The organism is Blautia sp. BCRC 81119, from assembly GCF_003184505.1.
GTDB classification, from domain to species: Bacteria; Bacillota; Clostridia; order Lachnospirales; family Lachnospiraceae; genus Blautia_A; species Blautia_A fusiformis.
Window position 1 is genome coordinate 1 of the sequence record NZ_QJHD01000004.1, and the last position, 115343, is coordinate 115343.

Consider the following 115343-nt stretch of genomic DNA (forward strand, 5'->3'; position numbering starts at 1 on the left):
CCGATCTTTTCCCCATTTTCATAGCCTTCCTTACGCATGGCAAGTCCCCGGTTGTAGATGAACCGGCAGCATCCCAGGGTCTGATGGATGAAGTTTTTCTGTTCTCTGTTCGGGTAGATTCTAAATTTAATTCCTTTTTGCATTATCCCATCTTATCCTTTTGTCTCTGCGATGTTTTCTGGTTTTCAATATACTGTTTTACTGTTTCCAGCGGAGCACCGCCCACCGTCGATACAAAATAGCTGTTTGTCCAGAGAGTCGGCATTTTCGTTTTAAGATAGGGAAATTCATGTCTTAAAATTCTGGACGTATAGCCTTTAAATGACTTTACAGCTTTGTGGATGCCAAACTGAGGATCTACTTCCAAAAGCATATGAACATGATCTGGCATGATCTCCATTTCCAGAATGTCTACAGAAAGATTTGTAGCATACTCTGTGAGCAGCTCCTTCAGCCGGACGTCCACACCGTTAATTAATACTTTTCGTCTATACTTTGGACACCATGCTACATGGTATTTACAGGAATAGACGACATTGTTGTTTGATTTATATGTTGTGTTCATATTTATATTATACTATAGTTCATTAGTTAATACAATTACTATTTTGTCCATCTTCAATTACTTGCATAAATTCGATGGACGCGTCTTATATCCCCATAACTGAAGCAAGGGGTTTTACGACGCATTGGATAAAAACAGGCAATGAAATCGCCGCCTGGTTTCAAAACACGCCATATTTCATGAAATGCTTTTTGCTTATCAAGAAATGTATGAAAACCATTCATACTGACAACGGTATCAACAGATTCATCCTCCATTTGCAGGTTTCCCACACCCCCCTGAATACATTTGATATGCGCATGACTACCAAGTCTTTTTCTGGCTTGTTCAAGCATATCCATGCTGTAATCAATACAAGTAATATGTGCATTTTTCAGAGAGCTCCATTTGTTTTCCGTAAATACAGCAGTTCCAACCGGAACATCAAGAAGCTTTCCTGAAAAGTCATCAGGAACATATGATAAAACTTTTCGTGCTATATCATTATCATCCGTGCCACTCCAAAATAGCTTAATATACAGTTTGCTGAAAATATTTCTTTGCGTAAGAACATCGTCATATATATTTTTTGATGTTTCATAAGCATTTTGTATTTTGTCTGCCATATTACCCTCCAAATTTAATTTTAATTCTAAAAGCTTAAAACTATCGTTCTCTAATCTTCCTGACATTACGATTCATGAGGTGTCTTCCAATATGTCTATAAGCAAATGCTTTAAAGGCTGAAATTTCTTGATGATGTTCCTTCAACAGTTCATCTGGACAATCATAAACACCAAAATCCTGATTGATTCCCTCGCTCTGAATATAAGTATTGTTCCTATCAAACTCAATAATGAGATTTCTGAAATCCTTGACTGCTACTCCATAACCGCAAAATGCACCTGTACATTCCGAATTTTGTTCCTGTAACTTCTTTATGTAGGTTTTATCCAAAATGAAAGCTTCCAGTTCGTACCACTGATTTTCGAAATTAATTTCTACCCAGCTATGGAAAATACTTTTTGGAGCATTACGGTAAACAAACCCGGTCATAGCCCCTTTCTGCAATCTTTTATCAATCGTAAAACCATGTACTCTGCATGGAATATTGCAGGCACGTAAAAGTGCCATAAATAAAGTTCCTTTTGTATTACATTGTCCATAACCATCTGCAAGTACTTTTGAAGCTGAAATTCCGTCATCAATATTATATCCAAATAAAACATCATCTCTTACATAGTTGTAGATTGCCTTAATCCTTTCAAATTCACCCATTTCCTTCCATTTCATATTTTGAATAAGTTTTTGAATTGCCGGATTAGAAAAATCAACCATTCGTGTTTCCCTAAGATACTTATCTTTCATTTCCTATCGCCTTTCCCATAGGTTTTCTCACAACACAATGCATTCGCATACCTTTACGAATTTCAAATTTTTCTACTTTTAATCCTGCTTTTTTGCAACATTTTATGACCACATCTCTTGTTGGCACTTGGACATCTCCATGTCCGCATATATTTGCCAACGGCATTTCCAATGTATTCATTAGCCATACCAATACTTTATTGTCACTGGTCACATCTCTCAGTATCAATCTTCCATTTGGGCGAAGACATCTTTTCACACTGTCAAAAAATGCCTGTGGATCCGGATAATGATGGAAGCTCATAGAACAAATAATTGCATCAAATGAATCCTTTTCAAAAGGAAAGTTCTCACAGTCTCCTACAACAAATGTTGTATTTGGTATATTTTTCTTTTTTGCCTGTTCAATCATTGCCGGAGTCAGATCCAGTCCTGTATAATACCGGTCTGGATGTTTTTCTGCTAATAAAGAAATCATCGGAGCAGGCCCACAGCCTGCATCTAATAAATCTCTAAATGGCTCCTTCTCTAATTCTTCCAGAATATCCGGATAATCTTTCTTGCACATTTCGTAAATGCCAGCATGGTTACTTTCATATCTTCCTGCTGCTTTTGTAAACTCTTTAATTGACAATTTTTTATATTCTTCATTTTTCATGCTTTTTTCTCCAATCACTGTACCTTTTTCGCCTTGCATCCGCATTTCTTCATTTTTTTCATATAAGCATAAAACTGCTTATGCAATTCCCTCATTTCATCTGGTGCCTTCATAGCATGTTGATACATAAATTTATCTCCAAAACTGCTTCCAAATGTAACTGCCAGCATAATCGTCAGAAATGACAATGGTAAAAAGCGAAAAATATTCATTTTCCATGGTGACAGTTTACCCTTTTGTTTTCGCCAAAAATTAAAATTTCTTTTCAGCCTTTCTGCTGTTTTCCTCATGATTTTCCATTCTTTTCCCACTTTCTCCGGATCGTCTGATTCATAATACGCATCTGCAATCGGTACCACCATAGCAAGATGACAAAGCTGCCATAGATGCATATCCGTTACTTTCTGGTATGGTATATGAGCATGCCTCAATATCTCTGAAAACTGCTTAGTTCTTTCGGATTTATTTCCTGATATTTCTGCAAATGTTGTTGGCTGAATCAACCTTGGAGTAAGTGCTGCATCAAGGATACCATCATCATTTATACTTCCGCCTGCTCCTGGAAAAGCCGGTAATATTCTTCCTTTTCCGACAATGTCTTCCCATTTATTGTAACTGTCCAGTGAATTTATCATTGTAACAATCGTATTACTTTTATTATTTTTCAATTCAGTAAGTGCTTCATACAGCTGGTTTTCCCGGACAGTAAGCAAGACAAAATCATAAATATCATCGTTTGGTAGTTCTCCAAGAATCCTAATCTCTGCCTTTATTACTTCCTGATTTTTCTTATATTTCAATCCATTATTTCTTAAAGCCTCAAGTCTTTTACCTCTGGCATAAATATTTGTATCATAACCGGCTTCTGCAAATAAAGCCGCATACAAGGATCCAATCACACCAGCACCATAAATCAATATTCTCATAAGAATCTTTCCTCTCCTCTTACCCCAGTGCCACATCCAAGATCATCATCAAACTAAATCCAAGTGCAAAGAAAAGCGTACCGATATTCGAGTGCTGTCCCTGAGACATTTCCGGAATTAGTTCTTCAACCACGACATATAACATAGCTCCTGCTGCAAAGCTGAGTAAATATGGTAATGCCGGGATTACCAGCTGTGCGACAAGAATCGTCATTACTGCTCCAATCGGTTCAACGACTCCTGAAAGTACACCTCCCAGAAATGCCTTTCTCTTACTTTCACCCTCTGCCCTAAGCGGCATGGATATAATCGCTCCTTCTGGAAAATTCTGGATAGCAATTCCAAGTGATAAAGCAAGTGCACTTGTTGCTGTAATCTGTGCATTTTCAGCAAGAAATCCTGCATACATTACACCAACTGCCATACCTTCAGGGATATTATGTAATGTAACTGCCAACACCATCATCGTAGTACGGCCAAGTTTGCTTTTCGGTCCCTCTGTCTGATCACTTCCAACATGAAGATGTGGAATCAAATGATCAAGTGCGAGTAAAAACAATATACCAATCCAGAACCCAACAACTGCCGGAACAAACGATAAAGTTCCCATATTCTTAGATTGTTCAATTGCCGGAATCAGAAGACTCCAGATTGAAGCAGCAACCATTATACCTGCTGCAAACCCTGCAAGTGCACGTTGCAGTAACTTGCTAAGTGTTTTTCTCATAAAAAACACGCATGCTGCACCTAGCGTTGTTCCAACAAATGGAATCAGTATACCTTCAAAAACATTCATTAGCATTATGTATTCCTTTCTGTATAATCAAAAGTACTTTCACATCGTTTTATTGTTAGTTTTAACTAACTATCATATATAAAAGAAACCGTGCAAAAAGCAAACTGTAATTTCACACGATTTTCCTTATGTTTAAGTATATCACTTCCGAAATCATATAACAATATAATTCTTTTAACAATTTACAAGAGAAAGATCATCCATGTATGCACGATCTGCAAAAATCTCAGATGCTGTGCGAAGTCCCTTGCTCTCAGCGATATCACCAAGAACTGCTCCTGCACAGTAATAAACGATCAGATCTTTGTCATACTCGCAGATTGCCTCACAGATCGCTGTGGAAATATCCTCGTCATACTGGCAGCCATTCCCCATTGCTCCATGAGGAGCGACATGCTGAAGCTTCATTCCGTAGCTCTTGGTAAATGCAGCCAGTGCTCCGATCTGGTATCTGACGTAATTCTTAACTTCATCATGAGAGAGAACCATCTTTCTTCGTCCAAAGCCAAGAAGATCCGGATATCCAGGATGGGCTCCAACCATAACGCCACGTTCCTTTGCCATGCGGACTACCTTATCCATCACCATCGGATCGCCTGCATGCCAGCCACATGCTACATTTGCTGTTGTGACATATTTGATGATCTCTTCATCGCCACCAAGCTTATATGCGCCAAAGCTCTCACCCATGTCACTGTTTAAGTCGATACTGTACATGTTGCTACCTTCCTTTCCTTCTTTACTTGTTGAAAGTATAACATGTTAAATAAAAATAATAAAATAGATTATTTTTTCAGAATATATTAATATTTTCTATATTTCTTTTGCAATAAATTTTACTTTTCTTTGATCCGTTCTTTGAAAAGCTGTTGACAAAGATTTTTATATATGATTAAATAGTCATATGAACATTAATTCATATATTCATATAAAAAACAAACGAATCAGCAAGGAGAGTTCATATGGAAGAAAAATTAAAGAAAGATTCCATGAAGTCCGCAGATTCCTGCGGCTGCGGTCACGAGCATGCGCATCACAGCCATGATGAGCATGAAGAACATCACGATCATGAGCACCATCACCATGATGAGCACTGCGTCTGTGGTTGCGAGAATCATGACCATGAAGATCATGAACATGAGCATCATCACCACCATGAGCACTGCGGCTGTGGTTGCGAGGATCACGAGCACGAACATCATGCACATGAGCATCATCATCACCATGACGAGCACTGCGGCTGTGGTTGTGAGGATCATAAACATGAACATCATGAACACGAGCACCTTCACCACCATGACGAGCACTGCGGCTGTGGCTGCGAGGATCCCGAACACGAACATCATGCACACGAGCACCTTCACCACCATGGCGAGCACTGCGGCTGTGGCTGCGAGGATCATAAACATGAACATCATGAACACGAGCATCCTCATCACCATGACGAGCACTGCGGCTGTGGTTGCGAGGATCATAAACATGAACATCATGAACATGAGCATCATCATCACCATGACGAGCACTGCGGCTGTGGTTGTGAAGATCATAAACATGAACATCATGAACACGAGCACCTTCACCACCATGACGAGCACTGTGGTTGTGGCTGCGGGGATCACGAGCATGAGCACCATGATCACTCCCACAATGCTCTCACCGCAAAGCGTGTCTACATTCTGGAGAACCTCGGCTGCGCTCACTGTGCTTCCAAAATGGAGGAACGGATCCAGGCTCTTGAAGGCGTCGAAAGCGCTACCATTACTTTTGCAACAAAACAGCTTCGCTTAGGGGCTGCAGATCCAGACGCTCTGCTTCCGCAGATCCGCAAGATCTGCACATCCATTGAGTCTGAAGTTAAAGTTGTTCCGAGAAATCCAGCTCCGGCAGCTTCCACTGACACAACAACCAAGACCTATCTTCTGGAGAATCTAGGCTGCGCTCACTGCGCTTCCAAAATGGAGGAACAAATTGCAAACCTTGAAGGCATTTCCGAAGCAACCATCACTTTTGCAACAAAACAGCTTCGCTTAACTGCAAAGAATCCGGATCGATACCTGGATCAGATCCGTAAGATCTGTACATCCATTGAATCCGAAGTTCTTGTAAAAGAAAAGGATCCGAAGCCAAAGGCTCAGTCCCCAAAAACAGTGACTCACACAACCGCTTCCAAGAAGAAATTTTTCTCCAAGGAAAACATAGATATCATCTGTATTATCATCGGTGCAGTACTCTTCGTTGCCGGAGAGATCATGGAACACAAAGGCTTTGGTACCAGTGCCACTCTTCCTGTATTTGTGATCGCATACCTGGCGCTTGGGGGTGTTATCGTTGTAAAAGCTGCCAAAAACATCTCTCACGGACAGATTTTTGACGAAAACTTTCTCATGAGCATTGCAACACTTGCCGCTTTTGCCATCAATGATTCTGCTGAGGCCGTAGGCGTTATGCTCTTTTACCGCATCGGCGAGCTTTTTGAGGAAAAAGCCGTTGAACGAAGCCGCGGGCAGATCATGGATGCCGTAGACCTTCGTCCGGAAGTTGTAAACCTGGTCACAAGCGATGATATCCAGGTAATTCCCTCTGAAGAGGCTCAGATCGGAGACATTCTTCTGGTCCGTCCCGGAGACCGCATCCCTCTTGATGGTATCGTAATTGAGGGAAACAGCCGTATCGACACTTCTCCGATCACAGGAGAGCCTGTACCGGTTGCTGTAAATGAAGGTGATGAGATCACTTCTGGCTGCGTCAACACCTCCGGCCAGCTTAAGATCCGCGTGGAAAAACCTCTGGAAGAATCCATGGTCACTCGTATTCTGGATTCCGTAGAAAACGCGGCAGCAAGCAAACCGAAGATCGACCGCTTTATCACACGTTTTGCCAGGGTTTATACTCCTTGTGTTGTAGGAATCGCAGTGGCAACTGCCATACTCCCATCCCTTGTTACCGGAAACTGGCATTACTGGATCTACACAGCCATTACTTTCCTGGTAATGAGCTGCCCTTGTGCTCTTGTACTTAGTATCCCGCTGGCCTTCTTCTCCGGGATCGGTGCCGGTTCTAAAAAGGGTATCCTTTTCAAGGGTGGCCTTTCCATCGAAGGATTAAGTAAGCTCGGCGCTGTGATCATGGATAAGACCGGTACTATCACAGAGGGTAACTTCCAGCTTCAGAAGGTTGTTGCCACCGGTAAATACACGGAAAATGAACTCCTTTCCATGTGTGCAGGCTGTGAACAGAACTCCACACATCCTATTGCAAACAGCATCGTTGCTGCCGCAAAGGGACGTGAGATCCAATTTGAAAAACCGATCTCCCTGGAAGAAATTTCCGGTCACGGGATCGTTGCGGAAATGCCGGAGGGAAAAGTTCTCTGCGGAAATCGCAAGCTGATGGATAAATTCGGAGTTACAATCGGAGAATTAAAGGAAGCCGCTTACGGTTCTGAAGTATTTATGGCAGTAAACGGAACCTTCGCAGGATATATGCTGATCTCCGATACCATCAAACCTGACGCAAAGGAAGCCATTGCTTCTCTGAAAAAGCTTGGTCTCCACACCGTTATGCTCACTGGAGACTCCGAAGACAGTGCACAGGCTGTAGGAAAAGATACCGGGATCGATGAGATCTATGCAAAGCTTCTTCCGGAGGATAAGCTCAATGCCCTGAAAAAGGTCCGCCAGGCACATGGAACGGTTATGTTTGTCGGTGACGGTATCAACGACGCTCCTGTTCTTGCAGGTGCTGATGTAGGTGCTGCCATGGGAAGCGGTGCAGATGCTGCCATTGAAGCCGCAGATGCCGTATTTATGAATTCCAATGTAGATGCGATTCCTCAGTCTATCGCCATTGCACGAAGCACAAACCGTATTGCATGGCAGAACGTAATATTTGCCCTGGTGATCAAGATCGCAGTTATGATCCTTGGTCTTGCCGGACATGCCAACATGTGGATGGCCGTATTTGCAGACACTGGCGTTGCCATGATCTGCGTGCTGAATTCCATTCGTATCCTGTATAAAAAATAAGCTCCGTTCTGCAGGGCAGATATCCTGCAGCGGATCCCTGTGCATCCATACAACTCCCCAGTGATGCAGAAAAGAATTTGACCGGTGCGTTTTTTTCAGCTACAATAGAAGTTAACAGTTTGGAGGATGCGCAAATGAAGAAAACACATATAGATTACCCAATCAATGATGATACACTGTACCGGCTTGCCGACCTGTTCAAGGTTTTCGGTGATCCTACCAGGATCCGTATCCTGTACGTACTTTCTGTGGAAGAACTCTGTGTTCAGGATATTGCCGATCGTCTTTTCATGACCCAGAGTGCCATTTCCCATCAGCTCCGGGTACTGAAGCAGATGTCACTAGTCAAATTTCGAAGAGATGGAAAAACCATTTACTACTCCCTGGCAGACAGCCATGTGGCAACCATCATGAATCAGGGTCTGGAACACGTTACAGAAGAATAACTCATAAAACACAATGCAAAAAGCCAATCTGCTTCCTAATGGAAGAACAGATTGGCTTTTTTCTCTGCCTTACTCGTGCATCATTTGTATTTATCCCTCGCCCTGTGGTGAAGCACCATCGCTCCGTATGCAGGCATCTTCACCTGAAGAATCCCTGCATCTGCAATATATTCTTCCGGCATTTCCGTATAACCCTCTCCGGAAGAAAGCATCAGGCGCTGAAAAGCCGTTGCTTCTTTCCGGCTTACACCGGTTTTCCAGGCTGTTACCCTTATGTCTCTCTCCTGATCCTGATTATTAAGGATCACTATGATCTGTTCAGAATCAGAAAAACGACCATAGCTCAAGCCCTGATGATCGTTCCACAGAAATTCCAGGGAACCTTTTGCAAGAATCGGATATGCCTTGTGTATGCAGATCATACGTTTATGAAAGTCCAGCATCTCCTGGTCTTCTTTTCCCCAGGGATAAGTTCTGCGGTTATCCGGATCTGTAAAGCCGCAGACGCCGGCCTCATCCCCGTAATATACCGTAGGCGAACCAGGCCACGTCATCTGAATCACAACAGCCTCTCTCATGATAGCAGGATTGATGCCTGCAGATGCTGCCTCTGCGCCTGCGTAGGAAAGCCTTCCTACTCTGTGATTGGTCCTTGTCAGAAATCTGGAATGGTCATGGTTTGAAAGCTCATTCATGGCTCCATAAAGCGCGCCCATATGCAAAGACTGCATATGATGCTTCATCGCCCCGATAAAGGCCTCACTGTTGCCATAAAGGTCCTCCCGGTACTCATCACTGTGCTTCTCCATTCCGGTCAGGAACCAGGTTACAGGCTCCATAAAAGCGTCATAGTTCATAACCGTATCCCACTCATCGCCGCGAAGCCAGCTTTCCGGATTTCCGTAGTGTTCTGCAAGGATCACTGCATCAGGATTGGCTTCTTTTACTGTCCTCCGGAACTCTTTCCAGAAATGATGGTTAAAATCATTACTGTGGCCCAGATCTGCAGCTACATCCAGTCTCCAGCCGTCTACGTTATACGGCGGCGAAACCCATTTTCTGCCCACATCAAGAATCGTCCGGCAAAGCTCCTCAGATTCTTCGTAGTTCAGCTTTGGCAGGGTATCATGGGTCCACCAGCCGTCGTAGGTTGGATTATAGGGCCAGCGGTTCTGATCCTGGAAGCAGAAGAAAGAACGATAAGGGCTGTCCGCCGAAACATAAGCCCCCTTCTCGTAGCCTTCCTGATTTTCGTAGATCCGTTCCCTGTCCATCCATTTATTAAAGGATCCGCAATGGTTAAATACCCCATCCAGGATCACTTTCATCCCTCTTCTGTGAATTTCCTCCACAAGCTCCTGAAAAAGCTTATTACTGGCCTCCAAATTCCGTTTATCGGTCACACGGCGGATATACTTAAGGGCATGACTGTTATCACTGTCTCCGGGACTTAACAGACCATCACAGTCCGCTACGATCCTTCCGATATGCGGATCGATATGATCGTAATCCTGACAGTCATACTTATGGTTGCTGGGAGAGACAAAGACCGGATTCAGATAGATCACATCTACTCCAAGCTCCTGAAGATAATCTAGCTTATCCATAACTCCCTGAAGATCGCCGCCATAAAATTCCCGGACACCCATCACAGCCGGAACCTTTTCCCAGTTATCCACTTTTACGGAAGTGTCCCCGATATAGAAATATTCCCCTGTTTCCACATCATTGGAAGGATCTCCGTTACAGAAACGATCCACATAAATCTGATACATCACAGCACCCTTCAGCCACTCAGGCACATGATATCCGGGATAGATCTCAAATTCTGTCCTTTCCTCATGTCTGGTGCTTACACCATTTGTATCATAATAACAGGTAACAAGTCCTGAATGGATCTCAAAGTAATATCGTACAAGATCTTTTCCCATTACGATCTGTGCAGTATAATAATCAAAGCTTCCGGAAGTTTTTTCCCGCTTCATTTCCAGATATTCTCCGTCATGCACAAGACAGACGTTGTCCACGTTATTTCTCTGGGTACGAAAACGGATCGTAACTGTATCACCTTCCCGCGGCTCCACAGGTGTACGGTAATATTCCGTCCCGTCACTGAACATTGCGTCTTTATTTAATACCGGACTCATATTGAGTATATACCGCATCTTCTTTGCAGTCTCCATGCTTTCATATAACATTCTATCTTCCTCATTCCGTTTTTAGTACCATGTTTTAAATATATTATCTTAATTTTTCCATCCCGCAAGCATATATATCTGTTTTCTCCGTAATTCGTCTTTTATTTTTGGGCAGTAAAAAAGGCAGCTGGTTAAGCTGCCTTTTTTGGAGAAGGTATTTCTTCTTATGGGGTGTAGCAAAAACTATATAATGTATTGGGGGGTTTTTACGGTATTTATAGTACCATGTGTCCACCAAAAAGTGTGCACAAAGTTCACAAAATTCAATATTTTTTTTTGTGCATTTTATTCGTTTGTTTTTGCAACCTCTTCTTTTTCTGTTGTAAAAAGTGCTTCAAACTCTTCACGATGTATCTTTTCCTTCTCGAGAAGAAGGGCCGCACAGCTGTGAAGAACGCCGATATTCTCACGGATGATACTCTCTGCGTTCTCATGGCACTCACGGATGATACGGGAAATCTCCCCATCGATCTCTCTTGCCACTTCCTCACTGTAGCCTCTGGTATGTGCCAGATCACGGCCGATAAATACCTCATCGTCATCGTTGCCGTAAGCGATCAGACCAATTTTTTCAGACATACCGTATTTCATTACCATAGAGCGTGCAGTCTCTGTGGCACGTTTGATATCATTGGAAGCACCGGTGGTGATATCTCCGAAGATGATCTCCTCAGCCACACGTCCGCCAAGAAGCGTGGTGATATCCTCCAGCATTTTGTTCTTTGTATTAAACATCTCATCATTATCCGGCAGCGGCATGGTGTAGCCGGCAGCTCCCATTCCCGTAGGGATAATGGAAATGGTGTATACCGGATCCATATGAGGAAGTACATGGAACAGGATCGCATGGCCTGCTTCATGATAAGCTGTGATCTTTTTCTCTTTATCAGAGATGACCTTGCTCTTCTTTTCTGCACCGATCCCGACCTTGATGAATGCTTTCTTGATATCCTTCTGCATGATATAAGGACGGCCCTCTTTTGCAGCATCAATGGCAGCTTCGTTAAGAAGATTCTCCAGATCTGCACCTGTAAATCCTGCGGTTGTCTGGGCAATCTGGCGAAGATCCACATCATCTCCCAGCGGTTTGTCCTTGGCATGGACCATAAGGATCTCTTCTCTGCCCTTGACATCTGGGCGTCCCACATCGACTTTACGGTCAAATCGTCCCGGACGGAGGATCGCAGGATCCAGAATATCCACACGGTTGGTCGCTGCCATTACGATGATTCCTTCATTTACTCCAAAACCATCCATCTCTACAAGAAGCTGGTTCAACGTCTGCTCTCTCTCATCGTGGCCGCCGCCCATACCGGTTCCTCTCTGACGGGCTACCGCATCGATCTCATCAATAAAGATGATGCACGGTGCATGACGCTTGCCCTCTTCAAAAAGATCTCGTACACGGGAAGCACCGACACCAACAAACATCTCCACGAAATCGGATCCGGAAATGGAGAAAAACGGAACTCCGGCCTCTCCTGCAACTGCCTTCGCGAGAAGAGTTTTACCTGTTCCCGGAGGGCCCACAAGGATCACTCCTTTCGGGATCCTGGCACCTACCTTGGTATACTTCTGTGGGGATTTCAGGAAATCCACCACTTCCTCCAGATCCTCCTTCTCCTCCTGAAGACCTGCAACATCCTTGAACGTTACTTTCTTATCATCAGGGGACGACATCCTGGCTCTGCTTTTTCCGAAATTCATCATCTTCGCATTGCTTCCGCCGCCTCCAGACATCTGCCGGTTCATCATCATAAAGAAAAAGAGAAGGATCGCGCCGGTAAGCACTACCGGAAGTACTGTTCCGATCATGGAGCTGTCCTTGGGTACATTGCGGATCGTCGGATCGATATCATGTTCTTCAAGAAGCGCCTCCGCTTCCTTTACATCGGTTACGTAGACTGTCTTCTGACCATCTGAAACAATGTTTGCTGTTACATAACCGGTGGGCACTTCTCTGTTCTGATGGATCACCGCATCCGTCACTTTGTCTTCTTCCAGAGCCTTTTCCAGCTGGCCCATTGTGTAGCTGCCCTGGGTAGATACCTGGTCATTGAGATACAGATATCCTGCAATCAGTGCCACAATAAGCAGAAGGTACAGGCCTATCTTACCTGAATGCTTGCTCACTTGGTTAAATCTCCTTTCAGTCCTGAAGCTCCACTACTCCGATGTAAGGAAGGTTTCTGTATTTCTGGGCATAATCAAGTCCGTATCCTACTACAAACTCGTCCGGAATATTGAAGCAGCAGTAATCTACCTCTACATCTGTCACACGTCTCTCCGGTTTGTCAAGAAGTGTACAGAGTCTGATGCTTGCCGGATGTCTGCCCTTCAGGATACGCAGCAGATAGCTTAAGGTTCTGCCTGAATCAATGATATCCTCTACGATCAGAACATCTTTCCCGTCCAGTGGTTGATCCAGATCCTTGACGATCTTTACAACACCGCTGGATTTCGTATCATCACCGTAACTGGACACAGACATGAAATCCAGTGTTACCGGGCGTGTGATCCTCTTGGCAAGCTCACACATAAAGAAAACGCCGCCTTTCAGAACGCAGATCATGTGTACATCTTTTCCGTCATAATCCTTGTTGATCATATCTGCAACTTCCTGGATACGGGCATCTACCTCTTCTTCACTGAGTAAAACCCTGATTTTTTCGCTCATGCTAAAGCTCCTCCTTGGTAATGTAATTCTAACACTCTCCCTGTAGTGGAAGTGATCTTATACTTCTCGTTCATCCGTCCTCCCGGGATCCAGAGTATCTCAGATCCTACCGCAACAACCGGAAGCCTGTCTCTCATCTCCGCCGGAATCTTCTCATCAATAAAGATCCGGTTCAGCTTCTTTCTTCCGCCTTCACTGTTTACAGTAAGATAATCTCCCTGTCTTCTAGTCCGAACGCATGGACTATTTTTTATTTTATCATAATCAAACCATTTCGTATACTTTTTTTCTTCAATCTTCTGTTTCTTATAAGAAAAAATTTTCGACTCAAAAACTCCGAAAGGACTTTCCAGAATTCCAGGTACCGGAAGCTCCATAGACATTTCTCTGAGACCTGCTGATACTTTTTTTTCAGTGGAAGCAGCATTCTCTCTGTCTGATGCAGAGTTCTTTTTCAGACATACCCCTCTGTACTGTCGTATTACCCGCAGCGATTCCGGAAGGTTGATATAACGACCGTTTTCTTTTTTTTGAAGCGAAAGGACCTGGTCCACATGAAGAGATGTAAAGTCCTTACGTTTTCCTGCCAGTATCTCAAACGCCTCCATCACCGCATATTCCTGAAGGATAGGATCCTGTGCAAAAAATTTTTCATCCAGAAGATAGCCATTTTCTTTCCGGCAGCCTGCCAAAAGCTCCCTTCCCTTTTTCTGAAGATACGAATCTGCCTCTGCCAGAACCCGTGCGGTTTCTGCCATATGCTCCACCGCTTTTGCATTGATCTTCTGTTCCATAGCCGGAAGAATATGGTTACGGATCCGGTTTCTTGTATAGTCATCTGAAAGATTGCTGCTGTCTGTGATATAGGAAATACCTCTCTCTTTCAGATAATTGACGATCTCCTTCCGTTCTAAACACAAAACCGGCCGGATGATCTCACCATTTACCGCCTGTATCCCAGAAAGTCCCCGGATACCGGTTCCCCTTGCCAGATGATGCAGCATAGTCTCTGCCAGATCGTTGCGATTATGTGCCAGCGCAACCCGGAACTGTCCGTTCTTTTTTGACTGTTCTCCGGAAAAACCAAGTCTCTTTTTTTCCTCCTGAAACGCCTGTTTTCGCACGATCCTTCCGGTTTCTTCTTCTCCCAGCTTCCACTTTCCGGAAAGCTCCGGAACCGGATAATGCCTGGACCGGAAAGGGATTCCCCAATCCCGGCAGATTTTTTCCACAAACTGCTCATCCCTGTCCGCCTCCTGGCCCCGGATCCCATGATGGACATGAACCACTTCCATGGAAAAACCGATCTCTTTCTGAAGACTTTTCAAAATATGAAGCATTGCTATGGAATCCGCCCCTCCGGAAACCCCTGCCACAACCATATCCTCTGCTTTCAGCATCCGATTGTCTCTGATATATTTTCTTACACGTGTGATCATTTTTTCTCCTGTAACCAAAAATACTCTATTTTTTCCACAATCCTGCCACAACTACTGTCATATCATCCCTGGCATGATAATCACTGTATCCCAGGACCCTTTCCAGTATTCCCCGTCCCATCTCCCTGGGCTCTTTTTCCCGGACATCCATAATGATCTCCTTCATGGTTTCCTCTTCCCGTTCTGTAGGAAGCGCATCCAGAACTCCATCTGTCATCATGATCAGATAATCTCCATGATAAAGCTTCCTTGAGGCAGTATCAAAATCCAGCTGCTGGACCAAGCCTGCTGCAAGATTTTCCGAAGCAATGGATTCCACCCAGTGATCTCTTTTAATAAATGTGGAAGACGCCCCTGCTTTCAGAAAATCACAGATCCCGGTATAAAGATCCACCGCACAGATATCAACAGTAGAAAACATCCCTTCCCGTCCTTTCAATAGCAGTGCGGAATTCACCATTCTGGCAGCTGTCTCCTGAGAAAAGCCGGATTCCAGAAACTGTTCCAGAAGTTCTACCACGATCTCGCTTTCTTTAAACGCTTCTATTCCGGAACCCATCCCATCAGACAGACAGAGAAAAAACCTGCCATCCTCTTCCTGACGACAGATATAATTGTCTCCGGAAACCTTTTCCGCTTCTCTTGTAAGCCGCGCTACTCCGTAAAGCATCTGATAACTGACATCCTCCACAAAATGGACCATACGAAAATCTCCATTTACAATACTGCGGCTGCCGGCGTCCGGCGTCATGGAGTTTCCGCAGATCCTGGACAGGATCTGTGCGATCTCTGTCATGGAAACACACTGTCCGCTCCTGGCTCTCAGATTCAGAAATATCTGCCGTCTTCCTTCGATCTTATCCATGACCCAGACATTCTTTACAAGTACATGCTTTTTACGAAGAGCCTTTTTCAGATCTTCCTGAAACTGCGGATCTGCCGGCATGATATCATACAGCTCTTCTGCCATATGATCCATGATCCTCGAGATTTCCGTCAGCTGCTGTGCAACTGCAAGCCGGCTTTCGATCATCCGGTTATCCCACACGAGATTCTGCCTTTCTTCACGAAATCCCTCATTCAGGACCTGAAAATACTGGGCGGAACGGCCACATGCTCCCATCCATTCACTGCGTGCTCTCTGGATGCTTTCTTCATTGCCTTCCTCCATGGTACGAATCATATTCTCACTGCCCCGCATGGTGTCCCCGGCACGCTCTCCCCAGCAGATCTCTCTCTGATAACATCTGGAACATACAGCCGCACTGGTGTCCGATATGATACGGTTCAGCTGTCCTCCGCTCAAAAATTCCTTACGGTAAGGCATTCCGTAGAATGTATCCGCAAGCTTCCGGAAGGATGCTGCATACCGTTCCACTTTTTCCTTCTGGGGATGGCTTTCACAAAGCGGCAGCATTTCTTCTTTTTCCTTCGTTTTTCCCGAAAAGACAGTTTTTGCCATGTCCCGGAGTATCAGCAGTATGCTGACTACGAGCATGGCAATGATCCATTCCTGCATATTTTCCCCTCCCCTTATAACCTTCACTGACTGAACATTATAAAGGAAGATCCCTGAAATATCTGTCAAAGCCGCACGAAAATGTCAAAAAAAATTTCGTCGAAACCTTTGATTTTCAGCTATTTTTCTTCCTGAAACACGATCTCGTTGTCTTTCACAAGTCCCAGCTTCTCACGAGCCGCCTCTTCCACATATTCGTCGGTCTTCATATGTTCTTTCTCTGCTTCGATCTCCTTGGTACGTTCCTTCTCACTTTCAATGGACTTCTCCAGTGCTGTAGCTTTGGAATCATAATAATCCCTGCGCCGTTCCAGAGTCTTACTCTGCAGCATAAGGCTTCCCAGCAACACCAGTGCGATCACCATGATCCCCGCCATGCCAAGATAATTATATCCGATCCGTTTTTTTTCTTTTCCATTTTTTGGATTTTTCAATCTGCTGCTCCTTTTTTACACAATCTGACCTCTTTACCTTTTACGAGCTTATACATCCAAATTTTACAACTTCTTCAAAAAAATATCAACCGGTTTGCTGTCATTTTAGCTTTAATGGAACAGTCTTTTTAAAAGGGATCCTTCTTTTTTGTCCTTTTTCCTGCCAAGATAGGTAAGACTGTCGATTTTTCCCTCCAAGCTAAGCTGCCCGCTTTTCAGATCAAGATGTTTTACATGAAGTCCTTCGCCTTTTATGGATAACTTTCCTTCCTCTGTATGCAGCAGTATTTCTTTTTCATCGAAAGAGATCACCTCCCGGATTCCCGTTATGGTGCCGCCTTTCTGCCGCTCCAGCATCAGACTGTGAAATGCTGCCGGTTTCTTCTCGTCCAATCCATACCTCCCTGGGGATGATTTCTCTTTTATTTTATGAAAAATCCATCCGGAATAGACCATCACGCCCAAACGGCAGCTGTCCCTGCATCAGATATAGCGGAACATGCTTTCCACCTCATCCTTTTTTACCGTTTCCTTAACTTCCAGGACTTCAACCTTTACATTACGGCTTCCAAACTGGATCTCCACAGTGTCACCGGTCTTTACCTGTACAGAAGCCTTGGCCGGCTTGTCATTGACCAGAACTCTTCCTGCATCGCAGGCTTCATTTGCCACCGTACGGCGTTTGATCAGTCTGGATACTTTCAGATATTTATCAAGACGCATAATTTTTCCTCCTAAAAAAGCAGGGGAAACCAAAAACCGGTTTCCCCTGCCGTTATCACTCTGAACCAACAGATTATTTACCGTTGACAACGTCCTTTAAAGCTTTTCCTGCTTTGAACTTCGGAGACTTGGAAGCCTCGATCGTCATGGTCTCACCAGTCTGAGGATTTCTTCCCTCTCTTGCAGCTCTTGTGCTTACTTCGAAAGTTCCAAATCCAACCAGCTGAATCTTCTCGCCTTTTTTCAGTTCATCTGTTACAACATCGATAAAAGATTTCAGAACAGCTTCTACATCTTTCTTGGAAAGATTGGTGTCTTTCGCCATTGCTGCCACTAACTCTGTTTTATTCATGGTGTTTCCTCCTATAATTGATGTTCTCTTATTTTTGACTTTGCTTTATATATATACCGCTTTTGGCTTATAATGTCAAGGTTTTTCGCATATTACAGGCGGAATGTGACCATTTTATCATTTCATGGAATCAACCATTTCAAGAACAGCCTTGCCCATTGCATCGGATTTCTCGTCTGCATCTGCAAGAGATGTTCCCTTAACGCCATAATAGAATTTAACCTTAGGCTCTGTTCCGGACGGTCTTACGCAAACCCATGCATCATCGGTAAGCTCATAGTAGAGAACATTGGAATTCGGAAGTCCTGTCGGCTTCTTCTCACCTGTTGCAAGATCTGTGATCTCATCCAGCTTGTAGTCACGTACAGCAGTCACCTTATGTCCGGCAAACTCAGCAGGCGGATTCTGACGAAGTGTTGTCATGATCTCCTGGATCTTCTGAAGACCCTCGATACCCTTCATGGTAACTGCCTGAATGGCATCCTTATAGTAACCGAACTCCTCATACATATCGATCATTGCATCCCAAAGAGTCTTGCCCTGTGTCTTATAGTAGGCAGCAGCTTCGCAAAGTGCCATGGTAGCAACAATGGCATCCTTGTCTCTTGCATAGGTTCCGATCAGGCAGCCGTAGCTCTCCTCAAATCCGAAAAGATATGTACCCTTGCCACTGTTCTCAAATCCGAGGATCTGCTGTCCGATGTATTTGAATCCGGTAAGTACTTCGATAAGATTCACGTTGTATCCCTTGGCAATGGCATCTGCCAGGTTTGTTGTAACGATAGTCTTTACAAGAGCTCCGTCCTCCGGAAGGCTTCCGTTTACAGCCTTTCTCTGGCTCAGCTCATAGTTTGCAAGAAGGCATCCGGACATGTTACCGGTAAGATCATGATACTTTCCGTTTTTATCCTTTACGCGGACGCCAAGACGGTCTGCATCCGGGTCTGTGGCAAGTACGATGTCTGCATCCACTTCCTTCGCAAGCTTAAGGCCAAGCTCAAATGCCTCTGCTGCCTCCGGGTTCGGATAGCTGACTGTCGGGAAATCCCCGTTCGGAAGCTCCTGCTCCGGTACTACATATACATTCTCAAATCCAAGCTCTTTAAGGATCCTTCTGGCCGGGATATTGCCGGTTCCGTGAAGAGGTGTGTAAACGATCTTCAGGTTCCTGCCCTCTGCCTGGATCGCATCCATATGGATGATCTGTTTCTTAAGCTCTGCCATGTAAGCATCATCGACAGCCTGTCCGATCACTTCGAAAAGTCCTGCCTTTACTGCGTCTTCCTTGTCCATGGTCTTTACGGTATTCCAGTCGGAGATCGCCTTTACCTCGCCCATGATACCGGAATCATGAGGTGGTGTGATCTGCGCGCCGTCCTCCCAGTAAACCTTGTATCCGTTGTATTCCGGAGGATTGTGGCTGGCTGTTACGTTGATACCTGCCACACAGCCCAGATGACGTACTGCAAAGGAAAGCTCCGGTGTCGGACGAAGTGTCTCAAAGATATAAGCCTTGATCCCGTTTGCTGCCAGGCAAAGTGCTGCTTCCTGGGCAAACTCCGGTGACATATGACGGGAATCATATGCGATAGCAACTCCCTGGGATTTCTTGTCAACCTTGGCAATATAGTTGGCAAGCCCCTGGGTTGCTCTTCTTACCACATAAATATTCATACGGTTGGTACCTGCGCCGATGATACCACGCAGGCCTGCCGTACCAAACTCAAGATCCATATAAAAACGCTCTTTGATCTCATTCTCGTCGTCTTTGATCGCTTTCAGTTCTTCTTTTGTCGCCTCATCGAAGTATGGGTTTTCAAGCCACTGATTATAGATTTCTTTATAATCCATGTTCCAAAATACCTCCCTGTTTCTTTATATAAGATACTTAATATTATATAACAATTTTCAGAAAAAGGGAAGTTTTGTTTTTGTCACATTCAGAATCATTACTGCCTGAAGCACTGTTTTGAAAATTCCTCCCACTGTTTTTTCTGATGGATCAGGGTTCTCAGCTTTTCCACATTTTTTCCGGAGATCACAGCCTTGTTATGTGTATAATAATGGTTTGCCAGTTTCCAGTATTTTTCCGGATAACAGAACCGGACTCTCAGGTTCTGCCACTCAGACTCCGAGAGCGGCCGTACGGAATCATATGCAGAAAGCATCTTCTGCGCGAGGTGCAGATCCCAGCTGTATTTCTCCAGGATTTTCCGCATAAAGCGGTACAGATCTGCCATCTGCACATCAAAGCTCCAGTGACTGAAATTCGTCACCGCTGTGTTTTTCCCAAGTATCAGCACATTATGCTGATTATATTCGCCATGACAGATACTGCCACTTTGAAGAGACTGCTGCCGCAGATTTTTATAATCCGTGGTTTCCAGCATAGCTGCCGCTTCTTCTCCTTTTTGCAGAAACCATTCCACGCTTTTCAGATAATCTTTCTCAAAAGAATTGACCGCTCCTTTTTTTCGGATAAAACGGCGTATTTTTTTCATTTCCTGATTATGCCGGATATATTCTTCCTGCAGATTTCTTCCCGCATAATCCATTTCCACAGGAAGCTGCATGATCTTGTGGATCTGTGCCAGAGTCCGGATGCTTTTTAAAATATCGTTTTCGGATCTCGTGTCACATTCCCGTCCCTCAAACCAGATCTGTGCAGTATATGGAACAGAATCTTTGTCCCTGCTTACCAGTACGCCTTCCCTGTTTCTGAGATAGGCGTCCACAAGACAGTTCTGTTCTTTCATTTTTTCAAGAAGCTGCTGCTGCATGGAAAGCTTTTTTTCCGAGCCATGAAATTCCCGGAGTATCACCGGACCTTTTTCTGTCCGGCACAGAAGTGCCCCCCGCACCCTGCCGGAGAATGAAGCTGTAAGCCCATACTGCTCCAGCACGCTCAACCCATAATCATACAAAAAAGTTCCCCCCTGCCTTATTTTACGTTCTATTTTATGCAGGGGGGATTTTTGTTATTCTATTCGGTTTTTATGCTGTCTTTTTCTGCTGTTTCAAGAAGTTTTTCTTTTGTATTAAGGGTTGGATCTTTCAGCACACAGTCAAGAAGTCTTTCGAGCAGTGCTCCCAGTGCCGGTCCAGCCGGATGTCCTGCCTTTATAAGATCCTTTCCGGAAACTGCCAGGGTTTTCAGAGATGTACATTCACCTCTTTCAAGGATCCCCTGATAAGCTTCCGTCACACCGCTTAACCGTGCCAGCTTCTCCTCCCTCCTGTAAGTGCTCTGGGATAAAAGATCTGCCTTCTGCACTTTCAGATACAGCGGAAAAAGCTCTTCTCCGATAAGATTCACAGCTCTCCGCACATCCTCGGCGTCCGGAGTGGGACGAAGATCATGATACCGGATCAGACGACAGGTATTTCGGATCGTTACATTATCAAATTTCAGACGGCGCAGGATCTTTCCTGCCAGCTTTTCGCCTGCCGGTCCGTGAGTCTTAAAGTGGTCTCTTCCATTCTCATCTGTCTTTTTTACAACCGGCTTGGCAATGTCATGAAGAAGCATGGTGATACGGAGAAGCCGGTCATTCTCGATTTCTGTAAGACTTTTCAGAATGTGCTCTCCCACGGTATAGCAATGATGAGGGGTATTCTGCTCGGTTTCCATACAGGCGTCAAATTCCGGAAGAAATTCCCGGGTAAGACCTGTCTCCCAGGCGGTTCGGAGATAATCCGGATGATCGGATACCAGAAGCTTTACAAGCTCTGTCTGGATACGCTCTGCACTGACATGCTCCAGATTCCCCGACATCCGCGCCAGTGCCGCTTTCGTATTTTCCTCCACAGTAAAACCAAGCTGTGCGGAAAAACGCACTGCACGGAGCATACGAAGGGCATCCTCTGTAAAACGTTCTACCGGATCACCAACACAACGGATGATCTTCCCATTGATATCTTCCATTCCACCAAACAGATCCACCAGTCCATGTTCCGGATGATACGCCATGGCGTTGATGGTAAAATCTCTTCGTTTCAGATCTTCCTCAAGACTCCTGGTAAAGGTCACGGCATCCGGGTGGCGGCCGTCATGATATTCTCCGTCCACACGGTAGGTTGTCACCTCAAAGCCCTCTTTGCCCATCATTACAGTTACTGTTCCATGCTGGATCCCCGTATCTACAGTTCTGTGAAAAAGCTCCTTCACCTGCTCCGGAAGTGCAGAGGTGGTGATATCCCAGTCTCCAGGCACCCGATCCAGGATAGAATCCCTGACACAGCCGCCTACAACATATGCCTCATAGCCGGCAGCATTCAAGGTCTTCAGTATCTGCGCTGCCTTTTGTGGTATATTAATCGTCATGATAACTCCTCTTGATGATCGCTGCTGTCCGTTCAAAACACGTTTACATTTCGCTGTATTATCTCCATGTCAGCAGCCGAATAATATTCTGATATGTTTTCCTTAACGCTATTATAACATAGATTCATAAAAACAGCGGAGCATATTTTGCCCCGCCGTTGTTTCTGCAATATGATCATCCCACTTTTTTGAAGTGGCCTGCTGTATTTTTTTAGTATGCACGTCCCCAGTAAACCATTTTCTTAGCCGGTTTTCCGCAGCATACGCAAACGTCGCTTAACTGCTCCTGCTCAAATGGCATACATCTGGATGTTGCCTGGAAATCTTCCTTGATCTTGTCTTCACATGCACGATCACCGCACCACATAGCTTTGATGAATCCCGGTTTGCTGTTGATGATCTCACCGAACTCCTCATAATTCTTTGCTACGTAAGTATGTGCCTCTCTGTGTGCACGTGCGCGCTCCAGCATATCATGCTGAATGGTATCCAGAAGCTCTTTTACCTTATCTGCAAGCTCCTCGAAGGATACTGTATATTTCTCACGGGTATCTCTTCTGCAGAGAACTGCCTGACCGTTCTCGATATCCTTCGGTCCACATTCCACACGAAGCGGGATACCACGCATCTCCTGCTCAGCAAACTTGAATCCCGGGCTCTTGTCTGTCGCGTCAACCTTTGCACGGATACCTGCTGCCTTCAGTGCTGCAAGAAGCTCGTCAGCCTTCTCCATAACACCTTCTTTACGCTGCTGGATCGGGATGATCACAGTCTGTACCGGAGCGATCCTCGGAGGAAGAACAAGTCCGCTGTTATCACCGTGAACCATGATGATCGCACCGATCATACGGGTTGTCATTCCCCAGGATGTCTGGTGAACATATTTCAGTGTGTTATCTTTATCTGTGTACTGGATTCCGAATGCTTTGGCAAAGCCATCTCCAAAGTTATGGCTTGTACCGGACTGGAGAGCCTTACCGTCGTGCATCAGAGATTCGATGGTATAAGTAGCCTCAGCACCTGCAAATTTCTCCTTGTCTGTCTTCTGGCCTTTGATGACCGGAATCGCAAGAACTTCCTCGCAGAAGTCTGCATAGATGTTCAGCATCTGGATGGTACGCTGCTCCGCTTCCTCAGCTGTTGCATGAGCAGTATGTCCCTCCTGCCACAGGAACTCTCTGGAACGAAGGAAGGGACGTGTTGTCTTCTCCCAACGGACAACGGAACACCACTGATTATATACCTTTGGAAGATCTCTGTGGGACTGGATCTCTTTCTGGTAGAAATCGCAGAACAGAGTCTCAGAAGTCGGACGCACGCAAAGTCTCTCCTGCAGCGGATCAAGGCCGCCATGAGTCACCCATGCAACCTCCGGAGCAAAACCTTCTACATGATCTTTCTCTTTATCAAGAAGAGACTCCGGGATAAAGATCGGCATGTAAACGTTCTCTACACCGGTTTCTTTAAATCTGCGGTCAAGCTCATGCTGGATATTCTCCCAGATCGCATAACCTGCAGGTTTGATCGCCATACAGCCCTTAACACTTGTATAGCCACAGAGCTCAGCCTTCTTAACAACGTCTGTATACCACTGAGCAAAATCCTCATCCATAGATGTGATGGCCTGTACTAATTTCTTTTCTTTTGCCATGATAAATCTCCTTTTTCTTGTGATCTGTTACATATTGCCGGCTGTCAGGCAGCCACAGCAATCCGGAATCCTTCCAGCTCACTCTTATGTCCCATAAACCGTACACTGCATTTACAATCCCGTTTTACGGACAAAAAAATAAGCCATCCAAATCCCTCACAAGGGACCGAATGACTTCGGCGGTACCACCCCAGTTAACAGCCTGAAAAGCTGTTCTCTCAACACCCGTTAACGCCGGAAACACACGCCACGCTTCAATCACGCAGAGCTCCGAGGCCGGTTCCACAGTTCACGCACAGGATCCTTCCACCAAAGCAGATCCCTCTCTGAGATAATTCCCTGTGTACTATTCTCATCATCGCCGTATCTTTGATATATTTTAGGCGAAAACCACCTCAAAGTCAACCCCAAACAAAAAAATATAACAAGTCTCTCTGCTATGAGTTACTGTTCACTCCGTTCTCAGTAACACGCTTCGCGATGCACAGAATTTATGTTAATCGCATAAATTCGCATGGTATGTCTCGGGTTTTCTGTGACCTTCGCTCACAAAAAACACCTCGCGGGACATTGCCAGTGAACAGTAACTGCTATACTCCTATTCCTTCACAGACACAGCCGGCATCTCCAGATACCTGTTCAGATCTTCTGTGAGAATATGGAGCTTAGTTCTGGTATCCTGTTCCTGGTACGTCAGCCGGCCTGCGATCCTGGTGATATAATCCTCTTCTTCGATGATCTCACAGGTCTCAGGAAAATTGATATCATAATACTGTGCAAGATAAGATACCCAGTAATCCACCGGCACATATCTGTCTGCGGATAACACGGATTCTCTTCTGAGACAGGACTCCCACACTGCCGGTGAGATCAGCCCTTCTCCTGCAGCTTTCTCAGAGACTCCCAGCATGGCTTCAACAGACGCCTCCAGCTTTACTCTGCAGTTATCCAGCTTGTCTGCATCCCGGATCAGTTTTGCATGGAAAAGTGTTCTTGCATCGTGGATTCCTTCCAGTTTGAAATCACTGTGCTTCCGAATTGCTGCATCGATCAGCTCATCAAATTTATCATCCTCCACGAAGCGCCGGATCAGCTTCTCCTCCCCGAAGAGAAGTTCTGCACCGAACACGGCATGATCCATGGTTCCCGGCTCAAAGCTGTGAAATCTACGGATCTGCTCAAAACGGCCAATATCATGAAGCAGACCGATCAGCTCCGCAAGTTCCACATCTTCACCGGAACATTCCATTTTTCTGGCAATCTCTCCTGCGTATTTCACCACGCCATAGGTATGTACGATCTTCAGACAGATCTGTTCATCCTCCCGGTCGTATTCATCCAGATATTTTTCGAATTCCTGTTTTGCATGTGCAATGTCGATCATTCTGCCACACCCCTTCTTCTTTTGTTCATTCTGTAGCTCTGTAAACACTCTGTATTTATTATATCGAAGGTCTCTGACAAATTCTACTGTATTTCCCGGAATTTTAAATCTTCTCGCTGCTGCCGAATGACTTCCCTGCTCAAGGAGCCAATTATACCCTTCGTTTCCGGAAATGATATCCGGAACAACATGGGCAACACCGCCCTCCTCTGTCTGGTCTGCCTCCACATCACGGAGCCATTTTCGGTAGAAGGAATAGGTATTTTCAAGGAAGCATGCCGTACGGCAGAAGATTTCTGCATCACCGGTCCATCCAAGACGCTCATCTCCCTGTGGTGTCTCAAAAATATTTTTTGGTTTTACTTCCTCCATAAGGGAAACCTGTCCGGTAAACCGTTTTTTCCGGTTTCTTCTATTCATACTTTACGATTTCTTTCCGCAGCCGCTTCATGATCCGCTTTTCCAGGCGGGAAATGTAGGATTGTGAAATTCCTAAAAGATCCGCTACCTCCTTCTGTGTTTTCTCGCTTCCTTCCCGGTTTCCGATGCCGAATCGCAGACGGATGATCATCTGTTCCCGCTTTGTCAGTTTGCTGATGGCTTTTCCAAGAAGTGCGATCTCCACCTCATCTTCCAGACGTCTGGAGATCACATCGTCATCCGTTCCCAGGATATCCGAAAGCAGCAGCTCATTTCCATCCCAGTCCACATTCAGCGGCTCATCAATAGAAACCTCCATCTTTGTTTTGCTGTTTCTCCTCAGATACATCAGGATCTCATTTTCGATACATCGTGATGCATAGGTGGCAAGCTTGATATTTTTTACCGGATCAAAGGTATTGATAGCCTTTATGAGCCCTATGGTTCCGATGGAGATCAGATCCTCCACACCTACCCCTGTATTATCAAATTTCTTTGCAATATAAACCACCAGCCGTAGATTATGCTCGATCAGAACCGACTTTCCCTCTTTTTCCTTTTCTGTTCCCAGCATTTCGATCACTTCAGCCTCCCGTTCCGCTGACAACGGCGCCGGAAGGATATCATTTCCACCAATATAAAAAACCTCTCCCGGACGATTGAACATAAATTTCCGGATTACCTGAAACGGATAGGATCTTGCAGCTGCTCTGTTCATAACATAAGCCCCCTTCTCAATTTAATAGTCTGGAATTCAAAAGTATCTCGTACTCTTCTCCCAAAGCTGAGGGCTCGGATGTTATGGCAAGCACCGGTTTTCCTACATGTACCACCCTTTCGGGAGTTTGGATCAGAAGTTCATCAAGGATCACTGCCAGCAGCAGTCCTTTTTTTCCATCTGCGGTATGACAGCTCAGAAAATGCGGCTGCAGACTGACAAATCCTGTATTTTCCAGTGCCTCTGGTTTATCTTTAATATCCATCAGTTTTTTCACCTGCTCTTTCGATATCAGGCTTCCCAAAAGTTCCTGTTTGATGATCGATACCGGCTGTTTTTTCACAGGATCCATAAGGAGATTTCCGGTATCATAAAAGCCGTATGTCTGCTGCAGCTTCCCCTGATATTTCAAAGTGACCGGAAAAATATTTCTTCTTCCAAACCGGAAGGTCTCGGTCACACATCCCAGAGTATAAAGTGTGCCATAAATCCCTGCCAGAAAAAGCAGAAATATTTTCACCGTCATGGTTCTTTCCGTTTCCAGTGCCTGATAGATCCCGCCAACCACAAAAGCTGTGAAATACAGAGCCAGAATGGTTTTTACAAGAAGGCCGCCTTTTTTCAGTCGAAAAGCAAACGACGCCATAAAAAAAGCGCAGCCGCCATGGATCAGTACAGCGGCAGGAAAAATGATCTTAAAAGGTGCACATACAAGCAGGCAGGATACAAAAGATCCAAAGGCAGCGGATATCACACATCTTCTGCGTTTCCCGTCAAGATGCAGAAATTTTCCCACAAGTCTTAAAAGCATGTAATCCATAAGGAAATTCGTCATAAAAACGATATCTATGTATATCCTCTGATACATAAGCTTCCCCCACTGCTGTTTCGTCTGCCATCGATTCTCAACTTTGGTAAGTGTATTTATTATAGGGCAGGCTCTTTGCATATTTTGTCAAATCCGGATGTCGATTCTTCTAACTTATCGGGTCGTTTCTGTCTGTCTCGACATTTATAGATTTTTTCTATGAATCGGCGACAAAAATGTATAAATTTCCGTACAATATTTGTATTTGTTGATTTTCGCACTTTATAGTGCTAAAATATTTTTTATTATATTTCGTAAAGAAATTCTATTATATGAGATACAGGAGGGAATCGAACAATGATCAATATTACCGGACATACCGGGCTTACCGGCCTTCTGGGAAGCCCCGTGGCACACAGCGTATCACCTTTAATGCACAATGAGGCATTCCGTTATCTTGGACTTGATTATGTGTATCTCTGTTTTGATGTAACAGAGGAGACCCTTCCCCAGGCTGTGGAAGGACTGAAAGCCTGTGGGATCAAGGGCTTTAACCTGACCATGCCAAACAAGAATAAGATCGTGGAGCTTCTGGACGAGCTTTCTCCCACTGCCCAGCTGATCGGAGCGGTAAATACCGTACGCAACGACAATGGAAAATTAAAGGGGTTTAATACGGATGGTTATGGATTTACCCAGTCTGCCAGAGATGCCGGCTGTGATGTAAAAGGACGCACCATCACCGTTATGGGCGTCGGCGGTGCCGGAATGGCAATCTGCGGCCAGTCCGCCCTAGAGGGTGCAAAAAAGATCCATGTTTTTGCACGTCCTACCAGCCGTTACTGGGAACGTGCTGCTGCCATGGCAGAAAAAATGTCTCATATGACAGAATGTGAGATGATCCTTCATGAGATGGATGATCACACTGCGCTGAAGGACGCACTGGAGGAAAGCAATCTCCTCATCAATGCAACTTCTGTGGGAATGGTCCCGGATGTGACAGGCACCGTGATCCCGGACAAGACTCTGTTCCATCCGGAACTTACCGTAGCCGATGTTGTATATGAGCCAAGAGAAACAAGACTTCTCAGGGAAGCCCGGGAAGCCGGATGTCCGACCTTTAACGGAATGTACATGCTGCTCCACCAGGGTGTAAAGGCTTTCCACATCTGGACCGGACTGGACATGCCGGTTGAACTCGTCAGGGAGAAATATTTTAAATAAAAAATATCCGGCAATACTGACCGCCTCCGCATCACAGCGTGGTCTCAATATTGCCGGATCAAAAATAAAGGCGGCCCGCCTATCACACGGGTCGCCTTTTATTTATCCGTCAATCATCTGTTTTGTTTATTTCTTCTCTTCCTGAACCTCGATCTTACGGATCGTCTTGTTCTTGATCTCTTCTTTGATGAAGTCAATGAACTCACCAAGCTCTTTCATTCCCTCATCGCCAAGATAGCGGCTTCTTACGGAAACCTTACCCTCTTCTTCCTCTTTTGCACCAACGATAAGCATGTAAGGTACTCTCTCAAGACGTGCCTCACGGATCTTGTATCCCATCTTCTCGGAACGTCCGTCTACAGAGCAGCGGATTCCTGCTTCTCTCATCTGAGCTTCAACCTTCTGTGCATAATCGTTATACTTCTCGGAGATCGGGATCACACGAACCTGCTCAGGGCAGAGCCATGTCGGGAACATTCCTGCGTATTTCTCAATGAGCCATGCCAGTGTTCTCTCATAGCATCCCATGGATGTACGATGGATGATGTACGGACGCTGTTTGTCGCCATTCTCATCGATATAGTACATATCAAACTGCTCTGCAAGAAGTGCATCCCACTGGATCGTGATCATGGTGTCTTCTTTTCCGTATACGTTCTTTGCGTTGATATCAACCTTCGGTCCGTAGAAAGCAGCCTCGCCCACATCCTCTGTGAATGGAATGTTCAGCTCCTCAAGCATCTGGCGGATATGGCCTTCTGTCTCTTCCCATACCTCCGGCTCACCGATGTATTTCTCTTTGTTTGTCGGATCCCATTTGGAAAGATGATAGGTTACATCTTCCTCAACACCAAGTACCTGCAGACAGTACTGGGCAAGTGCGATACAGTCTTTGAACTCTTTTACCATCTGGTCCGGTCTTACGATCAGATGTCCCTCGGAAATAGTAAACTGACGAACTCGTGTCAGGCCATGCATCTCTCCGGAATCCTCATTACGGAACAGTGTGGAGGTCTCGCCGAGACGGATCGGCAAATCACGGTAGCTGTGCTGCTCTGCTTTGTATACATAGTACTGGAACGGACATGTCATCGGACGAAGTGCATAAACCTCTTTGTCCTTCTCCTCATCACCAAGTACGAACATACCATCTTTGTAATGATCCCAGTGTCCGGAGATCTTGTAAAGATCGCTCTTTGCCATAAGAGGAGTTTTTGTTCTTACGTATCCACGCTTTGTCTCCTCATCCTCGATCCAGCGCTGAAGCTCCTGCATCATGATCACACCGTTTGGCATGATAAGCGGAAGTCCCTGTCCAATCACATCTACAGTTGTGAAGATCTTCATCTCACGGCCAAGCTTGTTATGGTCACGTCTCTTTGCTTCTTCCATCTGCTCCAGATGCTCTTTCAGCTCATCCTTTGTAGCATAGGCTGTTCCGTAGATACGTGTGAGCATTGCGTTTTTCTCACTGCCTCTCCAGTATGCGCTGGAAGAAGAAAGAAGCTTGAATGCCTTGATGCCTTTTACACTCATCAGGTGCGGGCCTGCACAGAGGTCTGTCCAGTCTCCCTGTGAATAGAAGGAAATCTCTTCTCCCTCCGGAAGATCCTCGATCAGCTCAACCTTGTATGGCTCATTTTTCTCTTTAAAGTATGCGATGGCATCCTCACGGGATTTTGTAAAACGCTCGATCTTTGCGCCTTTTTTGATGATCTTTTTCATCTCTTTCTCAATGGCGTCAAGATCCTCCCGTGAAAATGGCTCGTGGTCGAAATCATAGTAGAAGCCTGTATCAATGGATGGTCCGATGGCAACCTTTGCCTCCGGGTATAAGTTCTGTACAGCCTGTGCCATTACGTGAGATGCTGTATGACGGAGAACTGCAAGGCCCTTCTCGTCTTTCGCTGTAAGGATATTCAGCTCACAGTCGCTGTCAAGAACTGTACGAAGATCTACGACCTCTCCGTTTACTTCTCCTGCACATGCAGCACGTGCAAGGCCTTCGCTGATGTCATATGCGATATCGATCACAGCTTTTGCTTCTGCATATTCTTTTTTTGAGCCGTCTTTTAATGTAATGATCATTGTTGTTTCTCCTTTCATTTGAAATGAAGTTTTTATGATACACAGTATGTATCTGCTTTTGCAAGAGATTCTGCAATAAAAAAATCCCTCACAGCACATCACATACTGTAAGGGACGAGTTCATTCATTCTCGCGGTTCCACCCTGCTTGCTCTGCTGCCCGGTCATGCCAAGATGCAAAGCCTCTCAATTATGATGATAACGGAATCACCGGACCGGATTGGGGCCACTCGGAGGTAGTCTTCGGCTGTTTCCCGATAAGATGTTTCCAGCACTTCACATCTCTCTCTGTAACGTTTCACAGCTTACTCGTCTCGTCAACGTGTTTTTATTTCTTTTTCTGTGGTTCATTATAAGCGCAGTATTTTTATTTGTCAACGCATGTTGACAAAATTTTTGAGATTTCTCTTCTCGCACAGATCTACAGATTTCCCATGAGTTTGTCTTTGATAATGGCCAGAATCTCACGGGGAATGTAGATAAAAAGACGCCAGCTTCGATACCTGGAAGGTACCATGGCCACTTCCCGGAATCCACATTTTCTTGCAATGGCTGCTCCTCTCCATACATGAAAATTGTTCGTCACCACGCCTACGGAACAGTCTGTGGTTCCGATCTTTCTGCAGCTGAATTCCAAATTCTCTTTCGTACTGGTAGATTCCTCTTCCCGTATCAGTCTGTCCCCGTCTATTCCGTGACCGGTAAGATAACGATACATGGCCTCTGCCTCGGAAATGTTTTCTCCATCGCCTTTTCCTCCTGAGAGCACTGCCTTCGTACCCGGATTTTCTTCAAGATAAAGAAGGGCCCTTCTGGCTCGTTCCAGAAGGGCAAGTGTCATCCGTGTTCCGTCCACATGGGCACCTAACACGATAATGTAATCCAGATTCTTCTTTACGCTCATTATCTTCCGCAGCAGTGTTTGTATTTCTTGCCGCTTCCGCATGGGCACGGATCGTTTCTTCCGACCTTGTGCGGTTTCACAACTGTGCCGGATTTCTTCTGCTCCATGTAGAGGGTTTTCTTTTTCTCTTCTGTGAAGATCTTGTCCCACTGAGGAAGGTTGTAAAGCCAGTCAGCCTTGGCATCTACCATGTTCTTATAGAGTGCCTCTTTATCAAATGCAAGGTTTACCTTGGTATTCTCATCCATGGTCTCGATTGGGTTCGGAACCTTCAGACTGTCATTGATTCCGTCAAGGAAACCAACCATAGTCATAACATCCTGACCGTATTTCTCAGCAAGTTCTTTTACAGTTCCGGAAACAACCTCATCCGGGTTCTCAAGAAGCTGCTCATAAATATTCTTTTCAATGTTAAAATAATTTGCCCAGAAGCGCTGAAGCTTATTCTTATCTGCATTCTGATTATAAGCAATGGAACGCCACTGCTCAAGAATTGTCATATCGCTCATTGTCTGATCCTCTTTTCCAAAATTTTAGATAAATAAGACGGAGATTTATATTCCGCTTCGCAATTTCTACTTATTATATCATCTTTTGGCGAAGAAATCAAATATATCTGTTTCATATCTGAGTTATTTTATCACACTGAGTAGGCATTTGATTTGAAACAGATTGGATTGACAATTCGAGACTATTATGATAGTATGAATGTATAAACTATTGCAATAGTCTAAGAGGAGTAATTATGAATACGAAATTATATGATTCAGAACTTAAAGTTATGGAGGTTTTATGGAAGGAGGGAGATGATTCAGCTAAACATATTTCGGAAATTTTAAACGCAGAGATTGGCTGGAATAAAAATACTACTTATACGGTTATTAAAAAATGTGTTGCAAAAGGAGCTATTGAACGTTATGGAAGCAACTATATGTGCAAACCATTGATTTCCAAAGAGAATGTTGAAGAATTTGAAACAAAGGAACTCATTGATAAACTGTTTCACGGATCAAAAATAAATTTTTTTGCTTCCTTTGTGAGTCATGAAAAATTATCAGAGGAGGAACGTAGGCAGATAAAGAAAATGCTAGAGAAATGAGGTGCTGGACTATGATACGTCAGATGCTGATTATTTCAAGTATGTTTATTGGTCTGGTTTTGATGGCACATGCATGTCTGAAGAATCGTATTCCCGGACGTATTTATGTGATACTCTGGGAAATTGCATTGCTTCGCCTGATTCTGTCGTTAAAGTTACCAATTCTGCCATTTTTCAATCACATAGCTACTTTTCAGCAAGTACAGTTTCGTTAACAACAGGGAATATTGAGAAAATTTTTTTTATAATATGGAGAATAGGATTCAGTATTTCACTTATTACAGTCCTTAGCAGTTATTATAAAGAACGAATGATATAAGAAGTGGAGGGATACATTTATGAAGACTAACAAATGGTTATGTAGCTGTATGATTGTTGCTTTATGTTTATTTTCTATATGTACAACTGCTTTTGCAAATAATAATAACGTTAAAGTAGCATCAAAGCTGGATGCAAAAGATGTAAAAAATAGAATTGTAACAACTGTAACAATTCAAGATGTTAAAAGTGGCTTCGTCTCTTCATATAATGTTGAAGATGAAAACATTAAGTGTTCTCGTAGTGCTGATGGAAAGGAAATTATAGCCATTATATCTGTAGGAGATGAAAAAGCCAGTGCTAAAAGAGCACCGTCTCAAACAAATAGCAATACATTCTATGGGTGGAAAGGAAATGCCCGAATTTCTTGGTACGATGATGGAACTTGGGCTTGCCTTAAAACTGCAGGAGGTGATTGGACAAAAATATCAGGAAATTACAATATGACAGGGAAAAAAATAGTTTGGGGTCAAGATCTTGGTACTAATAGCAAATCGAGTAGTGCAACCTTTATTAATAGCTATAATACAACAACTAATTGGCCAAAAGGAAAGTATGGATATGGATTAGGACATAAAGTTGGTGCTTACATCAGTGGGACTGTGAATGGAAAAAAGGTTAGTGTATCCTGCAATTATGTTTTTTAATAAGAAACAGAAAATTTAAAAACAACAAAATCATTGATAAGTACAACTGAAAATTATAATACATACGATAATGGGAAAAGGTATCAAGTGGCAAAATAAAATTATTTATTCTTATATGTGTACGTATAGCACGGAGGTGGTTTTATGAAGTATATTCAGGATAATGGAAAAATTAAATTATGTGAAACTGATAATATGGATCATCTCGTGCGATTAACACAAGCGTTGAATGAAAATAATATTCCTTATGAAACCAGATTGAAAAAAGCAACATTTATCAATAATCTTTTTTTCTTGATTTTTTATCATACTTTTGCATCGGGAATTGATCATAAGAATGAAACAACATGTATTTATGTACTAGAAAAGGATTTTGATGCTGCCAAAAAAGCAATAGTAAACTACAGAGAGACTGTGAGAAAAAGTCTGTAAATAAGATTCTTCTATGATAATGAAGGGTGATTTCCTTGTAAAAAAAGGATTTTGATATGGATCACTTAAAAGAACTCTACCATCTCAGATGGTCACAGGAAACAGCATACCGGGATCTAAAATACCCACTATGTTTAAAAGCATTTCATAGCCAAAAGTATGCTTATATTGTACAGGAAGTATTTGCCAGGGTACCCATGAGCTTTTGTTACCGCTAGCAGTAACTGCCCACACTGCGATACAGGGGATCGAACACACTTTGCATACCGGAAATGTCTGTATCATCCCACCGCATACCACTCACAGTATGGGGATCTTTGATGACAGTGTTGCTTTTAATATCCTGGTACGTAGCTCCACCTTTCATTCCACATTCTTCCAGTCACTGACTGCTGACAGTGCCCTGACGCAGTTTTTTGCCCATGTGCTGTACCGCAAGACCGTGGGAAATTATCCGATCTTTCACAGTGGAAATGATGCACAGATCCATGACATGCTGGAAAATCTCTATATCGAATATCTCGGCCACGCAAAATACAGCTGCACCTTTCTCAACTCCATTCTGGGCCATGCTGCTGCGTTTTCACGAAAATGATATTGAATCCATCCTTACAAAGGACAGCACCGGAAATTCTGTAACGGAAATCCTCAACTACCTGAACCGTCACTACCAGAGCGTTACCTTACGTGAAGCTGCGAAGCATTTTGGCTATAGTACTTCCCACTTCAGTACCCTGATCAAGGAAAGTACCGGACGGACATTTTTACAGATCATCCGGGATATCAAGCTGAACCAGGCATGTCATGCTCTGCGTGAAACCTCTCTCAGCAATCTTGCGATCTGTGAACTTGTAGGGTATGAAAGTCCGGAGCATTTCATGCGTACTTTTAAAAAAACATATGGAATGACTCCCGGTGAATACCGGAAGAAGAACAGGGAATAAAAGATTACAAGATCTTATATATTTTCTGTATAACAGATGCCGTTCCGGGAGATACTTATCATATCCTCCCCTTTAGAATGCAGAGGGCTTCGCGATGGTGCAGGCCCTCTGCGTTTCTCTTTTCACACTGAAGATCATTTCACGCCAAGCTTCTCAAGCGCCTTCGCCGCCTGCTTCAGATTCTCAAACTGGATGGTATGGATACCGGCTTTTCCGGCTCCCTCACAGTTCACGGCACGATCATCCAGAAATACCGATTTCTCCGGTTTCAGGCTGTAACGCTTCAGAAGTGTTTTGTAAATATCCACCTCAGGCTTGATCTGCTGCACATCACAGGAAAATACCACTCCGTCCATATATTTCAGAAAAGACATATCCTGCTTTGTACGATCCAGCATATAAGTTCCGTAGTTGGAAAGGACATAGAGATGATATCCCTGATTTTTGAGATATTTCACCCAGGTTTCCGCATAATCATACAGATGCATACACTCCGGATCACGTCGTACCACCTCACGGATATCTGCTTCATATTCCGGTGCACTTTCCACAAATTTATCTACATACCAGGACTCCTCATGCTGTCCACGGTCCTGTTCCTCCCAGATCGGGTTTCGAAATACTGCATCTGCGATTTTCTGATACTTTTCTTCCGGGAAGTCATAGCTCCGAAGATACTCTTCCCAGTCATAGCCCATCAGCACATTTCCCACATCAAAAATAATATTCTCGATCATACGGTTTTCATCCTCTCTCGGCTTCTTATTTCCCCAGATCCGGTACGCCATCCAGAAAACATACGCTACGATCGGTACCAGAACGGCTGCCGCAAAAGCCCCCCGGAACAAAGCCTGGGCGTTTTCACTGCTTCCCCAAGCAAATGCCATTGGAAGGCAGAATATAAGAAGTAATATGACAACACCTGCAAGTGCCGCGATTCTTTTAAAATTTTTCATTGAGCTTCCTTTCACATGATACATCCGCTATTCTATCTGTTATTTTAACTGAATATCTCTTTGAACCAAAAGGGCGCCGGAGAAATTCTTCCCCGGCGCTTCCTGTTGTCATAATCCTGATACTGTAAAAATAATTATCTGTAAATGATGTCGTTTCTTCCTGGTCCGTTAGAGATCATTGTGATCGGGAATCCAATATGTTTTTCTACGAACTCTACATATTTTCTGCAGTTCTCCGGAAGATCCTCATATTTTTTGATTCCACGGATATCGCATTTCCATCCCGGAAGCTTCTCAATAACCGGTTTTGCTTTCTCAAGCTGCACAGTTGTCGGGAATTCTGTTGTTACCTCTCCGTCGATCTCATAGCCTGTGCAAACCGGGATCTCATCCAGATATCCCAGAACATCCAGTACTGTAAAAGCAACGTCTGTAGCTCCCTGGAGACGGCATCCGTATTTGGATGCAACACAGTCGAACCATCCCATACGTCTCGGACGGCCTGTAGTAGCACCGAACTCACCACCGTCACCGCCACGTTTTCTCAGCTCATCTGCTTCCTCGCCGAAGATTTCAGAAACGAATGCACCTGCTCCAACTGCACTGGAGTAAGCTTTGCATACGGTTACGACCTTCTTGATCTCATATGGAGGCAGGCCTGCACCGATGGCACCATAAGCAGCCAGTGTGGAAGAGGATGTAACCATCGGATAGATTCCGTGATCCGGGTCTTTCAGAGTTCCGAGCTGTCCCTCAAGAAGAACCTGTTTTCCCTCTTTCAGTGCATTCCAGAGATAGAGAGATACGTCGCATACGTATGGCTCAACCATCTTCTTGTATTCCATCAACTCATTCATGATGTCTTCCGGTTTCAGAAGAGGCTTATGATAGAGATGCTCAAGTGTTACGTTCTTGGTCTCGCAGATACGTACAACCTTCTCTTTCAGTGCTTCCTCATCAAAAAGCTCACTTACCTGGAAGCCGATCTTTGCATATTTGTCAGAATAGAACGGAGCGATTCCGGATTTTGTGGAACCGAAAGCCTTGCCTCCAAGACGCTCCTCTTCATACTGATCGAACAGAATGTGGTAAGACATTACCATCTGTGCTCTGTTGGAGATCAGGATCTTCGGTGCCGGTACTCCACGGCCTACTACTTCGTTGTACTCCTTGAAGAATACCGGAATGTTCAGTGCAACACCGTTTCCGATGACACTGGTCGTATGTCCGTAAAACACACCTGACGGAAGTGTATGAAGTGCGAATTTACCGTAATCATTTACGATGGTGTGGCCCGCATTGGCTCCACCCTGAAATCTTACGATGATATCGGCTTTCTCAGCAAGCATATCTGTGATCTTGCCTTTACCTTCATCTCCCCAGTTTGCTCCTACTACTGCAGTTACCATAACACAGTTCCTCCTTGTGTCTTTCTCTATTATTCGGAACGGCATGTTCTCTGCCTGTAATACACAGAGACACGTCATTCCTGTCTGTGTTCATTTCTTAATGTTTATAACATCTTGGAATTATACGTTGATCTCAACCTTAACGCCAAGCAGATCCTTATGTGCATCCAGAACCGGCTGTACCACATTGGCGATAAATGCCTCTGTCTGCTCTTTGGCACGTCCTGTATATCTGGACGGATCCATGGATTTCTGAAGATCCTCAAGAGTCAGGTTAAATGCCGGATCCGCAGCGATCAGCTCAAGAAGATTGTTATCTTTACCCTCTACCTTCACGTTCTTTCCTGCTTCCATGGAAAGCTCACGGATACGCTCATGAAGCTCCTGACGGTCTCCGCCTGCCTTAACTGCATCCATCATGATATTCTCAGTTGCCATAAATGGAAGCTCAGACATCAGTCTCTTCTCGATAACCTTCGGATAAACAACCAGTCCGTCTACAACATTGAGGCAGAGATCCAGGATTCCGTCGATCGCAAGGAATCCTTCCGGAACGCTGAGACGCTTGTTTGCAGAGTCGTCCAGAGTTCTCTCAAACCACTGTGTTGCAGATGTGATCGCCGGGTTCAGTGCATCGATCATCACATATCTGGACAGGGAAGCAATTCTCTCACTTCTCATCGGATTTCTCTTATATGCCATAGCGGAAGATCCGATCTGGGATTTCTCAAATGGCTCCTCTACTTCTTTCAGATGCTGAAGAAGACGGATATCGTTGGACATCTTATGTGCACTTGCAGCGATTCCCGCAAGGATATTCAGCACACGGGTATCAACCTTTCTGGAATAGGTCTGTCCGGAAACCGGATAGCAGGATCTGAATCCCATCTTCTCTGCGATCATCGGATCGATCTTGTCGATGGTCTCCTGATCCCCGTCAAAAAGTTCCAGGAAGCTAGCCTGTGTACCGGTTGTTCCCTTGGAGCCAAGAAGCTTCATAGTGCTTAATACATACTCAAGGTCCTCAAGATCCATCAGGAATTCCTGAGTCCAGAGAGTTGCTCTCTTACCTACAGTTGTCGGCTGTGCCGGCTGGAAATGAGTAAACGCCAGAGTTGGCTGGTCCTTATACTGTGCTGCAAACTTGGAAAGCTCTGCGATCACGTTCACAAGTTTCTTGCGGACAAGCTTCAGCGCCTCTGTCATAATGATGATATCCGTATTATCTCCTACATAACAAGAGGTTGCTCCCAGATGGATGATGCCTTTTGCCTTCGGGCACTGTACGCCAAACGCATACACGTGAGACATTACATCATGGCGAACCTGACGCTCACGCTCCTTAGCCACATCATAATTGATATCATCCGCATGAGCCTTCATTTCGTCGATCTGCTCCTGGGTAATGTTAAGGCCAAGCTCACGTTCCGTCTCAGCAAGTGCGATCCACAGCTTTCTCCATGTACGGAACTTCATGTCCGGAGAAAAAATATACTGCATCTCTTTACTTGCATACCGCTCTGACAGCGGGCTAACATATCTGTCTGTATTCATTACTACCTCCTGATCACATACCTCCGGGCCGGAATGGCGAAAGATCCGTTATCTGCCCGGTTCTGGTTAATTCACGCCTCTTGAAATTATATAACATTGCCTCTTTAAAAGCAACCGTTTGTTACTCCATACCCTGATGGAATTTTCCCAAAAATTCCTTCATTCTGCCATTTTCGGAAGAAAATACCTCCTGCGGCGTTCCCTCCACTGCGATTACACCCTTATCCATAAAGATGATACGGTCGGAAATATCTCTTGCAAAATTCATTTCATGAGTAACGATCACCATGGTGATATGCTCCTGAGCAAGATCCTTGATAACCTTCAGGATCTCACCGGTCAGTTCCGGATCAAGTGCAGATGTAGGTTCATCAAAAAACAGGATCTTCGGATTCATACAGAGCGCACGGGCAATGGAAACTCGCTGCTGCTGTCCTCCGGAAAGCTGAAAAGGATATGCCTTCTCCTTGTCTGCAAGGCCCATTTTCTTAAGAAGGCTTCTTGCCTGGACGTAAACCTCATCTTTCTTTCTCTTCTGCACCTTCAGAGGTGCATCCACTATATTTTTCAGTACGGAAAAATGCGGAAACAGATTGAACTGCTGGAACACCAGTCCCACATCACCGTTTTTGATGATCTCGCCGCTGTCCGGCGTCTCAAGTCCTGTGGCACAACGCAGGATGGTTGACTTGCCGGAACCGGAAGGACCGATGATACTTAAAACTTCTCCCTCTTCCACGTCAAGAGAGATATCTTTGAGAACTTCCAGTCCGTCAAAGCTTTTTTTGATATGTTTCATTTCAAATAATTTCATATTTTATACTCTCCATTCCGGTTAGCGGTAGTAATTCATACTTTTCTCAACCTTCTGCATCACAACAGCCACGATCAGGTTGAACACATAATAAAATATCGCAGCGATCACAAATGGCATCATTGTTGTCTGTGCACTTGCGATCTGCTTGGCAATGGTAAACATCTCCGCAACTGCCACAACAAACGCAAGGGAAGTATCCTTGACCAGCGTAATGACCTCATTCGTAATAGACGGCAAAATCCTCTTGATCACCTGTGGAAGGATGATGCGGAAAAATGTCTGTACCTTATTGTATCCAAGGATTTTTGCAGCTTCATACTGTCCCACCGGCATGGATTCAATGCCGCCGCGATAGATTTCTGCAAAGTAAGCTGCATAGTTGATGGCAAATGCGATAAATACAGCGATCAGACTATATCCCATGGAAATACGGATCCCGAAGATAAAATAAGGGCCGAAATATACAACCATCAGCTGCAGCATCAGCGGCGTTCCTCTCATGATGGATATGTACCCGGATACAATGGTACGGATCACTTTGTTTCTGGACATTCTGCCAAAACAGATCAGAAGTCCCAGCGGCAGAGAAAACAGCAAGGTTATAAAAAAGATCTCAATAGAGACCAGCATTCCTCCTGCCAGCTGCTGAAGCATTACACTAAAACTCATTTTTTTCCTCCTGGTTCGGAGTATCAGTCCCATTTATCGGACTGATACCTGTAATTCCTGTAAACAACAGGAAATGAGCGTGTACGGCAGCTCTTTCTGCGCCGAAGCACCCTCATTTCCTTTTTATGCGGAAGCTTCAAAAGCTTCTGCTATGTTTCTTATTTCTACTGCTGTTGGATAGCTTAAAAAATATCTTCACAGCTTTTACTGTACCGGATCTGTACCGGATCATTTGGATTCAGAATCGGTTTCTTTCTCTGTGCTGTCTGCACTTTCTTCTGTGTCAGCTTCTGCTGAATCAGAATTCTCTGTCTTATCCTTGTCCTCGCTGATGCAGAGCATGCTCTTATCCAGTTCATACTTATCTGCAAGCTTGTCAACCTCACCGGACTCGTCAAGCTTCTTGACCTCATCCCATACGAGATCCTTCAGCTCATCATTTCCCTTCTTGAATCCGATGCCATACTGCTCGTTCTGGATCGGCTCGTCAAGGATCACATATTTATCCTTGCCTCTCTGGGAAAGCTGATAGTTAGCAACACCAATATCAACAGCAACAGCGTCTGCAGCTCCGGAATCAATATTCATAAATGCAGTGTTGTAGTCCGGATTCTCTGTAAGAGATGCAAAGCTGTCCTTCAGGTCCTTATTGTCATCGTTGTTCAATGCGTCCAGTGCAGCGGATGCAGCCTGTACAACTACGTTCTTGCCCTTAAGATCCGCAAGCTTCTCAATTTCAGAATCCTTGGCAACTACGATCACCTGCTCATTGTTGATGTATGGATCACTCCATGTATAGTCATCCTCACGTCCGTTGATAGTAAATCCATTCCATATACAGTCGATCGTTCCGGAGTTCAGCTCCATATCCTTGGAATCCCAGTTGATAGGCTTCTTAACAAGTTCCCAGCCAAGATTATCACATACTTCCTGGGCAAGGTCAAGGTCAAATCCTACATATTCTCCGTTATCATCCTTATATCCGAACGGAGGATATTCAGCATCAAATCCTACGATCAGGGTCTTATCCTCAACACCTGCCTGTACACTCACTCCTGTTACCATCATTCCTATTGTCATCGCTGCCGCCATTACTACTGCAACTGTTCTTTTCTTCATGGTCATTCTCCTTTTTTCGGTTATCTCTTTATCACATGGTCACTCTACCACGCGAAAGCGTATGGTTATAGTAACATACCCAAAAGGAGCTGTCAAGAGCAAACCTTCTGCTCTGCCAGATAATCTTTGTATTTCTTTCTGGCCGTTTTCAGATATGTTCTGGAAATTGGGATTTCCGTCTGTCCGACCACAAAACTGTTCTTCTTAAGTGAAGTTACCTTCTCCATGTTGATACAAAAGCTCTGATGACATCTCAGAAAGCTGCTGTCTGACAGCTGTCCCGAAAAATCCCCCAGCCTGGCTCTGCAGCTGATCTTTTTTCCATCGGTAAGATGAAATGTCACACTGTGAAGACTACTGGATATATATGCCAGATGATCGTGCTGCAGTGTATAAACCTGTGTCCTGTAGCGAAAATACAGCGCTCTTCCGCCTTCACGCCTGCATACCTCCAGGATATGTACCAGAACATGTTCCAGTTCTCCACTTTCAACCGGTTTGACCAGATAGTTATAGGCAAACACTTCAAATGCTTCTTTATAGAATTTTTCATTCTCTGCCACCAGCACAACCGGGATATAATGTCCTTTCAGGCGCATTGTCCGTACAGTTTCCAGGCTCCTGCCCTGATCACCATCCAGCCCCAGAAATATCAGATCGCAGATCTTGTGTCCCTCTGCCAGTCCTTTCAGAAGACTCTCTCTGGTCCGATACAGAAGGAGCTCTGCATCAGGGGCCAGTGTGGAAAGCTGCCTGTACAGCTTCTGTGCATCCTTTCGTATTTCATCACATATCGCGATCGTCATCACTGCCATTGCCGTGTTTTCCTCCCTCATGCTCTTTCTGATATTAACATTTTATTTTCAAAGAAAGACCTGCGCAATATGTGCTTCTAATTGTGCCTTGTTTTTTTACAAATTATTGCAATTCATGATCTGTTTTCGTATAATAATGTCATATAAGCACCAAAAGGAGTACTACTATGTCTGATTTCAGCAACAAATGCCGGGAATACCTAAAGGATACAGGAGAAAACGTTTATCAGTTATCTGCTTCTTCGGGACTTGACCGTACCTCGCTACAACGTATGATCACAGGGAAACGTCTTCCCGGTATTGATTTTGTGCGCCAGTTCTGCGATTCCCTCCGGATCAATCCTTCCCAGCGCAGGGAACTAATGGAATTATATAAAATAGAAAAAATCGGAAAAGAAATATATTACAACCGCAAATATATACAGGAGCTTCTGGGTGTTATCAGCTCCCAGCAGGTCATTTCCCGGGAGGGTTTTCTCAGGCTTCCATCCTTTCCCTTTTACCGTGGAACTTTTTCTCTTGATGTGGAAAAGAAGGTCCTGAGCCTTTTTGAGGACATCCTGTCTTCCGGTTCTTCTGAAACGATCCGTACCAACCTTCCGGCCAACTGCCGGCTTCTTGTACAGATCTTTTCCCATCTTTATCCCAAATATGAGAAACTGCCACCGGTGATCCAGATTCTGCCGCTTCACCAGAACCCGTCCGCCTCACCGGATTACAACATGAATCTGGAAACCTTTCTCTGCACACTCCTTCCGATCCTGTCAGGTTTTGTGGGCTACCAGCCATATTATTACTATACTCAGACAGGCCGAGAGTTTTCCAGCTATGAACTGTTTCCTTTTTTCTTACTCACTGAAAAAAAGCTGCTACTGTTATCCTCGGATATGATGACCTGTATTTTTACTGAAAATCCAGAAGCGATCCACGCATATCAACAGGAATTCCGACGGGCTCTTGAGAATTCCAGCCAATTCTTCCTGCAGTCGGATTCTCCGGACAGGATCCTTAATATCTTTGGTTCTATCATGCAGACAAAGATCTCAACAAATTTTGCACTGGAATCTCATCCCTGCCTTGCACTGATGTCCTATGGTCCGGGCTTTATTCAGTCATTGTTTGATAACAGGGATATCGATCTTTCCGATCCGGTCTATACCCAGCTGGCAGCGGTTCTGAACCAGACTTCCTTTTCTTTTACAGAAGCTGCCTTTTCCTGCAATTATTTTACACTGAGCGGGATCCGAAAATTTGCCCGTACCGGACTCCTTGACGGACCTTATTCCTACCATCAGACCCCTCTTCCGAAAGAAGAACGAAAAAAAGCCCTCAAGCATCTTCTTGACACAGATATGGGACATGAAAAATGCAGGATCCTGAAGCCTTCCGTACTTCCTAAAACCGGGATCCATCTGGAAGTTCTGTCTGACTATTCCGTTTTTCTCTGCTTTCTTTCCGAAAAAGATACTTTTCTCTGTATCTATCTGAAAGAGACCAGTATCGGACAGGCCCTGAATGATTACCTCTGTTCCCTGTCTGAGGAAGAATCCGTATATACAAAAAAAGAAGCCCGGCAGATCCTGCTGGGACTTCTTGAACAGCTTTAAGAGCCGGTACTTCTGTGATATTCTCTTGTGAGATCCTCCAGGATCCTGTCGGTTTCTCCAGATGCGATATGCTGCTCCGGAAGACCGGCAAAGCTTTTCAGAGCCTGGTCTGTTTCCTGCCTTACCATTTCATCTGTCTTCAGATCTTCCTGTCGTTTCCTGTATTCTTCTTCACTGTGAACACTGCGGTAGGCCAGAAGATAAACCTTCATCGCTTTCTCTGAATGATTCTCCTTCCATGCTTTCCAAAAGCAATCCAGCGCTTTATCCATCTGGAACAGGTAACTGTATGCGCATCCCTGATTATGCAGGATTCTTTCACGCATCTCTCCGGTGATTTCTTTCCCGCCATGCTCCAGAAGCTTCTGATAAACACGAAGTGCATTCACATACATCCGATTCTCCATCAGCGCATCACCTTTGCGTTTCTCCCGTATTTCTTCAGGTTCACGTTTTCTGGCTTCAATGCGCCCGTTTAAGGTCTTAAGCTCTTCATAAGCCAGATAATTGATCTCTTTAAATATCGGATACAGTACTTCTTCAAGTCCGGCCTCTCTTCCAATATAAGGTTTCAGCTTGGCCGCAAGCTTCGGAAGCTCCAGTTCTTCCTCCAGCCAGGTACAGAGCTTACTGCTGATCAATGAGCTGTCCACAAGATAAAGATTGTTATAAAGATAATAGCAGAGTTCTTCTATAGAATAGATATTGGTACTGATATTTTCGATATAAAACGGCTTCTCTGCCTTTTTTACCTGACATAAAATATATCCGCTCATGCCTGCTTCCTTTCTTCCTGCTCATCCCATCGTACCAGTTCCCTCCAGATCTTCCCACTGGAAGGATACATTTCGCCAAAGCCCAGATCCTCTACTGTGATCTCACAGTCTCTCGGCGATACGTATTTCAGCGTGAGGGAAAGCCTTGAAGTCCGATTAGGCCGCTTTGGCAGACCCTCAAGTGCCATGGCCACACGTTTCTTCTCGGTTTCTTCCGGAATACTTACTACAAATACCAGTTCACTGGTATCATCCAGGATCAGCTCGCAGGATGCACTGCATTCATACCAGTTGCTGCCGCTTTCGATCAGCGGATAGTAAGCCGGAGAGCCCATCACCCGCATATCCATTCCTACGTCCGCAGCCACCAGCGAATCGCTTAAATAGCGGTAACCTTTGAGTTTTTTATCCTCCAGCTTGTCCTTACCGGCTATGCAGGCTCCCTTTGCAAAAAGATTGTTTCCGTAAAAAACCTTCCGTCCCTGATGACATAGGAGCTTTACAGACTGCTGTGCCCACTGCTGGTCAAATCCTTCTCCCGTGATCTGCACACTGGAGAAGAGCTCTTTTCCGAGAGTTTTACTGATAAAACGGTAAAATTCCACATCACGGATCTCTTCTTCCGGTTCAAGCTTTGTACTGACCGGATCCTCCAGTTTTACAAGCACCGGTCTGGAAGAGCCGTTGATGGTCAGCTTCCGGAAGGTTACCGTATCGCCTGCAAAGGCATACCAGCCTACACTTCGATTCCAGGTTTCCCGTTTCTGTCCCAGCGCATAATAATAAAAGCTCTCGCCATAGTCCATAAGCATATATTTCTCACGGGAAAAACCTGCAAGGCTGCAGGCCTTCTGATAATTCCGTACCTGAAGTGTACTAAGCTCCGGCGATGTGATACAAAGGCACCGGGTATTCTTTACGATATCCTGGATTCCCAGAAATTTCAGGATTCCCCTTAGAAAATGTGCCAGAAGCTCTGCCGGCTCTTTTTCCTCTCCTGCCACCTGGATCTTTTCTTCCTTCTGACAGATATCATAAATATTTCCGATCATGATTCCGCCCTTTTCCCTGGCAAAATACTCTGCTTCCAGGCCTACGCAGTAATCACCGTGATCGGTACGATAGCAGATACAGCCCGGAGCTTCATACTGACTGGCTCCTACCTTCATGGAAAGAGAACGGGCTTCTTCTGCTTTTCTGTCATAATAACAGATCTGTGTGTATTCTTTTCCAATATCAATTCCTATGATCAAGTCACGAATTTCATTCATCTTTCCGGTTCCTTCTCTATGACAAACATTTCATTAACGTACTGTTCCTGCCGGAGATACTGTGCCAGCTTCTCCTTCACTTCCGTATCTTTCTCCAGTTTCCTTGCACAGAGTATTTGATTGATCAGCTGATATTTGCTGGATGCCTGGTCATTACTCTGGCTCATGGTCAGTATTTTTTCTTCCGTTTTGTGTACACCGGTTTCATCTTCTGTCTGGAAATAATATCGCAGGGTCTCTCCATAAAACAATGTAAATGCTCTGGCAAAAATTCCCTCATAGATATTTTTGAGCGGTTCACTTTTATAGTCCGGTACAGTTCCAAGACCTGTATCCAGGCAATAATACAGTGTGACCGAAGCCTCCGGTGAAGTATGATACTCTACAAAAGTCTTATCATCCAGCTGATACGGTCGCAGGATACTCTGATCCAGATTCCGGAAAAACTCAAATAGCATTCCTTCCTTTACACAGGAGGAGAGGATTTTTTCCTCCATTTCCAAATTTTCTTCATCAGAAGTTTTTTCTTCGGAAAGCAATTTCAAAAGGGTCAGGTCACAGATCCGGTCTCCGGGCCACTCCTTTTCTCTGCGATTTTTCAGATACTCCTTAAGTCCAGGCATCTCCGGCATTTCTTTTACAAACATTCCGTAAGACATCAGAGTCAGATACGCACCGATCACACTCTCTTTTCCGGAATGACGGATATATGCTTTCAGGATATCCGCACCCTCTGGCCGGTAATCCCAGTTAAACATCAGAAGAGAAAGGATCCTCTCCTCCAGATTATAGGTATCCATCTCAAACCCACAGGCACTTTTCCAGATATCCAGAAGTTCATCCACAGGTCCAAACCGGAATTTCATCAGATACATGAGGATCACTTCATCATAGATTCCCTGTCGGTATACATGAGAGGAAAGTGCGATCAGCTCTTCGTCTTCCGCACAGTCACAGCGGATGATCATACGGCTTACCAGCTTCAGAAGAGCACGCTCCTCTACTCCTTCAAATCCAAATGCTTCCACCACGCTCATAGCCTGCGGAAACAGTCCCCGCTGGATCAGGATCTCCAGAAGGGTTTTCCGGTCGACCATGGCATATTCCCGATAATCCATCATCTCCAGACAGGCATCCAGATCTTCTCCCTGCACGTGATCCCGATAATAATCCAGGATCTTTTTGCGGATCAGCCTCTTATATTCATCGGTAAACGCCGGTGAAAGGACCAGTTTCTGAAAAATTCCCAGATTCTTACGACTGATCTCCTGACCCTGACAGTAATACAAAAGCACAGCCGGTTCATCCGCCCCTTTTTCCAACACTGCCGGAACCATCTCACGATCATCAAAAAGTGGTGTCAGATTATAATCTACCGTAGCAGCATAACGTCTCTGTTTTTCATCCTGAAATACAACGGCCGCATCTTCGCTGCAGATCCTTGGGTAAGCGATCCCATGGATACACGGATAGATTTCTTCCTGTTTCATCTGTCTGTGACGAACGATCACACTGCGGACCTTCGGATCATCCGTATACAGCCGGCAGGTAAACATTCTGGAGGCGATCACCTGCGCTTTTTCGCTGTCCGATGGTTCCCGCATGAATTCCTGATAAACAGCGGCATAATTTTCATTCATCCGGCCTTCCCGTAACTTACGGAAAGCAAATTCCTCCATGCTTTCACGATAACTTTCGTATGTCTGTGGATCACGTTCCTTCCCTGCAATGATGCATGCATACAGATAGGCACGTTTGGAATCACCGAGAGTATTGTTGTTATAGGTAAAATACATCAAAAGCGGTTTCGGCAGGACTCTCCGATAAGAAGTATCCAGTGTTTCCACATAATATTCATACAGCCGTGTGATCCGGATCCCGCGGTCCACGGCAGCGGAAAACCACTGAAAATATTCCGGTTTTCTTGGATTTCCCTTCATAATATATTTACAGATAGCTTCCACGGTATCATCCGACGGAAAGGCTTCACATCCCATGGCCATAGCACGGTACAGACTTTCGTTAAAAGCTTTCTCATAACCGGAAAGATATGCCAGGCGCATGACCAGCTCTTCCGTCAGCATCTGTTCTTTTCCTGCAAAAAGGAATACCTGGGCCCAGAACCCATTGATTCGATGCAGCAGAGACATATCTGCACAAATACGGTTCCATGCTTCCAGATACAGAAAAGGACTTGTACATCCCCGCTCAAAAAGTTCCTCCATCAGAAAGATCTTTTTTGACGGAGAAAGCGTATGATCCATTTCAAATACCAGTTTCAGAAGGATAAAGCTGTCTTCCTTCTGCATCTGGAAATTCTGTACCTTGCGGAGGGCCTGTTCCTTATCCCGGTACAGCCCAGTCTGTGTACACAGATACAGATAAATCCCTGCCAGTTCCAGTTCATTGTGATGAAAGGATTTATTCTGATAACGCTCAAGGATTTCTGAAGCCTGGTCATCTTCTCCTTCCAGATGAAGAAGATAGGCTTCCAGAAGCTGATATTCCGGATATTTCAGTCCGTTTTCGCCCATACGATCAAGCTTCTCATGAGTAGAGGCTGTCCAGGCCTGAAAATCTGTTCTTTTACAGAGATATCCCAGGTATTCCTTCATCAGAGATATCCGGTACTGTTTTTCCAGAAGATCCAGGTTCACGGCACTCTCAGTTCCTCTGGATGCAAGAACGTGATATACCAGTTTCTGGTATGGGGTTTTTACAATGATCTCGCCGTACTGATTTCCTTTTCCCAGTTTTTCCTGGCGGATCACATAGTTTATTTCACAGGTACTTCCGATAAAATCCTCTTCTGTGACCACATGCTTGCCTGCCTCCAGAAAATCCCCATTTACCTCAATATCTGCCCGCAGGTGTCCCCATCCGCTCCTGTGGATATAAAGGGATTCCTGAACAGATTCACTGACATCATAAAAACTCGCCTCTTCTCTGTTCAGACTCAATGTCACCTTTTCCTTGGCACCGGCTGCGATCAGAAATTCCTCCAGATGCTGATAGGTCACCGGCTGCTGTGACATTCCTGCATAAAGAGAACGGATCTTCTCACTCTGATCACTCAGGATCAGGGAAAAATGTCGTTCTGTAAAGATCCGGTAAGCCTCATGGAAATCTTCCCTTGCAATGTGCAGAAATTCTTCCAGAGAAGATACCTTTCTGCCTGCACTCTTCACCTCTTCCGTCTGTACCTGTACAGTGAACGGCAGCTTATATTCTCCGATACTGGTAGTAAAACACAGCCAGCCTTCAAAGCTCTCTCCCGGCCTCATTCCCTCTGCATCTACCCCATAAGGCATGCGCACTGTGGTTCCGGAAAAGCGGTCAAATCCGGGCACCAGTCTCCGGTCAGATGAAGTCACAAAGCCACTGATCCTGCGGTTGTCATCGGTACCGAAATAAATCTCATCCTTTGTAGTCTCTCCTGCCTTCAGCGTAGCGAAAATACAGTCCTGTGAAAACAGAAGCTCAGGCTGTTCATAAATAAATTTTCCGTTAAGAAGCTGTTCTATCCTCTTTTTCAAAATATATACTCCTCATCAATATACACTGATTGTTGTCACTCGTATTTTATGATTATACACCAGATCAGAATGTGACGCAACAGGTGTTCGCCTCTGTCCTTTTTATAAAGTTTCTGTTGGAAAAGCACGAAAAGCACGTCCGGCTCATAAGCTATAAGGAAATCCCCTTTGAGGTGAACCCTTGAAAACCTTTCTGAAACCGCTTTCTTTTGCGGAAGAGCAGTTCTATCTTCTACAGCTCCAAAGGGGCGATCCGGAAGCAAAAAATATCCTTATCGAACACAATCTCCGCCTCGTAGCACATGTTGCAAAAAAATATCAGGGATGTGACGAGGATCAGGATGATCTGATCTCCATAGGCACCATAGGTCTGATCAAAGCCATTTCCACCTTTGATCCCAGCCGGACTTCCAAGCTTTCCACTTATGCTGCACGGTGCATTGACAATGAGCTTCTCATGATGTTCCGTGCCCGCAGGAAACGTTCCAGAGAAGTTTCTCTCTATGAACCCATCGGCACAGACCGGGAAGGCAACGAGATCAGCCTTCTCGATATCATTGAAAGTCCACCCGTTGATGTTGTGGATGATTGTTTCAAAAGGGACAGCATTTCCTATCTTCTCCGTTGTATCCGGACAGTACTCTCCCCAAAGGAATACCAGGTAATCTGCTGCCGCTACGGTTTGAATGGTCAGGAGCCACTGACCCAGCGAGAGATTGCTGAAAATCTCTCCATCAGCCGCTCCTATGTATCCCGTATCGAAAAGAACGCTCTTCGAAAACTCCGTACTCTTTTTCCTGAAAATCAGTAAAGGGGAGAACGTTCTTTTCGTTCTCCCCTTTACTCTCTTATCCACCCTTTCGGATCATTCACCTCTTCGGAGAATATCAAATACCTCCGGCATCTCAGTCAGTTTCACATAGATCCTCTGCTGAGCATGTGGTGCACTCTCCATAGCTTCGCCCTCTTCATTATAAATGGCTTCCACTGTGACCGGAATATTCCTTCCGTCCGGTTTCATGATTTCGATGGTCTCTCCTACAGAAAACTTGTTTCTCTGTGTCAGTCTTGCCAGACCTCTCTCATCGATCTCTTCTGCAAATCCAAGATATGTGTATTCTCTTACATATGTGTTGCTGTCATAGATCTGGGTATTCTCATCCGGCTTTCCGTAGAAAAATCCGGTGGTAAACTGACGGTAGGTACAGTTTGAGATCTGCTCCTGATACCACGGCATATTTGCATGATATTTTTCCGGACTTTCCATACAGTCATCAATGGCTTTGCGGTAGGTTCTTGCCACTGTTGCCACATAAAGAGCTGTTTTCATACGTCCTTCGATCTTCAGGCTGTCAATACCGCTTGTAAGGATATCTTCCATATGTTCTACCATACAGAGATCCTTGGAATTAAAAATAAAAGTTCCTCTCTCATTTTCAAATACCGGCATGTATTCTCCCGGACGCTTCTCCTCCACAACAGAATATTTCCATCTGCAGGGATGGGTACAGGCTCCCTGATTGGCATCTCTTCCTGCCATAAAGTTACTGAGAAGACATCTTCCGGAATAGGAAATGCACATGGCGCCGTGGATAAACGTTTCAATCTCCATATCCTCCGGAATATGTGCCCGGATCTCCCGGATCTCTTCCAGAGAAAGCTCTCTTGCACTTACCACACGTTTGGCACCAAGGTTATACCAGAAACGGTAAGTCTCATAATTGGTATTATTTGCCTGTGTACTGATGTGACGCTCGATCTCCGGGCAGATTTCCTTTGCATACATAAAGATTCCCGGATCTGCGATGATCAATGCGTCCGGTCCGATCTCCTTCAGTTCCTGAAGATATTCCCTTACACCCTCAAGATCACGGTTATGCGCCAGGATGTTTACTGTCACATAAACCTTTACACCATGGGAATGGGCAAATGCGATTCCCTCACACATATCTTCTTTTGAAAAATTCTTAGCCTTTGCACGAAGTCCAAAAGCTTCTCCGCCGATGTAAACAGCATCTGCACCATATATGACGGCAACCTTTAAAACCTCAAGGCTGCTCGCCGGAACCAATAGTTCTGGTCGTTTCATAAACCTGTTCTCCTGTTTTTACACTTACAGCCGCTCCGTCTCCAAGAGGAAGCACCGATGTACGAAGCACCGGACTGTGAGTCAGCTGCCAGAGATATTCTCTCATTCTTTTATAGATTGTACGGTTACGCCGTTCCACAAGATAATGAGATTCAATAATATCCCCTTCCTGCAGCACGTTGTCAGATACCAGCACGCTTCCCTCTTTCATCAGTCTCAGCACGTCAGGAAGCCAGTGGATATACTGGCCCTTGGCTGCGTCCATGAAGATCATATCAAAGGTTCCGGTAAGATTCTTCAGGATCTCTCCGGCATCTCCCTCCAGAAGCGTGATCTGTGACTCTCTTCCTGCGCGCCTGAAATTATCCTTTGCGACAGGAATTCTTTTTTCATAATTCTCTATGGTAACAATTTCCATATCTTCCGGCCCATACTCACACATAAGAAGTGTGGAGAAGCCTACGGCAGTCCCCACCTCCAAAATGCGCTTCGGTTGTTTCAGTGCCAGAAGCATCCTCATAAAGCTCTGCATATCTCTCCGGATGATCGGCACCCGGTCTGCAAGTGCCTTTGTCTCCAACTCCTGCAGAAATGGAGTATTCCCCATATCCAGTGAATTGATATAGGTCTGCATGCGTTCTTCTACGATCACTGGCTGTTCGATCCTTCCTTGCTCTCTTCTCCTGACAGCACTGCAATGATCCTAGTCGGTGTATAAGCTGTACTGAGAAGGTATGTACCTGCTTTGATCTGTCCGTGATATGCGGACATTCTTTCCTGTATGGTAAATGCAAGCGCATCCTTGATAAGACCCTTCTGCTCCAGTGTCTTGCCTACTTTATATGCAGAAGCACCTTCTTTTATGACTACCGTGACCTGCTGTCCCTCTCCCGGGCTCATAGCCTGCTGGTTAAACACATCGTAGCCAAACTGATATGCTGATTTTCCAACCCAGATCAGAAATACGATAATAAAGATATATACAGCGGTTTTAAATACCCCTCCAGCCAGAAAAACGCCGGCCCTGCCAACCTTGTCTCTTGTGTCTGCCATAGTCTTTCCTCCTATAAGTCAGGAATCTGTATGTCGATCCCGTCCACCAGCGTCCTGCATATCCGCTGCATCAGTCTGCACAGCGCAAGCTCTGCGTCGAGATAGGCATTTACTTTCAGGTTCTGTCTCAGACTTGCAGACTCCTGATTGAGCTGTTCCGCAATATGGAACAGCTCATCCTTGTCTGAATGATTCTGCAGTCTGAAATTATCTCCACGGAATCTCATCACTCTGGCTTTCAGCTCAGGATCCGCTTCAAGCTGGGCTGCCTGTTTCTGATATTCCTGATATTCATCGCTTCTGTGCACAGCATCGAGAAGCTTCTCGATCTCCATGCTGATCTCATCCATGAACCTACGCCTCCATAATGATAGGCAGGATCATAGGATTTCTCTTGGTCCGTTTCCACAGATACTCTCCAAGGGCATCCTTGACCTCGGTTTTGATCTTGCCCCAGTCCGTGATATTGTTCTCCAGGCAGGAATCCAGTGCAGTTTCCACAACCTGTCTGGCATGCTCCATAAGATCCTCAGATTCTCTTACATACACAAAACCTCTGGAAACGATATCCGGACCTGCGAGAACTACATTACTGTGGCGCTCCAGTGTCATAACTACGATCATGATTCCATCTTCAGACAGGTGCTGACGGTCACGGAGTACGATATTTCCCACATCGCCAACGCCAAGTCCGTCTACGAAGATCGCACCTGTATGAACGCTTCCTGTCACCTTGGCATCCTGTCCGTCCAACTCCAGAACATTTCCGGAAGAAAGGATAAAAATATTCTCCTTCGGGATTCCCAGATCTTCCACAATGTGTTTCTGTGCAGTCAGATGACGGTACTCACCATGGATTGGAATGGCATATTTCGGTTTTACGAGGGAGTAGATCAGCTTGATCTCCTCCTGGCAGGCATGTCCGGAAACATGGACATCCTGGAAAATAACCTTGGCTCCCTTCATAGACAGTTCGTTGATGACCTTGGAAACTGCCTTTTCATTTCCGGGGATCGGATTGGAGCTGAAAATGATGGTATCGTTAGGCTTGATCGTGATCTTCTTATGGATATTGGCTGCCATACGGGAAAGTGCCGCCATGGACTCACCCTGGCTTCCGGTTGTGATCAGAACCACCTTGTCGTCCGGATAATTCTTCACCTGATCGATCTCGATCAGTGTGTTCTCCGGGATCTGCAGATAGCCAAGCTCTGACGCTACGGAAATAACATTGACCATACTGCGGCCTTCCACAGCAACCTTTCTTCCGAACCGGTATGCAGTATTAATGATCTGCTGCACACGATCCACGTTGGATGCAAAGGTTGCAATGATGATCCTGGATGTCCGGTACTCATTAAAAAGATTATCAAATACATGTCCCACTGTACGCTCGGACATTGTAAATCCCGGTCTCTCTGCATTGGTACTCTCACACATCAGTGCAAGCACACCCTTCTTGCCGATCTCTGCAAAACGCTGCAGATCTATGGCATCTCCAAATACCGGTGTATAATCAACTTTAAAGTCTCCTGTGTGTATCACGATTCCCACCGGTGAATAAATAGCAAGTGCGGATGCATCCTGGATACTGTGATTCGTTTTGATAAATTCCACAGCGAAATCCCCAAGATTGATCACCTGCCCGTGTTTTACCTCTTTCAATTTGGTAGAACGCATAAGGTTATGCTCTTTCAGTTTGTTGCGGATCAGTCCCAGTGTCAGCTTGGTAGCATAGATCGGAACATTGATCTCTTTCAACACATACGGAAGAGCTCCGATATGATCCTCATGTCCATGAGTGATCACAAATCCCTTCACCTTGGAAATATTTTCCTTAAGGTATGTTACATCCGGAATGACCAGATCGATTCCCAACATATCGTCCTCAGGGAAAGAAAGACCACAGTCTACAACTACAATACTGTCGCCATACTCAAAAGCGGTAATGTTCATTCCGATCTGCTCCAGACCGCCAAGTGGTATGATCTTAAGCTTGGATGTTGTTCTGCGGCCGTTTTTCCGACCGGATGGCCTGCCGCCGGTCTTTGCCGGTTTCTGTGTGTTTCTGCTGTTTTTTACAACGCCACCGGCTGCTGTTTTCTTTGCTGTTGGCCGGAAAGGCTTATCCTGACGGTTTTTGCTGCCACCACGATACTGTCTTGTTCTTGATCCGGCATTCTTTTGTCTTGCTGCGGTTCTTCTGGCACCGCCTGCGGAAACTTGTACTCTGCTCTCCGCATTTTTGTTGTCATCGTTGTTCTCGCTTTTCAAAAATCGCTCCTCCATTCAAAATTCACGTCATCCAGCATCTGCTGAAAAACTGCATATACAGCCTGAAGTTCGTCATCATCCTCGACCATCTCATAACAGGCTTCTGTGCTTCCCGGAGCTGAAATATCCTTCAGAATATATGCGTCTGCTTCCTCATCCTGTGAATCGGACACCAAAAGATAAGTCACACCCGCAATATTGGTCTGCTCCTCTACGTAAAACTCAGCAGCTGTGCCGTCGTCTGACTGAAATATTATTTTTTCCATATTTAATTCTTCCTTATCCGTTCTTGTCAAGCGGATATTCACAATCCGCATTTGCTACCTGATCCGCTCAAAATATCTATTTGCGTTTCCGATCATTCTTCCACGCCTTACTGCTGCTCTCTTCTGTATGCGGCAGCATCCAGATATCCCTGCAGGATAAAGACTGCTGCTACCTGATCCAGATACTGTTTACGGTCTTCCTTATGCACACCGGTCTCCTCCAGAGTACGGTCTGCCGCCATGGTAGTCAGTCTCTCATCCCACATAACAACAGGCAGACCCGTACGTTTCTCCAGCATTTCCTTAAACTCCAGAGATTTCTCGGCCCGCTCTCCTACTGTATTGTTCATGTTTTTCGGGTATCCCAGAACGATCTCCGTAACCTGATACTCCGAAATGATCTCTTCAATACGTGCCAGAGTACGACGAAGCTTGTTTTCCTGCTTGCGCCATACGGTTTCCACACCTTGGGCTGTCAGGCCAAGGGGATCGCTCACTGCAACCCCAACGGTCTTCGAGCCATAGTCCAGTCCCAGTACTCTCATATTACCGTTCCCAGGACTTATTCTTGATATACTCGGTGAGAAGCTCCTCTACCAGCTCATCACGCTCCACCTTCATGATCATGCTTCTCGCACCCTTGTGGCTTGTGATGTAGGTCGGGTCTCCGGACATAATATATCCTACGATCTGATTCACCGGATTGTAGCCCTTCTCATCCATTGCATTGTACACCAGATCCAGGACTTCTTTTACCTGAAGCTCCTGATCCGGTTTTGTTCTGAAATACTGTGTATTTCCCAGATTATTCTCTGCCATTGTCTCTCACGTCCTTAAAATATATTCTTTTTTATTTTAATATAAATTTACATAAATTACAATCTTAAATTTAACGAGGATTGCGAATACAAACTGTCAACGTTACTGTTCACTCCGTTCTCAGTAACACGCTTCGCAAAATATCACCAGTGAACAAACAACCTTTCAACATACGATCCCGTTCTTCACTCCACGGCTTCACCGGTCATGATATGCTCTTCAAGAAAGCCTTCTGCCTTTACGATTACGATATCATTTACGCCATAAGCTTCCGATTTCGGTACAGCAGTTTTTATATACTCCCGGCTGTGTCCCAGATACCAGGTCCGTCCATCCTTTGTATACTCTTCCTCGATCAGTACCTCCAGGTTTTTGCCAAGCATGGATTTCTCATAATCCCCTGCATGACGATGATGCAACTCGATCATCTTCTCACTGCGGAAGGATTTCTCCGCCTCTGTCAGCTGTCCGTCCATGGCAGCCGCCTTTGTTCCCTGTCTTCTGGAATATTTGAAGATATGAGTCTCGTAAAAACGGATGCTGTCCACAAAATCATAGGATTTCCGGAATTCTTCCTCCGATTCCTGCGGAAAGCCTACGATCACATCCGTTGTCAGTGCCGGATTTCCATACACTTCTCTTAAAAGCTCACAGCGCTCTCTGTATTCCCCGCTTCTGTATCTGCGGTTCATCCTCTCCAGGGTCTCATCACAGCCACTCTGCAGGGAAAGATGGAAATGCGGGCATACCTTCGGCAGCGCCGCGATCCCTTCCGCAAATTCTCTTGTAACGATTCCCGGTTCCAGCGATCCCAGACGGATACGCCTGATCCCTTCGATCTCATGCACAGCACGGATCAGAGAAAGCAGTGTCTCTTTTTTCTCCTCCGGGAAATCCACTCCATAGGAGCTTAAATGGATTCCTGTAAGGACCACTTCCTTATACCCTTTTTCCGCAAGTGCACGGACCTCCTTCAGCACACTTTCAATATTCCGGCTTCTGACACGACCTCTTGCATAGGGAATGATACAGTACGTACAGAACTGATTGCATCCGTCCTGAACCTTGATATATGCCCTTACATGTTCTGCAGTACGATCAATGGAAAGTTCCTCATACTCTTTTGTCTGATTGATCTTGATCACATGGGAACCATGGCCCGGTTTATTTTCCGCATATTCGGCCAGTGCCTCCACAATATTGATCTTCTGGTTATTTCCTAGAACAAGATCAATGGCTTCGTCTTTTTCCAGTTTCTCGCCACCGGTCTGTACATAACAGCCCGTTGCCACCACGATCGCTTCCGGATTCATTTTTTTTGCTTTGTGGAGCATCTGTCTTGATTTTCTGTCTGCAATATTGGTTACTGTGCAGGTATTGATCACATAAATATCCGCTCCCGGCTCAAAAGGCACGATCTCATATCCCGCCTCCTCCAGAAGCTGCTGCATGGCCTCGATCTCATAGGCATTTACTTTGCAGCCCAGGTTGTGTAATGCAACTTTATTTCCCATTTTTCCTCACTTTTTTTACACTTTAACTAATTATTAAAACAATTTTTATCTCTTTTCACCTTGACTTTTTGGGTACTGACAGGTAAGATGAAAGCTGTAAAACAACAAAAATTTATCAAGGGAGGTTATTATAATGAAAACAGCTAAAATCTCACTGAATTCCATCGATAAGGTGAAAGCATTCGTAAACGAGATCAGCAAATTCGACTGCGATTTTGATTTAGTATCCGGAAGATATGTGATCGATGCAAAATCCATCATGGGTATCTTCAGCCTGGATCTTTCCAAGCCGATCGACCTCAACATCCATGCAGATGGCGCTGCTCTGGATAACGTAATGCAGATTATTTCCAAATATACAATCGACTAATCTATACTGTATATTTGAGAGGAACTGTATCGGATACAGTTCCTCTTTTTTCATGCTTTCAGAATCCTTCTGTTCTCAATGAACTCCCTTTTCCTGATATATCGGTAATTCCAGGGAACCTCTGCAGCGAGGTTCCCTGTTTGTTTTTTCTTATCTAAAAACGGATCACTGAATTTCAATGATCTCTGTGGTATTCAGAGCCGTTTCCATAAGCTCATCGATCTTCTCAGAAAGCTTCTGCTCAGAACGGCGGATCACCTTAAGATTCGGCTTTGTTACAGGATGTTTCGCTACAAAGATGGTACAGCAATCCTCAAACGGCTGAATAGAAGTCTCAAAGGTATCGATCTTTCTGGAAATACGGACGATCTCCTCTTTATCAAAGCCGATCACCGGACGATATACCGGAAGTGTGCAGACCTCATTTGTAGAAGCAAGGCTCTGTAAGGTCTGGCTTGCAACCTGTCCGATGCTCTCACCTGTGATAAGTCCGAGACAACGGTCTTTTTTAGCGAAATGCTCGGCAATACGCATCATATATCTTCTCATGATAATAGTAAGCTCATCATGAGGACACTGATCATAAATATAAAGCTGTATATCTGTAAAGTTAACTACATGGAGACGGATCGGTCCGCTGTATTTGGCTACCAGGCGGGCAAGATCCACTACCTTCTGTTTTGCGCGCTCACTGGTGTAGGGCGGTGCATGGAAATATACCGCATCGATCTTGACACCACGTTTTGCGATCATATAGCCGGCAACCGGACTGTCGATCCCACCGGAAAGAAGAAGCATGGCTTTTCCGTTTGTTCCGATGGGCATTCCGCCTGCGCCCGGAATGGTCTGGGAATATACGTAAATCTTGTCACGGATCTCAACAGAAAGATCCAGCTCCGGATGATGAACATCTACACTTGCCTCCGGGAACGCATCCAGGATACGTCCGCCAAGCTCAGCGCTGACTTCCATGGAGCTGATCGGATAGGATTTCTTTGCGCGGCGCGTCCAGACCTTGAAGCTTCCGTTAAAGTCCGGATGCCACTGCTTCATATAACCCACAACATCTTCGGCAAGCTTCTCAAAGCCCTGTTCTTCATAGATCATAACCGGGCAGATGCCTACAATACCGAATACATGCTGCAGCGCATCTACAGCCTCATCGTAATCATAATTCTCCGGGCAGAATACATAAACTCTTCCCTGCTCTTTTTTTACTTCAAAATCTCCCTCGATCTTGGAGAGTGCGATCTCCATCTGATGTACGAGAGCATCTTCAAAACGATAGCGGTTTTTTCCCTTAAGGGCAATTTCCGCATATTTGATCAGAAATGCATGTACTAACATAAAAATCCCTTTCTTCTGTATTCTCTATCGACGTGCATACCTGCGCAGCATCGGAATTGTTTTTCCCAGTGCTTCCAGGCAGTAATCTACCTCTTCAAAGGTATTTTCCTCACAGAAACTGATGCGGACGGTACTCTCCACATCCGCTCTTGAAAGTCCCATAGCTGTCAGTGTTGCACTCGGTTTTCTCTTATGACTGGAGCATGCACTTCCTGCGGAAATATATACTCCGAATTCTTCCAGTGTATGGAGCAGGACTTCGCTTCGGACTCCATGAAAAGTCACGCTCATGATGTGCGGTGCCCCTTCTCTTAAAGGCATTCCGTTGATGGTGATGTCTCCAAGCTTTGAAAGTCCCTCTGCCATCCGTTCTTTCAGGTCATAAAGGTGCTGTATTTTTTTATCAAAATCCGTATATACCATCTCTGCGGCAACGCCAAGGCCTGCGATTCCCGGTACATTGTCCGTTCCGGAACGCATGCCGTTCTGCTGTCCGCCTCCAAGGATCTGCGGCTGTACTCTTACTTTTTCGTTAATATAGAGAAAGCCTACGCCCTTTGGTCCATGGATCTTGTGGCTGCTCACGGAAAGAAGATCGATCCCCAGCTTTTTCGGATAGATACGATACTTTCCGAATGCCTGAATGGCATCTACATGAAAAAGTGCTTTCGGACTTTTTTCATGGACAAGCTTTCCGATCTCTTCTACCGGCATCACGGCTCCCACCTCATTGTTCACGTACATCACAGACACCAGAATGGTATCCAGACGAAGAGCCGCTTCCAGTGCATCCAGCTTTACAACGCCCTGATGATCCACAGGAAGAATAGTCACCTCATAGCCCTGTTCTTTCAGATAGGCAAAAGGCTGGGCCACTGCCGCGTGCTCCACTGCCGTTGTAATGATATGTTTTCCCATACGCTTGTTGGCTTCCACGCCGCCGATGATAGCAAGGTTATCCGATTCTGTTCCACCGGAGGTAAAAAGAATCTCTTTTTCATTCACTTTCAGTAATTTTGCAATGGTCTGGGCACTTCTGCGGACATAATTCTCCGCTTCCATTCCCTTTTTATGCATGGCAGAAGGATTTCCGAAATCTTCTGTCATGGTTTTGCAGACAATATCCTTTACTTCATCGAAGCATCTCGTTGTCGCGGAATTGTCAAAATATGCTTCCATAGTTTATTCATCCTCCAGTTGAAACATCAGAACAGAAAGTACTGCGAGTCCCGCAGTTTCTGTCCGTAAGATCCGGTGTCCCAGGGTGATGGGTTTCGCACCGGCTTCCATGGCATCTGCCACTTCCTGCTCTTCAAAACCACCCTCAGGGCCGATAAAGACACCGATGCTTTTTCCCGGTTCGATCGACCGGATCAGTTCTTTCGTCTCTTTCATTCCCTTTGCAAGCTCATAAGGGATCAATAGAACGTCCAGTTCTTTTGCATAGACAAGGGCTTCTTTAAAGGTCATCACAGAATGTACCTCCGGCACCAGCATACGCTTGGACTGTTTTGCCGCACTTTCTGCGATCTGCTGCCAGCGGGATACTTTTTTTTCTGCTTTTTTGTTATCCAGTTTTACCACGCAGCGTCTGGTTGAAACCGGAACTACGGAATATGCTCCAAGCTCTACTGCCTTCTGGATGATCAGCTCCATCTTATCAGCCTTCGGCAGTCCCTGAAAAAGATAAATACGGTTCTGCAGCTCATAATCCGGCTCCTGTACATAGAGGATATGAAGCAGGACTTCATCCTCCCCCGCGTTTTCGATCACACAGTGATATTCTTTTTCCTTATCGCTGATCCAGAGCTCCTCGTCTTTTTTCATGCGGAGCACATTGACAATATGATTGACATCATTTCCTGTGATACGGATCTCATGTCTGTCCCTGTCGATCTGATGAGGTTCCACAAAAAATCGCTGCATGAGATCAGTCCTTTCTTGCTGTCACAGATACCCACTCGCCCTGATGAGTCACCTCAACAAGCGTTAGTCCGGCATCTTTTACAGCCTTCACTACGACATCCTCCTTTACATCCAGGATGCCTGATGTAATGTAGTAAGCGCCTTTTTTCATCTGTGCAACGATCACCGGAGTCAGCGGTACCAGAACATCTGCCAGGATATTTGCAGTTACGATATCATATTTCTCATATCCGACCTGATTCTGAACTTCTTTGTCATCGATGATGTTTCCGATCATCATGTCAAAGGATTTCTCCTCGATCTGGTTGGCCTCCTTGTTCTCAGACACTGCCGGAACTGCACAGGGATCAAGATCTGTACCAACCACATGACCTGCACCAAGCTTCAGTGCAACGATTCCCAGGATTCCACTTCCGGTTCCCACATCAAGGATCTCCATTCCCGGCTTCACAAATTTCTTCAGCTGACGGATCACAAGCTGTGTGGTCTCATGCATTCCTGTACCAAAGGCAGTTCCCGGATCAATGTGGAGGATCATCTTGTCCTTATCTTCTGCCTTCACTTCTTCCCAGGACGGTACGATCAGAATGTCGTCTACATAGAACTGATGGAAGTACTGTTTCCAGTTATTGATCCAGTCCTTGTCCTCTGTCTGGGATTCTGTGATGGTTGCCTCTCCGATATCCACAAAGCTTCTCAGATCCTCCAGTGCAGCCTTCACATCTTTCAGGATTGCCTCGGTATCCGCATCCTCTTCCAGATAGAAGTTCAGATATGCGATCCCGTCATCTGCTGGTCCTTCCGGCATAATATCCACAAACATCTGTGCCTTATCCTCATCGGTCAGCGGCTGCTTGTCCTGGATCTCCACACCTTCAATCCCCACCTCGGCAAGTGTACAGATCACAATATCCTCTGCCTCTGTTTTTGTCTTAAGTGTAAAACGGTTCCATTTCATCTTTTATATCTCCTTATGCTGTATACACATTTACGGATTTTCATTCCAGTCTGTCGCCTGTTTTCTATTGTCCCGAAAACGGGCACTTCTTTTAATATACACGAATACAGAAAAAAAAGAAAGAGGCATTTTGTGCCTCTTTCCTGTTTTCACTTTATTTATTCCTCAAACATTTCCTTTACTTTCTCACGGAAACCTTTTTTCTTCTTTTCGGTTTTTTCGGAAGTCTCGGATGTGCTGTCCTCTGACGGACGGTTTCCACATGCCGCATCAAAAGCTTCCAGAGCTTTCTTTGCTTCCTCATTGAGATTTGTCGGAGTCTGGACTACCAGTGTTACATAGTGGTCACCACGAACGTTCTTGTTACGTAATGACGGAACACCTTTGCCCTTCAGGCGGATTCTTGTATCCGTCTGTGTTCCCGGTTTCACCTCATAGGAAACCTCACCGTCAACGGTATTAATACGCATCTCACCGCCAAGTGCAGCCTGTGCAAATGTGATCGGAGCTGTTGAAAAGATATTCATATCCTGTCTCTGGAAGATCGGATGACGGGCTACATTTACCTCAACCAGCAGATCTCCTCTCGGTCCGCCGTTGGTTCCCGGCTCACCTTTTTCACGGATACGGATACACTGACCATTATCAATACCGGCCGGTACAGATACCTGGATCTTCTTTCTGGAAGAGGTATATCCGGTTCCACGGCAGGCACTGCATTTGTCCTTGATCACCTTACCGGTTCCGTTACAATCCGGACAGGTCTGAACATTACGTACCATACCAAACATGGACTGCTGGGTGTAAACGATCTGGCCCTGGCCTTTACATTTCGGACAGGTGATCGGTGATGTTCCCGGTTTCGCTCCGGTTCCGTGACATGTGGTACACTCATCTTTGAGAACGATTTCCAGCTCTTTCTCGCATCCGAAAACCGCTTCCTCAAAAGTAATGTTCACACGTGCACGAAGGTTGGCACCCTTCATCGGTCCATTGTTGGCCCGTCTGGTTCTGCCTCCGCCGCCGAACAGGTCTCCGAAGATATCTCCGAAGATGTCTCCCATATCCGCACCGTTGAAGTCAAATCCACCAAAGCCGCCGGCACCGCCTCCGCCGCCGTTTTCAAATGCCGCATGACCAAACTGATCATACTGTCTTCTCTTGTCGGCATCACTTAAAACGGAGTAAGCCTCTGTCGCCTCTTTGAATTTCGCTTCAGCCTCTTTATCACCCGGATTTACATCCGGGTGATATTTCTTGGCCAGCTTACGATATGCTTTTTTTAATGTTGCGTCGTCGGCGTTTTTATCCACACCTAAGACTTCATAATAATCTCTTTTATCAGCCATTGTAATTATTTCCTACTTGTCTTAGACTTCCTTGTAATCAGCATCTACAACATCATCGCCGTATCCTGCTTCATTTCCGCCCTGAGCACCAGCGTTTCCGCCCATGTTGCCCATATCCGGTCCAGGACCAGCCTGACCCTGAGCTCCCTGAGTCTGCTCATACATCTTGGAGAACAGTTTCTGAGCGCTCTCCATCATCTTCTCCTGTGCAGCTTTGATATCTGCAACCTGAGAATCAGTAAGCTCCTGAGCATTTGCTGTCTGTGCAAGAAGATCTTTCAGTGCATTGAGGTCAGCCTCAACACTTGCTTTATCGTTTGCGTCAAGCTTGTCGCCAGCTTCTTTCAGTGCATTCTCAACCTGGAATACCATGGAGTCTGCATTGTTTCTTGTGTCGATCGCCTCTTTACGTTTCTTATCCTGAGCCTCGAACTCAGCTGCTTCTTTGACAGCTTTGTCGATATCGGAATCGGACATGTTAGAACCAGCTGTGATCGTGATGTGCTGCTCCTTACCTGTTCCAAGATCCTTAGCAGATACATTAACGATACCGTTGGCATCGATGTCAAATGTTACCTCGATCTGCGGAACACCACGACGTGCTGGCGGGATTCCATCCAGACGGAACTGGCCGAGGGATTTATTGTCTTTTGCGAACTGACGCTCACCCTGTACAACGTTGATATCTACAGCTGTCTGGTTGTCTGCTGCTGTGGAGAAGATCTGGCTCTTCTTTGTAGGAATTGTAGTATTTCTCTCGATCAGACGAGTTGCGATACCACCCATTGTCTCAATGGACAGAGACAGCGGAGTAACATCCAGAAGAAGGATATCACCGGCACCTGCATCACCTGCAAGTTTACCACCCTGTACAGAAGCACCAAGTGCAACACACTCATCCGGATTCAGGTTCTTGCTCGGCTCTTTGCCTGTTAACTGTCTTACCTTATCCTGTACTGCCGGGATACGGGAAGAACCACCAACCAGAAGTACCTGGCCAAGCTCGGAAGCTGTGATACCTGCATCAGACAGTGCACGACGAACCGGCTCAGCAGTCATCTCTACAAGGTCATGTGTCAGCTCATCAAATTTAGCTCTTGTAAGGTTCATATCGAAATGCTTCGGTCCCTCAGCAGTTGCTGTGATGAACGGAAGGTTGATGTTTGTTGTTGTTGCGGAAGAAAGCTCTTTCTTAGCTTTCTCAGCTGCCTCTTTCAGTCTCTGAAGAGCCATCTTGTCGTTGCTTAAGTCTACGCCCTCTGTTCTCTTGAACTCAGCAAGCATGTAATCTGTAACTTTCTTATCAAAGTCATCTCCACCAAGACGGTTATTACCAGCTGTGGAAAGAACCTCGATAACACCATCACCGATCTCAATCACGGATACATCGAATGTACCACCACCAAGGTCGTATACCATGATCTTCTGCTCTTTCTCATTGTCAAGGCCATATGCAAGAGCTGCTGCTGTAGGCTCGTTGATGATACGTTTTACATCAAGACCTGCGATCTTACCTGCATCTTTGGTAGCCTGACGCTGAGCATCGTTGAAGTAAGCCGGAACTGTGATAACTGCCTCTGTTACTTTCTCACCAAGATATGCCTCTGCATCCTTTTTCAGTTTCTGAAGGATCATTGCGGAGATCTCCTGTGGAGAATATTTCTTGTCATCGATGGTTACACGGTAATCGGTACCCATCTCTCTTTTGATAGAGGAGATCGTTCTGTCTGCATTTGTAACTGCCTGACGTTTTGCAGGCTCACCTACCAGACGCTCTCCTGTTTTTGTGAATGCTACAACGGATGGTGTTGTTCTTGCGCCTTCTGTATTTGCGATAACTGTCGGCTGTCCACCTTCCATTACGGCTACACAGCTGTTTGTTGTACCTAAGTCAATACCAATAATCTTTCCCATGATTTTTTCCTCCTGTTTTAGTCTGTATCTGTTAAAATAAAGTTTGTTGTCAGTTAGTTCGCAACCTTCACCATACTGTGGCGTACTACGAAATCCTTGTAGGTGTAACCCTTCTGGAATTCTTCCACCACGATGTTCTCTCCAACCTCTTCATCCTCCACATGCATCACTGCATTATGGAAATCCGGGTTGAATTCCTTTCCCACTGCTTCGATCGGCTTCACACCAAGCTCATCCAGTGTTGTGGTAAGCTGCTTGTAGATCATTTTCATTCCATCTGCAAAAGCATCGCCTTCCTGTGCCTGTGCAAGACCTCTTTCGAAGTTATCCACAACCGGCAGGATCTTTTCAACGATTTCTTTTGCTCCGATGATGTACATGCTGGATTTTTCTTTTTCCGTTCTTTTACGGAAATTATCAAATTCAGCCATGGTACGCTTCAGGCGATCGGTAAGTTCCTCCACCTTCTGCTCAGATTTATCTTTTTTCTTCTTTCCGAAGAAGGAAGTTTTTGATTTTTCTTCTTTTTTATCCTCTGAGGCAGCTTCTTCGCCTGGAGTATTATTTTCTTCCTCCGGCAGATCTTCTCCCTCCGGTGTCAGGTTTTCTTCTTCCTGATCTCCGTCAGTTACGGGGATTTCCTTCTCCGCTTCCTGCTCTTCGGATGTTTTCTTTGTTTCCTCCGACACTTTTTTTCTACCGCCTTTCTAAGTTTTCTTCTTTTTCAAAACGTCATCCAGATGATTCTTCAGTTCCTTCAGACTGTCCACTACATTCTCATAATCCATTCGTTTGGGACCGATGATCCCGATGGTTCCGTACATTCCGTCTCCCAGTTCATATCTGGCAGTTACAATGCTGCAGTCCTTCATGGTCTGGATTGGCATCTCATCACCGATGTAAACCTGAATTCCTGTATTCTCTCCATCTGACATCTGTTCTTTTACAAGATCGGCAAGTTCATGCTTCTCCTCAAATGCGGAGATCAGCTCCGTTGCCTTCTCTTTATCGGCAAGCTCCGGATACTTGAAAATGTTAGTTGCACCTGAAGTATAGATCTCCATATCTTCCTCTTCCACATGAATGGTGGCTGCCACTGCATCCAGAACCGTTGCCACCACACCGCTGTGGCTGCCTGCCTGTTCCTTCAGTCTGGCGATCATCCCAAGGTTGATATCCTGGATTGGAATCCCATTGAGATTGGTGTTAAGAAGAAGATTCAGTTTCAGGATCGTCTGGTCGTCCATTTCCTCATCCAGATTGATGATCTGGTTCCGGACTGTGTTGTTGTCACTGACAACCACTGCCACAAGCTGAAGCTCGCTCATCCTCGACAGCTGGATGAACTTGACCTTGTTGCCGCTGTACTGCGGAACGGAAACCATGGTAGCATAGTTGGTATTGGAAGCAAGAACCTTCGCAACCTTCTTAAGCACCTTATCCATCTTATCTGTCTTCTCAATGATCAGATCTCGCAGCTCTGCGACCTCCGCTTCCTTCTCCTTCATCAACTCATTGACGTAAAGTCTGTAGCCCTTATCTGAAGGAATCCTTCCTGCTGAGGTATGAGGCTGGACGATATAGCCCATATCTGTCAGGTCTGACATTTCATTTCGGATCGTTGCGGAACTGACATTGAGATCCGCATACTTGGAAATGGTCCTGGAACCAACCGGTTCTCCGGTTTCCATATAGGTCTTGATGATTGCTTTTAAGATTTTTTGCTTGCGCTCATTCAACACCTCTTCCATGAATCCATCTCCTTTCCTTTTTATTCTTTCCTGACGGATGTTGATTCTTTTTTTACATCTGTTAGCACTCATTTTAGTGGAGTGCTAACATCTACAGTCTTTAAGATATCACCATGTAAAATATTTGTCAATATGTTTTGAAAAAAAGTTCTTATTTTTTCAAAACAAAAAAAGCATCAGTACGATGCTTTTTTGTAATACTGGTCTATGCAGTTCTGTGCCCCGGCAAAAAATTCCGCTTCTGTTTTCTGTCCCAGCATATATTTCTGAAATTCCGTTCCCATGGACGAAACGGCTTCTATGGAATCGGCACACAGTGGTCTTGCTTTCAGCTTATAATCTTTCAGATATTGCCGGATCATTTCAATGCCATCCAGATCAAAATTCTTATCCTCGATCACATCCAGTCTTGCCGGACACATTTTTATCAGCTGTCCGTAATTTTTACTGGCCTCATATCCGGACACATACTGAAGGAACTTCAGAGCTGCTTCTTTATGATCAGAATTTTTATTCAGTACATACTGCCAGGTTGCGATATTGGTCACCTTCTCGTCAAATTCCGGAAATGGTGCCATATGGATCTTATCTTTTCCATACACGCCTGCATTCTGAAAAGTACTCAACACACCGGTATACATAAACATACATCCATACTGGCCGTTTATAAATTTTTCATTCAGCTGGTCATGCTGGTCGATCAGATTCTCCTCTGATATCATCCCTGTATCCAGCATTCGCTTCATATATTCTGCCGCTTCTCTTGTTTTCGGATCCGTCCAGTCTGTATAATCTCCTCCGAAAAAATCGACATACTCGCTGATACTATTATATATGTGAGAAATCTCCCATGCATCCCCATATGCATATTTTCCCGTATTCTGAAGCTTTTTCTGAAGGATCTCAAGATCACTGAGACAGGAGAGTCTGTCCAGACCAGCCTGATCCAGCAATTCCTGGTTCACCCAGAATGCCATGATATCCATCCTGAACGGTACCGAAAAAATATGTCCGTCTGACATGCATATTTCTTTCAGGTATTCCTGCAGAAAATTCGCCGCTGTCTCCTCTGTCATAACCGTATCTTCCAACGGAAGAAGAAATCCCTTATGTTTAAATTCGGATATCATCTCATCATTTACTGTGATCAGATCAACAGAATCATCTCCTGATGTCAGAAGAGTTGCTATTTTGGCCTGGCGATTGTCCGCATTGGCCGGACATTTTTCAATATGGATCTTTATTCCAAGATCTTTTTCCGCCTGGCTGATAAAAGAATCAAAGCCTTCTGTGCCTGCATCCACATGAAGGATCGTCAGTTCCTGTCTGTTCTCCGGCACAATATCAGATGCAGCCTCCTTCTTCTGGGCTCCACATCCTGTCACTGCCAGAGCCAGGGCAAATACCCCGCAAAATACCTGTTTTTTCAATCTCTACCACCCTTTTTATCTGGGCCATCTATCCTCTTTTGACATCAACGGCTGGAACGGTGCATGAGGAAGTGTCTGATACCAGTACGCTACACTTGCCACATCATCCTGTCGTTCAAACAGGCCACGGTATCCGACGCCTATCTGCTGAATCGTAACGCGAAGATCCTCTTCAAAGCAGATTGGATCCTGTAAATGCCATCTGTAAAAGCCTCTCATTGGCGGGCAGTCATCATTATGATAAAAATTGTGGATCAGCTCGTCATGGGCAGAATAATACGGATATCCCAGATACGGCGTGTTATAATTCTGTTCCACGGTTTTTCCATCCACCTGTTTGGCAAAACTCCAGGAACCACCAAAGTAATCTTCCGTTCCTGTTCCACAGATGGTCGGATACTCCTCATCTCCGTCAATATAAAACTTCATTTCTCCCTCGCCCCACCAGTAACGTTCCAGTGTGGTAAGTGCCATGTAGGTTCCTATATAATGGCCTTTTCCTTTTACTCCATCCAAAATTGTATAATCTTTTGTTTTTTCTGTCAACCGTTCCCTTCTCCACTGCGCATGGAAATAAGCAATATCGTCCGGAAGCTCATCATAGAGACAGTAATCTACCTGATAAAAGAAAGCCGGGATTTTATTTGCATGCTGGTTTTCCAGTGTGATCTTTGCTTTCTTCTTAAACGGCATCGGGAAATAGCAGTTAAAGCCCCTGTTTGGAACAACAGCCACCGGAACAGAATTTACAAAACATTCCCTTCCGAATCCGCAGCAGAAGAAATCACCCAGAGGACTTTCCACGGAAGGAGTTTCCTCGTCATCCCAGTACATACGGATTACAAGATCTCTCAGTACAAAGCAATCTGCCTCTGTAGTCTTGTTATCAACGGTGATCCAGATATGATTGATCTGTCCCGGTCCTTCCATTTCTGCCAGAGTTACCACAGTTCCCGGCTCAATATCCCTGAGACACGGGCTTCCTTTTCTGGACGGTCCCAGATGACTTGCAGCCATACCGCCTCTGCCTTTTTCTCCATGAGGATTTTCTGCGTTGATCGCACGGCTTTTTCCATGCTTTGCAAGTGCGATCCCTCCCAGTCCGCCTGTAAATGCCTGATACATATCTGTTTTCTCCTCTCTTTTGGAAATTAAAAATATTATATTTACGCTTTTACTCCACCTGCCATGATACCATCCATGATCTGTTTCTCAAAAACAGCTACAAAGATAATGATCGGAAGAAGGATGATCCATCCCATGGCGCTGACCAGATCCCACGGAACTCCATACATGTTGTCACGTAACGGAAGCTGTACGATGGAAACAGAAAGTACCTGAATACCATTTGAATAAAACAACGGTGTGAAAAAGTTATTCAGACAGGTAATAAAGTTGATAATGCAAACCGTAGCGATTGCCGGCTTCATCAGCGGCAGAACGATCGTAAACAGTCTCTGTGAAAAAGATGCGCCGTCAATAGCAGCTGCCTCCTCCAGTGAGATCGGGATCTCACCGACAAAGTTTCTGAGGATCAGAACCGTAAACGGTATAACGGTACTGATATAAAGAAGGATAAGTCCCGGATATGTATCATACAGCTTTACCTTCTGCATAAACTCATACAGCGGGCGGGCTGTGACAACCTCAGGGATCAGCATGGTAGCCAGAACAAACGCAAATGCAACAGAAACTCCCTTTGAGTTAAATCTTGAGAAGCCATAGGCAGCCATTGCACACAGCACGGTACTGATCACAAGTGTAATGCCTACGATCAGAACTGTATTTCCGATCTTTGAAAGCAGTCCTACATTCTGTATCAGAAATTTATAGCTTTCCAGTGTGGGATGATCCGGAAGATAATCGATCGGTGTTTTAAACAGTTCTCCTGACGGTGTGATCGAAGAAATAAAGATCCAGTAAACCGGGAACAGGATCAGAAAAGCCACAACTGCAAACAGAACCCATCTTCCAACGGCTACCACTCCATGATAAACATTATATTTTCCTGTATTCTTCACGATAATTCCCCCTAACTGTCAAACTTATTCATAACACGTATATTCAGCCAGCTGAAGATCGCCATTACAACAAACAGCAGCATAGCCAGCGCCGAAGCATATCCTACGTTTAGATTTGTAAATGCTTCTGTTGTGATTCTGTATGCGATCAGCGCAGTATCCTCTCCAGGGCCTCCAGATGTCATGGAATAAACCAGATCGAAGGTTGTCAGTCTCCAGAGTGTGAACGGAATACATAAAGTCAGGACATTTTTTGCGATCAGCGGAAGTGTGATCCGGAAAAAGCTCTGGATCCCGTTTGCACCGTCTACCTTTGCTGCCTCATAGATATCGCCGGAAATAAACTGAAGTCCGGAAAGTACAAGAATTGCAAAGAACGGAAGGTCCTTCCACAGGTCCATTGCAATTACCGCTGCTCTTGCAGTACCTGTATTGATCAGCCAGCTGTTCTGGTAACCCGGTACAAACCAGCGGATAAAATCATTGATCAGACCATAATCATTGTTAAATGCCCATTTTGCAGCCATACCGGCTACTACTGCAGGCATAGCCCACGGGATCAGCACGATGGTCCTCAGAAAACGGCGGCCTTTGAATTTCATATTCAGGATCAGTGCCAGGATAACTCCGAGGATCACATGAAAGATCATGGAAGCAACCACAAATATTGCCGTAAAGCTGATCGATGTGAGCACTTTAGGATCAGAAAATACCTTCAGGTAATTCTTGAAGCCTATAAATTCATTGATACCTGCAAGGATACTGATATTAAAGAAGCTGTTTTTCACAGTCATCAGAATGGGATATACTGTTGTAAAACCTCGAATCAGTACAACCGGCAGGATCAAAAGCCATGGTATCCACTTCATATTTTTTTTGCTTATTGTCATGGAACTTTCCTCCCTGTTCATCAAGCAATGTAAAGCAGACTTTTACCTCTGCTTTACATTGCTGTTTTTTATATCTTTTACTTATACATATCTACCACATCCTGAGCCTTCTTGCAGAACTCATCAACTGTAATCTCGTCTTTCATACAGGACTGGAAGATTGTTCCCATATCGCTGATAAATTCCATTGTCTGTGCCACCATCGGACGTCCCTGTACATTGCATTCATTTGCATATCTGCTGTACATTTCTTTTGCCGGGTCAGAATCCGGAACTACCTTCTCTGCAACATCCTTTCTTGCAGGATATCTGTCAAATGCTTTATAGGAAGCTTCCATTCCGCCTTCATCAGCCATATACTGGAGGAATTTCACAGCTGCATCTTTATTCTTGGATGCTTTGTTGAGAACATAGCTCCAGGAATCTGTAAAGATCGCACGCTCTCCCTTGCCGCTGAAATCCGGTACCATTTCCATGTGGATCTTATCTGCGCCAAGCATATCTGCCTTTGCATAATCTGTTCCAAGGCCCCACATGAACCAGCATCCGTATTTTCCGTCATTGATCTTCGGATTCATCTGCTCATATTTATCAGCGATCTGCTCGATGGATGTTTCTTTATCAGCAACCAGATCGTGGAGGAACTGAACTGCTTCCTTGTTTTCCTCTTTGGTCCAGTCAAAATAATCGCCGCCGAACATGTTTACAAACTGTGCAAGCTCGTTAAATGCATAAGTTTTCTCCCAGGAACCGCCGTAGCCGAATCTTCCGTCCTTGGAAACAGCCTTCATATACTTCATGAAATCCTCTTTTGTATCAATGGATTTGATTCCGACCTCATCCATGATCTCCTGATTTACCCAGAATGCAAAATATCCTGTATAGCCTGGAACACCGATAATGTTTCCGTCCTTATCTGTGATCATATTCTTTACATATCCCTGGGCAAACTGATCAGCGATATCATCTGTCATTACTGTATCATTCAGTCCTTCCAGCCATCCGGAATTTTTAAATGCCGCACTCATCTCATCGTTGATCTGAATGACATCCACGGAAGCATCTCCTGTGGAAAGCATTGTGGTGATCTTCTGCTGACGGGTATCTGTATCTGTAGGTGCCGCAATTACATTAATGTTCAGGCCCGTGGCATCTTCCACATTTGCAAGCCAGTCCTCAAAATCCGGGTCTGTGGTGTCGATGCTGTATAAGGTAAGATCATATTTCTCCTCTGCGGAAACAGTAACCACGTTACCTGCCATACCCACAACCATCGCTGCTGCCAAAACTGCACTCATTACTTTTTTCTTCATATCTTTCTTCCTTTCTGGACATTTTCGTGTTTGTCCACACCTGTTTTTGATGGTTTAAGGATACCAGAGAGCCCCCTCATTCTAAATACAATATTTTATGATTTCTTTATATTATTTTTCGTTCTCTTGTATTTTTGTTGTTAATTTTTTATAATCCTTTTATATAATCTATATTTGTAACGGCTTTTTTTCACAGCTGGATTCGGTTTCATTAATTTGTTTTCGACATAAAGGAGAGTATGTACTATGAAATTCCACAAATGTATCCCACCCATTTTTTCCTCATTTCGCTATAAGCTCCTGCTCGCATTTCTGATCGCAACTATGGTACCTCTGATTTCCCTGACCTTCATCAGCTATCACATTTCCTATAACATTGCCAGAGATCGTATCATCGATTCTGCCGTAATGACTGACAAGCAGCTGGTCTCTCAGCTGAACGACCGCCTCGGTCAGGTTGAAAATGTAGCAGATACCATACAGTTTCAAATGTACTCCCTAAATCAGCCTTCCTCTAATAAGGTAGATGCACTGAAAAAATTCACCACTGTAAAAAACAATATTTCGCTGTATAAATCCACATTCGATTTCTTCCATATATATGTTTTTCTGCAGCCCGATCAGCTCGGTTCAAAAGAAAGCCTGTACTTCTTTTCCACAGATGAGCTTTCTGCATATGGTCTGGATAAAAATATTGTTTCCGGTTCAGGCTTTTCCTCTGTCTGGATACCGGTTTCCAATATGCCTCTGCCTAAAATACTGTCCACAAAAAAATCATCTGCCGATGTGATCCTCTGCGTCCGGGCACTGAAAAATCAGGCCACCGGTATTCTGGAATACGCCTACGGCATTGCTCTGGACACCTCAGAGCTTACCACTTATCTGCAGCCTGCTGCTTTGGATTCCCGCATATACAGCTACATTCTCACAGATCACGGAGAGATTGCAGCAAAAAATACATCCTCACTGAATTTATCCGGAATTTCCAAAGCACAGTTTCAGAAACTCAAAGGAAATGCAGATTCTTCTTTTCACAGCGGCGACAAATATTATAACTGCTGCACCTTAAGCAATGGCTGGCTTCATGTTACCGAAATCCCGGAAAGCTATATTCAGGGCAACACGCACATCCTGATCCGTGCCTTACTGATCACTGTCCTTATTTTCTTGCTCCTTACTGTTATCATCGTTATCCTGTTTTCCGAAAATCTTACCCGGAAGATCACTGCACTTTCCTATGCAATGGAAGCCTTTCAGCTGGGATATGACCCGGAACATCTATCTATCGTTACTGTTCCCCACCCGGATGATCCTTCCAGGTATGATGAGATTGACAGACTGGGCATCACCTTTGAAGATATGCAGCACACAATAGCCGGAAACCTGAAGTCCATTGTAAATCTTTCCGTAAACGAAGAACGTCTGAAATACCAGCTGCTCCAGTCACAGATCAATCCGCATTTTCTTTACAATATCCTGGGATCGATCCGTACCTGCCAGTCCCTTGGAAAGCTTGACATTGCTGATCAGATGATTGCAAATCTGACTGCCTTTTACCGTCTTACCCTGCGTAAATCAAAGGAACTTATTCCTATTAAAGATGAATTGGAAATTGCCCGGCTTTATCTGGAAATGGAAAAGCTCTGTCATAAAGATAATCTGGACTGGGAGATCGAAGCAGAAGATGGAATCGAAAATTTCCTGATCTGCAAGTTTACACTTCAGCCATTTCTCGAAAATTCCATTCTGCACGGGATTTCTTCGGGCACACCAGCTGTTTTCATTTCGATCCATGTTCTTTATGGCGATGATACGGTTGTGATCTCCATTGAGGACAACGGTGCCGGCATGGACTCCGAAACCCTTGCACAGCTGCGCCATGCTATTGAGCATAATGTTATTGATTATGAGAAGCATTTTGGAATTTCCAACGTAAGTTCCCGTATTTCCAACCCATTATACGGAAACGGTTCCGTAAGGATCCGCAGCAACCCCGGAAACGGCACATACGTCACCATTGAATTCGAACAGATGGAGGAAGATATCGATGAAAAAAATAATGATCGTAGATGATAATTACTTATCTGCAGAAGGTATCGAAAAAAACATAGACTGGGAAACACTGAATGCAGAGATCATCCATGTCTGCTACAATGGAACCTCTGCTATCGAAGCCATGAAAAAAGAACCGGCAGATCTGATCATTTCTGACATTGAAATGCCTGATCTTGACGGCATTTCCATGAGCCGTCAAGCTCTTGAGATCAATCCTATGGTGAAGATCATCCTGATCAGTGCCTATGATAAATTTGAATATGCAAGACGCGCTCTGCTCCTCGGTGCTCTGGATTATATCGAAAAGCCTCTGGATTATGCCTATCTTATCCAGAAGGTAAAAAACGCTTTTGCACTGATGGAAAAGGAACAGAAAAATCTCCAGCTTCTGAAACAAAGCAGGCCTCTTCTTACGGAAAAATTTTTCCGCGAGATCACACACCTTCCGTCTTCTGAAGCAGCCTACCGACTGAAGCCTTATCTTAAGTATCTGAACCTGGAGCTGAATTATGATTTTTATACAGTTGTTATTCTGGAGCTTGAAAATGCTCCGGATCTAAAAGCTGTTTACGGGATTGAAAAGTTTCAGATGGAGCTTTTCAACCTTCAGGATCTGATAACTGAGGAAACCGCTTCTCTTGATTTTGTGTATCTTCTCCCGGATATGGATGGCTATCTGTGCATTCTGGGACACAGCGGCTGTCAGTCCAACAGCTTCCGCCAGCTTACCAGCGGACTTATTTCCTCAATCGCAGATGCCTGCCAGCCACTGGGACTTTCTCTCAACGCAGGTATTGGAACAATTGTCCAGGATTTTTGGAACCTGAACCATTCTTATAAAAGCGCCGTACATGCACTGGAATACAGATTCTTTTTCCCGCATCAGAATATCTTTGACGGAAGAGAGGCTCTGGGTTCCGATCTGTCTGTTGCAGATTTTTCAGATACAAAGGAGGATGAACTGATCCGGCTTCTCTGCAAAAAGGATACCGCTGCCATAGATCTCTGGTTTCAGAATTTTTCCGACTGGCTCACTCAGAAATTTCGCACAAAGAATTTCGCTTTCATACAGATTTATTCTCTTCTTGGCCGGATCCTGAAATTTTTCTATGAATTAAATCTGGATACGCATGACCTTGAAGCTAAAATTTTGTATGTTTACAACCACATAAATGAGTTTCATAATACGGAAGAGCTATGTCAATGGCTGAAGGATCTGTGCCATCTTTTATGTCGGAAGCTTGATTCCTCCATGAATGATTATCACCAGAAGCTCTGCGAACTGGTGATTTCCTATATCAACGAACACTACACTGACAATACGCTCTGCCTCAATGATATTGCTGCCTCTGCCAATGTAAGCCCTGCTTATTTAAGTGCTCTTTTCAAAAAAAATCAGGGAATCAGTCTCAGTGACTTTATCACATCTCAGCGAATTTCCGCAGCCGCCCGTTACCTGACTACGACTACTATGAGTCTGAAGGAGATCAGCCTGAAATGTGGTTATGCCAATCAATATTATTTCAGCACCAGCTTCAAAAAGAAAATGGGGATCACACCTTCCGCCTATCGGGAACAGCATACATAACTTCTTCTCTTCTTTATAACAAAGTTACTGGCACAAATGCCAGTGCCCTTCTCCGGAATTTTACTTATAATCAATCAATAAAGAGAACCATCATATTTTTTCGAAGGAGGGATCGCTATGAAAAAATGGAAAAAAATCCTGATATCTCTGATAACAGTCTTTGTACTGACCATGCTTCCGGCAGAATCGGCAATTCTGCCTGGCACAGTCTGTGTTACAGAGGCCGCTCCCAGGATTAGTTCTTCCAAGCTAAGGCAGATTCTGACACAAAAAGATGCTTCCGAGCTTGCCAACGACACTCTGGATATGGCTGTTCCATATTGGGCTGATCTTCTCAAGGGCTCCAGCATCACCCTGCGCTCCCTGGGCTTTTCAACTACAAAATAAGCTTTTCCCAAAAACAGATCGAACATACCCGGCAACACCCCTGGCTGTAACAGCCAGGGGTGTTGTACTGTCAGCTGCTTTGCAGCCTATTCCGTTAATTCTTCCAGATTCTTTTTTAATTCGAGCATCTTGTCTCTCAGCTCAGCAGCCTGCTCGAAATTCAGGTCTGCTGCCGCAGCACGCATCTGCTTCTCTACCTGAGCGATTACCTTCGTCAGTTCTTTTCGGTTCATGGATTCCGGATCCTTTTTAAGCTTCACTTCTGTCTCTGCCACCTTCTTCGAAACAGCGATCAGATCACGGACCGCCTTCTTGATCGTGGTTGGAGTGATGCCATGCTCCCTGTTGTAAGCCTCCTGTATCGCTCTCCTTCTTTCTGTCTCCGAGATTGCTTTTTCCATGGATTCTGTCATATTATCTGCATACATGATCACATGGCCTTCGCTGTTCCGGGCAGCACGGCCGATAGTCTGTACCAGGGATGTTTCCGAACGAAGGAAGCCTTCCTTATCTGCATCCAGGATCGCTACCAGCGTGATCTCCGGAATATCCAGTCCTTCTCGCAGAAGGTTGATCCCGACTAGCACATCAAACACATCCAGGCGCATATCGCGGATGATTTCCGCACGTTCCAGAGTGTCAATGTCTGAATGAAGGTATCGGACACGGATTCCCAGATCCTTCATATAATCGGTAAGGTCCTCTGCCATACGTTTGGTCAGGGTCGTGATCAGGACTTTGTTTTTCTTTTCAATTTCCTTATTTACTTCTGCTACAAGATCATCGATCTGTCCTTCGATCGGACGCACCTCCACCTTCGGATCAAGAAGCCCTGTAGGACGGATGATCTGCTCTGCGCGGAGAAGCTCATGGTCATATTCATATTCTCCCGGTGTCGCAGATACAAACATTACCTGGTCAAGCTTGTTCTCGAATTCATCAAAGCTCAATGGACGGTTATCCTTGGCAGACGGAAGTCGGAAGCCGTAATCCACCAGTGTCTGTTTACGGCTCTGATCACCGGCATACATACCGCCAACCTGGGGAACTGTCTTATGGGACTCATCTATAATAAGTAAAAAATCATCTCCGAAGTAATCCATCAGTGTATACGGCGGCTGCCCCGGTGCAAGCCCTGTCAGGTGTCTGGAATAGTTCTCGATCCCGGAGCAGAATCCCGTTTCCTTCATCATTTCCACATCAAAGTTGGTACGCTCCGCAATTCTCTGAGCCTCGATCAGCTTATCCTCACTTTTAAAGTATTCCACCTGCTGCTTCATCTCTTCCAAAATGGCATCTGCTGCACGACGGATCTGCTCCTGAGGCACAACGTAATGAGATGCAGGGAAAATCGCTGCATGGCTTTCCACACTTTTGATCTCTCCGGTAAGCACATCGATATCTGTGATACGCTCGATCTCATCTCCGAAAAACTCCACCCGTACTGCCCGGTCTGTAGAATTCGCCGGAAAGATCTCCAGCACATCACCCCGGACACGAAAGGTTCCACGGTGAAAATCCATCTCATTTCTTGTGTACTGGATATCGATCAGCTGTTTGATAACCTCATCACGGTCCTTCTCCATTCCAGGGCGAAGAGAGATCATCATATCAAAAAACTCCTGAGGTGCACCTAAGCCATAGATACAGGATACCGACGAAACCACGATCACATCCTTGCGCTCACATAAGGCTGCTGTGGCGGAGAGACGGAGCTTATCGATCTCATCGTTAGTGGATGCGTCCTTAGCGATGTAGGTATCTGTGGACGGGACATAAGCCTCCGGCTGGTAGTAGTCGTAGTAGGAGACAAAATATTCCACTGCGTTCTCAGGAAAAAATTCTTTCATCTCGCCGTAAAGCTGGGCCGCCAGTGTTTTATTGTGGGCAAGTACCAGAGTTGGTTTATTTAACTTGGCAATGACATTCGCCATTGTGAAAGTCTTACCGGAGCCAGTAACACCAAGCAAAGTCTCGAACTGGTTGCCTTCTTTAAATCCCTCGACCAATTTCTCGATGGCCTGGGGCTGATCGCCGGTTGGCTTGTATGGGGCTTTTAATTTGAACTCATTCATGGTAAATCCCTCCATTTGTGACTTTTACTATGATCATTATCAGCCAAAAATTCGTATCCAGATTCGTAACGAAAAGCTCATTTTTATAGTGAATAGATGTGTTTCTCACCTCGTTACGAATAAAAGTCACAAAACTAATATTTGCGGATAAAACAGCACTCGGAAATACCTGAAAATACTAACCTCCGGTCCTGTCATATTTTTAATGTTTGTTCTTGTAACAGTCCCTATTATATCAAATAAATTTTTGAAAGTATATAGATTAACTCAAGAAAAAAAGTACAAATGTTCGATTCTTATTTGTACTTTTTTCTTTTGCCGTCGTACGGCAGATAATTATTTCTTATTTTTAATTGAAAAAGAATTTTTATAATATCGCTTATTTTTATATTTGAAAAGTTATCCCGCTTTTGCTTACCATATTATTTTCTTAAATTAACATTCATGTAACGCCCAATATTACGCAAATTCATCGAGTCCTCTACAAACTGAAGTTCATCCCAATATGCAGACCTTTGATTATACACGCTTATAAATTATTGGTTCATCATATCCAAAAGTTCTCTTTCCATTAACTTCCATGCTTTCCGATACTTCCAGAAAATTGTTGGAAAACTTTTCCCAAAGTTTGAATGTCATTACCGGAGAGAACTGGCTTGTGCTGCCTCCCTCCCAGATTCCGTCCTTTTCATGATAAAGTGCCGGATTAAATTTTTCAGATTTTTCTAGTTTAGAGTAATCAACATTCTTCATAGAATCATATGAAAATGTATTTTTATCTTCTCCTTTTGGAATTTTATAAGAAGAAAGTAAAATTCCCTGTTCTATTTCCGTGATAAGGAAAAGATGTGGAGATGCATGACGTTTTCCATTAATTTCATAATAACTCTCTTCAACAACAAATTTTCCTTTGAAATCTTCAGGAAGGTTATTTATTTTGTCATTACAGATTGTATTTACATGTTCCGCATATGGATATGTTTTCCCTTCTGCCTGCATCTTATTAAATTGATCCTTATTATCAAAATGTCCTGTCATCATTCCTACAAAATTATCAAGTTTCATCATATACTTTACCTCCTGGTATTTGCCTAATCACACTATTCCTCTTTTGCTTTTGCCATACTGGCGATATCTCCCACTCCATTCAATACCATTGTCGGAAGATAAGCATAAGTTTTGAGTGTATCCTTCGTTGAACATCCAGAGAGAACCAATACAGTAGACATACCACTTTCCATTCCTGAAATCACATCTGTATCCATACGATCCCCAACCATTACAGCTTCTGCTGAATGACATCCAAGCATATTCAATCCTGTTCTCATCATCAGTGGATTCGGTTTCCCACAGAAATATGCCTGTGTACCTGTTGCCATTTCTATAGGTGCAATCAATGCACGACAAGCAGGAGCGATGCCGTTCTCAATCGGTCCAGAAACATCTGAGTTTGCTCCGATCAGCTTTGCACCTTTCAGAACTAAATTCGTTGCTTTTGTTAATGTATCCAATGAATAGGAGCGTCCCTCTCCCACAACAACATAATCCGGATTTACATCATTCATTGTGATACCTACATCATAAAGTGCATTTAACAGGCCGGCTTCTCCTATCACAAACGCCGAACAGCCTGCCGCCTGTTCTTTTAAAAATGCGGCTGTTGCCAATGCACTGGTATAAAAATGTTCTTCTGGCACATCAAGTCCCATCCTAGCCAGTTTCTGATTTAATTCTCGTGGTGTATATCCACTATTATTTGTCAAAAACAAATATTCTTTCTTTTCATCATGCAACCACTGGATGAATTCTGGAACACCTGGCAATATCTGATTGCCATGATAGATCACACCATCCATATCACAGATGAATCCTTTTTTTTCATTAAAATCGATTATGGATTTTATCATGTTCATGTGCGCCCTGCCTTTCTTGTTTCTTTAGAATACACCTTACTCTTTTCATAATAGAATAAAACTCTTTTTTCTACAAATACTTTTATATTATATCATCCACACATGAAATCAAATACATAGCACTGTAAAATCAAAGTAAATATTTCGATCAACAGAACCTTTTATGACAACATCTCTTTCACACAAGTACTTCGATAATCACTTGGTGATATTTTATATCTTTCTTTAAATACTCGGTTAAACGTTCTCTGACTTTCAAATCCACTATCCAGACAAATATTTGTAATAGAATCACTCGTATTTTCCAAACGATGGCATGCATAGTTCAGCCTTGCATCGTTAAGATATTGATTAAAGTTTCTATGGAATGTCTTGGAAAAGAGTCTGGATAAAACATATTTGCTCACGCCCAGGTCTTTTGCCATCTCTTCCAACGAAAACTTCTTCTTGAAATTTGCTGATATATAGGAAACTGTCTGGTAAATAAGATCGTTGCTCCCCACACTGCTCTTTTCTACCAAATTTAATTTTCCTATGCAGCGTGCCAACACAATTTGAAGATATGCCTGTGCAACAGTAATATCCGACTGTTCTGTCTCTAAAATTGCATTTATAACCCTATATACCTCCGGTTCAACCTTTTCCGCTTTGATGATTGGGTATTCAGGAGCCATGGATTGCATGATATCTGCAAATTTGGCTATCGTAAATGGCGATGCAATCAGATAAGTCGCTTTATTTACACCGGGTGTCAGTACCTGATAGTGATGAATAACATCTGGAAATACAAAGCCTATATCTCCTTTTTCCATATGGTATAGTTCCTGTCCGACACCAAGTTCTAATGATCCACTTGTTACACAAACGATCTCCAGTGCATTATGAAGATGTGGTTCAATATGTTTTGACTTCCTATTTATTGCTATGATCTCCTCTTTTGTGTCAACATATTTTAACTGCATGAAATACTCCCCTTTGCAACATTTGTCTATATCTTCTTTCGATTTGGCAAGCAATCCTTTTACACCTATCTTATAATCAACTTGTAAATAAGGAAAGGAGGAATTGCAAATGAGCAACCTAAAAAAATATCTGAATGGCCTTTTAGTATTCTACACTGAATATTTTGAGCATCCTTACCATGTATAAATACTAAAAGGACTATTTTGTGAAAACTGAATATTTTCTTAAGGCCATTTCACAAAAATGAAGTGGTCCTTTTTTATTTTCAAAATACAGTTCAATCACTTTATATATAGAAAAAAGCACTGTCTCATCGAGCAACGACCAGACAACGCTTTCTCCTGTCAATTCTAATTTATGTCTGATGCATCTGTTACTTCATCTGCAGCAATTTCTTTTTCTGCTTTCAGTTTTTTATTTGCATCTTCTACATTCATTCTTGAAAGTACAAACATAATCAATACATCAAAGATTAACGGAAGCCAAAGATACATAAACTGCATCATATCAAGTGCAGACTGCGGCTGAGTTGCATTTGTTCCGATATATCCACTGAACTCAAGCAGCCATCCAACAACAGCGGTTCCAATACCTCCACCGATTTTTACGCCAAGAGAAGTACAAGAGTACATCGTTCCGTCAATTCTCTTTCCCTGTGTAAGATAAGTGTACTCAGAGCAGGATGCGATAACTGCATTCATATCTCCCTGCCATGGTCCCTGACCTAAGGCTGCAAGAGCTGTAAATGCCATCATCAGCGGAACACTGCCCATATATCCTGCAACAACAACAAGTGCTCTACCGATGACTGCTAAGACATAACCTCTTAAGTTCAGTTTATACATACCTTTCCACTTACCAACTAATGTCGGTGTGAAAATCAGGGCAATGATCAGTGGAATATTTACTGCCCATGCAAATTGTCCAAACAAATTCTTATTTTTCAGTACCCATGTCATGTAATAAATGCCAGCTCCAATCATGGCACTATATAACTGCTGTAAAATATATGTTCCACAAATCATCATGTAATATTTGTTTTTAACAAGAAGCTTGAATGCCTGTACCATTCCGTACTTTTCATTATCATCCTTTACTTCTCCTTCGTTAAGTTCTTCCTCCGGAAGTTCCTTAACAGAAAGTGCTGAAATCGTATTTATGACAAGACCAATGATTGCATAGATAATAGCAACCGTTCTCCATGCCGCAGCATCTCCACCACATTTATCTACAAATCCAACTGTAATCGCCTGAATCAGAAGACTTGTTGAAAACGCAAAAATAAAACGGTAAGATCCCATCTGCACACGCTCTTTGCTGTTCTTTGTAATCAGTGACGTAAGTGCTGAGTAAGCAATATTGTTTGCTGTATAAAACACACCATTTAACAGTGTATAAGAGATAAAGAACCATGCGTATTTAGCCGTTGTTCCAAAGCTGACTGGTACTGCAAAGCAGCAGACCAGCGTAATGGCACAACCAATGTATCCGTATAGCATCCATGGCTTCGCTTTTCCCATTTTACTGTGTGTTTTGTCAATCATTGATCCAAAAAATATATCCGTAAAACCATCAAATAGTTTTGATACGGCAATCAGGGTACCTACGACACCTGCAGCAAGTCCTACTGAGTCCGTCAGATAGACCATCATAAAAGATGTCAGGAAGGCATAGACTACATTACCTGCAATATCACCTGATCCATATCCAATTTTGTTATACCATTTCAAATACTTTTTTTCTTCCATCGAATTTCTTTGCTCCTCATCTTCATCGCACTTAGAATTTCAAGATGTCTAACAGAGTATGATGTCTAATTCTAGTTTTTTCTCTGTTTTTGTCTGATTGCTCTGTATATCCGGACTTTACATAACAATCAGACTCTCTTTCCTTGTTTACGGGTTACATGAAACTTTATTATCCCTTTATATACGGTATCAGTGTAAACTGGAACCGGAATAATACATCATCAAATCGGTACTGCTCCAATACAACTGGACCACAACTGTTAGAACCAATGCCATTTAGTGCATAGTCAACACAAAATACTACACTATCTGATTCTGTCAGTTCATAATTATGCGTTTTCTTCTCAAGTTCTTCCTGTGTATAATAAGAAGCATTGAATGAAAATGCCTTTTCTGCGGATGCCACAATTCCATATCGGCTGTTGTTAAGTTCTACATATTCACAATCATAATGGCTTCCATTTTCCTGTGGACGAATATAGTCCTCATGTAAATCCCCTACATCTGCCCGGTACAAACCGTGGCTCGCAGCCTGATGTTTATCACAATAACTTTCCTGTGGTCCCATTCCAAAGTATCTTACAGCTGAAAGTTTTTTATCCAGGAACATCCTCACACCAAATCTCGGAAGATCCGGGAATTCATCGTCTTTTGTTACTGCAATATCTGCATCAATCTTTCCAGCAGCTTCTATTTTCCATGTAATCGTCACATCAAGAATCTTCTGTACTGTCTCTGCCACAACGGAAGCATGGCTTGTAATCTTCACACCATGTTTTCCCTGCACAACCTCTGTCGTATAGGCTCTTGTGTAAGCCTTATCATAGTGGGCTTTCTTCCATTCAGACTTGATGTACATATCGTTATCTGTTGGAGCTCTCCAAATATTTAATTCCATCGGATGGTTCAAGTATTCCCGCCCTGCGAATTTCATCTCTGTAAAGAGTGCAGTACGTTTGTCTATGGTATAAGCAAATTCACGCCCCTTGATATGAATCTGTGTATCATTTTCATTTACCTGTAATTCAGAGTCCACTACTGTTTTTGGTATCCATTTCTCTGCAAGTTTACATTTTGTATCCTCTTTACTTACCTCAATTTCATCAAATCCAAGAATATGGTCTTTATCCAACAGTGGCAATTCTTTTTTCAGATGGTAAATAAGTTTTAAATAACATTTCCCATTCTCTGGAACATTGATCTTCAGGTTTGTTTTTCCTTCCCCATGTGGTGCCACAGAAAACTCCGGAAGTATGCCTTTGCTGATCACAAGACCATCCTGTGTCAGCTCATAACTAATCTTCACATAATCTTTCAAGTCATCAAAATCCATGTAGTTATGAAGCACCAGTTCTCCGCTTTCTTTGTTATAGGAAATAACTCTTGCCGGGCGATAAACATTCTTGTATTCCAAAAGTCCTGTATGTACCGTTCTGTCCGGATATACTAATCCATCCATACAGAAGTTGCCATCATGAATTTCTTCGCCATGGTCGCCCCCATAAGCATATATAGTCTTTCCATTCTCAGCAGTTCCATGAGCAATCGCATGGTCACACCATTCCCAGACAAAGCCGCCGCACATTTTATCATTATCCTGAATCATCTGGAAGTAATCTTCAAAATCTCCAGGTCCGTTTCCCATGCTGTGACAGTACTCTACCAAAAGGAAGGGTTTGCTTCCATCTTTATCCAGATATTCCTGAATTTCGGAAAGCGCTGGGTACATCCGGCTGTACACATCCAGATTGCTGTAATCATATGTTTCATCATAATTACGGTATCTTGCACTCTCATATTGTGTGATACGTTCTGGATCAAAATTCTTTGTCCATTCCAGTGCTTTTTCAAAGTTGCAGCCATAAGCACTCTCATTTCCCATTGACCACATAACAATACAGAAACGGTTTTTGTCACGTTCCACCATGAGTTTTACGCGATCAACGATTGCCTCTTCCCATACCGGATCATCTGCAATCTTCTCATTCCATCGTTTAAACCGATTGTAATCAGTGTCTTCTTTTCTATAGATCATAAATGGACCATGAGCTTCAATATCTGCTTCATCTATTACCATGAATCCATACTTGTCACACATTTCATAGAAAAATGGTGCGTTCGGATAGTGGCTGGAACGGATCGCATTAAAATTATGCTGCTTCATTAACGTAAGATCGGTTGTAATCTGTTCCGGATTGATTGTAAATCCAGTAACCGGATCAGAATCATGTCGATTGACACCACGGAATTTAATCTTCTGTCCATTTAAATAAATAACCTGGTCTTTAATCTCTATCTTTCTTAATGCAATGTGATCTACAATTACTTCATTCTCTGTCTCAAGAATCAGTTTATATAGATATGGATTTTCTGTATTCCAAAGTTCCGGACTTGCGATTTCTAATACAGCTGTTCCTTCTTCAGCAATACTTCCTAGTGCTACAACTGCTCCGTTTCTATCTTCAATCGAAATTTTTACATTTAACGGAGAGTAGAATTTCATTTCAATTTCTACTTTCGCAAGCATATCCTCAATTCTTGTTTTAATATGATAATCACTGATTGCCTGTTTTGGGCGTTTCAAAATGTACACATCCCGGAAAATACCACTCATACGGAATTTGTCCTGATCTTCCAAATAGGAACCATCACACCACTTCATTACCAACACTGCCACCGTATTCGTTCCATCCTGAAGTACATCGGTAACATCAAACTCACTGGTCATATGCGAAACCTGGCTGTATCCTATGTAAGAGCCATTGATCCATACGTAAAAGCAACTGTCTACTCCTTCAAAGTTCAAAAAAGATTTTGGCGCTTTCTCATCTCTACTGTACTCAAAAGTATGTACATAGACTCCACACGGAATGTCCTGTGGCACATATGGTGGATCAAACGGAAATGGATACCGGATGTTTGTATACTGGTGTGTATCATATCCAGCCATCTGCCATACACTTGGAACCTGAATCTCATCAAAATTTTCTGTATCATAATTCTTCTCAAAGAAAGAATCCTGAATGTCATAGATGCTGTTAAAATACTGGAATTTCCAAGTTCCATTCAATAACTGCATACGATCTGACTCTTCTCTGTGTTCCACCAAGTTATCCATTCTTCTGGATGCCGGAATATAATAGGCTCTGGCTGGCATTGTGTTTTCGTGCAGTACGCTTAGATTTTCATAATAACGTGGTACGATCATAAATAGCTCTCCTCCAATACATATACTTTTTTGTTCTTTGTTTTCCTAAAGAAAACCTTATACTTTACTTTTTGTTTACGTTCCTTAGTTATGCTATATATATAGCTTATCCTAATTCGCAAAATATGTCTATGAATTGGATTAGACAAAATATGCACTAAATGATACAATGATAAAAAGTACGAAAAGAGGTGCTGTCCTATGTATTTGAACACCGGTTATTTGAACCACTCACATATGGATTTCAAAGACAAAAGTCGTCCGCTGATTGTAGGTAGCTGTGGTACTTACCGTCTTTCCAGACATCCCAAACTTCCGACCTACCGTCCAAAGGGTCGTCTGGATTATCAGATTATATATATCACTGCTGGTTGTGGGCATTTTCATTTTGATAATGTAAATAATGAAACGATTGTTCCAGCCGGCAACATTGTACTGTACAGACCGAAAGAACTCCAAAAATATGAATATTACGGAGAAGATAAGACAGAAGTATACTGGATTCACTTCACAGGAAGCAATGTAAAAAATATCTTACGTCAATATGGGTTTCCGGATAAAGAACGTGTCTTTCAAGTGGGTACATCTAATGAATATGAACAAATTTTCAAACGTATCATTATCGAGCTGCAACGCTGTCAAGACAATTATGAGGAAATGCTTGTCCTTTTGCTACGTCATCTTCTGATCAGTTTCCACCGGGAACTGACAAGAGAGCACATATTAAAAAATGAATACCTTGATCATGAGATGGATAATGCTGTTACCTTTTTCAGTGAAAACTACAATCAAAATATCAATATTGATGATTATGCTGCCTCACGAGGCATGAGTGTCAGCTGGTTTATCCGAAATTTCAAAAAATATACCGGTTCTACACCAATGCAATTCATTGTGGGAATCCGCATCAACAATGCTCAGATGTTACTTGAAACAACAACTTATTCCATCCATGAGATTTCTAAGATTGTCGGATATGATAACCAGCTTTATTTCAGTCGGCTTTTTCACAAGTTGAAAGGATATTCGCCGAGAGAATACCGAAAAATAAGAAATAGGTTATGAAATCTATAATGTCATAAAAAGTGAACTACTCGGCAACTTAGTTACCAGAGCATCTGAAATCTGGCGGGATACCGCCTTTTTTCAGGGTACGTCCATGACACCAATACTGCTTGCCTTTCGGCTATACAGCTACTTTTATTATTTCTGGATTTTTTAGTCCGGTTACGGACAGTGTCTTCTCTTTTCCGGATGCGGAAAGATATTTCCGCAGGATATTAAATGCGCCTACTGCATCTGCATTGTAGCTTACTCCTTCAGTTATATACATGCCCCGTTCTTTTCGGTTTGTTGCTTCTGCATATCTTTTTGATACTTCCGGTGATAACGGACTGCACTGGCTGGTATAGCTTTCCTCCTGTTTTATCAATTGGATCCCATACAGTTTCAGCTTATATCCCAGCATGATATACAGCTTGTTATATGGCAGTCCGTGAAACTTCTGGTTGACCTTATGCCCCATATCCTTCTCTTTACGGATATTTCGGATATCTCCCACAACCACACAGCGGATATCTTCTTTTCTGCAGTATTCTGCAATCCATCTGGTCACTTTATGAAGATAATCCTTCACTGTATTCTGCTTTTTTCTGTAAAGTCTCTGGATATGTTTCGATGATCTTGGATATTTTATCCCTCTTTCCGATTGCTGCGCATACCAGACAGACTGCACTCTGGCGATCTCTTTATGAAAGTATCTTTCCAATGAAAGATATCTCCTTCCAAGGATAAAAGTCCGACCGTTTCCGGAATCATAACAGGTCATCAGATTATGAAGTCCAGGATCAATAGATAAATAATGTCCATTCTGGGAAAGCTGCTCTGTCCCTTCGATCTCATAGATAACGATAAGGTCACATTTTCCGTTTTCCGGCGGATAGATCCGCAATTGTTTTATATGATCCATGTCCCTGAAAATCTTATTTTCAAGATATAGAAATCTTTCATGGATCCCGTAGGTTTCTTCCATATAGCTTTTCAGATCCTTTGGCAGAGACAGCCGCAACCGATCTGAACCTTTCTCATGCCGGATCCCCATCTGCATGTATGTGACCGGGATATTGTCCTGTTTAAAACGGGGCGGATTTGGATCTTTGACCCCTCCGGTCTTTTTCAGGACATAAAAAGATCTCCATGCTTTGTCCAGCTGTTTGCAGATCTCCTGTGCTATCTGTGACGGAAGCTGTCTGTACCACAGATCTCCTTTATGCGCTTTTTTCTGATAATACCAGTCAGGATACTTTTCCAGTCCCAGCTCTTTATAATGATGACGTTCGTAGTTGCAGACATTCCAGAGTTTGGAAGCTGCATAACACATATGCCCTATGATATTGGAATATTCCGGCCGGATCTTTACAGATGTTCTGTGTGACAGCAGCATTCCTCTTCCCCCTTTGGACAGCTATGCAGATAGAAATCTACACTCCACCTTGGTTTAATACGACTTGCTCTGATGCTCAATATAACGGCGGATATTCTCCTCAGATACAGATCCGATCGTTTCCACATAATAGGAATGGTTCCACAGCTCTCCCTTCCATAGCTGGTCTCTTATTTCCTGAAAACGTTCGAACAGTTTTCTACCGGTGATCCCCTTCAGATACTTGACGATCGCTGTTATGGACAGCTTTGGTGGAGCTGATACAAAACAGTGGACATGATCACCTTCACCACATTCAAATAAATGAACGGTAAAACCTTTATCCTCAGCGATCTGCTGCACCAGTTCCTTTAGGTATTCCTCAATTTCTGGGTTTAATATCTTCCGCCGGTATTTCACCGACCACACCATATGGTAATTAATATTACACACACAAGTCCTGTAATGTATTAGATTTTCTTTCATACATATAGTATAACATAACGAATAAAAATGCGCAGCAAAAATCGAACATATTTTCGAATGATTATATGCCGGTTACGGCATTAATATCAAGGGATTGGGAGATTATTATATTATTTCAATGTGCAGATATGCACAATCTTGCGCTTTCATCTCGGTAATTGAATTGCCGAGGATTCCCGCTTATTGTCCTAAATGCCAAAAAAGGATGCCAACGAATCAAATCAGATTACGTGACATCCTCTTCTTTTTATTAGTGCTATTTTATAAATTCAACCGAATAGTAATACATGTACTCATTATCTGTATCTATATGCTCCCCTGCAATATCCTGTATTGGCAACGAGCTTAATCCTTTTTCTCCATAAATCAGTGCTGCTAATCCTTGCTCTGTTCCATACTCTATCCTGCATTTGTTTTCAATAGTCGTTGCTGATCTTCCATAATATTCCCTGTTTTTAACTCCCTCCAAAATTGGTATTTCTGTCATATATTTTGAATATTTATCTGCTGCGATGAGCTTTGCAGTAAAATTATCAAAATCCGGTGTAATGACAATCAATCCATTTGTGGAAGATTTCACATCTTCATAGGAAAGTTCCAAAACTTTTTTATGTGAAACTCGTTGTCCAAGCTGATATTCTGACAAGTAAATAGATAACGTTTTAAATGTATCCCTTGAATTGTATCGAAACATCATTGTTCCATCAATTCCTGATAACAATTCAGCAGTTTTCATTTCTATACTATCTGAGTCTACTGCTTCAATATAGTTTTGTGGTTGTCGCAATTTATTACATACGATGGATCCAAAAGTAACCATAGATATTCCCACTACAATAAGAAGCACTATAATGATTGACCAGTTTTTCGATAGCCTGAGGCTAGTCTCCTGTGGGTTGTATTCGGAGTGTAATTTGAAATGATCCATACGGTTCTCCTTGTTGTTCTGAAATTTGTGGATATGTAAATACTGCCTGTTACTATATGTAAAGAGAGTGCTTTTATCTTTATTATTGTTGCTTTTACAGTATATCATTCAGAGTAAAAAAATTTATCCAAAAAGCTTCGGCTCATTCTCGATCAAATCTTCTGCCAGATATTTTGCATCCATATTTTCTATTCCATAACTATCATTTGAAATTTGTTCTGCAAGTTTACTGGAATAAAATGGATAGTTCACAATCCACTTGTTAAAATGTGCTTCACTTTTTGCAATAGGCTTAATATCCGTGTCATGATCCATATTAAAGTCATAGGTCATGTACGAGAGCTGTTGTGCATATGCCTTTAATTCCAGATCTGATATATCTGCCAGAATCATAATGTCCACATCAGAATCCGGACGAAAGTCACCCCTTGCACATGAACCATAAAGGATTATCTGGCGTACATAGGAACCATAGATCTTCTTGATCTCTTCTACATACTGTTCGATTAAATCCTGCATCATCTTTGGCATATATCATCCCTCATTTTCTACTGATCATTCTATGCTCTGCTTACTTCTTAATTTTATTATAACCAGTTTACCCTTGTTTCTCAATCAGTATTTTCCATGTATCAATTTTACTGTTACTGAGAACGGAGTGAACAGTAACATCTTCTCAGTTTCCCGTAAAAAAAGCTGCCCGCATTTACGGACAGCTTTTTTGGCGTTATTTACAGTTTTCTCCTTTTTTGTCAGATTCCCTCATACCGTGCGATCTGGGAATAGATGTAGGAATTGTAGGTAAGTCCTGGTTCGTATCTTCTGTACAGGAACATAAGCTCGCTGGACTGTTTGCTGTCAACAGCTTTGGATACATACTCAACCTGCTGACGCAGAGATGCGAAGTATGCCTTTGCTGCTGTTGCAAAATATTTTCTGTTTGTATTATCATTCTGGCCGTTTGCCAGTTTTATTCGCAGATTTTCCATCTGGGACTGAAGATATCTTGTATTACAGATAGTGATCCATGCCTTATTGTAAGCTGAGATCGATGGCTGGATTCCGCTGAATGCCTTGCCCACCAGTTTAAATCCCCATTTTGCTACAAGGGTATAGCTGGAAGCACCCAGCTTCTGCCCCTTCCATACAGTATTTACGATACCTTTTGTTATAAGATCATTGGTAAGGTCTGCTGTTTCACTCAGAATATCATCTGCTATATAATCCACCGCCATACTGTAGATATCCTTACTGTACCACTGTTCCAGCTTATTCAGTCCTGTATAAAGACCACTGTCTGTCGGAACCAGATGCATCAGCTGTACGATCTGATCATATTCTACATGCAGGACCAGCATCCAGGAGATCACAAAGTCATAAAGGTCTAATCCCTTTCCAATTGCTTTGTTCGCTTTTTCGATCTTGCCCCAGTTATCCGTAAACAGTTTAAATGCATTATTCAGTTTGCTGGCATCTACCGCTCCATTTAAAAACTTTGAGGAAACTGTCCGGGCAAACTGATAACGGGTTCTCCCGTCCAGTTTAAAGCTTTCACGGATATTCTTGGCTTCACCGAAAAATCCATTTATTACTTTCAACAGATCTGCCAGCGAATCATATCTTCTGTTCCAGTCCTCTTCCTGCATACTCTGAAGAAGTTCTCTGGCCATCTCCATGTTAAGCTTATCTTCACTGTAGCTTACACCGGTAAAATGTTCAAATATGGCTTTTACATTCGGTGTGCCTGCTTCCAGCTGGCTGATCAGTGCTGCTGCCATATCATCAAATTTACTTTTTGATGCCATTGCAGTATAGGATTCACTCTGCAATTCTTTTGCAACCTTGCTGATCTCTGCATTTCCAAGGTAATCTGCATGATCTGTAAGGAATTCTTCTTCTGACATCTTCACGAAACTTGAAAGGAAGTTTTCTCCGTAAACATAGGAGGTAAGGCTTGCGTTTTTAAGTTTTTCATTGCCTGCGCCCCAGGAAATGGACTGAGTCCATCCTCTTTTGATTCCGGCATAAGCTGCTTCCGCAAGGCTTTCGCAGCCCTGGAAAGCATTTTTTCCGATTCTGGTCACATAACCGAAAACGTGTACCTTGCCGATAGCCCGGCAGTTTTCAAAAGCAGAATCTCCGATAGTCTCCAGATTTAACGGAAGATACAGCGCTCCCCCCATTGTGGTACATCCGGAGAAAGTATTTGCTTCAATGATAGTAAGCTCGTAAGGAAGCCTGATCATGGTAAGTGCAGAACAGTTCATAAACGCTGCGGCTCCAATGGATGTAACCGTTTCCGGTAATTCGATATTTTTAAGTTTTTTACAGTTCTTAAAGGCATTTGCGCCGATCTTCTTAAGTGCAGAAGAATTGCTGACCTCACTGAGGCTGCTACAGCCCTCAAATGCACTGGCTCCAATGGTATTTACGCTGGAAGGAATGCTTACGGACGTTATCGTCGTATTGTTCTTAAACAGTCCCGCCCCCAGTGCTGTTACTTTTCTTGCAGAGGAAGCTATGCTCAGGCTTGACGGAATACCGACCTTGGAATTCTTTCCATAATATCTTACCAGGGTTATGGTTCCGTTATTGTTCTGTTCATAAGCCCATTCCTTGCCGTAAACGGCAAAACCGTTCACCTCCACCGTAATGGTTTTGGTTGTCTTTGGGTAAACATGATGCTTACTCTCTTTTGCGGTGAGCCTGATGGTGATCTTTCCTCTACCCTTTGCCGTAAGCTTGTCTCCGCCGGTGATCCATGCTTCTCCATTTAATCCGGATGCATTCACGCTGCAGGTAACTGCCGCCTCATCCAGTGCCTTGACTCTTAATGGCTTCGCCAGAAGTTCGCCGGAGGTAACATAGGTATTGGCTTTTGTACCTTTTTTCATTCCGTCCGGATTTAAGGTAATGTTCTGTTTTCCCTGAAGAACCGCAAGAGCCTTTTTGGATACTGCCTTGTAATGCTTTGTGGCGCCTACATTTACGGTAATATAAGAATATCCCGTCTTCTGAAGTGTCGCCTTACTTCCGTTTAGCTTTGCAACGGAAGAATTGCTGCTCTTAAAGGTGATCTTCGGTTTATCTGCCTTACCTCCGTTGATCTTTGTGGAAATGGTGAACGTTTTTCCTTTATTGCCGGCTCCTTTGATCACATTGGATACCTTCAGTGTACGTGCAGCCTTATTGATCTTGAAATTTTTCTTTACAGATTTTGATCCTGCAAAAGCACCCGATCCCTTAATAGTCACACTTCCGGTTCCCGGCTCTTTGCTTTTGGTCGATGCCTTATAATCCTTACCGGATTTTAAGGTTATACCGTTAAATTTTACCGTTACCTTTGGAAGGGATGCCTTTCCGTTCCAGGTACGGCTTCCAACGGTGATCTTTGCCTTGGTCAGATCTGCTTTTGCCCAGTGTGCGTATAATGTCAAATCCTCGGGCAGAAGTAATAAAGACTTGGAAGTGATCTTCGTGCCGCCTTTTCCTGCTCTGGTATACCATCCCAGGAAATAATATCCCTTATAGACAGGTACCGGAAGGGTTCCGAATGCCTCTCCCTTTTTCAGGAGCTTTGTCTTCTGTTTCTCCGACAGCACTGCTTTTTTCGCATTTTTGTTGAATGTGATCTTAAAGTTTAATTTTTCTGTGGTTCCTACGGAAACAAACTTGAATGAGTGGTCCTTTGCGTAGCTTTCTGCATAGGATCCTGTATATCCGTAAATGGCAAAATTTTCTGATACGCCATCAAAAAGGCTATCATTCAGCTTTGTAACCCCGGAAGGGATCGTAGCATTCTTCAGGGAACTGCACTCCGCAAAAATATTGGAGCCTGTTCCATTTGCAATATTCCGGGAAGGAAATGTGATCTTCTCCAGTGCCGTGCATGCTTTAAAGACCTCAGATCCCATATAGACCAGCGATTCCGGAAGCTGGATTTCCTTCAGCGCACTGCATTTCAGAAATGCATCATTGTCGATCTGTGTTACGTTCTTTGGAATATTCACCTTTGTAAGCCCTGTACAGCCGCTGAAGGCATAGGACTCAATTTTTTTCACTGTATCCGGGATCTCTACGGTTTCAAGGCCTTTACAGTTCTCAAAAATGCTGTAGGGAACATTATCGATTCCCTTTGCGAATGTAACCTTTTTAAGATTGGAACAATCTACAAAAGGTCCTGCTTCCCGGTAAGCAGTATCAACACCTGCCGGCACATTGATCTCGTTAAGGCCTGTACAGCCTCCAAAGGCACTTCCTCCAAGAAATTCCAGTCCTTCCGGAAATACGATCCTGTCAATATTTTTACAGCCATAGAACGCAGAACCATTGATGACTTTCAGGGATGCCGGAAGTTCACTTCTGCTCAGCTTCAGATCCGTACAGTTCCAGAATGCATCTGCATCGATAGATTCCAGGTTTTTGGGCAGTGTGATCTCTTTAAGATATCCGCAGTTACAGAATGCCCGATAGCCGATTTTTTTTACGGAATCCGGCAGAACCACTTCCTCCAGCATGAGCATTGACCCCGGTGAATAAAAAATACCTCTCGGGATTTCTTCCATTCCCTGCTCAAATGTAACCTTCTTAAGTGTCGTCAGACCTGCAAACGGTCCTCCCCATGCTCTGTTGGCTGCGGTATAATCCTCTGTTTTCATCTGTGGCGGAATATTGATTTCTGTAAGACTGGTTTCGCTGAACGCACTGCCTCTTAAAACCTTCAGTGTGGAAGGCAGCTGGATCTTGCTCAGACTTTTACAGTTATTAAAGGCTCCTGCTTCGATAGACTCAAGCTTTGCGGAAAGATGGACATCTTTCAGATTGACGCAGCTGTTAAACGCATTTTTTTCGATATTTGTCACACTGTCCGGTATATTGATACTGAGAAGCCCGGTACAGCTTAAAAAGAATCCCTTGGGGATCGAGGTAATGCCTTCTCCGAAGGTTACATTCCGCAGTGCGCTGCATCGTGCAAATACGCCTGCATAGGCCGGACTTTCCCCGATGGCTCCATCCGCCTTTACAGATGCCGGTATATGAACAGAATTCAGTGCCGTACAGCCCTGAAAAACACCGGCACAGATGGTAACTCCATTATCCGGAAGTGAAATACTGCGAACAGAAGTACAGCCGCTGAAGGCTTCCCTTTCCACTCTCTTCACCGTTGACGGAATGACCACCTCAGTCATGTTAATGCAGTTCGCATAGGCTCCTCCTGCGATCTCCGTAACCGGATAGCCTGCGATACTTGAAGGGATCTTTCCGTCTGTCTGCTGACAGCGGTCCTCCCCGGTCTTTTTCCCGTCTTTGTCAAAATGCTGATCATAGACCACTGAAAGGATCGTTACTTCCCCATTGGATACCTTATAGTTAAGTCCGTTCCAGACGCCTGTGGTACCTGCGCCGGCTTCTTCTGTCTGGCCATCCTCAAAAGCAGATTCCTGTTCTCCGTCAGCCGGCTCTGGCAGAAGCTCCTGTGTTTCTTCCTCCTCTGTCATTTCCTCTGATGGCTGAATTTCTTCCGCTTCACCAGTGTCCGTGTTTTCGTCGGAAAGGATATCTTCCTGTACCTCCTCTTCTCCGGCTTCTTCTGTGTCTGCTTCCGGTTCTTCTTCAATTTCTTCTGTTTCCGGTTTCTCTTCCGTGTACAGAGAGTTTTCTTCACCGGAAGTAAACTCTGCCGCATTTGCCAGCCACGGTGTATACACACTTGTTGCCAGCATTGTCACTGTCAGAAGCAGTGCCAGTTTTCTCTTCATCTTACTCTCCTCCTTTTTCTTTTTCATAAATATTTATGGGAATGGTTTATTCCCGTTCAAAGACGACTTTGCCGCCAAGAACTGTCATATCCACCTTCACCGTCTTGATCTCATCGGGATCAATGGAATAAATATCTTTCTCAAGAACTACAAGATCCGCGTTTTTCCCGGTTTCAATCGTTCCGTTCTCCTTCTCTGTATAGGAAGCGTAAGCTGCGTTTTTTGTAAAAAGCTTCACCGCCTCATCTACAGACATTTTTTCGGATGGGATCCAGCCTTCCTGTGGCTGACCGCTGATATTTTTGCGGGTGACTGCAAAATAAATATTCTCCATGGCATCAAAGCTTACCACAGGAGCATCCGAACCGCCGGACGTATGGATTCCCATATCCAGCATGCTCTTCCATGCATACACCTTATCCATACGGTGTGCGCCGATGGCAGGTTCCACTGTGTTCATATCCAGATCGATAAATACCGGCTGGATATATGCCAGAAGATCCTGGTCTTTCATCCCCTGCAAAATACGCGGATTGGTGATCTGGCAATGCACGATACCATGTCTGCCCTTTTTATTATCCTTCCGGTAAGGAGATTTCGCTGCTGCCTCAATGACCATATCCATGGCACGATCGCCGATACAGTGTACCGCTGCCTGCATCTGATGCTGGTCAAAAAAAGCAAACAGATCGTCAAGCTCCTCCTGACTGAATGTGATGATCCCGGTATTTCCCGGCGAATCCTCGTAAGGCTCATTCATGGCCGCTGTTCTTGCACCAAGGGAACCATCTTGGATCAGCTTCATTGGTCCGACAGTAAAGTGATACCCCCTCTGTCCGGTACGATATCCTTCCTCAATAAAAGCCTTCGCATCCTCCGCCCGCTCAAAAAGGCACTGCTCATAATGGCGGATACTCAGCTCTCCTCTGGCATCCAGTGCCTTATAGGAGGCCATGATCCGACGCCAGTTTTTCCCCGGAAGTGAAGCAAGATCATCGGACTGTACACCTGTAAATCCACATTCATTCAGCTTCTTCGCACTGTATTTGATGTAGTCTTCCACTTCTTCCTGGGATGGTGCTTCCAATACGGAAGAATAAAACTGTACTGCATTCTCCTTCAGAAGTCCGGTATCCAGGTCAACCTCCTTCTCAATCTCCGGGAACTCCGGGATTTTTTTCAGAAGCTCCAGACCGCAGCTGTTGCACACAGCCACATGCCCGCAGACACGCACCATAATGATGGGGATTTCCGTTGAGAGCGCATCCAGCTCATCCTTGTGCGGATAGCGTGGCTTATCAAAATGCTCCTCATTCCAGCCTCTGCAGTAGAGCCAGGTCAGCTTCTGACCTTTGCTCTCCTCCAGTCTTTTTTTTGCTGCGGCAAGCATTTCCTCAACACTTGTGCAGTCAAACAGTTTTACAGATCTTTCCACAAATGCATAATGCAGCATATGCATATGTGTATCCACAAAACCGGGCAGCATCAGCCTTCCCTTAAGGTCGATCCGCTTTTTGCAGGAAAAAGCTTCCGCTTCTTTATCAGTTCCCACAAAAACGATCCGGCCATTTTCGATTCCCACAGCCTCTGCCACTTTTTCACTGTCATCCAGTGTTCTTATACATCCGTTAAAAAAAATTGTATCCACTGTTTATTTTTCCTCTTTTTCTTTTTTATCCTCGTAGAAAAGTGCCATATCCTTGTCTACCTTTCCGATTCCCATGTAACGCGCCTTGTAATCCTTCAGCAGTTTAAAGAAAGTACCACTTAAGATAAACAATGTGGCAACATTTACAAATGTAGGGAATACGGTTGTAAAGTCTGCAATTACCCACAGCTGCGCCGGTGTTCCGTTTCCGTAAAGAGTAAGCACTGTGACCAGAAGACCCCATAATGGTGTTCCAAGGATAAAAACCTTCTCTGCAATCTTCAGAACCTTCTGATTATTTTTCAGCCAGTGCTTCAGGATCACGCTGTAGTAGGTGAACCATCCGGTTGATGTTGTTAATCCAAAAAGAAAAATACTGATCGCGATCAGTGCTCTCGCAATGGAGCCCATTCCAGACTCAAATGCTGTCAGTGTCAGCTCTGATCCCTGAAGTCCTGAATTCCAGTAGCCGGTGATGATAACAACAAGACCTGTCATGGAGCAGACTACGATGGTGTCTGCAAATACCTCAAATGCTCCCATCAGTCCCTGTTTTACAGGATGGTCTGTCTTTGCGGAAGCATGGATCATAGGAGATGTTCCCCAGCCTGCCTCGTTGCTGTATACGGAACGGGCAAAGCCAAGACGCATTGCTGTTGCAACACCGGCTCCCATAAATCCGCCGACTGCCGCCTGTGTTGTAAATGCACCCTTGAAGATCAGTCCAAAGGTTTCCGGCAGCTTGTCAAAATTCACTACCAGTATTGCGAGAGAGCCTACAATGTAAAGCATACACATGATCGGTGTCATATAGGAAGAGATCACGCCGACTTTCTTTACACCGCCGATGATGATCAGATAGATCGCTGCCACATACAAAAGTGACGGTACGATGTACGGCAGGTGGAAGGTACTTCCGACAGCCTCTGATACTGTATAATTCTGCAAAGTAATGAACCATGTCATGAAAATACAGCCGCCGAACAGTACTGCAAAAAGTTTCCAGAAGGGAAGCTTTTTCTCTCCGCCAAGCCCCTTCTGCATGTAGTAGGTCGGGCCTCCCTGGTACTCACCGTTTGGCTGTTTCTCTCTGTAGTATACAGCAAGTGTTACCTCTGCCATCTTGATGACCATGGCAAGAAGCGCTGCGATCCAGAGCCAGAATAATGCCCCAGGTCCTCCTGTTGCAATAGCCGTTGCAACACCGGACATATTGGATACACCAACAGTACCTCCGATCGCAATGGAAATAGCCTGGAACGGTGTCAGGCTCTTTCCGTCATCTCCGCCTTCCTGGCGACGTTCTTTACTGAACATGTTTTTCACAATGTAACCAAAATGGCGAAACTGGAAGAAACCGGAACGTACTGTCAGATATACGCCTGTAGCGAGGATCGTGATCAGCAACGGCAGTCCCCAGAGCCAGTTGGTCAGATTTTCAAATAATTCAAACATCTTTTCCTCTCCTGTCCTTCTTATTTTTTGTCTTTTGCATCCACTCGGAAAATCTGTGTATAGAATATAAAAAATCCCCGGAACATGAAGGCAGATACGGATACCCGGTGTTCCCGACATACAGCTCTTCTGCCATATATCTGCGAGCCCCGTTTCTATCCTCTTTATCCTTCATGCTCTGGGGATCTTACATTTCAGCCCACGAATCTTCCAAACGATGACAGTATATCACAGTTCCGGAGGAATTTCTACTTTTTCTGTTTGAATTTTGTATTTTTATTCATTTTTCGTGAATATTACTATTTTACCGTATGGATTCCGGATACTCCACCCCTTCCGGCATGGAATCCCATTCGTTAAGGCCAAGGCTCTGCTTGAATTTCGCCTGTTCAAGCGTAAGCGTCGGGAGATCATCCTGCAGATAATCCATCAGCTCGCTGATGCCTTCCCTTGTCTTGTTATTTACCATAAAGATCCTCTCACAGCCCATGTTCTCCATCCACTGTCTGACCATGGGAATGTTGGCATGGGGAGAATCCACCTTGGTGATGATCCCGATCAGCGGCCGTAGTAGAAAATTCCTGCTGCCGTCACTAAACAGGTTAAAGGGCTCATTGGCTGCCTGTACAATGGCGATCACATCCGCCTCAAAGGAAAAGCAGGCCAGTCCTACGCTGAAATGCTTGGATTCCGCATATTCTCCCGGTGAATCAATAGTATCTTCATTTGTATTGGTATACTGAGTCTTATGATAATGAAGCTCTTCCCCTTTAAGCGCCTGTGTCAGGGATGTTTTGCCGGCTTCACTTCGACCCATCAGAAAAATTTTTTTCATTTTTTATCCCGTCCTGCCTCAGCTTCTGTGGATCTTACAGACATCGAATTTCAATGTCTCATGGAAAAATCGTACCACTTCCTCCACGGCTGTCATCACTTCCGTAAAACCGCCTGTCAGGATCAGCGTCCCGCAGAAACGATCCATAAATCCTACTTCCACATGAGCTGCCTTCACTGCAACATCTGCCGCAACCACGATTGCCTCCCAGGGTGTGACACGGACCATGCCGATGGCATCTCCTCTGTGATCTTCACCTTCATGAACACCGATATGTAACGCAAGATTCTCATATATCGATCTGTCATTTGGTGTAAAAACATGTGCAAAGGAAAGCTCCTTTCCAGGTACTCTCACCCGGGTCAGCCGAAGTCTTCTTCCCTTAAGGTTCTCATAATCATCATGAAACAGCCTCTCCAGCAGTTCTTCCTTTGTTATCCGTTCTTCCATGGTACACTTCCTTATCTCTTGGTGATATTGCATACTACATATCCCAGAGTATCACGGAAATAATCCACGATCTCCTCCATTGCAGTCTGCACATCGGAAATCTCTCCTGTTATGATCAGTGTTCCTGTAAAACGGTCTGCAAATCCAAGATACACATTACCGCTCTTCACAGCAATATCGGATGCGATCACAGCAGACTCGGAAGGTGTCATGTTCATGATACCAATTGCAGATGATCCATAGTCCACCTGCGGATTCAGTCCAAGCTTCTGATATATGATAGGTGCCGGACCACCCATGATATGGGCAAATGTGATCTCCTTACCGGCTACGGTTTCCTGTACGATTCTGATCTGATCTCTATGTTCATCCGCCATTGATGATTCCTCGCTTTCAAAAATTTCGTATTACAGCATTTTTTTAATTACTGCTATATTCTTCCCGATCGATCTATAGCACTCTCAGAAATTACTGCATCAAGTTCAGCTGTGCAAAACATAATTTGATGCGTCAGATGTTCTCGACGTACGTAATATTCGATAAGCCGGACTCTGTTCATCCGGCTTATAATTTCCCTACGTTAAATTTTACTATCTGAGCCTCTTAATGTCAATACAATTCTTCGAAAATAAGGCAAAAAACAACGTTAATCGAAATATAAATCCACAGAAAACAACATCTATTTCCACATCAGGATAAAAATCATTCAAAAATCTGCTCAGAACTCAAACACCTTCTTAATACTGTCATAATGTAGGAATTTTCCCTCTGCGGCAAACGCCCGGATCTGCTCCAGGGTTGCAAACATATATCCGTCTGTCTCTTCTGTCTGAAGCTTCAGATCCTTATCCTCCACATCCATGACAAAACGGTACACATCCACAAAGTAATTATCTCCTTCCCCCGGGTTCTCTCTTTTATATGTAAAAAGGTATCCGCCCTCTGCCTCACTGGCGTCCAGTCCGGTCTCCTCTTTCACCTCACGGAGTACTGCATCACGGGAAGCCTCTCCTGCCTGGGCTGCACCGCCGGAAACCTCCCACCAGCCCGGAGCCCAGGCCTTTGTCATCACACGTTTAGTAATAAGAAAGGTCTTGTCCGGTCTTGCTACCACGCCCAAAACTGTCAGATGATACTCTCCATCCTTTAAACACCAGTCATTGCGCTTCATAGTTCGTCCTGTCGGTTTCTTATCTGCATCGTAAATATCCCAGAATTCCATTTTATCTATCTCCTGTCTTTTTACAGAACGCGGAAATACAGTCTTACATTTGATCCGTTTCAGCCTGCCCGTTTCTCCGTTTTCTGTATCTTTTTTATTTGTTATGATAACACGTTAAAATCATATATGTAAACCCCTGGATCCGATACCATTTTCCAGTTAGCGTTACCGTTCTACATCTGTTTTTTTCACATTATAAACATGCAAGTACCTGCAGCCTGAAAGATGATACACAAAAATCTATAGATTATTTTTATTATATCGCTCGTATTATGAATTAGTTTTATAGATTATTTTGTTATATAATTAACACAAACAAACGATTCTATTTAAAATAACCAGGGAGGTTTTTTTCAGATGAAGAATGATTATCCGCATATTTTTTCCCCATTAACCGTTAAAAATATGACTATCAAGAACCGTATTGTTATGATGCCGATGGGCACCAACTACGGTGAACAGAACGGCGAAATGAGTTTTCTTCATATCAATTATTATGAGCAGCGTGCGAAGGGTGGCACAGGTCTCATCATCGTAGAGAACGCAAGCATCGATTCCCCGCAAGGCTCCAACGGAACCACACAGCTGCGCATCGACCATGACAACTATCTGCCACGTCTTTTCAAATTCTGTGAAAATATTCATAGATACGGAACAAAGATCGCGATCCAGATCAACCATGCCGGAGCTTCCGCTGTTTCTTCCAGGATCAACATGCAGCCGGTTTCCGCATCTGACGTTCCATCCAAAGAAGGCGGCGAGATCCCGCGACCTCTTTCCAAAGACGAGATCCTTCACATCGTAAAAAAATACGGTGAGGCTGCAAAACGTGCACAGACAGCTGGCTTTGACGCGGTAGAGATCCATGCAGGACACTCCTATCTGATCAGTCAGTTCCTCTCCCCGATCACAAACAAGCGTACCGACGAGTTCGGCGGATCTGTTGAGAACCGTACCCGTTTCTGCCGTATGGTCATCGATGAGGTAAGGAAACAGGTAGGACCTTTCTTCCCGATCATGCTCCGTCTCAGTGCGGATGAGCTGATGGAAGGCGGAAATACACTGGAGGATACTCTGGAATACCTGGATTATCTTCAGGAAGAGGTTGATATCTTTGATGTTTCCTGCGGACTTAACGGTTCCATCCAGTACCAGATCGATGCAAATTATCTCCCGGACGGATGGCGTTCCTACATGGCAAAGGCCGTAAGAGAAAAATTCAACAAGCCATGTATCTCCATGGGTAATGTCCGTGACCCGAAGGTTGCTGAGCGTATCCTGGCTGACGGTGATGCAGACTTGATCGGTATGGGCCGTGGTCTGATCGCAGACCCTGCATGGGTAAACAAGGTTGCCACAGGTCATGAGTGTGACCTCCGCAAATGTATCTCCTGTAACGTTGGCTGTGCCGGAAACCGTATCGGTGTAAACCGTCCGATCCGCTGTACTGTAAACCCATCTGTTCTTGAGGGCGATGTATATAAGAAAAAACATGTAAATAAAAACTGCAACGTAGTCGTTATCGGCGGCGGCACTGCCGGACTGGAAGCTGCCTGTACAGCCGCAGAGGTTGGATGCAATACCTTCCTTCTGGAAAAAGGCAATGAGCTTGGCGGACTTGCATCTCTGATCTCAAAGATCCCTGCAAAGAACCGTCTTGCTGATTTCCCGCACTATCTCATGCATCGTGCTGAACAGCTTGATAATCTTTACATCTTCAAAAACACAGAAGGAACACCGGAAAACATCCGCAAGTTCCATCCGAATATCATCGTAAGCTCCACCGGCTCCGCTCCGCTTCTGCCTCCGATCGCAGGACTGAAGGATCGTATTGACAACGAGAAACATAATATTTATTCTATTCTTGGTATGATCAGCCACATTAATGATTTTCCGAAGGATCTGGAAGGCAAAAAGGTTGTTGTTGTAGGCGGCGGTGCTGTAGGTCTTGATGTTGTGGAATTCTTTGCTGACAGAAACGCAGACATCTCTATCGTTGAGATGATGGATCAGATCGGACGTGATCTTGACCCGGTAAGCAAAAATGACACAAAGACCATGATGAAAAAACACAATGTACATCAGCTTACAAAAACTGCTCTCCTTGAGGTTAAGGATTCTTCCTTCCTTGTCAGGGGCGACGGTGAGCCTTATGAGCTTCCATTTGAGTACGGCTTCGTATGTCTCGGAATGAGAGCTCAGGGACAGCTTTACCAGAACCTCACAGAGGAATTTTCTTCTGAGGATGTTGAGATCATGAACATCGGCGACAGCCAGAGAGCAAGACGAATCATTGACGGTACCCAGGAAGGACGCAATATCCTTACCATTCTTGAGCAGAAGGGATACCTTTAATATTTTTCCGCTATACCCTTTCCGGGAATATTTCAATCCTTCTACCGGAAAGTGTATATAGATCTGTTACAGTTCACTCGGTGATCCGTAACATAGTTTTTCCACGTCTTCCTCCCCCGCAGCCGTCCGGAGAATGTCCGCAACTTCTTCAGATCTATGTGGCGGGAGGTTTAAAAAAGACAAATCTTCATCCAGATTTTACCAATGAGAGGAGTTATTACCATGTCAGAAAGAATCACAGGACATACCGAACTGATTGGTCTTATGGCATATCCGATCCGCCACTCCAGCTCTCCTGCCATGCAGAATGAAGCTTTTGCAAAGCTTGGCTATGATTATGCATATCTTGCATTTGAGATTGGTGCAGACGAGATCGAGGATGCTGTAAAGGCCATCCGTACTCTGAAAATGAGAGGTTCCAACGTTTCCATGCCGAACAAAACTCTGGTAGGCCAGTACCTTGACGAGCTTTCACCGGCAGCAGAAATGTGCGGCGCTGTAAACACCATCGTTAATGATCATGGTCATCTTACAGGCCATATCACAGACGGTATCGGATTTATGGCAGCACTGAAAGACAATAACATCAACGCCATCGGAAAGAAAATGACCATCGTAGGTGCAGGTGGTGCCGCAACTGCTATCGAGATCCAGGCAGCACTTGACGGTGTAGGCGAGATCGTGATCTTCAACCGCAAAGATGAATTCTGGGACCGTGCAGTATCTACGGTAGAAAAGATCAACACCAGAACTTCAAGCCATGCTGTTCTCTATGATCTGGCAGATCTTGACCAGCTGAAAACAGAAATGGCTGACAGTTATATTTTCGTAAATGCGACAGGTGTTGGAATGAAACCACTGGAAGGTCAGTCCGTTGTTCCGGACAAGTCTTACTTCCGCCCGGAGCTTATCGTTGTTGACGTGCCTTACTCCCCTCTTAAAACTGCTATGCGTTCTATGGCAAAGGAAGTTGGCTGCAAGACAATGAACGGCCTTGGCATGATGCTTTTCCAAGGCTCCGCTGCATTTGAACTGTGGACCGGCGAACCGATGCCGATCGAACATATGAAAGAGATTCTTAACATCAGATACGACGACTAAACTGCTATCTGTTCCTGTCGTATCAGAAAGGACCATTATGAAAACAGTTCAGGTAAGAAATATCACACTCGGAGAGGGAAGACCGAAGATCTGTGTCCCGATCGTGGGACAGACAAAGGATGATATCCTCCTTGAGGCAGGGACCTTCGCAAGGATACCCGTAGACGTTGTGGAATGGCGTGTTGACTGGTTTGAGGACGTTTTTGACACAGACAAGGTTCTGGATGTGGCAAAAGATCTCCAGACCGTTTTAAAGGACACTCCGATCCTCTTCACCTTCCGTACGGCAAAGGAAGGCGGAGAAAAAGCAATCTCCAATAAAGATTACAAAGCTCTTAACATGGCCGTTGCAAAGAGCGGCTATGTAGATCTCATTGATGTAGAAGCCTTCACAGGTGAGGAGATCGTAAAAAGCATGATCCAGGAAGCACACAGCTATGGCGTAAAGGTCATCGCTTCCAACCATGATTTTGACGCAACTCCTGCGAAGGATGAGATCGTGCGCCGTCTCTGCATGATGCAGGACTATGGCGCAGATATCCCCAAAATGGCTGTTATGCCAAGAAACAAACAGGACGTGCTTACACTCTTAAGTGCCACTCTGGAAATGTCCGAGCAGTTCGCCGACCGCCCGATCATTACCATGTCCATGGCAGGTACCGGTGTTGTCAGCCGTCTTACAGGCGAGACTTTTGGTTCCGCCCTTACCTTCGGTGCAGCTACAAAAGCTTCCGCACCGGGACAGATCAATGTCAACGAGCTTGAACAGGTTCTTGACATTATCCACAAAAGCCTGTGATCCTGTGACCTCCCATAAAAAGGATCTACAGTAGATTTTTGTAACAGAACGCGAATTATAAACCAATTTTTAAACCCAATTGATGTAACAAATTTTTGCAATTTTAATCCCATAATAGCAAATCTATTAAAATAATAATTAAAAACAACAAATCTCATGACAAAAAAAGAAGTGTGCTGACCCATCCAGCACACTTCTTCTTTTTCTGTTTTTTATATCTTTGTTATTCCTCTGATCAATTTTTATCCTCGATGGCATTCTCCTCTTTCTTTCTGGGATCCCAGTTTGAAAGGAAGATATTCAGACCGAAGCCTACAGCCAGGGCCCATGCGGATGCCCATGCAGTTCCCTGGGTTGCAAGCACAGCTGCCATAACACCTGCGATCATCTTGTCACGGTCTGTTCTGCAGTAATCCATACCGATCCTTGCACAGACAAAGGCCTGGAACATCAGAGTAATGGAGGAACCGACTCCGAAGATCGGACGGAAGAAGCTTACAACCGGAATGATCAGCACACTTAAAAACGTTGCAATACGGAAGGATGCCATACCGCCGATCAGAGACTTCATAGCTTTCTTTCCCTCCTTGTAACGGATGGAAACAGATACTGTCATTCCAACCCATAACGGACCGGAAAGCGGCGGAAACGGCGCAATGACGGAAAGGATCAGGTTCCTGATGCCGCTGACCAGGTTGGAACGGCTGGAATTGAAATCAATATACTCATCGTTTCTGGACTGACGTGCCTCTGTAACCAGTGTCTCTGTGGTAACAAAATCACCAAATGCGATAACATAGCATACAAGTGCCAGAGGAAGCGCTTTGACAAACATGGAGACCGGCGGGATTCCCACACCAAAGATACTTACCTGTGAGATGATCTCTTTGAACTGCGGGATCTTGATAAAGGTTCCCAGCTCCAAACCAGGCGCATCCAGTTCTCCTACAAGAAGACCTACCACCATGGCGATCAGATACGGGAAAAGGTTTCCATACCTGGCAACAAGATCCAGGAATTTGTTGTTCTTTCTCTTCTCCTGATATTTATCTGAAAAGCTGATCAGGATCAGAAGGCCTACACCGGCAACGATCGCCAGCGGATACTTATGCATGTTGCCGCCCTCTCCCAGCTGTCCTGCCATAACCGTCACCGGCGCAGCAAGAAGGATACCACCCTTAACAGAATTTGGTACTGCATGGACAAATTTATCCGCAAGCTTGGTGATGCCCATAAATATGAACACGAGACCAACCAGCATCTGCAGGGCGATCATTGCCTGGATACGTTCTTTTCCCATAGGGAAGCCTTCCAGGAATACGATCGTCAACGGAAGGGTCGGTGTGATCCATCCCGGTACAACCGGATCACCAAGTAAGCTGTGTAGCATATACAGCATGGTCTCTATGATCACACAGCTCCATGCCAGCTCATAAGGCAATCCCAGATATTGTTCCAGATAAGGAACCGCCGCCAGTGCCGTAACCCCGAGGATCAGGCCCTGGATAAACTCTACGGACTCAATTTTATAGTGAATAAACGGAAAACGAATCTGAAATGGCCCAAACGGAATGTAGGGCAGTTCGTTTTCTCTTCGCTGTCTTGCTGCACGTGCCATAACGATTCTCCTTTATCGTTTTTTTGATAATACATATATAGTATCTTTTATTTTGTAAGTTTGTTAATTAACAAACATTTTCAGAAACGGTAAAGTCCAATCCGGGAATTGTTCCCGAATTGGAACTTTGTTTTGCACAGATTCAGTCATCTTTGTCTGTATCCATACAATGATTCACTTTTTTTACTGTAGTCAAACGGATATTCACCCCAAGAGATTTCCTTGATTCAGTCAAGCCTCTTTTCCACGGTTCATCTTAACGAACAGTGCAAGAAGGATTCCTATGAATGTCACTGCCATATTGAGAAGCAGGATCATTCTCGGAGCACTGGTTCCGGCAGTCTTTGTAATGTAGCCGGCCAGTGTCAGAATGGTGTAGTTCGCAACGCTGGATGCGATCATGACCATGGATGTTGCAGTTCCCTTGTTTTCCGGGAAGAACTCCGCAGTTGTGGAAACAGCCAGCTGAAGCACACCGCCTGCGCCTGCAAAACCGATCACAAATCCACCGATAAGACAGATTGTCGGATTCTGGATAAAGTAGCAAAGTCCCAGCATGATGAAAGAGATCAGCGGATAAATGATCAGGATATTGATCTCCTTCAGTCCTTTTTTGATAAATACAGAGGAACACAGGATCGCTGCAAAGGTTCCTACTGCATAAAAGGACTGGATCTTGGAAGGATCACTTAAGTTATAAAGCTTTCCGAGCTCCTGGTTACAGTTCAGCCACAGCATGAATGTAGAAGAGCTTGTAAATCCGATGAGGATTGCTGCAAGAGCTGCAGGAGTGATCTTTAATTTTGCTTTTTCTTTCTTTACTGTACCTGCTGTATTTCTCTCCGGGAATGGCAGGAACAGGATCAGGATTCCATCGATAAAGATCGCAGCACCTGCAACAATAAAAATGGTTCTGTAGGACATATTCGCCGCTGCTACAAATCCGATGAGGAAAGGAAGCAGAAACTGGCTGATACACATGGAGAATTTTGTAAACAGGTTCGCTACAGAAGGATTGTTTACATAAATCTCCATACATGTCGGGCTTACGCAGGTGTCCAGGAAGGAGTTTGCGATACCGCCTACAATGGCAAAGGCGTAGGCAACTCCCATAGACGGAGCAAATGCGATTCCCATAAAGTATGCTGCATAACAGATCACGCCGATGATTCCGCTTAATCTGCGTCCGAATTTGTCGGACAGGGGACCGGAAAATGGAAGAGAGATCAGTCTTCCAAGTCCAAGTGCGGCAATTACAGATACTACCATGCTGACATCCATAGTTCCATCACTTAAAGCCTTTGCTCCCCAGTGAGCCGCAAGCTCCGGCTTGTACTGACCCATGATGGAAGCTCCGATTCCATGGATGAAATATGTAAAATACAGTGCGATAGAAGTAATCACTAAATTTTTCTTACCTGTCTGGCTCATTTTTCTTATTTCCCTTCGTTCTCAGCCTGGAATTTCTGGTACTCATCTGTCGGCATCTCAAGACCTGTGTAAAGCTTGTAAGATGCTGCACCCTGCCACAGAAGCATTCCTTTTCCGCCTACCGCAAGCTTCACGCCTGCTTCTTTTGCTTCTTTTACCATCTTTGTCTCTGCCGGATTGTATACGCAGTCAGCAACAACAAGATCCTTATGGAACATGGATTTATCAACCAGTGTGATGTCATCATGTGGTTTCATTCCTGCAAGTGTTCCATTCGCGAGGATATCTGCGTTTGCGATCTCTTCCCTCAGTTTGTCCTGGTCGTCAAGGCAATATACGCTTACTTTGCAGTCCGGTACTTCTTTTGCAAGCTTCTCAGCAGTTCCTTTTGCTCTGTCAAGGAATGGATCGTCAGGATTGAAGATCGCGATGGATGCAGCTCCGTCAAGGGCACACTGTACAGTAAGGGCTGTAGCTGCACCGCCTGCTCCGAGGACTACCATCTTTTTACCCTTTACATCAACACCGTGCTCTTTCAGATTGCGGACAAATCCGATACCGTCTGTGATATGTCCAACAAGTTTTCCATCCTCATTTACGATAGTATTTACAGCGCCGATGATCTTTGCTGCCGGTGAAAGCTCGTCTACACACTGAGCTACTTTGTTCTTGCAAGGCATGGTTACATTGCAGCCTCTCATTTTGAACAGACGCATTGCATCAAGAGCTGCCGGAACCTGATCTTCTTTGATATCAAATGCCATGTAAGCATAGTCCAGATTATGGTACTGGAAGCTGAAGTTGTACATAGCCGGGGATCCGGAATGTCCTACAGGGCTTCCGATCAGTGCAAGTAAACCAGTTGTTCCTTTAATTCTCTGTTCCATTTCTTTTTACCTCCTGCATTTTCCCCTGTCAGACACCGGATATATTTTCTCCGGTGTCTGACAGGTCATCTTTTTAATTTTTGTACTGTCCGGTTTATTGGATAGATTGGCAGATCAGATCCTGGAAGCTACCTCATAAGCCTCTTTTGTTGCATCCAGTGCACGTCTTGCACGGATAGCATCTCCGATCACATGTGTCTCAGGTACAAGGTCTTTGATCTTCTCTTCCAGAGGATTGTAGTTGCGGAATCCCATGGAAAGGATCACAGAATCATATCCTCTTGACTCGTGACGTACTCCGTCAGCGGTCTCATATTCTACACCGTCTTCATAGAATTTGCATACCTTTGCTCCGGTGATCTCCTTGATTCCGTAGTCCTCGAAATCCTTCATCAGATATACTCTGTGCTCGTGGATCACGTCTGCACCTACGGTATCACGGAACTCGATAACAGTTACATCATGCTCCTGCTCGCCTAAAAATGCAGCTGTCTCGCATCCAACCATTCCACCGCCGACAACGAGAACCTTTTTGCCTGCTGCTCTCTTGCCATCCAGAAGGTCAGAGCCGTGGATGATAGCCGGATTGTCGATTCCCTCGATCGGAAGGATCAGAGTCTTGGAACCGGTGGCAATGATCACGCTGTCCGGCTTCTCTTCTTTGATAAGCTCCGGAGTTACCTCACAGTTCATCACGATCTTAACGCCATCCTTCTGGCAGCGATGGATGTAGCTGCGGATCATGTTTGTGATGTCACCTTTTCCCGGCGGATATGCAGCAAGTCTCATGTTTCCGCCGAGAACATCTCCTGCCTCATAAAGTGTTACCTCATGGCCTCTCTCTTTTGCGATAAATGCAGCGGAAAGTCCTGCAACACCGCCACCGATAACCATAACCTTCTTCGGCTCTTCCGCTTTCTCAAGCGGCTCTGCCTCATGACCCAGGAATGGGTTTGTCAGACAGCATACCGGATTTCCTGCATACATGTTTGCAACACAGCCCTGAAGACAGGCGATACAAGGAGTCATATCCTCAAGACGCTCTTCCTGTGCTTTCTTCGGCATAGCCGGATCTGCAAGGCTCTGACGTCCGAATGCTACAAGATCTGCTCTTCCTTCTTTTACCATCAGTTCTGCGAACTGTGGCTCTGTATAACGTCCAACTGTGATCACCGGGATATTTACCGCACGTTTGATCTCCTCAACCTCTGCTGCAGAGAATCCACCGTGGATAACAGTCGGTGCCCACATAAACTCATCCTTGATATGAACGGCACGGGATACATGGAGTCCGTCCAGTCCGCAGCTTTCCAGATATGCTGCGATCGCTGCACTGTCGTGGACATCAAGTCCTCCCGGAACCTCATCTGCACAGTTGATTCTTGCAAGAACTGCAATCTTTCCCTGTGTTGCTTTTTTAACTTCCTCGATGATCAGACGGGAGAAACGCATACGGTTCTCAAAGCATCCGCCAAACTCATCCACTCTCTTGTTTGTTCTCGGAGAGAGGAAGGTACTTACCAGATAACCGTGTGCCATATGGATCTCAACAGCATCTGCTCCTGCTTCCATAGCTCTTCTTGCTGCCTCACCGTAGCCTTTGATCAGCTCGTAAACTTCCTCAGTTGTAAGCTGCTTCGGAATATCACGGCCGCACACTGACGGGATACTGGTTGCTGCTGTGATCGGTGCTCCTGCGTTTTTTGCATTTCCTTCCGGACCTGCGTTCTGAAGCTGGATGGACACCTTTGCTCCTTCTGCATGACATCCGTCGATAACCTTGCGGAAGCTCTCGATCGTAGAGTCGTCATAAAGACATGGTTTACGCGGGCCGCCCTTTGCGCCCTTGTGAACTACAGTAGCCTCAATGGTGATCAGACCAAATCCGCCTTTTGCTCTTTCTCTGTAATATGCAGCGGACTGCTCACTCATTGTTCCGTCTGTGTTTGCAAAGTTATTTCCCATTGGCGGAACAACAAAACGATTCTTTACTGTCATAGGACCGATCTCGATCGGCTGAAACATCGCATTGAATTTCATATGCGTTCTCCTTTCCTTTGAAACAATCTTTTTGTTTCTTTCACGGTAACGCCCTGTCACCGGTATGACGTCGGAAACAGGGGCCCGTCTGAAATATTCGTTTCTTATATTAATTACAGTACTTCCGGCCAAGCCTCTTCCAGTACCTTCTTTGTGTTCTCATATGTATGTTTTGCAGCATACTCGATACCTTTTTCAAGGTTTGCATCGCTGATAACCTCTACGCCGATGGCATTTGGTCTGATGCCTTTTTCTTTGATCATTTTTACGAACGGTACTGTTGTTCCGATTCCTGTTCCAGGAGCAAGACGGTCATGCATGGACTCATCTCTTAAGATCGTTGTTGCATATGGTCTTTCCCATACATCGTTGATCTGGATGGATACAATCTTGTCTGCCGGGATTCCCTCAAGTACGGAAAGCTCGATTGGCTGGTTTGCTCTTACCCAGTGCCATGTATCAAGGATCAGTTTCGCATTCTCGCAGTCAGCAGCTTTTACAACAGCCCAGCCCTTTTTCACATCCGGGATTCCGCTGTATGGCATTGGCTCAACACCGATGATGTATTTGCCTGCTCTGTGGCAAAGCTCACGAAGCTTCTGTGCTGTGTACTCTACGGAATAGTTCTCCATCAGTCCGCAGTTGATCTGTTTTACGTTAAATAATTCACACATATGGAAGCAGAGCTGTTCTTTGTATTTCTGCTCATAGGAACGATGCTCCTCTGCCCACTGCACGATGTACTCAACCTCTGTTACCTTCATGTCATATTTATCCAGGATTGCCAGGATATCCTCGTCGAAAAGTCCCTCATTCAGGGCATCTACGTAGGTTTCTGCTCTCAGGCCGATCCCCTCATAGCCAGCCTCTTTGGCAGCTTTTACACGGTCCTCAAATTTGCACTGATCTCCCAGTGTCCAGGAACTGATTGTGATTGGAAATTCTTTTGACATGATAATTCCTCCTGAAAATTTAAATAATTTTATTTGTTTTTTTTAAATTATTTTGTATCTTTTTTCTATAAGCATTATATAACTTTGTTAAATACAAAACAAATTGATTGTACCAGGAGAATCCATAGATTTTATCAATATATCATGTTATACTATATAAAACATATTTAGCCGTATTGCCGCCGTCACTGCATACGGCCCGGCAAATCTCTTATGTCTGTCAGACTTACCGGGGATCTGTCCGAAGTAAAACATTCAGATAAACTTACGAAAGGAGTATTAAAAAATGAATCTGTATCATCTTCGCTATTTCGTGACACTGGCTCATCTGGAACATTATACAAAAGCTGCGGATGTTCTGGCCATCACACAGCCCAGCCTAAGTCACGCGATCTCTTCTCTGGAGGAAGAGCTTGGAGTGAAATTATTTGAAAAAAACGGACGGAATGTTTCTCTCACCAAATATGGCAAGTCTTTTCTGGAGGATGTGGAACAAACCCTGAACCGGCTGGATTCCTCCGTAAACGGTCTCCAGCTTGCAGGAAAGGGAGAAGGACAGATCGATGTGGCTTTTCTCAGAACTCTGGGTGTTGACTTTATGCCAAAGATCATCCGCAGCTTTCTTAATGCCAATAAGGGAAAACAGATCCATTTCAATCTGTTCTGTGATAAGGTTCTTACCGGCGATATCCTCACCGGACTGAAAGAGAAGAAATACGATATCGGCTTCTGTTCCAAATTTGACGACGAACCACTGATCGAATTTATTCCGGTTGCCAAGCAGGATCTGGTCGTCATCGTTCCGCCGGAACATCCTCTTGCTGAGAAATCCGAGATCCATCTGGAGGAAACGCTTCCATACAAGCAGATCATCTTCAAGAAGAGAAGCGGTCTCCGCCAGATCATTGACCAGTTATTTAAGAGCATTGGTCAGTACCCGGATGTGGCTTTTGAGATCGATGAGGATCAGGTTGCCGCAGGGTTTGTTGCCAATGATTTCGGCATCTGCATTGCACCGGATATCCCGATCCTGCACTCTCTGAACCTTAAGATCCTGCCCCTTGTCTCTCCAAGCTGGCAGCGGAATTTCTACATGGCCATGCTGAAGGATGTATACCATCCGCCGGTCGTGGAAGCCTTTAAGAAATTTGTGATCGAGGAAACCTCGAGGGAGATTTTTTATAAGACCAATTAAACGATCTGTTCATCTGCAAATATATGGTCCGGATCTTTTATATCATAAAGGACAGCTGTCCGATCTCCGTTCTGTTTCTGTACGGTTTATCGGACAGCTGTCCCTTTTATATGTAAAACTATTCTGTTTTATGATCAGCAGTTATTTATTTGCCTCTGCCTCACGAAGTCTGTGGATCAGCTCCTCGCAGATCTCAAGCTCACTCTTTCCGTCTGTCTCAACAACTATATCTGCTGCTGCCTCATATTTCGCGCGACGTTTTTCCAACAGATCAGCGATAAATGAAACATTTTTGTTGTTCTCAAGTAAAGGACGGTCATGATTATCCTTTACACGTTCCAGAATAGTTTCCGGCTTTGCAGTCAGAAGTACAACACGGCCATTTTTTTTCATCTCGGTAACATTGCGCTCCCGCATCGGAACACCACCGCCACAGGATACTACAACATTCGATCTGGACTGCATCTCGATCAGAAGATTTGTCTCGAGCTCACGGAAATACTCTTCACCGTAAGTCTCAAAGATATCGGAAATGCTCATTCCCTGTCTCTCCACGATACACTGATCCATCTCCACAACATCCATGGCAAGAACATTCTTCAGATAATCGGAGATCGTAGATTTACCAGCTCCCATAAATCCGATCAGGAAGATATTATAATTGAAAAGATTTCTGGACTGGATCCTTTTACTGTTCTGTGTGATGCTTGCAAAAACATCATTGACCTCTTTCTTATGACGTCTGCCTTCCATTCTGGCTTCCAGCCATCCTTTCTGCTTCGCCTCCTGTTCCGGCTGAAGTACCGGAAGATCGTTAGCTTCCTTGTATACCATGATGTCCTCTACGATCCTGTTTCTCATAAGGAGTGCGTCCAGGATGATCTCATCGCACTGTCCAAGGCTTTCTCTTAATACTTCTAACTGGTTCATAATATCTCCTTTAC

At 44.3% G+C, this 115343-nt stretch carries 102 protein-coding genes, 1 pseudogene and 1 other annotated feature; of the genes and pseudogenes, 19 read left to right on the forward strand and 84 right to left on the reverse strand.

The window, feature by feature from the left end:
* From DMI82_RS20630 to DMI82_RS20035, 9 genes are all read right to left on the reverse strand, one after another.
* A partial coding sequence (locus tag DMI82_RS20630) for a helix-turn-helix domain-containing protein (RefSeq protein ID WP_158526418.1) occupies nucleotides 1-143 on the reverse strand: 143 nt, incomplete at its 3' end.
* The gene (gene tnpA / locus DMI82_RS03180) at nucleotides 143-565 is read right to left on the reverse strand and encodes an IS200/IS605 family transposase (RefSeq protein ID WP_110102477.1); all 423 of its coding nucleotides are present in this window, start codon (nucleotides 563-565) and stop codon (nucleotides 143-145) included. The genes tnpA (DMI82_RS03180) and DMI82_RS20630, both read right to left, overlap by 1 nt.
* Nucleotides 566-618: 53 nt before the next feature.
* On the reverse strand, nucleotides 619-1170 hold the full coding sequence (locus DMI82_RS03185; RefSeq protein ID WP_110102478.1) for a class I SAM-dependent methyltransferase: 552 nt from the start codon (nucleotides 1168-1170) through the stop codon (nucleotides 619-621).
* A 40-nt stretch (nucleotides 1171-1210) separates the two neighbouring features.
* A complete protein-coding gene (locus DMI82_RS03190; protein ID WP_015527132.1) occupies nucleotides 1211-1912 on the reverse strand; it encodes a transglutaminase-like domain-containing protein in 702 nt (233 codons plus the stop codon).
* Nucleotides 1902-2570: a class I SAM-dependent methyltransferase gene (locus tag DMI82_RS03195; protein ID WP_044962031.1), complete on the reverse strand. Its 669-nt coding sequence runs from the start codon at nucleotides 2568-2570 to the stop codon at nucleotides 1902-1904. Before DMI82_RS03195 ends, DMI82_RS03190 begins: the two co-directional genes overlap by 11 nt.
* A 14-nt stretch (nucleotides 2571-2584) precedes the next feature.
* The gene (locus tag DMI82_RS03200; RefSeq protein WP_044962024.1) at nucleotides 2585-3496 is read right to left on the reverse strand and encodes a ketopantoate reductase family protein; all 912 of its coding nucleotides are present in this window, start codon (nucleotides 3494-3496) and stop codon (nucleotides 2585-2587) included.
* A 19-nt stretch (nucleotides 3497-3515) separates the two neighbouring features.
* Entirely contained in the window at nucleotides 3516-4298 is a 783-nt protein-coding gene (locus DMI82_RS03205) for a ZIP family metal transporter (protein WP_199579961.1), read from the reverse strand.
* A gap of 168 nt (nucleotides 4299-4466) precedes the next feature.
* The gene (locus DMI82_RS03210) at nucleotides 4467-5009 is read right to left on the reverse strand and encodes a 5-oxoprolinase subunit PxpA (protein ID WP_330409194.1); all 543 of its coding nucleotides are present in this window, start codon (nucleotides 5007-5009) and stop codon (nucleotides 4467-4469) included.
* A gap of 257 nt (nucleotides 5010-5266) precedes the next feature.
* Nucleotides 5267-5992: a hypothetical protein gene (locus DMI82_RS20035; RefSeq protein WP_186582132.1), complete on the reverse strand. Its 726-nt coding sequence runs from the start codon at nucleotides 5990-5992 to the stop codon at nucleotides 5267-5269.
* 12 nt (nucleotides 5993-6004) lie between these two features.
* Here DMI82_RS20035 and DMI82_RS03215 point away from each other — a divergent pair, with 12 nt between their 5' ends.
* Both DMI82_RS03215 and DMI82_RS03220 read left to right on the forward strand, forming a co-directional pair.
* Nucleotides 6005-8317 (forward strand): heavy metal translocating P-type ATPase, encoded by a 2313-nt coding sequence (locus DMI82_RS03215; protein ID WP_270416225.1) that lies wholly within the window; start codon nucleotides 6005-6007, stop codon nucleotides 8315-8317.
* Nucleotides 8318-8451: 134 nt separating this feature from the next.
* On the forward strand, nucleotides 8452-8763 hold the full coding sequence (locus tag DMI82_RS03220) for an ArsR/SmtB family transcription factor (RefSeq protein WP_015527125.1): 312 nt from the start codon (nucleotides 8452-8454) through the stop codon (nucleotides 8761-8763).
* An 80-nt stretch (nucleotides 8764-8843) separates the two neighbouring features.
* Here DMI82_RS03220 and DMI82_RS03225 read toward each other — a convergent pair whose 3' ends face one another.
* From DMI82_RS03225 to DMI82_RS03305, 16 genes are all read right to left on the reverse strand, one after another.
* Nucleotides 8844-10961: a glycoside hydrolase family 13 protein gene (locus DMI82_RS03225; protein ID WP_059085403.1), complete on the reverse strand. Its 2118-nt coding sequence runs from the start codon at nucleotides 10959-10961 to the stop codon at nucleotides 8844-8846.
* Between the two features lie 285 nt (nucleotides 10962-11246).
* Nucleotides 11247-13094, reverse strand: coding sequence for an ATP-dependent zinc metalloprotease FtsH (ftsH, locus tag DMI82_RS03230; RefSeq protein WP_059085402.1), 1848 nt, complete (start codon nucleotides 13092-13094; stop codon nucleotides 11247-11249).
* A 16-nt stretch (nucleotides 13095-13110) separates the two neighbouring features.
* Nucleotides 13111-13638: a hypoxanthine phosphoribosyltransferase gene (gene hpt, locus DMI82_RS03235; RefSeq protein ID WP_015527123.1), complete on the reverse strand. Its 528-nt coding sequence runs from the start codon at nucleotides 13636-13638 to the stop codon at nucleotides 13111-13113.
* On the reverse strand, nucleotides 13635-15077 hold the full coding sequence (gene tilS / locus DMI82_RS03240) for a tRNA lysidine(34) synthetase TilS (protein ID WP_044960944.1): 1443 nt from the start codon (nucleotides 15075-15077) through the stop codon (nucleotides 13635-13637). The genes hpt and tilS overlap by 4 nt, the downstream gene beginning before the upstream one ends.
* A gap of 25 nt (nucleotides 15078-15102) precedes the next feature.
* The gene (locus tag DMI82_RS03245) at nucleotides 15103-16596 is read right to left on the reverse strand and encodes a SpoIIE family protein phosphatase (RefSeq protein WP_110102480.1); all 1494 of its coding nucleotides are present in this window, start codon (nucleotides 16594-16596) and stop codon (nucleotides 15103-15105) included.
* A gap of 119 nt (nucleotides 16597-16715) precedes the next feature.
* Nucleotides 16716-17030 carry an FtsB family cell division protein gene (locus DMI82_RS03250; protein ID WP_021650636.1) on the reverse strand — a complete coding sequence of 105 codons (315 nt, stop codon included), beginning with the start codon at nucleotides 17028-17030 and terminating at the stop codon, nucleotides 16716-16718.
* Nucleotides 17031-17141: 111 nt separating this feature from the next.
* Nucleotides 17142-17423 carry a sporulation protein YabP gene (yabP, locus tag DMI82_RS03255; protein WP_044960948.1) on the reverse strand — a complete coding sequence of 94 codons (282 nt, stop codon included), beginning with the start codon at nucleotides 17421-17423 and terminating at the stop codon, nucleotides 17142-17144.
* Between the two features lie 90 nt (nucleotides 17424-17513).
* Nucleotides 17514-17753: an RNA-binding S4 domain-containing protein gene (locus tag DMI82_RS03260; RefSeq protein ID WP_015527118.1), complete on the reverse strand. Its 240-nt coding sequence runs from the start codon at nucleotides 17751-17753 to the stop codon at nucleotides 17514-17516.
* A gap of 73 nt (nucleotides 17754-17826) precedes the next feature.
* A complete protein-coding gene (locus DMI82_RS03265) occupies nucleotides 17827-18120 on the reverse strand; it encodes an HU family DNA-binding protein (protein WP_227573730.1) in 294 nt (97 codons plus the stop codon).
* 102 nt (nucleotides 18121-18222) lie between these two features.
* Nucleotides 18223-19956 (reverse strand): phospho-sugar mutase, encoded by a 1734-nt coding sequence (locus DMI82_RS03270; RefSeq protein WP_110102481.1) that lies wholly within the window; start codon nucleotides 19954-19956, stop codon nucleotides 18223-18225.
* Between the two features lie 98 nt (nucleotides 19957-20054).
* Nucleotides 20055-21029: a hypothetical protein gene (locus DMI82_RS03275; RefSeq protein WP_022427359.1), complete on the reverse strand. Its 975-nt coding sequence runs from the start codon at nucleotides 21027-21029 to the stop codon at nucleotides 20055-20057.
* Nucleotides 21030-21088: 59 nt separating this feature from the next.
* Nucleotides 21089-22429 (reverse strand): CCA tRNA nucleotidyltransferase, encoded by a 1341-nt coding sequence (locus tag DMI82_RS03280; RefSeq protein WP_059085400.1) that lies wholly within the window; start codon nucleotides 22427-22429, stop codon nucleotides 21089-21091.
* Between the two features lie 211 nt (nucleotides 22430-22640).
* Entirely contained in the window at nucleotides 22641-24080 is a 1440-nt protein-coding gene (gene proS, locus DMI82_RS03285; protein WP_015527114.1) for a proline--tRNA ligase, read from the reverse strand.
* 158 nt (nucleotides 24081-24238) lie between these two features.
* Nucleotides 24239-24448: a binding site (T-box leader), on the reverse strand.
* A gap of 230 nt (nucleotides 24449-24678) precedes the next feature.
* Nucleotides 24679-25884 carry an alpha-L-rhamnosidase-related protein gene (locus tag DMI82_RS03290; RefSeq protein ID WP_302471436.1) on the reverse strand — a complete coding sequence of 402 codons (1206 nt, stop codon included), beginning with the start codon at nucleotides 25882-25884 and terminating at the stop codon, nucleotides 24679-24681.
* Nucleotides 25877-26551 (reverse strand): RNA polymerase sporulation sigma factor SigE, encoded by a 675-nt coding sequence (sigE, locus tag DMI82_RS03300; RefSeq protein ID WP_235812409.1) that lies wholly within the window; start codon nucleotides 26549-26551, stop codon nucleotides 25877-25879. The genes DMI82_RS03290 and sigE overlap by 8 nt, the downstream gene beginning before the upstream one ends.
* A 67-nt stretch (nucleotides 26552-26618) precedes the next feature.
* Complete coding sequence (locus DMI82_RS03305; protein ID WP_059085399.1) at nucleotides 26619-27470, reverse strand: sigma-E processing peptidase SpoIIGA; 852 nt, start codon at nucleotides 27468-27470, stop codon at nucleotides 26619-26621.
* A gap of 297 nt (nucleotides 27471-27767) precedes the next feature.
* Here DMI82_RS03305 and DMI82_RS03310 point away from each other — a divergent pair, with 297 nt between their 5' ends.
* Nucleotides 27768-28634, forward strand: a complete 867-nt coding sequence (locus tag DMI82_RS03310; protein WP_022427354.1) for a shikimate dehydrogenase — start codon at nucleotides 27768-27770, stop codon at nucleotides 28632-28634.
* A 126-nt stretch (nucleotides 28635-28760) separates the two neighbouring features.
* On the opposite strand, the gene thrS is transcribed toward DMI82_RS03310, so the two are convergent.
* The 3 genes from thrS to DMI82_RS03325 form a co-directional block, all read right to left on the reverse strand.
* Nucleotides 28761-30722 (reverse strand): threonine--tRNA ligase, encoded by a 1962-nt coding sequence (gene thrS / locus DMI82_RS03315; protein WP_110102483.1) that lies wholly within the window; start codon nucleotides 30720-30722, stop codon nucleotides 28761-28763.
* 420 nt (nucleotides 30723-31142) lie between these two features.
* A complete protein-coding gene (locus DMI82_RS03320) occupies nucleotides 31143-31625 on the reverse strand; it encodes a YdcF family protein (protein ID WP_092071306.1) in 483 nt (160 codons plus the stop codon).
* Nucleotides 31625-32134 carry an SEC-C metal-binding domain-containing protein gene (locus tag DMI82_RS03325; RefSeq protein ID WP_110102484.1) on the reverse strand — a complete coding sequence of 170 codons (510 nt, stop codon included), beginning with the start codon at nucleotides 32132-32134 and terminating at the stop codon, nucleotides 31625-31627. The genes DMI82_RS03320 and DMI82_RS03325 overlap by 1 nt, the downstream gene beginning before the upstream one ends.
* Before the next feature lie 236 nt (nucleotides 32135-32370).
* On the opposite strand from DMI82_RS03325, the gene DMI82_RS03330 reads away from it, so the two are divergent.
* The 5 genes from DMI82_RS03330 to DMI82_RS03355 all read left to right on the forward strand — a co-directional run bounded on the left by DMI82_RS03330 (nucleotide 32371) and on the right by DMI82_RS03355 (nucleotide 35065).
* Nucleotides 32371-32724 (forward strand): BlaI/MecI/CopY family transcriptional regulator, encoded by a 354-nt coding sequence (locus DMI82_RS03330; RefSeq protein WP_110102485.1) that lies wholly within the window; start codon nucleotides 32371-32373, stop codon nucleotides 32722-32724.
* A gap of 338 nt (nucleotides 32725-33062) precedes the next feature.
* Nucleotides 33063-33689: a hypothetical protein gene (locus DMI82_RS03340; protein WP_110102487.1), complete on the forward strand. Its 627-nt coding sequence runs from the start codon at nucleotides 33063-33065 to the stop codon at nucleotides 33687-33689.
* A 144-nt stretch (nucleotides 33690-33833) separates the two neighbouring features.
* Nucleotides 33834-34121, forward strand: a complete 288-nt coding sequence (locus DMI82_RS03345) for a hypothetical protein (RefSeq protein ID WP_110102488.1) — start codon at nucleotides 33834-33836, stop codon at nucleotides 34119-34121.
* A 205-nt stretch (nucleotides 34122-34326) separates the two neighbouring features.
* The gene (locus tag DMI82_RS19705) at nucleotides 34327-34716 is read left to right on the forward strand and encodes a hypothetical protein (protein WP_158526419.1); all 390 of its coding nucleotides are present in this window, start codon (nucleotides 34327-34329) and stop codon (nucleotides 34714-34716) included.
* Entirely contained in the window at nucleotides 34691-35065 is a 375-nt protein-coding gene (locus tag DMI82_RS03355; RefSeq protein ID WP_158526420.1) for a helix-turn-helix domain-containing protein, read from the forward strand. The genes DMI82_RS19705 and DMI82_RS03355 overlap by 26 nt, the downstream gene beginning before the upstream one ends.
* Before the next feature lie 134 nt (nucleotides 35066-35199).
* Here the strand turns inward: DMI82_RS03355 and DMI82_RS03360 are convergent, their stop codons facing one another.
* The 7 genes from DMI82_RS03360 to DMI82_RS03390 all read right to left on the reverse strand — a co-directional run bounded on the left by DMI82_RS03360 (nucleotide 35200) and on the right by DMI82_RS03390 (nucleotide 42404).
* A complete protein-coding gene (locus DMI82_RS03360; protein ID WP_015527102.1) occupies nucleotides 35200-36021 on the reverse strand; it encodes an HAD-IA family hydrolase in 822 nt (273 codons plus the stop codon).
* A gap of 134 nt (nucleotides 36022-36155) precedes the next feature.
* Nucleotides 36156-37430: an adenylosuccinate synthase gene (locus tag DMI82_RS03365; protein WP_022426147.1), complete on the reverse strand. Its 1275-nt coding sequence runs from the start codon at nucleotides 37428-37430 to the stop codon at nucleotides 36156-36158.
* 120 nt (nucleotides 37431-37550) lie between these two features.
* A complete protein-coding gene (gene purB / locus DMI82_RS03370; protein ID WP_110102489.1) occupies nucleotides 37551-38984 on the reverse strand; it encodes an adenylosuccinate lyase in 1434 nt (477 codons plus the stop codon).
* 121 nt (nucleotides 38985-39105) lie between these two features.
* On the reverse strand, nucleotides 39106-39798 hold the full coding sequence (locus tag DMI82_RS03375) for an amino acid ABC transporter ATP-binding protein (RefSeq protein WP_110102490.1): 693 nt from the start codon (nucleotides 39796-39798) through the stop codon (nucleotides 39106-39108).
* 21 nt (nucleotides 39799-39819) lie between these two features.
* Complete coding sequence (locus DMI82_RS03380; RefSeq protein WP_110102491.1) at nucleotides 39820-40470, reverse strand: amino acid ABC transporter permease; 651 nt, start codon at nucleotides 40468-40470, stop codon at nucleotides 39820-39822.
* 228 nt (nucleotides 40471-40698) lie between these two features.
* Nucleotides 40699-41589: an amino acid ABC transporter substrate-binding protein gene (locus DMI82_RS03385; protein WP_110102492.1), complete on the reverse strand. Its 891-nt coding sequence runs from the start codon at nucleotides 41587-41589 to the stop codon at nucleotides 40699-40701.
* Nucleotides 41590-41681: 92 nt separating this feature from the next.
* Complete coding sequence (locus DMI82_RS03390) at nucleotides 41682-42404, reverse strand: LytR/AlgR family response regulator transcription factor (protein ID WP_158526421.1); 723 nt, start codon at nucleotides 42402-42404, stop codon at nucleotides 41682-41684.
* Between the two features lie 167 nt (nucleotides 42405-42571).
* Here DMI82_RS03390 and DMI82_RS03395 point away from each other — a divergent pair, with 167 nt between their 5' ends.
* A complete protein-coding gene (locus DMI82_RS03395) occupies nucleotides 42572-44011 on the forward strand; it encodes a helix-turn-helix domain-containing protein (protein WP_110102494.1) in 1440 nt (479 codons plus the stop codon).
* Here DMI82_RS03395 and DMI82_RS03400 read toward each other — a convergent pair.
* From DMI82_RS03400 to DMI82_RS20220, 3 genes are read right to left on the reverse strand one after another with little or no spacing between them, the layout of a single operon-like run.
* Nucleotides 44008-44787: a hypothetical protein gene (locus DMI82_RS03400; RefSeq protein WP_021652345.1), complete on the reverse strand. Its 780-nt coding sequence runs from the start codon at nucleotides 44785-44787 to the stop codon at nucleotides 44008-44010. The two genes, DMI82_RS03395 and DMI82_RS03400, sit on opposite strands and share 4 nt — an antisense overlap.
* Nucleotides 44784-46058 (reverse strand): DUF5716 family protein, encoded by a 1275-nt coding sequence (locus DMI82_RS03405; RefSeq protein ID WP_110102495.1) that lies wholly within the window; start codon nucleotides 46056-46058, stop codon nucleotides 44784-44786. The genes DMI82_RS03400 and DMI82_RS03405 overlap by 4 nt, the downstream gene beginning before the upstream one ends.
* On the reverse strand, nucleotides 46055-49594 hold the full coding sequence (locus tag DMI82_RS20220) for a DUF5717 family protein (RefSeq protein WP_242981801.1): 3540 nt from the start codon (nucleotides 49592-49594) through the stop codon (nucleotides 46055-46057). The genes DMI82_RS03405 and DMI82_RS20220 overlap by 4 nt, the downstream gene beginning before the upstream one ends.
* Nucleotides 49595-49775: 181 nt before the next feature.
* Between DMI82_RS20220 and sigK the strand changes: the two genes are divergently transcribed.
* Nucleotides 49776-50405, forward strand: coding sequence for an RNA polymerase sporulation sigma factor SigK (sigK, locus tag DMI82_RS03415; protein ID WP_110102496.1), 630 nt, complete (start codon nucleotides 49776-49778; stop codon nucleotides 50403-50405).
* Nucleotides 50406-50459: 54 nt separating this feature from the next.
* Here sigK and DMI82_RS03420 read toward each other — a convergent pair whose 3' ends face one another.
* The 9 genes from DMI82_RS03420 to mtaB all read right to left on the reverse strand — a co-directional run bounded on the left by DMI82_RS03420 (nucleotide 50460) and on the right by mtaB (nucleotide 57609).
* On the reverse strand, nucleotides 50460-51683 hold the full coding sequence (locus DMI82_RS03420) for a peptidase U32 family protein (protein ID WP_015527092.1): 1224 nt from the start codon (nucleotides 51681-51683) through the stop codon (nucleotides 50460-50462).
* Nucleotides 51643-52335 carry an O-methyltransferase gene (locus tag DMI82_RS03425; protein WP_021652340.1) on the reverse strand — a complete coding sequence of 231 codons (693 nt, stop codon included), beginning with the start codon at nucleotides 52333-52335 and terminating at the stop codon, nucleotides 51643-51645. The genes DMI82_RS03420 and DMI82_RS03425 overlap by 41 nt, the downstream gene beginning before the upstream one ends.
* On the reverse strand, nucleotides 52332-52736 hold the full coding sequence (locus DMI82_RS03430) for an endolytic transglycosylase MltG (RefSeq protein ID WP_015527091.1): 405 nt from the start codon (nucleotides 52734-52736) through the stop codon (nucleotides 52332-52334). Before DMI82_RS03430 ends, DMI82_RS03425 begins: the two co-directional genes overlap by 4 nt.
* Nucleotides 52737-52747: 11 nt before the next feature.
* Nucleotides 52748-53086, reverse strand: a complete 339-nt coding sequence (locus DMI82_RS03435) for a YlbF family regulator (protein WP_015527090.1) — start codon at nucleotides 53084-53086, stop codon at nucleotides 52748-52750.
* Nucleotides 53087-53090: 4 nt separating this feature from the next.
* Nucleotides 53091-54725 carry a ribonuclease J gene (locus DMI82_RS03440; protein ID WP_044962008.1) on the reverse strand — a complete coding sequence of 545 codons (1635 nt, stop codon included), beginning with the start codon at nucleotides 54723-54725 and terminating at the stop codon, nucleotides 53091-53093.
* 281 nt (nucleotides 54726-55006) lie between these two features.
* Nucleotides 55007-55276, reverse strand: a complete 270-nt coding sequence (locus DMI82_RS03445) for a DUF1292 domain-containing protein (protein WP_059086846.1) — start codon at nucleotides 55274-55276, stop codon at nucleotides 55007-55009.
* A 107-nt stretch (nucleotides 55277-55383) separates the two neighbouring features.
* On the reverse strand, nucleotides 55384-55821 hold the full coding sequence (ruvX, locus tag DMI82_RS03450) for a Holliday junction resolvase RuvX (RefSeq protein WP_110102498.1): 438 nt from the start codon (nucleotides 55819-55821) through the stop codon (nucleotides 55384-55386).
* 1 nt (nucleotide 55822) lies between these two features.
* Nucleotides 55823-56095 carry an IreB family regulatory phosphoprotein gene (locus DMI82_RS03455; RefSeq protein ID WP_015527087.1) on the reverse strand — a complete coding sequence of 91 codons (273 nt, stop codon included), beginning with the start codon at nucleotides 56093-56095 and terminating at the stop codon, nucleotides 55823-55825.
* 185 nt (nucleotides 56096-56280) lie between these two features.
* A complete protein-coding gene (gene mtaB / locus DMI82_RS03460; protein WP_110102499.1) occupies nucleotides 56281-57609 on the reverse strand; it encodes a tRNA (N(6)-L-threonylcarbamoyladenosine(37)-C(2))-methylthiotransferase MtaB in 1329 nt (442 codons plus the stop codon).
* Between the two features lie 133 nt (nucleotides 57610-57742).
* Between mtaB and DMI82_RS03465 the strand changes: the two genes are divergently transcribed.
* Nucleotides 57743-57979, forward strand: a complete 237-nt coding sequence (locus tag DMI82_RS03465; protein ID WP_015527084.1) for an HPr family phosphocarrier protein — start codon at nucleotides 57743-57745, stop codon at nucleotides 57977-57979.
* A gap of 165 nt (nucleotides 57980-58144) precedes the next feature.
* Here the strand turns inward: DMI82_RS03465 and thiI are convergent, their stop codons facing one another.
* The 13 genes from thiI to DMI82_RS03530 all read right to left on the reverse strand — a co-directional run bounded on the left by thiI (nucleotide 58145) and on the right by DMI82_RS03530 (nucleotide 72878).
* Nucleotides 58145-59326 carry a tRNA uracil 4-sulfurtransferase ThiI gene (thiI, locus tag DMI82_RS03470; RefSeq protein ID WP_015527083.1) on the reverse strand — a complete coding sequence of 394 codons (1182 nt, stop codon included), beginning with the start codon at nucleotides 59324-59326 and terminating at the stop codon, nucleotides 58145-58147.
* A gap of 24 nt (nucleotides 59327-59350) precedes the next feature.
* Entirely contained in the window at nucleotides 59351-60505 is a 1155-nt protein-coding gene (locus tag DMI82_RS03475; protein ID WP_110102500.1) for a cysteine desulfurase family protein, read from the reverse strand.
* Nucleotides 60506-60508: 3 nt separating this feature from the next.
* Nucleotides 60509-61252 carry a 16S rRNA (uracil(1498)-N(3))-methyltransferase gene (locus DMI82_RS03480; RefSeq protein WP_092071274.1) on the reverse strand — a complete coding sequence of 248 codons (744 nt, stop codon included), beginning with the start codon at nucleotides 61250-61252 and terminating at the stop codon, nucleotides 60509-60511.
* Nucleotides 61253-61256: 4 nt separating this feature from the next.
* A complete protein-coding gene (gene prmA, locus DMI82_RS03485; RefSeq protein ID WP_021652332.1) occupies nucleotides 61257-62210 on the reverse strand; it encodes a 50S ribosomal protein L11 methyltransferase in 954 nt (317 codons plus the stop codon).
* 158 nt (nucleotides 62211-62368) lie between these two features.
* A complete protein-coding gene (gene dnaJ, locus DMI82_RS03490) occupies nucleotides 62369-63559 on the reverse strand; it encodes a molecular chaperone DnaJ (RefSeq protein ID WP_110102501.1) in 1191 nt (396 codons plus the stop codon).
* A gap of 21 nt (nucleotides 63560-63580) precedes the next feature.
* Complete coding sequence (dnaK, locus tag DMI82_RS03495) at nucleotides 63581-65473, reverse strand: molecular chaperone DnaK (RefSeq protein ID WP_110102502.1); 1893 nt, start codon at nucleotides 65471-65473, stop codon at nucleotides 63581-63583.
* 53 nt (nucleotides 65474-65526) lie between these two features.
* A complete protein-coding gene (gene grpE, locus DMI82_RS03500) occupies nucleotides 65527-66162 on the reverse strand; it encodes a nucleotide exchange factor GrpE (protein WP_059085388.1) in 636 nt (211 codons plus the stop codon).
* Nucleotides 66163-66180: 18 nt separating this feature from the next.
* On the reverse strand, nucleotides 66181-67224 hold the full coding sequence (gene hrcA, locus DMI82_RS03505; protein ID WP_059085387.1) for a heat-inducible transcriptional repressor HrcA: 1044 nt from the start codon (nucleotides 67222-67224) through the stop codon (nucleotides 66181-66183).
* Between the two features lie 176 nt (nucleotides 67225-67400).
* Nucleotides 67401-68654, reverse strand: coding sequence for an ABC transporter substrate-binding protein (locus DMI82_RS03510; protein WP_242981802.1), 1254 nt, complete (start codon nucleotides 68652-68654; stop codon nucleotides 67401-67403).
* 15 nt (nucleotides 68655-68669) lie between these two features.
* Entirely contained in the window at nucleotides 68670-69779 is a 1110-nt protein-coding gene (locus tag DMI82_RS03515) for a glycoside hydrolase family 172 protein (protein ID WP_021652327.1), read from the reverse strand.
* A 41-nt stretch (nucleotides 69780-69820) separates the two neighbouring features.
* The gene (locus tag DMI82_RS03520; RefSeq protein ID WP_021652326.1) at nucleotides 69821-70675 is read right to left on the reverse strand and encodes a carbohydrate ABC transporter permease; all 855 of its coding nucleotides are present in this window, start codon (nucleotides 70673-70675) and stop codon (nucleotides 69821-69823) included.
* Between the two features lie 11 nt (nucleotides 70676-70686).
* Nucleotides 70687-71565, reverse strand: coding sequence for a carbohydrate ABC transporter permease (locus tag DMI82_RS03525; RefSeq protein WP_044961978.1), 879 nt, complete (start codon nucleotides 71563-71565; stop codon nucleotides 70687-70689).
* 77 nt (nucleotides 71566-71642) lie between these two features.
* Nucleotides 71643-72878 (reverse strand): ABC transporter substrate-binding protein, encoded by a 1236-nt coding sequence (locus tag DMI82_RS03530; protein WP_015527072.1) that lies wholly within the window; start codon nucleotides 72876-72878, stop codon nucleotides 71643-71645.
* 246 nt (nucleotides 72879-73124) lie between these two features.
* Here DMI82_RS03530 and DMI82_RS03535 point away from each other — a divergent pair, with 246 nt between their 5' ends.
* The 3 genes from DMI82_RS03535 to DMI82_RS03545 all read left to right on the forward strand — a co-directional run bounded on the left by DMI82_RS03535 (nucleotide 73125) and on the right by DMI82_RS03545 (nucleotide 76908).
* A complete protein-coding gene (locus DMI82_RS03535) occupies nucleotides 73125-74951 on the forward strand; it encodes a sensor histidine kinase (protein WP_059085385.1) in 1827 nt (608 codons plus the stop codon).
* Complete coding sequence (locus DMI82_RS03540) at nucleotides 74926-76521, forward strand: response regulator (RefSeq protein ID WP_021652321.1); 1596 nt, start codon at nucleotides 74926-74928, stop codon at nucleotides 76519-76521. The genes DMI82_RS03535 and DMI82_RS03540 overlap by 26 nt, the downstream gene beginning before the upstream one ends.
* Nucleotides 76522-76638: 117 nt before the next feature.
* Entirely contained in the window at nucleotides 76639-76908 is a 270-nt protein-coding gene (locus DMI82_RS03545; RefSeq protein WP_110102503.1) for a hypothetical protein, read from the forward strand.
* Nucleotides 76909-76994: 86 nt separating this feature from the next.
* Here DMI82_RS03545 and uvrB read toward each other — a convergent pair whose 3' ends face one another.
* The 6 genes from uvrB to DMI82_RS03580 all read right to left on the reverse strand — a co-directional run bounded on the left by uvrB (nucleotide 76995) and on the right by DMI82_RS03580 (nucleotide 86815).
* Complete coding sequence (gene uvrB, locus DMI82_RS03550; protein WP_110102504.1) at nucleotides 76995-78983, reverse strand: excinuclease ABC subunit UvrB; 1989 nt, start codon at nucleotides 78981-78983, stop codon at nucleotides 76995-76997.
* A gap of 519 nt (nucleotides 78984-79502) precedes the next feature.
* Nucleotides 79503-80051, reverse strand: coding sequence for a hypothetical protein (locus DMI82_RS03560; protein WP_015527045.1), 549 nt, complete (start codon nucleotides 80049-80051; stop codon nucleotides 79503-79505).
* Nucleotides 80052-80083: 32 nt separating this feature from the next.
* Nucleotides 80084-80896: an HAD-IIA family hydrolase gene (locus DMI82_RS03565; RefSeq protein WP_021652318.1), complete on the reverse strand. Its 813-nt coding sequence runs from the start codon at nucleotides 80894-80896 to the stop codon at nucleotides 80084-80086.
* A gap of 161 nt (nucleotides 80897-81057) precedes the next feature.
* Nucleotides 81058-81858 carry a helix-turn-helix transcriptional regulator gene (locus tag DMI82_RS03570; RefSeq protein WP_015527044.1) on the reverse strand — a complete coding sequence of 267 codons (801 nt, stop codon included), beginning with the start codon at nucleotides 81856-81858 and terminating at the stop codon, nucleotides 81058-81060.
* Between the two features lie 351 nt (nucleotides 81859-82209).
* A complete protein-coding gene (locus DMI82_RS03575) occupies nucleotides 82210-83607 on the reverse strand; it encodes an MFS transporter (RefSeq protein ID WP_110102505.1) in 1398 nt (465 codons plus the stop codon).
* Between the two features lie 169 nt (nucleotides 83608-83776).
* Nucleotides 83777-86815, reverse strand: coding sequence for a glycoside hydrolase family 2 TIM barrel-domain containing protein (locus DMI82_RS03580; RefSeq protein ID WP_110102506.1), 3039 nt, complete (start codon nucleotides 86813-86815; stop codon nucleotides 83777-83779).
* A 201-nt stretch (nucleotides 86816-87016) separates the two neighbouring features.
* On the opposite strand from DMI82_RS03580, the gene DMI82_RS03585 reads away from it, so the two are divergent.
* A complete protein-coding gene (locus tag DMI82_RS03585) occupies nucleotides 87017-87880 on the forward strand; it encodes an AraC family transcriptional regulator (RefSeq protein ID WP_044961974.1) in 864 nt (287 codons plus the stop codon).
* A gap of 121 nt (nucleotides 87881-88001) precedes the next feature.
* On the opposite strand, the gene DMI82_RS03590 is transcribed toward DMI82_RS03585, so the two are convergent.
* The 12 genes and pseudogenes from DMI82_RS03590 to DMI82_RS03645 all read right to left on the reverse strand — a co-directional run bounded on the left by DMI82_RS03590 (nucleotide 88002) and on the right by DMI82_RS03645 (nucleotide 102020).
* Nucleotides 88002-89258, reverse strand: coding sequence for an RNA-guided endonuclease InsQ/TnpB family protein (locus DMI82_RS03590; protein ID WP_227573684.1), 1257 nt, complete (start codon nucleotides 89256-89258; stop codon nucleotides 88002-88004).
* A 54-nt stretch (nucleotides 89259-89312) separates the two neighbouring features.
* Nucleotides 89313-89723 carry an IS200/IS605 family transposase gene (gene tnpA, locus DMI82_RS03595; protein WP_180211315.1) on the reverse strand — a complete coding sequence of 137 codons (411 nt, stop codon included), beginning with the start codon at nucleotides 89721-89723 and terminating at the stop codon, nucleotides 89313-89315.
* Nucleotides 89724-89979: 256 nt separating this feature from the next.
* Nucleotides 89980-90651, reverse strand: a complete 672-nt coding sequence (locus DMI82_RS03600; protein ID WP_227573683.1) for a transcriptional regulator — start codon at nucleotides 90649-90651, stop codon at nucleotides 89980-89982.
* 228 nt (nucleotides 90652-90879) lie between these two features.
* Nucleotides 90880-91182, reverse strand: a pseudogene (locus DMI82_RS03605) (nucleotidyltransferase domain-containing protein); the annotation flags it as partial.
* Between the two features lie 221 nt (nucleotides 91183-91403).
* Entirely contained in the window at nucleotides 91404-96410 is a 5007-nt protein-coding gene (locus tag DMI82_RS03610; RefSeq protein WP_059085378.1) for a leucine-rich repeat protein, read from the reverse strand.
* Nucleotides 96411-96456: 46 nt separating this feature from the next.
* Nucleotides 96457-98058, reverse strand: coding sequence for an amidohydrolase (locus tag DMI82_RS03615; RefSeq protein WP_110102509.1), 1602 nt, complete (start codon nucleotides 98056-98058; stop codon nucleotides 96457-96459).
* 3 nt (nucleotides 98059-98061) lie between these two features.
* Complete coding sequence (locus DMI82_RS03620) at nucleotides 98062-99513, reverse strand: alanine/glycine:cation symporter family protein (RefSeq protein ID WP_021652308.1); 1452 nt, start codon at nucleotides 99511-99513, stop codon at nucleotides 98062-98064.
* The gene (locus DMI82_RS03625) at nucleotides 99506-99688 is read right to left on the reverse strand and encodes a hypothetical protein (protein ID WP_015527038.1); all 183 of its coding nucleotides are present in this window, start codon (nucleotides 99686-99688) and stop codon (nucleotides 99506-99508) included. Before DMI82_RS03625 ends, DMI82_RS03620 begins: the two co-directional genes overlap by 8 nt.
* Before the next feature lie 129 nt (nucleotides 99689-99817).
* Nucleotides 99818-100348, reverse strand: a complete 531-nt coding sequence (locus DMI82_RS03630; RefSeq protein ID WP_022426452.1) for a EutP/PduV family microcompartment system protein — start codon at nucleotides 100346-100348, stop codon at nucleotides 99818-99820.
* Between the two features lie 18 nt (nucleotides 100349-100366).
* Entirely contained in the window at nucleotides 100367-100798 is a 432-nt protein-coding gene (locus DMI82_RS03635; RefSeq protein WP_044961969.1) for a BMC domain-containing protein, read from the reverse strand.
* Between the two features lie 11 nt (nucleotides 100799-100809).
* On the reverse strand, nucleotides 100810-101175 hold the full coding sequence (locus tag DMI82_RS03640) for a BMC domain-containing protein (RefSeq protein WP_015527035.1): 366 nt from the start codon (nucleotides 101173-101175) through the stop codon (nucleotides 100810-100812).
* Nucleotides 101176-101516: 341 nt separating this feature from the next.
* The gene (locus DMI82_RS03645) at nucleotides 101517-102020 is read right to left on the reverse strand and encodes an NUDIX hydrolase (protein WP_092069605.1); all 504 of its coding nucleotides are present in this window, start codon (nucleotides 102018-102020) and stop codon (nucleotides 101517-101519) included.
* Nucleotides 102021-102377: 357 nt separating this feature from the next.
* On the opposite strand from DMI82_RS03645, the gene DMI82_RS03650 reads away from it, so the two are divergent.
* The 3 genes from DMI82_RS03650 to aroD all read left to right on the forward strand — a co-directional run bounded on the left by DMI82_RS03650 (nucleotide 102378) and on the right by aroD (nucleotide 106275).
* Nucleotides 102378-104375, forward strand: a complete 1998-nt coding sequence (locus tag DMI82_RS03650; RefSeq protein WP_110102510.1) for an oxidoreductase — start codon at nucleotides 102378-102380, stop codon at nucleotides 104373-104375.
* 222 nt (nucleotides 104376-104597) lie between these two features.
* Nucleotides 104598-105476 (forward strand): shikimate dehydrogenase, encoded by an 879-nt coding sequence (locus DMI82_RS03655; protein ID WP_110102511.1) that lies wholly within the window; start codon nucleotides 104598-104600, stop codon nucleotides 105474-105476.
* A 37-nt stretch (nucleotides 105477-105513) separates the two neighbouring features.
* Nucleotides 105514-106275, forward strand: coding sequence for a type I 3-dehydroquinate dehydratase (aroD, locus tag DMI82_RS03660; RefSeq protein ID WP_110102512.1), 762 nt, complete (start codon nucleotides 105514-105516; stop codon nucleotides 106273-106275).
* Nucleotides 106276-106510: 235 nt separating this feature from the next.
* Here the strand turns inward: aroD and DMI82_RS03665 are convergent, their stop codons facing one another.
* From DMI82_RS03665 to DMI82_RS03685, 5 genes are all read right to left on the reverse strand, one after another.
* Nucleotides 106511-107893: a hypothetical protein gene (locus tag DMI82_RS03665; RefSeq protein ID WP_110102513.1), complete on the reverse strand. Its 1383-nt coding sequence runs from the start codon at nucleotides 107891-107893 to the stop codon at nucleotides 106511-106513.
* Between the two features lie 231 nt (nucleotides 107894-108124).
* Nucleotides 108125-109324, reverse strand: coding sequence for an MFS transporter (locus DMI82_RS03670; RefSeq protein ID WP_021652301.1), 1200 nt, complete (start codon nucleotides 109322-109324; stop codon nucleotides 108125-108127).
* Nucleotides 109325-109329: 5 nt separating this feature from the next.
* On the reverse strand, nucleotides 109330-110211 hold the full coding sequence (gene aroE, locus DMI82_RS03675; protein WP_015527027.1) for a shikimate dehydrogenase: 882 nt from the start codon (nucleotides 110209-110211) through the stop codon (nucleotides 109330-109332).
* Between the two features lie 114 nt (nucleotides 110212-110325).
* Nucleotides 110326-112251, reverse strand: a complete 1926-nt coding sequence (locus DMI82_RS03680) for an FAD-dependent oxidoreductase (RefSeq protein WP_015527026.1) — start codon at nucleotides 112249-112251, stop codon at nucleotides 110326-110328.
* 113 nt (nucleotides 112252-112364) lie between these two features.
* The gene (locus DMI82_RS03685) at nucleotides 112365-113204 is read right to left on the reverse strand and encodes a sugar phosphate isomerase/epimerase family protein (RefSeq protein ID WP_022426446.1); all 840 of its coding nucleotides are present in this window, start codon (nucleotides 113202-113204) and stop codon (nucleotides 112365-112367) included.
* Nucleotides 113205-113490: 286 nt separating this feature from the next.
* On the opposite strand from DMI82_RS03685, the gene DMI82_RS03690 reads away from it, so the two are divergent.
* Entirely contained in the window at nucleotides 113491-114399 is a 909-nt protein-coding gene (locus DMI82_RS03690; RefSeq protein WP_021652297.1) for a LysR family transcriptional regulator, read from the forward strand.
* A 141-nt stretch (nucleotides 114400-114540) separates the two neighbouring features.
* Here DMI82_RS03690 and DMI82_RS03695 read toward each other — a convergent pair whose 3' ends face one another.
* The gene (locus DMI82_RS03695; RefSeq protein ID WP_021652296.1) at nucleotides 114541-115329 is read right to left on the reverse strand and encodes a shikimate kinase; all 789 of its coding nucleotides are present in this window, start codon (nucleotides 115327-115329) and stop codon (nucleotides 114541-114543) included.
* Nucleotides 115330-115343: the final 14 nt, after the last annotated feature.

Bases quoted from the DNA above. Each gene is read 5' to 3' on its own strand.
- tnpA (WP_110102477.1), bottom strand. From the start codon at position 565: ATGAACACAACATATAAATCAAACAACAATGTCGTCTATTCCTGTAAA.
- DMI82_RS03185 (WP_110102478.1), bottom strand. From the start codon at position 1,170: ATGGCAGACAAAATACAAAATGCTTATGAAACATCAAAAAATATATAT.
- DMI82_RS03190 (WP_015527132.1), bottom strand. From the start codon at position 1,912: ATGAAAGATAAGTATCTTAGGGAAACACGAATGGTTGATTTTTCTAAT.
- DMI82_RS03195 (WP_044962031.1), bottom strand. From the start codon at position 2,570: ATGAAAAATGAAGAATATAAAAAATTGTCAATTAAAGAGTTTACAAAA.
- DMI82_RS03200 (WP_044962024.1), bottom strand. From the start codon at position 3,496: ATGAGAATATTGATTTATGGTGCTGGTGTGATTGGATCCTTGTATGCG.
- DMI82_RS03205 (WP_199579961.1), bottom strand. From the start codon at position 4,298: ATGCTAATGAATGTTTTTGAAGGTATACTGATTCCATTTGTTGGAACA.
- DMI82_RS03210 (WP_330409194.1), bottom strand. From the start codon at position 5,009: ATGTACAGTATCGACTTAAACAGTGACATGGGTGAGAGCTTTGGCGCA.
- DMI82_RS03215 (WP_270416225.1), top strand. From the start codon at position 6,005: ATGGAGGAACGGATCCAGGCTCTTGAAGGCGTCGAAAGCGCTACCATT.
- DMI82_RS03220 (WP_015527125.1), top strand. From the start codon at position 8,452: ATGAAGAAAACACATATAGATTACCCAATCAATGATGATACACTGTAC.
- DMI82_RS03225 (WP_059085403.1), bottom strand. From the start codon at position 10,961: ATGTTATATGAAAGCATGGAGACTGCAAAGAAGATGCGGTATATACTC.
- hpt (WP_015527123.1), bottom strand. From the start codon at position 13,638: ATGAGCGAAAAAATCAGGGTTTTACTCAGTGAAGAAGAGGTAGATGCC.
- tilS (WP_044960944.1), bottom strand. From the start codon at position 15,077: ATGATCACACGTGTAAGAAAATATATCAGAGACAATCGGATGCTGAAA.
- DMI82_RS03245 (WP_110102480.1), bottom strand. From the start codon at position 16,596: ATGCAGGAATGGATCATTGCCATGCTCGTAGTCAGCATACTGCTGATA.
- DMI82_RS03260 (WP_015527118.1), bottom strand. From the start codon at position 17,753: ATGCGTCTTGATAAATATCTGAAAGTATCCAGACTGATCAAACGCCGT.
- DMI82_RS03270 (WP_110102481.1), bottom strand. From the start codon at position 19,956: ATGGATTATAAAGAAATCTATAATCAGTGGCTTGAAAACCCATACTTC.
- DMI82_RS03280 (WP_059085400.1), bottom strand. From the start codon at position 22,429: ATGACGATTAATATACCACAAAAGGCAGCGCAGATACTGAAGACCTTG.
- proS (WP_015527114.1), bottom strand. From the start codon at position 24,080: ATGGCAAAAGAAAAGAAATTAGTACAGGCCATCACATCTATGGATGAG.
- DMI82_RS03290 (WP_302471436.1), bottom strand. From the start codon at position 25,884: ATGAATAGAAGAAACCGGAAAAAACGGTTTACCGGACAGGTTTCCCTT.
- sigE (WP_235812409.1), bottom strand. From the start codon at position 26,551: ATGTTCAATCGTCCGGGAGAGGTTTTTTATATTGGTGGAAATGATATC.
- DMI82_RS03305 (WP_059085399.1), bottom strand. From the start codon at position 27,470: ATGTATCAGAGGATATACATAGATATCGTTTTTATGACGAATTTCCTT.
- DMI82_RS03310 (WP_022427354.1), top strand. From the start codon at position 27,768: ATGATCAATATTACCGGACATACCGGGCTTACCGGCCTTCTGGGAAGC.
- thrS (WP_110102483.1), bottom strand. From the start codon at position 30,722: ATGATCATTACATTAAAAGACGGCTCAAAAAAAGAATATGCAGAAGCA.
- DMI82_RS03320 (WP_092071306.1), bottom strand. From the start codon at position 31,625: ATGAGCGTAAAGAAGAATCTGGATTACATTATCGTGTTAGGTGCCCAT.
- DMI82_RS03325 (WP_110102484.1), bottom strand. From the start codon at position 32,134: ATGAGCGATATGACAATTCTTGAGCAGTGGCGTTCCATTGCTTATAAT.
- DMI82_RS03330 (WP_110102485.1), top strand. From the start codon at position 32,371: ATGAATACGAAATTATATGATTCAGAACTTAAAGTTATGGAGGTTTTA.
- DMI82_RS03340 (WP_110102487.1), top strand. From the start codon at position 33,063: ATGAAGACTAACAAATGGTTATGTAGCTGTATGATTGTTGCTTTATGT.
- DMI82_RS03345 (WP_110102488.1), top strand. From the start codon at position 33,834: ATGAAGTATATTCAGGATAATGGAAAAATTAAATTATGTGAAACTGAT.
- DMI82_RS03355 (WP_158526420.1), top strand. From the start codon at position 34,691: ATGCTGCTGCGTTTTCACGAAAATGATATTGAATCCATCCTTACAAAG.
- DMI82_RS03360 (WP_015527102.1), bottom strand. From the start codon at position 36,021: ATGAAAAATTTTAAAAGAATCGCGGCACTTGCAGGTGTTGTCATATTA.
- DMI82_RS03365 (WP_022426147.1), bottom strand. From the start codon at position 37,430: ATGGTAACTGCAGTAGTAGGAGCAAACTGGGGAGATGAAGGTAAAGGC.
- purB (WP_110102489.1), bottom strand. From the start codon at position 38,984: ATGAATACAGACAGATATGTTAGCCCGCTGTCAGAGCGGTATGCAAGT.
- DMI82_RS03375 (WP_110102490.1), bottom strand. From the start codon at position 39,798: ATGAAATTATTTGAAATGAAACATATCAAAAAAAGCTTTGACGGACTG.
- DMI82_RS03380 (WP_110102491.1), bottom strand. From the start codon at position 40,470: ATGAGTTTTAGTGTAATGCTTCAGCAGCTGGCAGGAGGAATGCTGGTC.
- DMI82_RS03385 (WP_110102492.1), bottom strand. From the start codon at position 41,589: ATGAAGAAAAGAACAGTTGCAGTAGTAATGGCGGCAGCGATGACAATA.
- DMI82_RS03390 (WP_158526421.1), bottom strand. From the start codon at position 42,404: ATGGCAGTGATGACGATCGCGATATGTGATGAAATACGAAAGGATGCA.
- DMI82_RS03395 (WP_110102494.1), top strand. From the start codon at position 42,572: ATGTCTGATTTCAGCAACAAATGCCGGGAATACCTAAAGGATACAGGA.
- DMI82_RS03400 (WP_021652345.1), bottom strand. From the start codon at position 44,787: ATGAGCGGATATATTTTATGTCAGGTAAAAAAGGCAGAGAAGCCGTTT.
- DMI82_RS03405 (WP_110102495.1), bottom strand. From the start codon at position 46,058: ATGAATGAAATTCGTGACTTGATCATAGGAATTGATATTGGAAAAGAA.
- DMI82_RS03420 (WP_015527092.1), bottom strand. From the start codon at position 51,683: ATGAAACGACCAGAACTATTGGTTCCGGCGAGCAGCCTTGAGGTTTTA.
- DMI82_RS03430 (WP_015527091.1), bottom strand. From the start codon at position 52,736: ATGGCAGACACAAGAGACAAGGTTGGCAGGGCCGGCGTTTTTCTGGCT.
- DMI82_RS03435 (WP_015527090.1), bottom strand. From the start codon at position 53,086: ATGGATGAGATCAGCATGGAGATCGAGAAGCTTCTCGATGCTGTGCAC.
- DMI82_RS03445 (WP_059086846.1), bottom strand. From the start codon at position 55,276: ATGGAAAAAATAATATTTCAGTCAGACGACGGCACAGCTGCTGAGTTT.
- ruvX (WP_110102498.1), bottom strand. From the start codon at position 55,821: ATGAGAGTACTGGGACTGGACTATGGCTCGAAGACCGTTGGGGTTGCA.
- DMI82_RS03455 (WP_015527087.1), bottom strand. From the start codon at position 56,095: ATGGCAGAGAATAATCTGGGAAATACACAGTATTTCAGAACAAAACCG.
- mtaB (WP_110102499.1), bottom strand. From the start codon at position 57,609: ATGGGAAATAAAGTTGCATTACACAACCTGGGCTGCAAAGTAAATGCC.
- DMI82_RS03465 (WP_015527084.1), top strand. From the start codon at position 57,743: ATGAAAACAGCTAAAATCTCACTGAATTCCATCGATAAGGTGAAAGCA.
- thiI (WP_015527083.1), bottom strand. From the start codon at position 59,326: ATGTTAGTACATGCATTTCTGATCAAATATGCGGAAATTGCCCTTAAG.
- DMI82_RS03475 (WP_110102500.1), bottom strand. From the start codon at position 60,505: ATGGAAGCATATTTTGACAATTCCGCGACAACGAGATGCTTCGATGAA.
- DMI82_RS03480 (WP_092071274.1), bottom strand. From the start codon at position 61,252: ATGCAGCGATTTTTTGTGGAACCTCATCAGATCGACAGGGACAGACAT.
- prmA (WP_021652332.1), bottom strand. From the start codon at position 62,210: ATGAAATGGAACCGTTTTACACTTAAGACAAAAACAGAGGCAGAGGAT.
- dnaJ (WP_110102501.1), bottom strand. From the start codon at position 63,559: ATGGCTGATAAAAGAGATTATTATGAAGTCTTAGGTGTGGATAAAAAC.
- dnaK (WP_110102502.1), bottom strand. From the start codon at position 65,473: ATGGGAAAGATTATTGGTATTGACTTAGGTACAACAAACAGCTGTGTA.
- hrcA (WP_059085387.1), bottom strand. From the start codon at position 67,224: ATGGAAGAGGTGTTGAATGAGCGCAAGCAAAAAATCTTAAAAGCAATC.
- DMI82_RS03515 (WP_021652327.1), bottom strand. From the start codon at position 69,779: ATGTATCAGGCATTTACAGGCGGACTGGGAGGGATCGCACTTGCAAAG.
- DMI82_RS03525 (WP_044961978.1), bottom strand. From the start codon at position 71,565: ATGACAATAAGCAAAAAAAATATGAAGTGGATACCATGGCTTTTGATC.
- DMI82_RS03530 (WP_015527072.1), bottom strand. From the start codon at position 72,878: ATGAAGAAAAAAGTAATGAGTGCAGTTTTGGCAGCAGCGATGGTTGTG.
- DMI82_RS03535 (WP_059085385.1), top strand. From the start codon at position 73,125: ATGAAATTCCACAAATGTATCCCACCCATTTTTTCCTCATTTCGCTAT.
- DMI82_RS03540 (WP_021652321.1), top strand. From the start codon at position 74,926: ATGAAAAAAATAATGATCGTAGATGATAATTACTTATCTGCAGAAGGT.
- DMI82_RS03545 (WP_110102503.1), top strand. From the start codon at position 76,639: ATGAAAAAATGGAAAAAAATCCTGATATCTCTGATAACAGTCTTTGTA.
- uvrB (WP_110102504.1), bottom strand. From the start codon at position 78,983: ATGAATGAGTTCAAATTAAAAGCCCCATACAAGCCAACCGGCGATCAG.
- DMI82_RS03560 (WP_015527045.1), bottom strand. From the start codon at position 80,051: ATGATGAAACTTGATAATTTTGTAGGAATGATGACAGGACATTTTGAT.
- DMI82_RS03565 (WP_021652318.1), bottom strand. From the start codon at position 80,896: ATGAACATGATAAAATCCATAATCGATTTTAATGAAAAAAAAGGATTC.
- DMI82_RS03570 (WP_015527044.1), bottom strand. From the start codon at position 81,858: ATGCAGTTAAAATATGTTGACACAAAAGAGGAGATCATAGCAATAAAT.
- DMI82_RS03575 (WP_110102505.1), bottom strand. From the start codon at position 83,607: ATGGAAGAAAAAAAGTATTTGAAATGGTATAACAAAATTGGATATGGA.
- DMI82_RS03580 (WP_110102506.1), bottom strand. From the start codon at position 86,815: ATGATCGTACCACGTTATTATGAAAATCTAAGCGTACTGCACGAAAAC.
- DMI82_RS03585 (WP_044961974.1), top strand. From the start codon at position 87,017: ATGTATTTGAACACCGGTTATTTGAACCACTCACATATGGATTTCAAA.
- DMI82_RS03590 (WP_227573684.1), bottom strand. From the start codon at position 89,258: ATGCTGCTGTCACACAGAACATCTGTAAAGATCCGGCCGGAATATTCC.
- tnpA (WP_180211315.1), bottom strand. From the start codon at position 89,723: ATGAAAGAAAATCTAATACATTACAGGACTTGTGTGTGTAATATTAAT.
- DMI82_RS03600 (WP_227573683.1), bottom strand. From the start codon at position 90,651: ATGGATCATTTCAAATTACACTCCGAATACAACCCACAGGAGACTAGC.
- DMI82_RS03610 (WP_059085378.1), bottom strand. From the start codon at position 96,410: ATGAAGAGAAAACTGGCACTGCTTCTGACAGTGACAATGCTGGCAACA.
- DMI82_RS03620 (WP_021652308.1), bottom strand. From the start codon at position 99,513: ATGTTTGAATTATTTGAAAATCTGACCAACTGGCTCTGGGGACTGCCG.
- DMI82_RS03625 (WP_015527038.1), bottom strand. From the start codon at position 99,688: ATGAAGGATAAAGAGGATAGAAACGGGGCTCGCAGATATATGGCAGAA.
- DMI82_RS03630 (WP_022426452.1), bottom strand. From the start codon at position 100,348: ATGAAAAAAATTTTTCTGATGGGTCGAAGTGAAGCCGGCAAAACATCC.
- DMI82_RS03635 (WP_044961969.1), bottom strand. From the start codon at position 100,798: ATGGAAGAACGGATAACAAAGGAAGAACTGCTGGAGAGGCTGTTTCAT.
- DMI82_RS03640 (WP_015527035.1), bottom strand. From the start codon at position 101,175: ATGGCGGATGAACATAGAGATCAGATCAGAATCGTACAGGAAACCGTA.
- DMI82_RS03645 (WP_092069605.1), bottom strand. From the start codon at position 102,020: ATGGAATTCTGGGATATTTACGATGCAGATAAGAAACCGACAGGACGA.
- DMI82_RS03650 (WP_110102510.1), top strand. From the start codon at position 102,378: ATGAAGAATGATTATCCGCATATTTTTTCCCCATTAACCGTTAAAAAT.
- DMI82_RS03655 (WP_110102511.1), top strand. From the start codon at position 104,598: ATGTCAGAAAGAATCACAGGACATACCGAACTGATTGGTCTTATGGCA.
- aroD (WP_110102512.1), top strand. From the start codon at position 105,514: ATGAAAACAGTTCAGGTAAGAAATATCACACTCGGAGAGGGAAGACCG.
- DMI82_RS03665 (WP_110102513.1), bottom strand. From the start codon at position 107,893: ATGGCACGTGCAGCAAGACAGCGAAGAGAAAACGAACTGCCCTACATT.
- DMI82_RS03670 (WP_021652301.1), bottom strand. From the start codon at position 109,324: ATGAGCCAGACAGGTAAGAAAAATTTAGTGATTACTTCTATCGCACTG.
- aroE (WP_015527027.1), bottom strand. From the start codon at position 110,211: ATGGAACAGAGAATTAAAGGAACAACTGGTTTACTTGCACTGATCGGA.
- DMI82_RS03680 (WP_015527026.1), bottom strand. From the start codon at position 112,251: ATGAAATTCAATGCGATGTTTCAGCCGATCGAGATCGGTCCTATGACA.
- DMI82_RS03685 (WP_022426446.1), bottom strand. From the start codon at position 113,204: ATGTCAAAAGAATTTCCAATCACAATCAGTTCCTGGACACTGGGAGAT.
- DMI82_RS03690 (WP_021652297.1), top strand. From the start codon at position 113,491: ATGAATCTGTATCATCTTCGCTATTTCGTGACACTGGCTCATCTGGAA.
- DMI82_RS03695 (WP_021652296.1), bottom strand. From the start codon at position 115,329: ATGAACCAGTTAGAAGTATTAAGAGAAAGCCTTGGACAGTGCGATGAG.